Below are 109,917 nucleotides of genomic sequence, written 5' to 3'. Positions count from 1 at the left end.
TCGTGCTGCGCGGCCGAGACCAGCGGGCCGAATTGCGTGTCCTCGGCCAGCGGATCGCCCGCGACGATCTTCGCGGTGCGCGCGGCAAGCCGGCTCAGGAACGCCTCCTTCACCGAGCGCTGCACGAAGACCCGCGTGCCGTTCGAGCAGATCTGCCCCGAGGAATAGAAATTCCCCAGCATCGCGGCGCCGACCGCGCTGTCGAGATCGGCATCGTCAAAAACGATCAGCGGCGACTTGCCGCCCAGCTCCATCGTCACATGCTTCATCCCGGCCGCCGCCGCGGCATAGACCTTCGCCCCGGTCGGCACCGAGCCGGTGAGCGAGACCTTGGCGATTCGCGAATCAGTCGCCAGCGCCGCGCCAACCGCGCCGCGCCCCTGCACGACGTTGAAGAGGCCCGCCGGCATCCCCGCCTCGATCAAAATCTCGGCAAGTTTCAGCGCGCCGAGCGGCGTGACCTCCGAGGGCTTGAACACCATCGCATTGCCAAGCGCGAGCGCCGGCGCAGCCTTCCAGCAGGCGATCTGGCTCGGATAATTCCACGCGCCGATGCCCGCGCACACGCCCAGCGGCTCGCGAATCGTATAGGCGAAATCGCCACCCAGCGGGATCGTCTCGCCGGTCACCGTGGGCGCGAGACCGGCGAAATACTCGAGCGCATCGGCGCCCGAGGGCCAGTCAGCGACGCGGGTCTCCTGGATCGGCTTGCCGGTGTCGAGGGTCTCGAGGAGCGCCAGCTCCTCGCCCCGCGCACGGATGATCTCGACCGCCTTCATCAGCACCCGCGCCCGCTCAATGGGGCGGCGCCGGCCCCAGTCGGCCTGCGCCGCGACCGCGCCCGCAATCGCCGCCTCGAGCACCGCAGGCGTCGCCGCATGCAGCCGCGCGATGACCTCGCCAGTGCCCGGATAGATCACCTCGATCGGCGCCCCGGCCGTGTCCTCGAGCCAGTCGCCATTGACGAAATGGCTTGCCTTCGGTTGTGCCTTCATTCCCGCACCTCCAGTTCGCGATCCAGATATTCCGTAACGATTTTGAGCGCATAGGCCCGGTCCGGCGCGCCATCGGCGAGCGCCGCGCGGATGTAGACGCCGTCGATCAGCGCGCCGAGGCCGCGCGCCACCGCCTCAGCCCGCGCGCCCACCAGCGGGCGCAGCTCGTGGCGCAGGTTCGAGCGCAGCCGGCGCTGATAGACCCGCAGCAGCCGGTGCGCCTCGGGCAGGGTCTGCGCCAGAACGTAGAAGTTCAGCCAGGCCGAGATCGTCTCGCGGCGGAAGCTGCCGGGCGCGAAGCTGCCCGAGACGATCGCGCGCAGCCGGCTCTCGGCCGTCGTCGCGGTCGAGAGCGCGCCGCGCACCTCGGCGCCGTAAAGCGTCAGGATCGAGCGCATCGCGGCAAGGAAGATCTGTTCCTTCGAGCCGAAGTAGTGATGCGCCAGCGCCGAGCTCATCCCTGCCCGCCGTGCGATCTGCGCGACCGTGACTTCAAGCGAGCCCGCCTCGCCCACGGTCTCGATCGTGGCTTTCACCAGTGCTGCCCGTCGAATAGGCTCTGCCCCCAGCTTCGGCATGGTTTGCGACCCACCTTGAAAAAAGTCCTTGCCATCCGGAGCTACAGGCAAGTTTATTGACTCGTCAATCAACAAAAACGCCTGACCCTGAATCTGGGCTACCAACGGGAGACCAACATGATCCTTCGTTCCCTTCTTCTGGCCGGCACCGCCACGCTCGCCCTTGCCTCGGGCGCCGTGGCTGCGGGTTGCGACAAGGTGACCTTCTCGGATGTCGGCTGGACCGACATCACCTCGACGACCGCCGTCGCCACCACCGTGCTGCAGGCGCTCGGCTACGAGACCGACGTCAAGGTGCTCTCGGTGCCGGTGACCTATTCGGCGCTCGCCTCGGGCGATGTCGATGTGTTCCTCGGCAACTGGATGCCCTCGATGGAGGCCGACCTTGCCCCCTATCGCGACGACGGCACGGTCGAGACGGTGCGCACCAACCTGACCGGCGCGAAATACACCCTTGCCACCAATGCCGCGGGCGCCGCGCTCGGGATCAAGGATTTTGCCGATCTCGCCGCGCACAAGGCCGATCTCGACGGCAAGATCTATGGCATCGAGCCGGGCAATGACGGCAACCGGCTGATCCTCGACATGCTCGAGGGCGACGCCTTCAAGCTGAAGGGCTTCGAGCTGGTCGAAAGCTCGGAACAGGGGATGCTCGCCCAGGTCGCGCGCGCCGACAAGGCCGGCAAGCCGGTGGTCTTCCTTGGCTGGGAACCGCACCCGATGAACGCCAATTTCAAGATGACCTATCTGGCCGGCGGCGACGACTTCTTCGGCCCCGATTTCGGCGGCGCGGTGGTCGACACCAACGTCCGCAAGGGCTATGTCGCGGACTGCCCGAACGTCGGCAAGTTCCTGCAGAACCTCGCCTTCTCGCTGCCGATGGAAAACGAGATCATGGGCAAGATCCTCGATGACGGGGAAGAGCCCGGTGCGGCCGCGAAGGAATGGCTTGCCGCCCATCCCGATGTCGTGACCCCCTGGCTCGACGGCGTGACGACGAAGGACGGCGGTGACGCCGCGGCCGCCGTCGCCGGCGCGCTGAAGTAAGCGCTGCACTCGCCGGCCCTTCCGGCCTCCGGAAGGGCCCCTCCATCCAACCGCGGCGAAGGGAGATCGCGCGATGGATTGGCTTACAGCCAACAAGATTCCGGTCGGCAAGGTGGCGAAGACCATCTTCGACTGGCTCAAGGACAATGCCGGCGGCTTCTTCGACACGCTCGCCGCGATGATGCAGGCGCTGATCGACGGCATCCTGTGGGTGCTTGAAACACCGCATCCGCTGATCGTGGCGGGCGTGTTCACCGCGATCACCTGGCTCGTGCAGCGCAGCTGGCGCACCACCGCGCTCGTCGCCGCGGGGTTCCTGTTCATCCTCAATCAGGGCTACTGGAAGGCGACGATGGAAAGCCTGACGCTGGTGCTCTCGGCCTGTGTCGTGTGCATGGCCCTCGGCGTGCCGATCGGTATCGCCGCCGCGCACCGCCCGCGCCTGTTCAAGGCACTGCAGCCGGTGCTTGATCTGATGCAGACCCTGCCGACCTTCGTCTATCTGATCCCGGCGATCGTGTTCTTCGGCATCGGCATGGTGCCCGGGCTGATCGCCACGGTGATCTTCGTGCTGCCCGCGCCGATCCGGTTGACCCATCTCGGCGTCGTCTCGACGCCGGAATCGCTCCTCGAGGCCGCCCGCGCCTTCGGCGCTACGCCGCGGCAGGTGCTGTGGAAGGTGGAACTGCCCTGGGCCACGCCGCAGATCATGGCAGGCCTGAACCAGACGATCATGCTGTCGCTGAGCATGGTGGTGATCGCCGCCCTTGTCGGCGCGAACGGGCTTGGCGTGCCGGTGGTGCGGGCGCTCAACTCGGTCAACACCGCGCTCGGCTTCGAGTCGGGCTTCATCATCGTCGTGGTCGCGATCATCCTCGACCGCATGCTGCGCCGGGAGGCCCGGAAATGAGCGATACCCCCCGCCGCATCGCCGTCGAATTCGACGCCGTCTCGATCGTCTTCGGCGACGCGCCCCAGGCGGCGCTGCCACTGATGGACAAAGGCCAGAGCCGCTCCGAGGTGAAGAACGCCACGCGCCAGGTGCTGGGCGTGCATGATTGCTCGCTGCAGGTCGCCGAGGGCGAGATCCTCGTGCTGATGGGCCTCTCGGGCTCGGGCAAGTCGACGCTCCTGCGCGCGGTCAATGCGCTGAATCCGGTGGTGCGCGGCGAGGTGCGCATCCTCGATGCCGACAACGCGCTGAGCTCGGTCACCCATGCCGATGCCGCGACACTGCGCCGGTTGCGGCTCACCCGCGTCGCGATGGTGTTCCAGCAATTCGGCCTTCTGCCCTGGCGCACGGTGCGCGAGAACGTCGGCCTCGGCCTCGAACTCGCCGGGATGAAACCGGCCGAGCGGCAGGCGAAGGTCGATGCGCAGCTTGCCCTCGTCGGGCTGTCGGACTGGGCAAACCGCAAGGTCGGCGAGCTTTCGGGCGGCATGCAGCAGCGCGTCGGCCTTGCCCGCGCCTTCGCCACCGAGGCGCCGATCCTGCTGATGGACGAACCCTTCTCGGCGCTCGACCCGCTGATCCGGGCAAAGCTGCAGGACGAACTGCTCGAGCTGCAGGCAAAGCTGCACCGCACCATCATCTTCGTCAGCCACGACCTCGACGAGGCGTTCAAGCTCGGCAACCGGATCGCGCTGATGGAGGGCGGTCGGATCGTGCAATGCGGCACCGCACACGAGATCATCGCCAACCCGGTCGACGATTACGTCGCCGATTTCGTCGCGCACATGAACCCGCTCGGCGTGCTGACCGCCGACGATCTGGCCGAACCGGGCCCGGCCGAGGGCACGCCGCTGCCGCTTGACACCCCGGTGAGGACGGTGATGGAGCAGCTTTGCACGGTCGATGCGGTGGCGATCGAGGGCGGGCGCCGGATCACCCGGCAGGGCGTGCTCGCCCGGCTCATCGCGCCGCAGGGCAGCGCCGCCGGCTGAGGGCCTGAGTATTTTTGCCAAGAAAAAGCCCCCCGTCCGCACCAGGGACGGGGGGCTTTCTCGTTCGGACCGGGCTTTTTCTTGGCCCAAATACTCACGCGACAGCCGGGACACGCGCCGGTGCCGGGCGTTCAGACCTTGGTCTCGGGCACTGTTGGCGTGGCGCGCCGCTTCAGCTGTGCCTCGCGCCAGGTCATGTAGCTGATCGCGCCGATGATCAGCGCGCCGCCGAAAATGACCCAGGGGTCGATGCGCTCGCCAAAGAAGAGCGCCCCCGCCAGCGCCGCCCAGACCAGCTGCAGGAAGGCCACCGGCTGGGTGACGGCGACCGGGGCGGCGGCAAAGGCGCGGGTCATGCAGTAATGGCCGAGCGTCGCGAAAGCGGCGGTGGCACCAAGCCAGGCGACCTCGGCCAGTGTCATCGGCCTCCACACCGCAAGCGCGAAAGGCGCGAGGTAAAGCGTGACCATCACCGTCATCATCGCCACCACGACGCTCGCCGGGGCGAGTGTGGTGAGCCGCTTCATCAGCAGATAGGCGATGCCGAAGAAGAAGGCCGCGCACAGCTGCGCGAGATGGCCCGGCGCCACCTCGCGGATGCCGGGGCGCAGGATGATCAGCGCACCGAGGATCGCCACCGCCACGGCAAGTCCGCGCCGCCAGGCAAAGCCCTCGCCCAGCAGCAGCGCGCCGCCGATCGTCACCACGATCGGGTTGAGATAGCCGATCGCCGTGACATCGGCGAGCGGGATCCGCGCCATCGCATAGAACCACAGCAGCACCGCCGTCGCCTGCAGGAAGCCGCGCAGCCCGAACAGCGCCCAGACCCGCGCCGGAAAGCGGCTGCGGGCGATCTGCACGATCGCCGGGGCGACGAAGACCCAGCCCCAGAGGAAGCGGATGAACGAGCTTTGCGCCGCAGGCACCGACGAGCCGAGGAGATGCACGATCACATTCACCCCGGTGAAGCTGAGCGTGGTGGCGAGCATCCACAGCACGCCCTGTACCGGGCGATCCAGTCCTTCGACGGTCGGGGCGGATGTCGTGCGCATGCCTTGTTCTGCGGCCTGCGACAGACGGCCGCAAGGCCGCGATTGTATGCTTACAGGGCACCGAGGGCGAGCCGCACCGCGACCGAGGCGAGGATCAGCGCGACGCCCGCATCGAGAAACCGCCAGGCCGCGGGCCGGGCGAAAAGCGGTGCGAGCAGCCGCGCGCCATAGGCCAGCGCAAAGAAGAACAGGACCGAGGCCGTGGCCGCCCCGGCACCGAAGGCCAGCCCCTCACCTGGGAACTGCGCCGAAACCGCGCCCAGAAGCACCACGGTATCGAGCCAGACATGCGGGTTCGCCCAGGTCAGCGCGGCCACGGTCGCCAGCACCGCGGCCAGCGATGGCGCCGCCCCCTGCCCCACATCAAGCGCCGCGCCACCGACCCAGGCGGCGCGCGCGGCGCGGATCGCATACCAGCTCAGGAAGGCGACGCCGCCCCAGCGCAGCGCCTCGGCAAGCCCGGGCAGCCGCGCCGTCACCGTGGCAAAACCCGCGACGCCCAGCGCGATCAGCACCGCGTCCGAGAGCGCACAGAACAGCGCCACGGCAAACACATGCTCGCGCCGCAGCCCCTGGCGCAGCACGAAGGCATTCTGCGCACCGATCGCGACGATCAGGCCAAGGCCAAGGCGAAAGCCCGCCAGCGCGGCAAGGAATGAATGGGTCATGGCCACCTCCGGCGAAATCCCTCGCACGGGGCGCGGTTCAGCGCTACTGAATTGGACTAATCCAGATGAAGGATGTCTAATGTTCGACTATGCCGCGCTCGAGGCGCTTTCGGCGGTGCTGGCCACCGGTTCCTTCGAGGCGGCGGCGGCGCGGCTGCATGTCACCCCCTCGGCAGTGTCGCAGCGCATCCGCGCGCTCGAGGACCGGGTGGGCGCGGTGCTCGTCGTGCGCGGCGCGCCCTGCACCGGCACCGAGGCCGGGCTGCGCCTCGCCCGTCACGCCGAAGTGGTGGCGCTGCTTGAGGCCGAGCTTGCGCCGCCCGAGGCGGCGCCGGTGCTGCGCATCGCGGTCAATGCCGACAGTCTTGCCACCTGGGTGCTGCCGGCGCTGGCCGCGGTGCCCGACCGGCTGTTCGATCTGGTGATCGACGATCAGGACCATTCCGCCGATTGGCTGCGCCGCGGCGAGGTGGTGGCGGCCGTGACCTCCTCGGCGCGGGCGGTGCCGGGCTGCGACGTGCGCCCGCTCGGCGCGCTGCACTATCTTGCGACCGCCTCGCCCGCCTTCATCGCACGGCATCTCCCGGAGGGGCTCAGCGCGGCGGCGCTTTCCCGCGCCCCGGCGCTGGTCTTCAACGAGAAGGACGGGTTGCAGGCGGCCTGGCTGCGGCAGGTGACGGGGCAGAGCCCGCCGCTGCGCGCCCATCGCATCGCCTCCACCACCGCCTTCGTCGAGGCGGCAGAGCTCGGCCTTGGCTGGGGGATGAACCCCGAGGTGCTGGTGCGCGGCGCAATCGCGGCCGGCCGGCTCGTGCCCCTGCACCCCGAGCCGCTGGCCGTGGCGCTGTACTGGCAGAGTGCGCGGCGTCTGGCGGCCCCGCTCGCCCCGCTCACCCGCGCGATGCGGGCGGCGGCGGCACGGGTGCTGCGGCCGGCCTGATCACTCCTTGGCGGCATCGTCCTTGCGGGCGGCCGCCGCGGCCTTCATCCGCGCCAGCAGCTCGGCCTTGGCGTTGCCCCCGGTGCCGAAGGGGTTCTTGTCCGAGCCCTTGGCATTGTGTTCGGCATGGCGCGGCGTGTTCTTGCCAACCTTCGCCCCGCCCGATTTCGAATAGTCCATCTGTGCCTCCCGGCGCTGATCCTGGGATTCGAGTCCCGGCACCAGGAAAAGGCAATGGCTTTTCCCTGGCAAAAATACTCACGGCCCGACGTTTCCGCCGGGCCGGTCGTTCGTCATTCGCAGCGCGCTCAGAGCTGCGCCGCCACGTCCTCGGGGACGTCGAAATTATGCGTCACCGTCTGCACGTCGTCATCTTCCTCGAGCGTGTCGATCAGCTTCATCAGCTTCTGCGCGGTCTCAAGGTCGACCTCGGTCGTCACCTGCGGCTTCCAGATCAGCTTCGCCTCGGCCGATTCGCCGAGGGTCTTCTCCAGCGCCTCGGAGACGTCCGACAGGCTTTCGACGGCGCAATAGATGTAATGGCCGTCCTCGTCGCTTTCAACGTCATCGGCCCCCGCTTCGAGCGCCGCCATCATCACCGTGTCGACATCGCCCGCCGAGACCGGATAGGTGATCTCGCCCAGACGGTCGAAACCGTGGCTGACCGAGCCGGTCTGGCCGAGGTTGCCGCCCGCCTTGGTGAAATAGCTGCGCACGTTCGAGGCAGTGCGGTTCAGGTTGTCGGTCATGCACTCGACGATGATCGCGATGCCGTTCGGGCCATAGCCCTCGTAACGGATCTCGGTATAGTCGGCCGCATCGCCCATCTGCGACTTCTTGATCGCGCGGTCGATCACGTCCTTCGGCATCGAGACGGCCTTCGCCGCCTTCACCGCCAGACGCAGGCGCGGGTTCTTGTCCGGGTCCGGGTCGCCCATCTTTGCGGCGACGGTGATCTCCTTCGCCAGCTTCGAGAACATCTTCGAGCGGATCGCATCCTGCTTGCCCTTGCGGTGCTGGATGTTCGCCCATTTCGAATGGCCTGCCATGACCTTCTCCGTGGAAATTCCGTGAAATCGTGGCCTCTATAAGCCAGCGAGGGGCCGGGCTGCAAGCACCCGGCGCCCCGGCGCGGGCCGGCAGGGCTCAGAAATAGTGGATTGCGCTCGTGGGCGTGCTGCGATGCGTCCCCTCACCGGGCTGCGGCGTCTGCCAGACCCAGTGCCGCCCGTCGGCCGGACGATCGAGGGTGATCGTCGCATAGGGCTCGAAGAGCGGCGCGAGCGGCGTGTTCGCGGCGAGCGAAGGGTGATGCACGACGACGGCGTAGTCCATCGCCTGCGGACAGTCGGCGAAGCGGCCCGAAGCGGCCTGCCGGATGTCGGCGCGGCACACCGAGCCGTCGAAGAAATGCACGGCGAGCGTGTCCGAGAGCAGCGTCACCCGCGACGGGTTGGCGGGCGGCAGGGTGCCCGCGGCACAGGCGGCAAGCAGCACGGCGGGAAGGAAGGCGAAAAGCGGGCGGCGCATGGTGTTACCCCTGTAGCGGCCAGAAGAGAGGGATGATGAAGGTGGCGGTCAGCGCCAGGATCAGGTTCAGCGGCGCCCCGACCTTGAGATAGTCGGAGAACCGATAGCCGCCCGGACCATAGACGAGGGTGTTCGTCTGATAGCCGATCGGCGTGGCGAAAGAGGCCGAGGCCGAGAACATCACCGCGACGACGAGCGGGCGCGGATCGAGCCCGAGCGTGTGGCCGAGCTGGATCGCGATCGGGGTCAGGATCACCGCCACCGCGTTGTTCGAGACGACCTCGGTCAGGAAGGAGCCGAGCGCATAGACCGCGAGCAGCGTCAGATGCGGCGGCAGCCCCTGCAGCCAGGGCGCGACGGCATTCACCATCAGCTCGACCGCGCCAGAGTGATCGAGCGCGACGCCGACCACCAGCATGGCGAAGATCAGCGCCAGCAGCCGCCCCTCGACGAAGGAGAAAGCCTCGTCCGGGTCGACGGCGCGGGCAAGCAGGATCACCGCGACGGCGAGCGTCGAGAGCATCAGGATGGGCGCCACGTCGAAGGCCGACAGCGCCACCACCGCGACCATCGCGCCGACGGCGATCCAGGCGCGGTTGCGCCGGAACGCCCGCACCGTGGGTTTCGAGACATCGACGAGGTCCATCTCGGCGGCAAGCCGCGCGATGTCCTCGGGCGCGCCCTCGAGCAGCAGCGTGTCGCCCACGACGACGACGAGGTCGTCGAGCTGGCGGCCGATGTTCTGGTTGCGGCGGTGCGCGGCCAGCACATAGACGCCGTAGCGGCGGCGCAGGCGCAGCTCGCCAAGCGAGCGGCCGATCATCCGGCAGCCGGGCGAGATCAGCACTTCGACGGTCTCGGTCTGCACCGAGGAGAGCTTGTCGACCATGCGCAGGTCGGCGTTCTGCTGCAGGCTCATCAGCTCCGCCATCTCGGTGCGCAAGACGACCCGGTCGCCCGCGGCAAGCACGGCGTTCTGCAGGTCGCGGCGCAGCGAGGCGTCGCCACGCAGCACGTCGATCACCCGCACCCCCTCGCGCTTGAACAGGTCGACCTCGAGCACCGGATGACCGATCAGCGACGAGCCCTCGGGCAGCGCCACCTCGGTGAAGAACTTGAGCTTGCGCCGGTCGCCGAGCAGCGCCCCCATCGAGGTGCGCTCGGGCAGCACGTGCCGGCCGATGAAGCCCATGTAAAGCCCGCCGATCAGCACCTGGACAAGGCCGAAGCCCGAGATCTCGAACATGGTGAAGGGGACCATGCCCTTGGCGCGGGCGACGCCGTCGACCAAGAGGTTGGTCGAGGTCCCGATCAGCGTGATCGTGCCGCCGAGGATCGCCGCGTAGGAAAGCGGGATCAGCAGCTTCGACGGCGACACGCCGAGCCGGCGCGCGAGCGTCATCATCACCGGGATCATCAGCACCACGACCGGCGTGTTGTTGAGAAAGGCCGAAGCGGCGGCGATCGCGGCGAAGATCGCGATGACGGCAAAGAAGGGGCGGTCGTCGATGTGGCGTTCGGCCTGGCGCGTCAGCCAGTCGAGCGCGCCGGTGCGCACCAGCCCGCCCATCAGCAGGAACATCATCACGATGGTCCAGGGCGCCGAGTTCGACAGCACCCCGGTCGCGTCCTTGTAGGGCACGATGCCGAGCAACAGCACAAGCGCCGCGCCGCCGATGGCGATCACCTCGGTGGCAAAGACCTCGCGCATGAAAAGCAGGAACATCCCGAAGACGATCACAAGCGTGACATAGGCCTGCGCGGTCTGACTGAGCCCGAGATCGATCACTGAATACCTCTTGGCCGCCCCTGTTATGCCGGCGATACTACAAGTGCCCCGGCGCCCTGCAAGCGCTCAAATCGCGGGCGGGCGCGAATTGTCCGGGCCCAGAGGGGCGGCGTCACGCTTGCCGACAGCCCGGTTCAGAGCGGTGTCGAGGGCGGCAACCGCCCCCCTACCCGCACCGGCAGCACGCGCGTGGCCTTGCCCGAACGATCGTCGGTCTCGACATAAAGCCCGCTCAGCGTCGCCTCGCCCGCAGCCGGGGTGAAGCGGTCACGCGCCATGCCGGTGATGAAGCGGCGCATCGGCTCGGCCTTGTCCATGCCGATCACGCTGTCATAGTCGCCGCACATGCCGGCGTCGGTCAGATAGGCGGTGCCGCCGGTCAGGATCATCGCATCGGCCGTCGGCACATGGGTATGGGTGCCGACGACAACCGAGGCACGACCGTCGCACCAATGCCCCATCGCCATCTTCTCCGACGTCGCCTCGCAATGCACATCGACGAGGATCGCCTGCGCCAGCCCGCCCAGCGGATGGGTGCGCAGCGCCGCCTCGATCGCCGAGAACGGATCGTCGAAGGGACGCTTCATGAACACCTGGCCGAGCACCTGGGTGACCAGCACCTTGCGCCCGCGCCGGTCCTCGAACAGCCGCGCGCCCTTGCCCGGCGCGTCCTTGGCGTAATTGAGCGGCCGGATCACCCGCGGCTCGGTCTCGATGAAGCGCAACATGTCCTTCTGGTCGAAGGCGTGATCGCCGAGCGTCACCACATCGGCGCCCGCGGCCAGCAGCAGCTTGGCGTGCTCGCCCGTCAGCCCCATGCCCGAAGAGGCGTTCTCGCCGTTCACCACGACGAAATCGAGCCCCCAATCGGCGCGCAGCTTCGGAAGCCGCTCCGCCACCGCGGCGCGTCCCGCGCGCCCCATCACATCGCCAAGAAACAGGATCTTCATGCCGAAGCCATAGGCGGAAGCGCCGAAAAGGGCAAATCCTTTCCCGATCCCGCGCTTCATCTTGCCCGAAATACCTTCGGGGGTCCGGGGGCAGACAGCCCCCGGCGGCGGCCCGCGCGCTCTGCCCGCAACGCCTTGCCGCAGGAGCCGCGGATCAGGCCGGATCGGGCATGATCGTCTCGGTCTCGGTGACGATCAGATCGAGGGCCGCGTCGGTGGGCTCGGTCGGCACCTCCTCGACCTCCTGCGCGGCAAAGGCGAAGCCGATCGCGGTGACCGGCCCCGCGGCGCGCAGCCGCGCAAGCGTGCGGTCGTAGAAGCCGCCACCATAGCCAAGCCGGAAGCCGCGCCGGTCGAAGGCCAGAAGCGGCACGATCAGCACCCGGGGGGTGACCTCCTCGGCCACCGCGGGCACATGGGCGCCGAAGGCCCCCTCGACCATCGCGCAGCCGGGGGTCCAGCGGTGAAAGTGCAGGGGCAGCCCCGCGCCCTCGATCACCGGCACCGCGACCGGGCCGAAATGCGCAGCCATCGCCGGGCGCGGGTCGATCTCGGTGCGGATCGGCATATAGCCCGCAAGGGGGGCGCCGGCGAAGGGCTCGAGCGCCTCGGACAGCCGCGCACAGGCATTGCCCGGACCGTGCGCAAAGGCCTCGCGCCGCGCGGCAAAAGCGGCCTTGCGGGCAAAGGCCTTGAGCTCGGCGAGCTCCGTCACAGCAGCACCGCCGTGGCCAGACCGAGGAAGGAGAAGAAGCCGAAGACATCGGTCATCGTGGTCACGAAGGTGCCCGAGGCCAGCGCCGGGTCGGCGCCGAGCCGTTCGAGCGCCACCGGCACCACGATCCCCGCAAGCGCCGCAATGAACAGGTTGATGATCATCGCCGCCCCGATCACCAGCCCAAGCGCCGGCGTGCCGAACCAGATCCAGGCGACGACGCCGAGGCACAGCGCGAAGGTGCCGCCGTTGATCAGCCCGACCAGCACCTCGCGGCGGATCACCCGCCAGACGTTGCTGTCGGTCAGGTTCTTGGTGGCAAGCGCCCGCACCGCGACGGTCAGCGTCTGCGTGCCGGCGTTGCCGCCCATTGAGGCGACGATCGGCATCAGCACGGCAAGCGCCACGAGATGGCCGATCGAGGCCTGAAAGAGGTTGATGATCGAGGCCGCCAGCAACGCCGTGCACAGGTTGATCGCGAGCCAGGGCAGACGCTGACGCGCGGTCTCGATCACGGTATCGGCGATCGAGCTCTCGTCGCCGACACCGGCGAGGCGCAGGATGTCCTCCTCGTGCTCCTCGTCGAGAACGGACATCGCGTCGTCGATGGTGATCACGCCGACAAGCCGGTCGTGGTCGTCGACGACCGGGGCCGAGATCAGGTGATACTGGTTGAAGGCATAGGCAACGTCGCCCTCCTCCTGCCAGGCCGAGATCGTGCGGAAGCTGTCCTCGGTGATCTCGCGCAGCCCCATGTTGCGCTTCGAGGCAAGGAGCTTGCCGAGCGTCACATAGCCCGTGGGGTGGTGCCCCGGATCGACAAGGATGACGTGATAGAACTGATCGGGCAGCTCATCCTCGCGGCGCAGGAAGTCGATGGTCTCGCCCACCGTCCAGTGCTCGGGGGCGGTGACCACCTCGCGCTGCATCAGCCGGCCGGCCGAATATTCGGGATAGGTCAGCGACTGCTCGACCGCGGCGCGGTCGGGCTCGTCGAGCACCTTCAGGATCGCTTCCTGCTGCGGCTCCTCGAGATCCTCGATCAGGTCGACGACGTCGTCCGAATCGAGTTCGCGCACCGCCTCGGCCAGCACCTCGCGCGGCAGCGCCGCGATGACCTCCTCGCGGATCGACTCGTCCAGCTCGGTCAGCACCTCGCCGTCGATCTCGCGGCCCCAGAGCCGGACGATCTGGCGCCGCTCGTTGCCGCCGACCTGTTCCAGAAGGTCGGCGATGTCGGCGGCGTGCAGCGGTTCGAGCAGCTCAGTCAGGCGACCGGCGTCGCCCGCATCGGCCGCGGCAAGGATGCGGTCGACGAGTTCGCCGTCGAGGCCGTAATCCTCTTCCTCGCGCTCGATGTCCTCTGCCCGTTCTTCCGCCATGAAACCCCCGTTCCGATCTGCCCGCACCTTAGCCCGGGGCCGCGGCAGGCGCGAGGGGGCGACAGTGAAAAAGACCGGTGCCCGCCCCCGGTTGCCCCCGGACCGGCGCCGCCCTAGCATGGGGTGAAAACAGGGGGCATGCACGATGGAACTGCTGATCGGACAGGTGATCCGCTTCGAGGGCGACCCGATGGCCGAGGGGCCCGCCGCGGCGCGCCATCTCGCCCGCGGCGCGGTGGCACTCGAGGGCGGCAAGGTCGCCGCCGTGGGCGAGGCCGAGGCGCTGCGCGCCGCCTACCCCGGCGCGAAGGTCACCGACCTTGGCCGGCAGCTGATCTCGGCGGGGTTCATCGATGCCCATGTGCATTACCCGCAGACGCAGATGATCGCGAGCTGGGGCAAGCGGCTGATCGACTGGCTCAACAGCTACACCTTCCCGACCGAGACCGGCTTTGCCGATCCGCGCCATGCGGCGGATGTGGCGGCGCTCTATTTCGATCTGGCGCTGAGCCATGGCACCACCTCGATGTGCAGCTATTGCACGATCCATCCGGCGAGCGTCGACGCCTATTTCGAGGAGGCCCGCGCGCGCGGCATGCGTGTGCTCGGCGGGCGCACCTGCATGGACCGGAACGCCCCCGACGGGCTGCGCGACACCGCACAGACGGCCTATGACGAAAGCGCGGCGCTGCTCGCGCGCTGGCACGGGCGCGACCGACTCGGCTATGTCATCACGCCGCGCTTCTCGCCGACCTCGACGCCCGAACAGCTGCGCGCGCTCGGCGCGCTCTGGGCCGAGCATCCAGATTGCCTGATGCAGACCCATCTGAGCGAGCAGCTCGACGAGATCGTCTGGGTGAAAAGCCTCTTTCCCGAAGCGCGCGATTACCTCGACACCTACGAGGCCTTCGGCCTTCTGGGCGAGAACGGGGTCTATGGCCACGCGATCCACCTTGAGCCGCGGGAGATCGTGCGGCTCAAGGAGGTCGGCGCGGCGCTGGCCCATTGCCCGACCTCGAACACCTTCATCGGCTCGGGGCTTTTCGACATGGCCGGGATGACGGCCGCCGGGCTGCGGGTGGGGCTGGCCACCGACACCGGCGGCGGCTCGAGTTTCTCGATGCTGCGCACCATGGCCGCGGCCTATGAGGTGGCGCAGCTGCGTCACCACCCGCTGCACCCGGCGCAGCTGTGGTGGCTGGCGACGCAGGGCTCGGCCCGGGCGCTGAAGATCGACGGGGTTGTCGGCAACATCGCGCCGGGGATGGAGGCCGACCTGATCGCCGTCGACCTTGGCTCGACACCGCTCATCGCACAACGCGCGGTGCGGGCGGAGAACTTCTGGGAAGAGCTGTTCCCGACGATCATGATGGGCGACGACCGCGCCATCGCCGGGGTCTGGATCGGCGGCAAACGGCAGCGCTGAGGCAGCGCTTCGGCCGCGCCGGCGTGCCGCAGCGGGCCCGGCGCGCGCCCGTGGCGAAACAGGGGGGGGCGAAACAGGGGGCCGGGACAAAAGCGAAACGGCAGGGATTTCCCCCTGCCGCTCCACCTCCTGGTGAGAAATCCAGCGAATATGATCGGCTCGACGTGGAGCCCTATCGCACTCAGCTGCCTCACCAGGAATGCCACCCGCCACGCGGGCGGTGAATGCCGTTATTCCTGGATCCCATGCGCCAGCGCAGGCCGGCAGTCCGGGGATCTTTCGGTGGCGAGGCTCAGGAAGAACTCATGCCAGCCAAGGCTGGGGCGGTCTTCCATGTGGGACATCTTTCTTGCCCCGTGGGTCTTGCCCGAAGGCTTCTTTTCGGCAGCCATGTTCGGCCCTCCGTAACATCCCAAAGAGAACCTCCGGGAATCTCAGTCTGACGGGCGCCTGCGCCGGTCAGACGCGCGGCTTTGCCGTGCCGGAGACCGGACCGGCTTCGGTGCCGCGGCCGTCCCGCGCGATGCGCGCGGCGCGCAAGCTCGCCGTCAGATCCGCGCGCTTCTCGGCCTCGGTCTCGCGGATCAGCCGAACCGCGGCGTCGGTCCGCTCCTGGGCCGTGGTCGGCGCCTGAGCAATCTCGCGAAAGAAACCGGTCGTCTTGTTCTTGCGGGGCATGAAGCCTCCCTGATCGCGCGATCCGGCCCTTTCGGGGCCGGATCCGGGACCGATCCGCTCAGGCGAGGGCCAGATCGCGGGCAGCCTCGCGGCCGTCGCGGCCGGTTTCGATTTCGTAGGTGACGGCCTGCCCGTCGTTGAGCTGCGCGATACCCGCACGCTCAAGGGCCGAGATATGGACAAAGATGTCCCGTCCGCCATTCTTCGGCTCGATAAAGCCGAAACCCTTGGTGGCGTTGAACCATTTCACGGTGCCATTGGCCATCGTGAGATCTCCTGTAATGTATACTGTCCGCAGAATACGACAGCCCGGCTCAGTCAATTCTAAAAGGCAGACTGAAGCCGACAAAGGAGACAGGGTGCAGATGGGAACAACGTAGCCAGGAACACATACAGGAACCGGCGGCCTTTGGCAAAGGAAAACGCGTCCCGTCCGTTTTTCCTGCCGCGGCGGCGGAAAGCCGGGACGGAACGCGCGCCGGTTGCCTGCGGCTCAGCCGATCTGATCGGTCCAGACCTCGAAGCCGGTCAGGACGTTCATTCCGAAGGAATGGATCAGCGGCACATCGGCGGCATCGCGCCCCCGCGCCACCAGCACGCGGCCGATCCGGGGCGTGTTGTTGCGCGGATCGAACACCCACCAGCGGCCGTCGAGCCAGACCTCTGTCCAGGCGGCGAAATCGCCCGGCGCATAAGGCGGCGGCATGCCGATGTCGCCCAGATATCCGGTGCAGTAGCGCGCCGGGATGTTCATGCAGCGGCAGAAGGCGATCGCCAGATGTGCATAATCGCGGCACACGCCCTGCGCCTCGGCATAGGCCTGCGCAGCGCTGCGTGTCGATCGTGCGGCGAGATAGTCGAAGCGGATATGGTTATGCACGAAATCGCAGATCGCCTGCACCCGCGCGTGCCCGGGCGGGGTATGCTCGAACAGCCGCCAGGCGGTGTCCGAGAGCACGTCCGTCTCGCAATAGCGGCTGCCCAGCAGGAAGGCGAGCGTCTCGTCGGGCAGGGTCTCGACCGGGCTCTGACCGCCGTCGGGCGGGCGCGCATCCGGCAGGCCGCTGTCGCCGATCACCCCCTCGGTGCCGATGCTGAACTCTCCCTGCGGCGCGACGAGCCGCGTGCACCAGTTGCCGAACCCGTCGCGATAGGCGCTCAGCGGCACCGGCGGCCAGGTTTTCACATGGTCGGGATATTCGAGATCGCCCACGCGCGAGAAATGCACGTTCAGCAGGGCAATCATCGGGGTCGGCTGCGGCAGGCGCAGGTTGAACCGGCAGCCGAGCTTGATGCGGATGTTATTTGGCGACATCGCGCACCTCGCGGATCATGGAAACGGACGGGCGGCGGTCCTGGCCGATGGCCGCCGGCCTCATTGCTTCTTGCGATCGAAGCGCGACCAGGCCTTGCGCAGTTCGGCGCCCTCGGGCGCATAGGAGGGGTCGAAGATCGACTTGCGCGGCTCGCGGGCCGGCGCTTCGGGCAGCTGCGATGCCGCAGTCGAGGGGCGCGCAGCCGCCTCGGGCTTGCGGCTGTCGGTTTCGGTTTCGGGAGATTTCATCTTTCGGCGTCCTTTTCTGGCAACACGTCCACATAGGGTCTGATGCCGCGTCGCGCGGGCGGAAATCGCCGTCACGATCAGGCCTTCGGCCTGCAGGCCCGTTCCGTCAATTCGGCGAGGCATCGCTCCGGCATCCCGGTCGGCGCCCCGCGGCGCCCGCCGGGGCTTGCGCCCCGCCGCGAGATGAACACTGCAGTCCCTTATGATATGGGGGGAACGCCCCCGATTGCGAGCCCCGGTTCCGAAGAACGGCGCGAAACCGGCCGACGCGGCCGCAAAGGCGGCCCCGGCACGGCGGCAGGCCGCCTTTGCGGTGAAAATAATCTCCTTTCGGCGGAATGGCTTGCATCGGGACGCGCGGAAAAGTGCTTTATTTTCTCGCAATCCGGAGGCCGAGCCCCTATGTAGCGTCTGCATCTCTTCTACTCGGACCCTGTTCCTTCCGGCTCAGCTTCGATCTTGAGCTTTGCCTGGCCGCTGCACTCTGCGGGCGGCACATTGGAAAGGACCTCACGATGGCCAAGGATGGCAGCGTGAAACGGGTCGCGCGGACCGGGCTTGACGGCCTCGCCGGACCCGGCGACCACGGAAGGGAGAGCCTCCCCCATGCCCCGGCGTGCCGGCGAACGGAGCTTGCCGTGCCAAACCGCGGCCGGACCGCGATGCCCGGCGCCGAGCCTGCCCGCAACGGCCGGAACTGTGTCAGGAGCCCTGCGCTCGCCTGACCCCGTGCCAAACAGATCAACCTGGCGCCATCGGCCATCGGCCGAAAGCGCCTCCCGGTGAACGGGAGCCCTCGCCAAGGCCGGGCCCCTCACTTTTTCCCTGAAAGACAAAGAACTTGATAGAAATCTACTGGGGTGAACCCCTCTCTCTCGTCGTCTCGCCGCAAGGCGATGTACAGAAATTCAGCACGATCGAGCAGGCACAGTACTGGCTGCGCAAGAAATGGCCTGTGGCCGACGATGCCCGCCATCGCGCCCTGCTCCGGCTTGAGGCCGCCATGGACTGCATGGGCTCGGTCGGAGAGGCACGCCACGCCTTCCTGTCCGCCGCGCGGACCGCCGGCTTCGTGCCGCAGGACCAGTCACATCGACCGCTTGCCGCCTGAAAGCGCCCCGCCGGGGGCAGAAGAACCGACCACAGGCACATCCCTCATTGCGCGAGGCCGAGGATGCTGATCGTCCGATCGAGACTGTTCGACGTGCTTTTCGGGATTTGGACATTGCTCCAAAGCCCGTTCATCCCGGCGCTTGCGCTGCTGCAGCGTCCCGGGCTGACCCGCGCCGCCATCCGGTTCTGGACCGGCGGCGTCCTCGGCCTGTCGCACCGGATCCTCGGGTTGCGCCTGCAGGAGGAGGGGATCGAGAACAAGCACCTCGACGCCCCCTGCATCTATGTCTGCAACCACCAGTCCACCTGGGAGACCCTCGCGTTCAACCAGCTGGTGCCCGATATCTGCATCGTCGCCAAGCAGGAGTTGCGCAAGATTCCGGTGTTCGGCTGGTTCCTCGGCCATGCGCCGATGATCCTGATCGACCGCAGCGGCGGTGGCCGGGCGATGGCCGCGATGATCTCGGAAGCGCGGCGCGAGGTGGCGCGCGGCCGCTCGATCCTGATCTTTCCCGAAGGCACCCGCGTCGGCATCGACGAGCAGCGCAAGTTCCAGCCCGGGCTGATCGCGCTCTATCGCAAGCTCGATCTGCCGGTGGTTCCGGTGGTGCACAATGCCGGCCGGTTCTGGGGCAAGGGCACGAAGACCGGCGGCACGATCACCGTCTCCTATTTTCCGCCGATCCCCGCGGGCCTGCCCGCGGCCGAGGTGATGGCGCAGGTCGAGGCGCTGCTCAACACCGAAAAGGCGCGCCTCGCCCGCTCCGAGGCCTGACCGCCGCGCCCTGAACCCCGCCCCGGCAGCCCGGCGCGGGGCAAGCCCCCGGCCCCACCGGCCGCGGATGCCTGCGGGAATGCCCCCCCCTCGTGACTGCCCCGCCCGATCTCAGCGCCGGCCAGGGCCAAGCAGCGCCTCGAAGCCGAGCCCGGTGCGGCGCTCGGCATGCAGCACCACCTCGGCCGCGGCGCGCGCATCCTCGCCCGCGTCGTGATGCTCGAAGCGCAGGTCGAGCTGTTCCTTCAGATGGCCGAGGCCATGGCCGCCATTGCCGATGAACTCGGGCCAGGCGCGGCGCGCGATGCGCACGCTGTCGCCCCAGCGCCAGGCGGGTGCCGCGCGCCCGGTCACGCCATAGGCGCCCTCGATCGCGCGGCGGTCGAAACTGCTGTGCTGGATGATGAGGTGGCGCGACAGCAGCGGCTCGAGCGGCGCGATGGCGCGGGCGAAGTCGGGCGCGCCCTGCACCTGCTCGGGGCCGATGCCGTGCAGCCGCACGTTGAACGACGAAAAGCGCACCTGCGGATCGACAAGGGTGACCCAGCTTTCGATGCCGCCATCCGCGCGCACGCAGGCGATGCCGATCTGGCAGATGCTGGCGGTCTCCGAACAGGCGGTCTCGACATCGAGCGCGACGAAGCGGAAGGCGCCTTCGGGCACCCGCATCAGGCCCGCGGCGCTCATGCCGCGCCCCCGCATCGCGATTGCCGCCCGTCCTGCCTGTTCTGGTCCCGCATCGCCCGCCCCTTGCCTGAATTCGCCCGCAAGATAGGCCGCCCGCACCGACCGGCGCAACGCCGATCCCCCCGCGCAGGCCCCGCGAGGGCCCATTCGTCGCAGCCGGTGACGGGGCGGAAGCGCCATCGGGGCTGGCGCAGCCGCATGCCGCGGCAGTATGGCGGGGCAACGCAACACAGACCCCGAGGAATCAATGTCCTATTTCCCGACATGGCGCCCCGCGACGGGCAATGTGGTGATGCCGGACGAACGGCTGCCGGCTGCCGCCTCGCTCACCATGGGCGTCCAGCACCTGCTGGCGATGTCCGGCTCGACCATCGTCGCGCCGATCCTGATGGGCTTCGACCCGAACGTGGCAGTGTTCTTCTCCGGCATCGGCACGCTTTTGTTCTTCATCCTCACCGCCGGCCGGGTGCCGAGCTATCTCGGCTCCTCCTTCGCCTTCATCGCGGTGGTGCTGGCGGTGACCGCGCAGCCCGGCGCGACGATCGCCACCGCGCTTGGCGGCATCGTCGCCTGCGGCGCGATCTATGCGCTGATCGGGCTCATCGTGATGGCCGTCGGCGCCGGCTGGGTCGAGAAGCTGATGCCGCCGGTCGTCACCGGCACCATCGGCATGGCGATCGGGCTCAACCTCGCGCCGGTCGCGGTGAGCCAGCTCAACGCCTTCGGCACGCCCACCGCCGGGCACCTGACCATCGCCCTGCTCACCGTGCTGTGCATGGCGCTGATCTCGAGCTATGGCCCGCGCGCCACCCGCCGGGTCTCGGTGCTGCTCGCGCTCGCCTTCGGCTATGCGCTGGTGCTGGTGCTCGGCAACGGCTTCGGCTTCGTGCCGGGGATCGACTTCGCCAAGGTCGGCGAAGCCGCCTGGTTCGGCCTGCCGAAATTCGTGTCGCCCGAGTTCCACTGGTCGGCGGTGACCCTGATCGCCCCGGTGGCGATCGTGCTGGTGGCCGAGAACCTCGGCCATATCAAGGCGCTCGGTGCAATCACCGGGCAGAACATGGACCGCTTCATCGGCCGCGGCTTCGTCGCCGACGGGCTGGCGACGATGGTCGCGGGCTCGGGCGGCGGCACCGGTGTCACCACCTATGCCGAGAATATCGGCGTGATGGCGATGACCAAGGTCTATTCGACCCTCGTCTTCGTGGTCGCGGCGCTGGTCGCGATCCTGCTCGGCCTGTCGCCGAAGTTCGGCGCGCTCCTGCAGACGATCCCGGCGCCGGTGCTCGCCGGTCTCTCGGTCTCGGTCTTCGGGCTGATCGCCTCGGCGATGGCGCGGATCTGGATCGAGGCGAAGGTCGATTTCTCCGATCCGCGCAACCTCTTCACCGCAGGCGTTGCGCTGATCTTCGGTGGCGGCGACTTCACCCTGCGGATCGGCGAGTTCGCCCTTGGCGGCATCGGCACCTCGACGCTCGCTGCGCTGATCCTCTATCAGCTCCTTGGCTTCGGCCGTTCGAAGGCCTGAGCCCCGAGACATGACATGAACGGCCCCTGCCTGGCAGGGGCCGTTTTGCGTTTGTCTCAGCCCGCCAGCGCGCGGGCAAGCCGGGTCTGCGCCTCGATCACCCGCGGCAGGTCGAGGGTGGTCAGCCGGCCGTCACGCACCACCTGCCGGCCCTCGACGAAGAGGTGCTTCACCCGCGACGGCCCGGCCAGAAGCAGCGCCGCAACCGGGTCCCAGGCGCCGGCCGCCTCGAGCCCCGAGACATCCCAGACCGCGATATCGGCGCGCTTCCCGGGCGCCAGGCTGCCGCAATCGTGCCGGCCCAGCACCTGCGCGCCGCCCAGCGTCGCAATCTCCAGCGCCTCGCGCGCCGACATCGCATCGGCGCCGTTCTGCACGCGTTGCAAAAGCATCGCCTGCCGCGCCTCGGCGATCAGGTTGCCGGCGTCGTTGCTGGCCGATCCGTCGACGCCAAGCGCCACCCGCACGCCCGCATCGCGCATCGCCCGCACCGGCGCGATGCCCGAGCCGAGCCGGCAGTTCGAACAGGGACAATGCGCGACGCCGGTGCGGCTGCGGGCGAACAGGTCGATCTCGGCCGTATCGAGCTTGACGCAATGTGCGTGCCAGACGTCATCGCCGGTCCAGCCCAGATCCTCGGCATATTGCCCGGGCCGGCAGCCGAACTGCGCCAGCGAATAGGCGATGTCCTCGTCATTCTCGGCCAGATGGGTGTGCAGCATCACCCCCTTGTCCCGCGCCAGCAGCGCCGCGTCGCGCATCAGCCCGCGCGAGACCGAGAACGGCGAGCACGGCGCCACGCCCACCCGCACCATCGCCCCCGGGCGCGGGTCGTGGAAGGCGTCGATGACGCGGATGCAGTCGTTCAGGATCGCCTCCTCGCGTTCGACCAGACTGTCGGGCGGCAACCCGCCCGCGCTCTCGCCGATCGACATCGCGCCGCGTGTCGGGTGAAAGCGCAGCCCGATCTCGCCCGCCGCGGCGATCGTGTCCTCAAGCCGCGCGCCGTTCGGAAACAGATAGAGGTGGTCCGAGGTCAGGGTGCAGCCGCTCAGCGCGAGCTCGGCCAGCCCGGTCAGCGCCGAGACCCGGATCTCTTCGGGCCCCATCTTCGCCCAGATCGGATAGAGCGTGGTCAGCCAGCCGAAGAGCAGCGCATCCTGCCCGCCCGGCACCGCCCGCGTCAGGCTCTGGTAGAGGTGGTGATGGGTGTTGACGAGACCGGGCGTCACCACGCAGCCGCGTGCCGAAACCACCTCGCCCGCGCTGCCGATCCCCTCGCCCACCGCGGCGATGACGCCGCCGCGGACCAGCACATCGGCGCCCTTCAGCTCGCGCCGCGCGCCGTCCATGGTGACGACGACCTCGGCGCCGCGGATCACGATCTCACGCATGCTCCCTCCCCCTTCCAATTGCCTCAAATATCCTCGGGGGGTGAATTTCGCGCAAGCGAAAGAGGGGGCGGAAGGCCCCCTCGCCCGGCCCCGGCCGGCGGCCCGCTCAGGCGTTGAGCACCGCCATCGCGGCGGCGTGGATCTCGGGGTTTGCAGCGGCCAGAACCCGGCCGCCGCGCCAGGCGGGGCCGCCCTGCCAGTCGGTGACGACACCGCCCGCGGCCTCGATCACCGCGATCGGCGCGCCGACGTCATAGGGCTGCAGGCCGGCCTCGACGACGAGGTCGATCTGCCCCGCCGCGATCAGCGCATAGGCATAGCAGTCCATGCCGTAGCGGGTCAGCTTCACCTCGCGCGCGAGCCGGGCGAAGGCCGCGCCCTCCTCGGCGGTGCCGACTTCGGGGAAGGTCGAGAACAGGATCGCGTCAGAAAGCGGGCGCGGAGAGCGCACGGCGAGCGGCGCGCGCCCCATCGGGCCGGTCACCTGCGCCGCGCCGAACCCGCCGACGAAGCGCTCGCCGATATAGGGCTGGTCGATCACCCCCAGCAGCGGCTGGCCCGGGCCCTCGGCGGTTTCCTCGGAGAGCGCAACCAGCACCCCCCAGGTCGGCGTGCCCGACATGTAGCCGCGGGTGCCGTCGATCGGATCGAGCACCCAGGTCAGCCCGCTTTCGCCGCGGATCACGCCATATTCCTCGCCATAGATGCCATCCTGCGGCCGCCGCGCGGCCAGGATCTCGCGCATCGCCTGCTCGGCGGCACGGTCGGCCACCGTCACCGGATCGAAGCGCGCGGCTTCCTTGGTCTCGGCGGCCAGCCCGCCCGCGGTGCGGAAATGGCGCAGACTCTCGCGCCGGGCGGCATCGGCGAGCGCCTCGGCGGTGGCGATCAGCTCGGCAGTTTCGGTGGACGACAGTTGCGGCGACATGGCACCCCTCCAAATGACAAGGGGAGCGGTAAACGCCCCCCTGCATCGGGTCAACCCCGCGGTTCCGCCGGCGGCTTTCAGGCCGCGTCGGAAAGCACCTTGGCCAGTTCGAACAGGCGGCGACGCTGCGCCTCGGGAATGGCATAATAGGAGCGCACCAGCGCAAGCGCCTCCTTGTCGGCCATCAGATCGGTCGCCGGAGCGGCGGCGCCGGCCTGCGAGGCCTCGCCCGCGAGCCCTTCGAAGAAGAAGGAGACCGGCACCTCGAGCGCGTCGGCGATGTCCCAAAGGCGGGAGGCCGACACCCGGTTCATGCCGGTTTCGTATTTCTGAATCTGCTGAAATTTAATGCCGACCTTGTCGGCCAGCTGCTGCTGGGTCATGCCGATCATCCAACGACGATGGCGGATGCGCTTGCCCACGTGGACATCAACCGGGTGTGTCATTTAATCGTCCTCAAGCCACTCTATTTGCTCTGGATACCACGGCTCAGAGCGGGGAATCCGGCGCAAAACCGCAAACCTATCCAAAAAGACAGGTGTCTGCGGCCCCCTCCGCCGGGCCGACTTGTCCTTTTGGTCAGGTTCAAAGAAATCAGCCCAAAGGCGCAGCGTAGAAATTGATTTCCCGCTCAGCGTGTTTTGCAATTTGCAATGCAATTTGCAATTTTCCCAGAGGAATCGTCCCAGCCTGCAACAGGTTTGATTCGCCCCGGACAAATGGCGGACTGGTTCAGCCTGCCCCGCCCCGCTATCCTGCGGCCGATTTCGACCGGCCTGTCCGGCCCGGCCAAGCGACCCGAGGAGACGATGCGCGCCATCCTGCTGAGCGAGACCAAGACCGCCCCGACCCTGACCGAGCTGCCCCTGCCCGCCCCGGGTCCGGGCGAGCTTGCCGTCGCGATCGCCGCCTGCGGGCTCAACTTCGCCGACCTGCTGATGATCGAGGGGAAATATCAAGACACCCCCGCCTGCCCCTTCGTGATGGGGATGGAGCTTGCCGGCACCGTCACCGCGGCAGGGCCGGGCACGACGATCGCGCCGGGCACCCGCGTTGCGGTGTTCTCGGGCCAGGGCGGGCTGGCCGAGGCGGGGGTCTTCGCCGAGGCGCGCTGCACCCCCCTGCCCGCGGCGATGAGCTTCGAGGAGGCCGCCGCCTTCCAGATCGCCTATGGCACCTCGCATGTGGCGCTTTCCACCCGCGCCCGGCTCGCACCCGGCGAGACCCTCGTGGTGCTGGGCGCGGCGGGCGGCGTCGGGCTGACCGCGGTCGAGATCGGCAAGCGGATGGGGGCGCGGGTGATCGCCCTTGCCCGCGGGCCCGAAAAGCTCGCGGTGGCGCAGGCGGCGGGGGCCGATGTGCTGATCGACAGCGAGACGGCCGATCTCAAGGCGGCGCTGAAGGCCGCGGGCGGGGCGGATGTCGTCTATGACGCGCTTGGCGGGGCCGTGGGCGAAGCGGGCTTTGCCGCGCTGAAGCCGGGCGGGCGCTTCCTGGTGATCGGCTTTGCCGCGGGCGCGCCGCCGATGCTGAAGCTGAACCATGCGCTGGTGAAGAACCTCGAGATCCACGGCCTCTACTGGGGCGGCTATCTCGCGCTCGATCCCCGGGTGCTGACCGCGTCGATGGCCGCGCTGTTTCGCTGGTTCGCCGAGGGCGGGCTGACGCCGCATATCTCGGCCCGCTTCCCGCTCGAGCAAACCGCCGAGGCGCTCGAGATGCTGCGCACCCGGCGCTCGACCGGCAAGGTGGTGGTGCTGACCGCGCCTCAGGCGGCGGCAGAGGCCGCGGCGGGCCGGTAGGCCCGGACGATCTCGGCGCGCAGGGCATCGGCGATCGCGCCCCGCACGCGGCCGCCGTCATAAAGGCAGATGCAGGAGCGGCCGAGATCGGGCAGGCCTGCATCGGGGCCAAGCTCCATGCAGCCGGGCGGGTAATAGCCTTCGAGCCGCACCGAAACCCCCAGCCCCGCGGCGACGGTCGCATCGACCACCTGCTCGCTGTCGCCCTCCATCGCGTTGCGCCAGGCGACGCCCGCCCCGTCGAGCGCGGCAATCGCGATCGGGCGGAAGGCGCAGATCTCGGCAAAGGCGATGCGCAGCGGGCGCTCGTGCTCGGCGCGCAGCCCCGGCGCGCCGAGCCAAACGAGGCGACGCTCGTCGAGCACCTCGCCCCCCGGCCCCGGCGCGGTTTCCGTGGTCAGGATCAGGTCGAGATCGCCCGCCTCGTGCCGCGCCCGCAGCTCGCGGCTGGCATGGGTGGTCAGGGTGATGCGCAGCCGCGGCGCCTGCACCGCCATCATCCGCAAGATCGCCGGGATCTGCGGCGCCACGATGTCGGGCGGCACGCCGAGGCGGATCTCCTCGATCTCCTCGGTCAGGCCGAGCGCCTCGAGCGCCTCGTCGTTCAGCGCCAGCATCCGGCGCGCATAGGTGACCAGACATTGCCCCTCGACGGTCGGCTCGAGCCGGCGGGCGCGGCGGCTGAACAGCGCCACGCCAAGCGCCTCCTCGAGCCGGCGGATCTGCATCGAGACCGCCGATTGCGTCAGGTTGAGCAGCGCAGCGGCGCGCGTCACCGAACCGGCCTCGGTGACGACCAGCACGGCGCGCAGCGCGGCAAGGTCAAGGTTGCGGGCCATCATCACGATCCTTGATAGTAACCGAAACAATCTTTCGTTATACTGATGCATCCGTCAAGATGTATCACCCTTCGTGAAGATCAGCCCCCGAGTTCACGAAAGGAGACGGAAATGATCCGCGCCCTGCGCCTTTTCGCCCCACTGCGCCGCCCGCGCAGCCTGCTTGCCATGTTCTTCGCCTGGCAGAGCCTGCGCCGCAGCCGGCACGCGCTGACCTTTCTCGACCCGCGGCTGATGGCCGATGCCGGCATCGACCCGCGTGAGGCGATGCAGGAAGCCGAGCGCCCGTTCTGGGACGCGCCGCCGCACTGGTTCGACCGCCGCGGCTACTGAGGCCGCGCGCCGCACCGCATCGTGTTCGCGCGCTTGCATTTTCCGGCGCAAAGGCGCTTGAAATGGCCCGCCGCCCTTCCAATATCGGGGCGGAACGCGGCTTCAGGGGCCGCAAAGGGACATGCACGGAGGTATTCATGGCTGAGTTCGACACGATGCGCAGGGCCGCGGCCGGCCAGCGCTCCGCGCTCATCGACGAGGGGCTGCGCGCCCATATGAACAAGGTCTACGGGCTGATGTCGGTGGCGATGCTGATCACCGGCGCCGTCGCCTGGGGCGTGGGTTCGAACCCGCAGCTCGTCGCGGCGATCTTCGGCTCGGGGCTGAAATGGGTGGTGATGCTCGCCCCGCTCGCGGTGGTCTTCGCCTTCAGCGCGATGATCAACAAGATGAGCACCGCAACCGCGCAGCTGGTCTTTCTCGCCTATTCGGCGCTGATGGGCCTGTCGATCAGCTTCATCTTCGCCGCCTACACCGGGATCTCGGTCGCACAGACCTTCCTCGTCACCGCGATCTCCTTCGCCGGGCTGTCGCTTTACGGCTACACCACCAAGCGCAACCTGTCGGCGATGGGGTCGTTCCTGATGATGGGCCTGATCGGGCTGATCGTCGCTTCGCTGATCAACCTCTTCATCGCCTCCTCGGCGCTGAACTTCGCGATCTCGGTGATCGGCGTGCTGATCTTCGCGGGCCTCACCGCCTATGACACGCAGAACATCAAGAACACCTATCTGCAGCTCGCGGCCTCGGATCACGATTTCATCGGCAAGGCCGCGATCCTCGGCGCGCTGCAGCTCTACCTCGACTTCCTGAACCTGTTCATGTTCCTGCTGCAGTTCATGGGCGACCGCCGCTAACCGGCGCAGGACATCCAGACATGCGAAAGCCCCGCCATTGGCGGGGCTTTTGTTGCGGCGATGTCTGCAACAGCGACCGGCCGTCACGCCATCCGGCAGGTGACGTCGAGCATCCGGTTCGAGAAGCCCCATTCGTTGTCATACCAGCCGAAGACGCGCAGCATCCCGCCCGCGGTGAGCTTCGTCTCGGGGCAGGCCATGACCACGCTTTCGGGCCGGGCCCGCAAATCGGTGCTGACGAGCGGCAGGTCGGTCGCGCCGATCACCCCGCCCGCGGCGCGGAAGGCGGCGTTCACCGCCTCGATGGTCGCCGGCCGCTCGGTGACGAGCGCCAGATCGACCGCCGAGACCGAGGCCGTGGGCACCCGCACCGCCTGCGCGATGACGTGGCCGGCGAGATGCGGCAGCACCTCATCGACCAGCCGCCCGGCCGAGGTCGTCGTCGGCACCATCGACAGCGCCGCCGCGCGCGAACGGGCGAAGTCGCCCGCCGGCGCGTCGACGGTGGGCTGGCTGCCGGTGTAGCAATGCACCGTGGTCATCGAGCCGGTGACCACCCCCCAGTCGCGGTCGATCAGCCGCAGCAGCGGGGCAAGCGCATTGGTGGTGCAGCTCGCGTTCGAGACGATGCGCTGCGCGCCGAGCTTCTCCTCGTTCGCGCCCAGCACCACGGTCAGCTCGGCTGCCTTCGAGGGGCCAGAGATCAGCACCCGCCGCGCCCCGCCCGCAAGACCGCGACCGGCGATCTCGGCGGTGTCGGCACGGCCGGTGCATTCCATCACCACATCGACGCCCGCCAGATCAAGCCGGCTCAGATCGGCCTCGTGGTGCAGCGGGATCGCCACGCCGTCGATCACCAGCGCCGTCCCCTCGAGCCGCGCCTCGCCCGGCCAGGGGCCGAAGACCGAGTCCCAGGCAAAGAGATAGGCGCTGATCTCGGCCTTGGCGATGTCGTTGATGCCGACGATCTCGAGCCCGGACCAGCGCCCGCCGCGCTGCGCCCGCTCGCGCATCAGCGCCCGCAGCACCGAACGCCCGATCCGACCAAACCCGTTGATGAAAACCCGCATTTCCGCCCTCCGGTCCGTGTCAGGCCTGCTTACGCCTGCCACGGGCAGACCGGAAGGGCTGCGATTGCGACGGTTACAATCGCGCGGTCAATTGCGCTTGATTCCGATGTGGCCACGGCCCTTTTCGGCGACGAGGCGGCAGCCACGCCCGGGCGCAGGCGCCCACCGCGCCGTCGGAACGACACCCTGCCGGGGATCAGTTCGCCCGCAACAGGCGCAGCGCGTCGAGGATCGCGGCATGGGTGTTGCGCGCGGCCACCGCATCGCCGATGCGGAACAGCGCGAACGCGCCCGCGGGGTTGCGCCGCAGCGCCTGCGGCCGGCCCTCGAGCAGCGCCGCGGTATCGACCTCGCCCAGATTGCGCGACAACGGCTTCAGCGCGAAGTAAAGCTCGTCGAGCGGCAGGGTGCCGTGGTTCACCACCACCTGATCGACCAGCCGCTCAAGCTGCGCCGGGCCGTAATCCGAGCCGAGCATGGCGCGCAGCCGGTTGCCCTCGCGCCGCACCGCCGCCAGCCGCCAGGTGACGGTGAAGCGCGCGTCCGCCGCCTGCAGCGCCCGGACATAGGGGACGAGGTTCATCCCCATCACCTCGGGTGCAAAGCTGCGGTCGGGGGTGACGATCTCGACCCGCGCGCCGGCCTGCACCGCCGCCTGGGCCGCCATCAGCCCGGCGTGATCGCCCGCCGCATCGAAGACCAGAACCTCGGCCCCGGGCTTCACATCGCCCGCAAGGATGTCCCAGGCGGTGACGACCTCCGCCGCGCCCTCGGACAGCGCACCGGTGCCCGGCAGCCCGCCGGTGGCGACGATGACAAGGTCGGGCGCGGTCGCGAGCACGTCCTCGGCCTCGGCCCAGGTGTTGAACCGGAAGGTCACGCCGTGCCGCAGGCATTGCGCATGCCGCCAGTCGACGATGGCCAGCATCTCGCGCCGCCGCTCCTGCCGGGCGGTGAGGCGGATCTGCCCGCCGGGGGCGTCGGCGGCCTCGAGCACGGTCACCGCATGGCCGCGCTCGGCCGCGACGCGGGCGGCCTCGAGCCCGCCGGGCCCGGCACCGATCACCGTGACCCGGCGCGGGTCCGGGGCGCGCGGGATCGCATGCGGCAGCTCGCGCTCGCGCCCGCTCGAGGGGTTGTGCAGGCACAGCGCCATGCCGCCCTGATAGATCCGGTCGAGGCAATAGTTCGCGCCGACGCAGGGGCGGATCTCCTCCTCCCGCCCCGCCACCAGCTTCGCCACCAGATGCGGGTCGGCGATATGGGCGCGGGTCATGCCGACCATGTCGAGCTTGCCCGAGGCGATGGCATGGCGCGCTGTCGCCACGTCGGGGATGCGCGCGGCATGGAAGGTGGGCAGGCCCGAGGCGGCGCGGATCTCGCCCGCAAAGTCGAGATGCGGCGCCGAGGCCATGCCCTGCACCGGGATCACGTCGGTCAGCCCCGGGTCGGTGTCGATATGGCCGCGGATCACGTTCAGGAAATCGACCATGCCGCTGTCCGACAACCGCCGGGTGATCTCGAGCCCCTCGGCCCGGCCGATGCCGCCCGGCAGCCGCTCGTCCGCGACGAAGCGCAGCCCGACGATGAATTTTTCGCCCACCCGGCGGCGGATCGCCGAGAGCACCTCGAAGGAAAAGCGCATCCGGTTCTCGAGCGAGCCGCCCCAGGGCGCGTCAAGCTCGTTCGTGAGCGGCGACCAGAACTGATCGAGCAGATGGCCATAGGCCTCGAGCTCGATCCCGTCGAGCCCCGCCGCCTGCATCCGCTCGGCGGCATCGGCGTAATCGGCAATGATCCGGGCAATGTCCCAGTCCTCGGCGCGTTTCGGCGCGGCGCGGTGCGCGGGCTCGATCGCGGCCCCCGGGGCGACAGTCGGCAGCCAGTCGCCGCGGTCCCAGCGGGTGCGCCGGCCGAGATGGGTGAGCTGGATCATCACCGCGGCGCCGGCGTCGTGGCACTCCTCGGTCAGCGCCCGCATCCAGCCCACGACCTCGTCCTTCCAGGCGAGCACATTGCCGAAGGCGGGCGGGCTGTCGCGCGAGACCGAGGCCGAGCCCGCGGTCATGGTCAACGCCACCCCGGCCCGGGCGCGTTCGACATGATAGGCGCGGTAGCGCTCCTTCGGCATGCCGTCCTCGGTATAGGCGGGCTCGTGGCTGGTGATGAGAATGCGGTTGCGCAGGGTGAGGTGCTTGAGCTGGAACGGCTGCAGCAGCGGATCGGTCGACATCGGGGCCTCCGGGTGGGGTGACAGGGGCAGGAGGGCAGGACTGTTCACATGTGTCAAGATTCGCGTTCACCAGTGAACGCATTCTTGTCGCGCGCGGCGCGATCGCCTAGGATGCGGGCATGACGGATGACAGCGAAAGCACGGCGCGCGGCTCGCGCGAGGGTTGGCTCGCGGCGGCCTATGCGGCGCTGATCGAGGGCGGCATCGACGCGGTGAAGATCCAGCCGCTCGCGCGCGGGCTCGGCCTTGCGCGCACCAGCTTCTACTGGTTCTTCGACAGCCGCGAGGCGCTGCTGGCGGCGCTCGCCGAGCGGTGGGAGGCGACCACCAGCCGGCCGCTGATCGCGGCAAGCCGCGACTATGCCGAGACCGAGACCGAGGCGATGCTGACCCTGATCGGCTGCTTCCTGCGCCCCGCGACCTTCGACGCGCGGCTCGAATTCGCGGTGCGGGGCTGGGCGCTGGCCGATCCGGCGATGATGGCGCGGCTGCGCGCCGCCGATGCCGAGCGGCTGGCGGCGCTTGGCGCGATGCTCGCCCGCTGGGGCCATGCGCCGCAGGATGCCGACGTCCGCGCCCGCACCATCTACCTGGTGCAGATCGGCTATATCTCGATGCAGGTCGCCGAAGACCTCGAGACCCGCCTTGCCCGCATCCCGAACTATGTCGAGATCTACACCGGCCGCCCGCCCGAGCCGCGCGAGATCGCCCGCTTTCGCGCCCGCTTCGGCACGCCCGCCTGAGGCCCCGTCCCTGCCGGGGCTGGAACGCGGCCCCCGACCGGGCTAGAAGGCGCGAAAGGAGAACGCGCATGAAGCTTTGGGTCGGGCTCGGCAATCCGGGCGAGAAATACGCCGGCAACCGGCACAACATCGGCTTCATGGCCGTCGACCGGATCGCCGCGGACCACGGCTTCGGGCCCTGGCGCAAGGGCTATCACGGCCAGGTCAGCGAGGGGCGTTTCGGCTCGACCCGGGTGATCTTGCTGAAGCCCGAGACCTACATGAACGACTCGGGCCGCTCGGTGCGGGCGGCGGCGGATTTCTACAAGATCCCGCTCGAGGAGATCACCGTCTTCCACGACGAGCTCGACCTTGCCCCCGGCAAGTGCCGGCTCAAGCATGGCGGCGGGCATGCCGGGCACAACGGGCTGCGCTCGATTCACGCCCATCTGGGCGAGGCCTATGGCCGGGTGCGGCTTGGCATCGGCCATCCGGGCGACAAGGCGCGGGTGGCGAATTACGTGCTGGCCGACTTTGCCAAGGCGGAACAGACGTGGCTCGATGACCTGCTTCGCGGGATCTCGGACGGGGCGCCGGCGCTGGCCGCAGGCGACGAGAGCCGCTTCCTGAACGCGGTGTCGCTGCGCACCGCGCCGCCGCGCAGCTCGGCCGGCACGAAGGCCCCGGGCGCGCAGGCAGCGAAACCCGACACCGCCGCGCCCAAGGTCAAAACCGCCGCTGCCCCCGCGCCCATGGCGGCGCCCGGAGAAGCCCCCCGCACGCCGCTTGAAAAGCTGGCCGACCGCTTCAAGCGGTAAGCCGGATCACCAGGTCCCGGTGTTGGGCATGCTGAGCCAAGGCTCGGCCGGCGCCTTCGCCGCGCCGATCTGCAACAGCTCGATCGAGATGTTGTCGGGCGAGCGCACGAAGGCCATGTGGCCATCGCGCGGCGGACGGTTGATCGTCACCCCGGCCGCCTGCAGCTTTTCGCACATCGCATAGATGTCCTCGACGCCATAGGCGAGATGGCCGAAATGGCGGCTGTCGGACGGCAGGCCGCTGTCGCCGTCCCAGTTCCAGGTCAGTTCGACCGGGCAGTCCTCCTGCCCCTCGGGGGCCATGAAGACCAGCGTGAAGCGGCCGGCCTCGTTGTCGATCCGGCGGACTTCCTTCAGGCCGAGAAGCTCGAAGAAGGCCATGCTCTTTTCCAGGTCGAGCACCCGGACCATGGTGTGCAGATAACGGATTTTCATGTCTCACCTCCTGTCGCGCCGAAGCTAAGGCGCGGCGCCCGCCTGTCCAGTCAGAATGCCGAGCGCCAGCCAAGTGCCACCGACACCTCGCTGCGGGTGAAGCGGCTGACGTTGCTCGTCACCTCAAGCGCCTGCAGCTTCAGCTCGGGGGTGAAGGCGGCATAGCCGATCTTCGGCGACCACAGGCCCAGCTCGGCCCAGGCCATGTCATCCTGCCGCCCGCCCGCCGGCCGCATCCCGGCGATCGAATAGTCGGGATAGACCGTCGTCGCGAGCCCGGCGCCGAGGCTCAGATGCACCGGGCCGAGGGTCCAGCCCGGCTCGTAGCTGACCGAGCCCGACACCGCCCAGGACCGGGCCATCGCGCTCGAACTGTCAAGCTCGCTCGCCGAGACCCCGAAGCCGAGCGTGCCGCCGGCGAGCCCCCGGCTCATGCCGAAATTGAGCGCGCGCAGGAAATCGTCGCGCGGCGCATCCACCCACTCCCGCCGCTCGAACGAGGCCCCGAAGCTCAGCAGGGTGCTTCGCCCCAGGCTGCGCATCAGGTCTGCGCGCAACTGCCCGTAGTCGTAATTCGGCCGTCCGCCCTGCCAGGACCGGCCGAACTCAACCTGACCGCGGCCGGTCAGATCGGCCGAGAGACGCCGGGCATGAACCAGCATCATGCCAAGCGCCGCCGAGGAGAACTCGGAATTGCGGATCTCGACCGGATCGGGCGCGGGGGTTCCCGGCAGATAGGGCGGCACCATCTGCGGCCGCCCGGCAAGCTCGACCGCGCGGGCATAGGCCACGGCGCCAAGGCGGGTTTCACTCGCCGCATCGCGCGCAAGACGATAGCTGACATCGGCGTTCAGCGTGGCGGCGACGCCGCGCAGCGCCATCGCATCGCCGCTGAGCCAGCCCACCGCATCGTAACCGTCGATGACATTGGTGCGCCCGTCGGCGCCGCCATTGACGTTGTCGGACGGCTTGATGCCGAAGCGCAGCCGCCCGTCCCACGGGTTGTCGGCGCGCAGATGACGAAAATCCTCGACCGCCACCGCGCGGTGTCTCGCGTCCGGCGCGTATTGGATGGTGTGACGCGCCCAGTATTGCGCCGCGAACCAGCGCCGATCGGCAAGCGCGACCTGCGCGGCAAGGCGCGCGGCCTCGTAATGCTGGCGCGCCGTGTCGGCGTTGCGAAAGCTCGCCCGCGCCGCTTGCCGTGCGGTCTCGGTATTGCCGGCGCGGAAGGTGATCTGACCGACGATGAAATGCGCGAGCGGGTTCTTCGGATCGCGCAGCAACAGCACTTCGGCCAGCTGCAGCGCCTCGGCCGTGCGTCCCGCCGCGGCCAGCTGCGAGGCGGCGACCTCGAGCTGCGGGATCGTCGCCTGATCGAGCGGAACCCGGACCTGCGGTGCCTGCGCCGCAGCGCTCGCGGCAAGAACCGCGGCAAACAGCCCGGCCAGAAGGCCGGGCCGCAGAATCGCACGCCGGACCATCGCGATCAGCGCGGCGCGGTCTGCGAGCAGACACCACCCGGATCGTTCGGACCGCCGCAACGCGACAGCACGAAGACGCCATGTTCCTGCTCGTTGGCAACGTCACGGATGACCTCGGTCAGGTGCACGAGGCCGGCGACCGAATTCGCCCCGCGCCCGCCGAAAGCGCCGCCATAGGCCCCCACCGGGTTCTTGTCGGGATCTTCCGCGCTGCCTTCGAAGGTGCCGTTCGAGGAAATGTCGGTCGCCACCAAGATCACATTGGTCAGCGTGGTGTTGGTGTCGACAACCATCCGGTTGTAGATCGAGCCGTTGACGCTGTTGTCGGCGAAGTTCGCATTCAGGAAGATGTTGCCCGACACCCGCGCCGACTGCGACGGCAGCAGCGAGCTGTCGGTGCCCGGCTCGGTCGGGAGCAGCACGCTGCTCGAAGACTCCTGCGAGATGCCGCCGTTCAGCAGCCCGGCGTAGTTCCCCGCATAGGACACCTGTCCCGCCCCCGGGCCGGTGCCGATCTCGGGTTTCTCGAAGGCGCCGTTGCGGGTATAGACGCCGCCGGCGAAATACTTGTTGAACTGGCCGCCGTCGGCCACCGTCGTCGCGGAAACCGAGCCATCCGCCGATTGCGCCGACAGCGCGATGAACAGCCGGTCGAGCGCGTCCTCCTGGATCGAATAGGCCTCGTAGCCCTGGACATCGAGCCCCGCGGTGCGGCGGTACTGCACCGTCGCCGGGGTCGAGTCGAGCGAGGCGATCTGCACGCTCAGGGTCTGGGCGGCCGGATCATAGGCGATGGCGTTCACGTTGACGCGCAGGTCGCCGGGAATCACCGAGGCGGAAGAAATCGAGCCGTTGACCGGCGTGCCGCCGGTGCCGTCGCCGCTGCCCGTCCCGGAATCCGTCCCCGTTCCGCCGTCCGTTCCACCGTCCGCCGGTCCGACCACCGCCGCCCCACCACATGCCGAAATCATCAGGACCGCCGCAAGCGGCAAAACGAACTTGAACATTATGGAATCTTTCTATGAGCCTGCCTCGCCGGGCAGGGTGCCGAAGCAGCCCCGGAAAGTCAATTCAGCCACACGTTTTCGCGAGCCGCGGAGCCGCGTCGTGACCCGGCAACGACACCTGCGACGACCGCCGCATCATGTCGCGGTTCCGCGCGCCCGCCCCGCCAGATATAGTGCGACCCGAATCTATCCCGGAGGACCCCATGCCGCTCACCCCCGAACAGGAAGCCGAGATCGCCGCACAGCGCGCCACCGCCTCCCCCACCCTGCGCGCCACCGCCCCGGGGATGGAGGCGCATCTCTACACCGCGCATCCGGTGCTCGACCACGGTCTGGTGCGGGTGATCGACTACATGGGCGATGACGCGGCGATCTGCCAGGCGGCGCGCGTGAGTTACGGCCGCGGCACCAAGGCGGTCAGCGACGACCGCGGCCTGATCCGCTATCTGATGCGGCACTGGCACTCGACGCCGTTCGAGATGTGCGAGGTCAAGTTCCACGTCAAGCTGCCGGTCTTCGTCGCCCGGCAATGGATCCGCCACCGCACCGCCAACGTGAACGAATATTCGGCGCGCTATTCGATCCTCGACCGCGAGTTCTACATCCCCGCGCCCGAGAACCTTGCCGCGCAGTCCACCGTGAACAACCAGGGCCGCGGTCAGGTGCTGGAAGGGGCCGAGGCCGCGCGCGTGCTCGACCTGCTGCGCGAGGACGCGATGCGCAGCTATGACCATTACGAGGACATGCTGACGCCCGACGCCGAGGCCGGCAAGCTGGGCCTTGCGCGCGAACTTGCGCGGATGAACCTGCCCGCGAACATCTACACGCAGTGGTACTGGAAGATCGACCTGCACAACCTCTTCCACTTCCTGCGCCTGCGCGCCGACACCCATGCGCAATACGAGATCCGGGTCTATGCCGAGACCATGTGCGCGATCGTCAAGGACTGGGTCCCCGCCGCCTACGAGGCCTTCGAGGATTACCGTCTGGGCGGGGTGAGCCTGTCGGGCAAGGCGGTCGAGGTGCTGAAAAGAAGGCTTGCCGGAGAGGCCGTGACGCAGGAGACTTCCGGCATGAGCAAGGGCGAATGGCGGGAATTCATAGGGATTTGGGGATGAACGGAATTGATGTTGCGTTAAAAGGACTTTCAGAGCGTATCCGCCAACATGCGGCGACCATCATAACCGAAGAAGCGGTGAAGACCTCGATCGTCTTGCCGTTTCTTCAGTCCCTCGGATACGATGTTTTCAATCCGGCAGAAGTCATTCCGGAATTCACCGCCGATGCCGTCGGCAAGAAAGGTGAAAAGGTTGACTACGCCATTCGGCTGAACAATGAGGTTCGCGTTCTCGTCGAATGCAAACCTCTCGACGCCAAGCTGGAGCGAAAGCATCTGGCGCAGCTTTTCCGCTACTTCACCGTTACCAACGCCCGCTTCGCGATCCTTACGAACGGCCAACTGTATGAATTTTATACAGATCTTGATGAACCCAACAAGCTCGACAACAAGCCGTTCTTCACCTTCGACCTTCTTGATCTGAACTCAAGCTCGGTAACCGAGCTTCGCAAATTTGAGAAAACGACCTTCGATGTGGACAAGATCCTGCTCAATGCAGGCCGTCTGAAATATGTCTCGAGCGTCAAACGATTTCTCAGCGCTCAGTTTGAGGAGCCCTCGCAGGAGCTACTCAAACTCATTGCCTCGGAAGTCTATGACGGGCGGATCACGGCTCAGGTGCGGGACGCCATTGGCGCCGCGACCAAGATTGCCTTCCGCGAAATCGTGCGCGAAGCGGTTCAGGCGAAACTCTCCTCCGCCCTGGAAACAACCCAGCACATTGAACACCCGGATGAAGAAGCGCCGGCCGAGGACATCGTCACCACTCAGGATGAAGTTGAGGGGATGCTGACGATCCGGGCCATTGTCCGGGATGTTATCGCTGCCGAACGTGTCGGGCTCAGGGACGCAAAAACCTATTGTGCCGTGCTGGTCGACAATAACAATCGCAAGCCCCTTGCAAGACTGCATTTCAATCGCAAGCAATGGTACCTGAGCCTTTTCGATACCGACGAAGAAGAGAGGATCGCGATCGGATCGCTGACCGAAATCTACCAGTATGCCGAGCGACTGCGGACCCGCGCGAAGCAGCTCAGTTGAGCCCATGCCCGACCGCTTCCACGCCCCGCAATCCCGTGACCTGCCGATCGCCCTGCACGAACTCCGCGCGGGGCGCAAGCTCACGCACTGGATCTGGTGGATCTTCCCGCAGCTCGCCGCGCTCGGCCGCTCGTCGCGGGCCATCGAATACGGGCTGCGCGATCTCGCCGAGGCGCGCGCCTATCTCGCCGATCCCACCCTGCGCGCGAACCTGATCGCGGCGGCCGAGGCGGTGCTCACCCACCCCGACACGCCGATCGACACCATCATGGGCCCCGTCGACGCGCTGAAGCTGCGCTCCTGCGCCACGCTCTTCGAGGCGGCCTCCGAGGGGCGCGAGCCGGTCTTCGCGCGCCTCCTCGACACCTTCTATGCCGGTGAGCGCTGCCCGCTCACCCGCGCCGCGATCACAGCCGCGCCGCCCAGTCCCTGAGCACCGCGACCGCCTCGGGCTCGTCGAGGAAGGGGATGTGGGCGCGGCCCGGCACCTCGGCAAACAGCATGTCGGGGCGGCGGCGGCGCATCTCGGCCGCAGCACCCGCGCCCAGCAGGTCGGAATTCGCGCCGCGGATCAGCGCGAGCGGCAACCCCTCGCAGGCGTCGAACAGCGGCCAGGCCTCGGGCACGCTGCCATCGGCCGGGAAGGCCGAGACGAAGGCCTCGCGCAGCGCCGGGTCATAGTTGATCTTCACCCCCTCGGGCGTCTCGAGGTAATGGCGTTCGACCTCCTCGCGCCAGCGGCTTGCGGGCACACCCTCGAACCCCGCCATCACCGAAGGCAGTTTCGCCGCCAGCTCGTCGAAGGTCTGCGCCACCGGGTTGCGGCCGATATAGGCGAAGATCTTCATCAGCCCGTCCTTTTCCAGCGCCGGGCCGACGTCGTTCAGGCACAGCCCGGTGACGCGGGGCTTGGCGACGGCGGCCAGATACATGCCGATAAGCCCGCCGCGCGAGGTGCCGAGGATCGCCGCCGAGGCCAGCCCGAGATGGTCGAGCAGCGCCAGCGCATCCGCCCCCTCGCGCGGCACGGTATAGGTGGCGGCACCGGTCCAGTCGCTGGCGCCGCGGCCGCGGTAATCCATCCGGATCACCCGGCAGCCCGCCAGCGCCGGCAGCGCATAGTCGAAGTCGCGCCCGGTGCGGGTGAGCCCCGCCAGCGCCAGCACCGCCGGCCCCTCGCCCGCGTCGCGATAGCCGATCCGCGCCCCGTCATCTGCGGTAAAGAATTGAACTTCGGTCATGTTTTCCCTCTTGGCACCGGCCCCTGCCCCGCTACCTTAGCGGCAAAGAAGGAGAAGACCATGCCCGAGACGCTGGAAAAGATGCAGGCGCGCCTCGCGGAGCTCGAGGCACAGATCGAGGAGGAGTGGGAGCGGCGGCGCGACCGGCTCGGCTATCACCTCGAGCGCGGGCGGGTGGTCTTTGGCGAGGGGGTGCGCGAGGCGCATCGGCACGCCCGGGTCAACCTGTGGCTGTTCCTGCGCCGCACCCGGCCGCTGGTCGTGCTGACCGCGCCGCTGATCTACGCCGTGGTGGTCCCCTTCGCGCTGCTTGATCTGTTCGTCACGGTCTATCAGGCGGTCTGCTTTCCGGTTTACGGCATCCAGAAGGTGCGCCGGCGCGACCATGTGGTGATCGACCGCCATCACCTTGCCTATCTGAACGGCATCCAGAAGCTGAACTGCATGTATTGCAGCTATGGCAACGGCGTCATCTCCTATGTCCGCGAGGTGGCGGCGCGGACCGAGAAATACTGGTGCCCGATCAAGCACGCGCGGCGGATGAAGGGCGCGCATGTCTATTACGGCGAGTTCTGCGATTTCGGCGATGCCGAGGCGTTCCAGAAGGAAACGCCGCGGCTGCGGCACGAGCTGCGCAAGGCCGACCCGCCGGCGAAGGACTGACGGCAGCAAAAAGGGCCCCCGAAGGGGCCCCCGCATCGCGCGCCTTCCGGCCTCAGAGGTTTTCCGGCTGCGGCATGCCAAGCACGTGATAGCCGCAATCGACCATCACGATATCGCCGGTCGAGCAGGCGCCATAGTCCGAGCACAGCCAGACCGCGGTGCCGCCCACGGCTTCAAGCGTCGCGTTCTGCCGCAGCGGGCTGTTCGCCTCGGTGTGGCGGAAGGTCTTGCGCGCGCCGCCGATCGCGGCCCCGGCGAGGGTCTTCATCGGCCCGGGCGAGATCGCGTTCACCCGGATCCCCTGCGGGCCGAGGTCATTCGCGAGATAGCGCATCGAGGATTCGAGCGCGGCCTTCGCCACACCCATCACGTTGTAGAACGGCGTCACCCGGTTCGAGCCGCCATAGGTCAGCGTCACCAGCGACCCGCCCTCGGGCATCAGCTCGGCGGCGCGACGCGCCACGTCGATGAAGCTGAACACCGAGATGCACATCGAGTTCTTGAAGTTCTCGCGGCTGGTGTTGATGAACCGCCCGGCAAGCTCGTGCTTGTCGGAATAGGCGATGGCATGGACCAGAAAGTCGATCGTGCCCCATTCCTCCTTGAGCCGGGCGAAGGCGGCATCGAGGCTCGCATCATCGTTCACGTCGACATCGACGAGCAACGTCGAGCCGAGCGAGGCCGCCAGAGGCTCCACCCGCTTGCCGAAAGCCTCGCCCTGATAGGAGAAGGCAAGTTCCGCCCCCTCCGCCGCCAGCGCCGACGCGATGCCCCAGGCGATCGAGCGGTCGTTCGCGACCCCCATCACCAGGCCGCGCTTGCCCTTCATCAACTCCGCCATGTCCTGCCTGTCCCGTTCAGTCCCGATATTTGCTCATCACCAGAGTCGCATTGGTGCCGCCGAAGCCGAAGCTGTTCGACAGCGCCGAGTCGAACTCCACGTTCTCGCGCAGAGAGGTGGCAATCTCCTCGGGCCGGATCGCCGGGTCAAGCTGGGTGATGTTGGCCGAGGCGGCGATGAAGCCGCCCTGCATCATCAGCAGGCAATAGATCGCCTCGTGCACGCCGGTCGCGCCCAGGCTGTGGCCGGTGAGCGACTTGGTCGAGGAGACCGGCGGCACCGAGCCCTCGCCGAAGACGCGGCGCACCGCATCCATCTCGGTCACGTCGCCGGCGACCGTCGAGGTGCCATGCGCGTTGATATAGCTGACCTTACGGCCTTCGGGCAGGGTGTCGAGGGCAAGCCGCATCGAGCGCTCGCCGCCCTCGCCCGAGGGCGCAACCATGTCATAGCCGTCCGAGGTGGCGCCGTAACCGGTGAGCTCGGCATAGATCTTGGCGCCGCGCGCCTTCGCATGCTCGAGCTCCTCGAGCACCACGATGCCGCCGCCGCCCGCAATGACGAAGCCGTCGCGTGTCACGTCGAACGGCCGGCTCGCGGTCTCGGGCGTGTCGTTGTATTTCGAGCTCATCGCCCCCATCGCGTCGAACAGGCAGCTGAGCGTCCAGTGCAGCTCCTCGCCGCCGCCGGCAAAGACGATGTCCTGCTTGCCCATCTGGATCAGCTCGGCGCCATTGCCGATGCAATGCGCCGAGGTCGAGCAGGCCGAGGTGATCGAATAGTTCACGCCCTTGATCTTGTAGGGCGTGGCGAGGCAGGCCGAGGCGGTCGAGGACATGCAGCGCGTCACCATGAACGGCCCCATGCGCTTCGGCGCGCCCTTGGTGATGACGATCTGATGCGCCTCGAAGAAGTTCGAGGTCGAGGGCCCGCCCGAACCGACGATCAGCCCGGTGCGCGGGTTCGACACGTCGTCCGCCTCAAGCCCGGCATCGGCGATCGCCTGTTCCATCGACAGGAAGGCATAGGCGGCGCCCGGCCCCATGAAGCGCAGGTTGCGCTTGTCGATATGGTCCTCGAGCGTGATCTTCGGCTCGCCCTTGACCTGGCTGCGGAAGCCATGCTCGGCGTAATCGGGCGCGAAGACGATGCCCGAGCGGCCGGCCTTCAGGCTGGCAGTGACTTCGGCAGCGGAATTGCCGATCGGCGAGACGATGCCCAGACCGGTGATGACGACGCGGCGCATGGTGGCCTCCTCAGTGTTCGGGGGTCAGCTCTCGGAGAGCGCGACCTTCATGTCCTTGACGATGTAGATCACTTCGCCATCGGCCTCGACGATACCGTCGGCGACGCCCATGGTCAGCCGGCGGGTCTGCAGCGCCTTGGTGAAATCGACCTTGTAGGTCAGCATCTTGCGATCGGGGCGCACCATGCCGGTGAGCTTCACCTCGCCGACGCCAAGCGCATAGCCCCGCCCCTGCCAGCCGCGCCAGCCGAGGTTGAAGCCGGTCAGCTGCCACAGCCCGTCAAGGCCGAGACAGCCGGGCATGATCGGGTTGCCCGGGAAATGGCATTCGAAGAACCACAGATCCGGGGTGATGTCGAATTCGGCGACGACATGGCCCTTGCCATGCAACCCGCCATCGGCCGAGATCTCGGTGATGCGGTCCATCATCAGCATCGGCGGCGCCGGCAGCTGGGCATTGCCCGGCCCGAACAGCTCGCCGCGCGCGCATTTCAGCAGATCCTCTTTCCCGAAGCTCGTCGGAAAGCCAGCCATCGGCACGTGTCCCCCCAGTGGTTTGCCCCTTCCCTCTATCACCCGCGCAGGCGCACGTGCAAGGGCCGGCCCTGCCGCAGGTGCCCCCCGGTGCGGGCCGCAAGCCCCCGCCCGGCGCCGATTGCCCATTGAAAGCCTCGGCTTTCGTGCAATATAGATTGGCTCTGGAGACATGACCGTGACATCGATGCTTGCACATGAGCGAGGTCAGCGCTGGCTGACCGAGGGCGGGCTGCGCCCGACGCGGCAGCGGCTTTCGCTGGCGTCGCTGCTGGTGGGCGACGGCATGAACCGCCACGTCACCGCCGAAAGCCTCTATGCCTCGGCGCTCGAGGCGGGCGAGAGGGTGTCGCTCGCCACCGTCTACAACACGCTGCGCGCCTTTTGCGATGCCGGGATCATGCACGAGATCACCGTCGATGGCACCCGCAGCTATTTCGACACCCGGATCGACGATCACCCGCATTTCTTCTGGGAAGACGACAACCGCCTGTCGGATGCCTCGCCCGAGGAGCTGGAAATCGCGCATCTGCCCGAGCCCCCCGCCGGCACCGAGATCAGCCGCGTCGATGTGGTGATCCGCCTGCGCCGCAAGGGCTGAGCCCGCTCAGCCCCCGGGCGTCCAGGCATAATGCACCACCGGATGGCCGCGCTCCGGATGCCGCCCCTCTTGCGTCAGCACCAGCCCGGCCCGCTCATAGAACGCGCGCGCCGGGGCATTCTGCGCCCAGGTGTAGAGCGTGAACCCTCCGGGCATCCGCCGCTTTGCCAGATCAAGCAGCCGCCGGCCAAGGCCCTGTCCGATCCGGTCGGGCTGCACGAAGATCTCCTCGAGCACGCCGCGCGCGGGCGCAAGTGCCAGGAAGGCGACGACCTCGCCCGCCTCTTCGGCCACCGTCACCTCCGGCCAGAGCGTGCCGAGCGCGGCCTCGACCCGTTCGCGCAGAAACGAGGGCGAGGGCAGGTTCGGCGCCCCGCCGTGGCCCGCGCTTGCGTGCCAGATCCGGGCGATGGCAGCCCGGTCCGCGGCACCGGCCGGGCGTAGAAGGATCGTGTCCATGGAGGCCTCCGGAAACGGCAAAGGCGCCCCGAAGGGCGCCTTTCAAACTGGATCGGGACGAAGGATCAGTCCTTCGCGCGCTCGACGTAGGAGTTGTCGGTGGTGTTGATGATGATGCGGGTGCCGACGCCGATATGCGGGGGCACCATCACGCGGATGCCGCCGGTGCAGGTCGCGGGCTTGTAGGAGGACGAGGCGGTCTGCCCCTTCACCACCGGCTCGGTCTCCTCGACCTCGACGGTGACCTTCTGCGGCAGCTCGATCGACAGCGCCACGCCCTCGTGGGTCAGCATCCACACCCGGATGCCGTCGCGCAGGTGAACCTTGGCGTCGCCCACGACATCCTCGCTCACCGCGATCTGGTCGTAGGTTTCGGGGTTCATGAAGTGATAGCCTTCGCCGTCCTCGTAGAGGAAGTCATACTCGGCCTCGTCGACATGCGCCTTCTCGACGCTGTCCACGGTGCGCCAGCGCTCCGACACCTTCACGCCGTCCGAGATGCGGCGCATCTCGACCTGGGTGACCGAGTTGCCCTTGCCCGGGTGGACGTTTTCGGCGGTGAGAACGATGTAGAGGACACCGTCCATATCGAGGACGTTGCCCTTGCGGATCGAGGAGGCGATGACTTTGGCCATGATTGCGGTTCCTGGTTGTAGAAGGCAGGCTCTGGCGCCCGGATGGCTGAGCGCCTAAACCATCCGCAACGGAATTTCCAGTCGAAAGCCGCAGAACATGTCCGAGACCCCGTGGTGGAACGCCGAGCGTCACGCCGACCGCCGCCCGATCCTGCTCGCGCGCAACCGGACCCGGCGCGCGATCGGTGACTGGCTCGAAGCGCGCGACTTCATCGAGGTCGATCCCTGCGCCCTGCAGATCAGCCCCGGCAACGAGGCGCATCTGCACGCCTTCACCACCACCGCGATCGGCAATGACGGGCTGCCGCATCCGATGTATCTGCACACCTCGCCCGAATTCGCGATGAAAAAGCTGCTGGCGGCGGGCGAGCGGCGGATCTTCGCCTTCGCCCATGTCTGGCGCAACCGCGAGCGCGGCAGCCGCCACAGCCCCGAGTTCACCATGCTCGAATGGTATCGGGTGGGCGAGGATTACACCGTGCTGATGGCCGATTGCGCAGCGATGCTGCGGCTTGCGGCCGAGGCGGCGGGGGTGCGGCTGTTCCGCTATCGCGGCATCGACTGCGATCCCTTCGCCGCGCCCGAGCGGCTGAGCGTCGCCGAGGCCTTTGCCCGCCATGCCGGCATCGACCTGCTGGCCACCTGCCGCGGCGCCGAGACCGATGCCGGGGCGCTGCGCGCACAATGCCGCGCCGCGGGGATCAAGGTCGGCGACGACGACACCTGGTCGCTGATGCTGTCGAAGGTTCTGGTCGAGAAGGTCGAACCGCATCTCGGCCATGGCCGCGCCACGATCCTCGACCGCTATCCGGCGGCCGAGGCGGCGCTCGCCCGCCCCGCCCCCGATGACGACCGTGTCGCCGAGCGCTTCGAGCTCTATGCCTGCGGGGTCGAGCTGGCGAATGGCTTTGGCGAGCTGACCGATGCCGCCGAGCAGCGCCACCGCTTCGAGCTGGAGATGGAGGAGAAGGCCCGGATCTATGGCGAGCGCTATCCGATCGACGAGGATTTCCTCGCCGCCCTCGCCCAGATGCCCGCGGCCAGCGGCATCGCGCTTGGCTTCGACCGGCTGGTGATGCTGGCCACCTCGGCGCCGCGGATCGAGGACGTGCTCTGGACCCCGGTCGCCGACCCGGCTCAGAACGGCTGCAGCACCCGGTAGAGCCGCAGCACCTCGAGCGGCACCACTTCGAGCGTGCGCGCATGCGTCGCCTCGAGCGCGACGGGCGGCGCACAGCCCTCGTCATGCGCCTCGAGGAACCGCCTTGCGCACAGGCACCAGCGGTCACCGGGTTTCAGCCCGGTGAAGCCAAGCTCGGGCCGTGACGAGACGAGATCGTTGCCGACATAGCTCGACCAGGCGAGGAACTCGGGCGTCATCACCGCGCAGACGGTATGCGCACCGGCATCCTCCCAGCAGGTGTTGCAATGCCCGTCGCGGAAGAAGCCGGTGCGCGGCGCGCCCGAGCACAGCTCGAGCGGCCCGCCCAGCACGTTGACCGAAGGCTCCATCTCCATCGCGCGCTCCCCTTCAGGGAGCAGCCTGCGCGAGGGCACGGAACATCGCAAGGTTTTCCTCGTTGACGCCCTCGGCATCAAAGCCGCGATCGGCGCTGTTCACCGCGATCACCACGCCCGCCGCGGGGTTCACGTAGATGTACTGGCCATAGATCCCGCGCGCCATGTAATCGCCGCCGTGATCGGCGTTGTCGACCGGCACCCACCACTGGAAACCATAGCCCGCCCCGTCTGCCGCCTGATGCGCGGTCGAGGCCGCGACCCAGTCCGCCGGCACGATCTGGCGCCCGTTCCAAAAGCCCTTTTGCAGGAACATCTGGCCGATCCGGGCATAGTCGCGCGTGCGCAGGTTCAGCCCGCCCAGCACGAAGCCCGTGCCCTCGCCATCGGTCAGCATCACCGGGCTCGCCTCGAGCCCCATCGGCGCGATGATCCGCTCCTGCATCAGCGCGACCGGATCGCGCCCGGTGGCGCCGCGGATCACCATGCCGAGCACATGGGTGTCGATCGAGACATAGTGCATGTGGCGGCCCGGCGCCGTCGCCCGCGTCTTCAACGAGGCGGCGAAGGCATCCATCGAGCCGCCAAGCGCCAGCACCCGGCCCATGCGGTTGATGTCGGAGCCGAAGTCCATGTAATCCTCGTTGAAGGCAACGCCCGAGGACATGGTCAGCACATCGCGGATCGTCGTGCCGTCATAGGCCGAGCCCTTCAGCGCCGGCACATACTCCGTCACCTGTGCGTCGAGATCGGGGATCTTGCCCTCGGCCACCACCGTGCCGAACAGCGCCGAAAGCACCGATTTCGCCATCGACCAGCTGATCCGCAGATCGTCCGCGCCGGTGCCGAGGAAATAATCCTCCTGCACGATCTCGCCCGCGCGCAGCATCACCAGCGCGGTGACCGTGCGGCGCGTGATCCAGTCGCGCTCGGCCGGGCGGATCGGTTCTTCCGCCCCCTTCGGCAGTGCCGAGACCGGCCCCGTGCCGCGGTCAAGCACGCGCGAGCGGAACAGCCGGTCCATGTGCGAGAAGTTCTGCACGATCCGCTGTTCCGAAAACAGCCCGTTCACCGCGATGAGCCGGGTGATCTCCTCGCGCTTCCAGACGCCCACGGCGATGGCAAGCACCACCACCGCAAGCAGCACCCGCGCCCCGATCCGCATCATCCGCCGCATCCGTTCCTCCCTGCCGCGCCGGCCGCCCCTGTCGCGACCTGTGCAGAGGGAAGCACGGCGCGCCCGGGCCCGGCAAGCCCGCCCCGGCGTCAGCCGCGGGGCTCAGTAGATGTAGCGGATCTGCTCGCTCCAGGCATGCTCCATCCGGCGCAGGGTGCGGTTCATCTCCTCGATCCGGGCAAGGTCGATCGCGCCGCGCGCCTCCATGCCGCGCGCCTGGCGGCAGAAGAGTTCGGCCACCGCATCGCGCATCCGCCGCCCCTTCGCGGTCAGCCGCACCCGCACCGAGCGGCGGTCGACCTCGCTGCGCTGGTGGTGCATGTAGCCGGTCTCGACCAGCTTCTTCAGGTTGTAGCTGACATTCGAGCCCTGGTAGTAGCCGCGCGATTTCAGCTCGCCCGCGGTCACCTCGTTCTCGCCGATGTTGAACAGCAACAGCGCCTGCACCGGGTTGATGTCGAGCACCGCGGTGCGCTCGAACTCGTCCTTGATCACGTCGAGCAGCAGCCGGTGCAGCCGCTCGATCAGCGACAGGCTGTCGAGATAGCCCGCAAGCAGCACCGGCGGCGGGCAGTCCCGCTCCGCCTCGTCGCGCACCGTCGTCATGGGGGTTTGAAAGGTCATCTGTCTCTCCCGCCGCTCGTTCCCGGATCGAGACTCGCGAAGAAAAGACAAATTTCCGTTAAACCCGCCCCGCCCGGCGGCTCAGGCGCGCACGTTCAGATGCCGCGAACGGGCGAAATGGGCGATCGTCGCCAGCAGCTCGGCATAGACCTCCGGGCAGGGCAGCGCCGCCGACACCCACAGATAAAGGTCCTGGTCGTTTTCCTCGAGCAGCGCGTCATAAAGCGTCAGCGTCGCCTCGTCGAGCGAGGCGAGCGTCTCGTCCGCCCAGGGGCCGAGGATCAGGTCCATCTCCTTGGTGCCGCGCCGCCAGCTGCGCATCCGCATCCGCTTCAGCCGCGCTTCGCTCGTCTCGACGATCATAGCCGCCCCCCTGTGATGAACCCGTCACGGGCTGTGCCACCTTGGCAGGGCACGCGTCAACCCCCGCCCTGCCTGCGTCTCTTGATCGCAGCCGGGGGCAGGCGTAAAGGATGCACCCGGCAGATTCAAACCGGAGCTCTCCCATGGCCTTCCTTTCCGACACGCTTGCGCGCGTGAAACCCTCGCCGACGATCGCGGTGACGAACAAGGCCCGCGAGCTGAAGGAGGCCGGACGCGACGTGATCGGCCTCGGCGCGGGCGAGCCCGATTTCGACACGCCCGAGAACATCAAGCGCGCCGCGATCGCCGCGATCGAGAGCGGCAAGACGAAATACACCGCCGTCGACGGCATCCCGGAACTGAAGAAGGCGATCTGCGCCAAGTTCGAGCGCGAGAACGGGCTGAGCTACAAGCCCTCGCAGATCACCGTCGGCACCGGCGGCAAGCAGGTGCTCTACAACGCGCTCGTCGCCACGCTGAACCCGGGCGACGAGGTGGTGATCCCCGCCCCCTACTGGGTGAGCTACCCGGACATGGTGCTGCTCGCCGGCGGCACCCCGGTCTTCGTCGAGGGCCGGATGCAGACCGGCTACAAGATCACCGGCGCGCAGCTGGAAGCGGCGATCACGCCGAAGACGAAGTGGTTCATCTTCAACTCGCCCTCGAACCCGTCGGGCGCCGCCTATTCGCGCGAGGAACTGAAGGAGCTGACCGACGTGCTGATGCGTCACCCGCAGGTCTGGGTGATGTCGGATGACATGTACGAACACCTGACCTTCGGCGATTTCGAATTCGTCACCCCGGCACAGGTCGAACCCGGCCTCTATGACCGCACGCTGACCTGCAACGGCGTCTCCAAGGCCTATGCGATGACCGGCTGGCGCATCGGCTACGCGGGCGGCCCGGAAGCGCTGATCAAGGCGATGGGCAAGGTGCAGTCGCAGTCGACCTCGAACCCCTGCTCGATCTCGCAATATGCCGCGGTCGAGGCGCTGAACGGGCCGCAGGATTACGTCGCCGAAAGCCGCGAGGCCTTCGAGCGCCGCCGCGACCTCGTCGTCGCCGCGCTGAACACCTGCCCGGGCATCACCTGCCCGACGCCCGAGGGCGCCTTCTACGTCTATCCCTCGGTCGAGGGCTGCATCGGCAAGACCTCGAAGGGCGGCGTGAAGATCACCGATGACGAGGCCTTCGCCGCGGCGCTGCTTGAAGAGGCCGGCGTCGCCGTCGTCTTCGGCGCGGCCTTCGGCCTTTCGCCGAACTTCCGCATCAGCTACGCTACTTCGGACGCGGCGCTGACCGAGGCCTGCGCGCGGATCAAGGCCTTCTGCGAAGGGCTGAAGTAACAGGGGGCATGATGGCGGGCGATCTGCCGGACTACTATTTCCGCATCCGCGAGAACGGCGCGGCGGTGTTCAAGGTCGATACCGAGAACCGCCAGCGCCGGATCGAGATGGATCAGATCGCCGTCGTCAACATCCGGAACGGCGAGATCAAGCCGCAGGGCGACCGGCGGCTCTCTCCCGAGGACCTGGCCGAGATCGAGGCCTGGATGGCAAAGCGCGTGGCCCTTCTGGCCGCGCGCGACATCGACGACATCCTGCGCGCGGTCGATTACCTCAACCTGACCACGCATTGGGTGCAGACGAAGGCGAGCGAGGCGCAGCTCGACGAGGTGAGCGACAGCCTGCTGCTGGCGATGCACGATTTGCGCACGGTGCTGGTGCGCAAGAAGGCTGAGCGGCTGATGAAGGGCCTGCCCACCGGAGGCGGCGCCGACTGAACCGGTGCGAAGGGGGCGCTGCCCCCTCGCCGCGTGCCGCGGCTCACCCCCGGGATATTTTCAGCAATTGGAAGCGGGACGGCGCAGGTTTTCTCGAAGGTCCGGGGCTTTCTCCTTGCCCGAAAGACCTCGGGGGTGAGCGGCGCGCGCCGCGAGGGGGCAGCGCCCCCTTACGCCGCGTGCAGCCAGGGGCCGCGCCAGAAGCGCAGGATCAGGATCGTCGCGGCGCAGACGAGCCCGCAGGCAAGGCCGAGCCAGAGCCCCACCCCGCCAAGACCGAGCACGAAGGCGAGGGCATAGCCCGCCGGAATGCCGATCAGCCAGTAGCAGGCGCCGGCCACCCACATCGGCACGCGCGTGTCCTGCACCCCGCGCAGCAGCCCCATCGCCATCACCTGGGTCGAATCGAAGAGCTGGAACAGCGCCGCCACCGCAAGCAGGCGGGTGGCGAAGCCGAGGATCGCCTGCGCCTCGGGTTTCGTGCCATCGAGGAAGGGGGCGATCAGCAGTTGCGGCGCGCCGAGGAACAGGCTGACCGACAGCAGCGCGAAGAGGAAGGACAGCAGCTGCGCCACCGCCGCGCCCATCCGCAGCCGCGCGAAATCGCGTGCGCCCCGCGCCCGCCCGACCTGCACCGTTGCCGCGTTCGACAGCCCCAAGTGCACCATGAACATGATCGAGGCGAGCTCGAGCGCGATGCCATGCGCGGCGAGCTGCTCGGTGCCGATCCAGCCCATCATCACCGCCGAGGCCTGAAACATCCCGGTCTCGAAGAGCGCCGTGAGCCCGATCGGCATGCCGACGCGGAAGACCGCGCGGAAGGCCTCCCAGTCGGGGCGCCAGAAGCGCTGGAACAGCCGGAAGCGGCGCAGGTCGGGCAGCCAGGCGGCATAGATCATCAGCAATGCCGCGGTGACGATCTGCACCACCACCGAGGCCAGCGCCGCGCCACGCAGCCCCATCTCGGGCGCGCCCCAATGGCCGAAGATCAGCGCCCAGTTCAGCGCCGCGTTCAGCCCGACCCCGACGAGGGTGACCCACATCACCATCTGCGTGCGCAGCTGCGCGCTGAGATAGGCGCGCAGCACCGCGATGATCAGCGCGGGCACCATGCCGAGCATGGCGACGCGCAGATACTGCTGTGCCAGCGCCGCGGTTTCGGGCGCCTGGCCGAGCAGCCGCAGAAGCGGCCCGGAGAAGGCCATCACCGGCATCATCGCCAGCCCGAACAGGATCGACAGCCACAGCGCCATGCGCGCATCGCGCCGCACCTGGGTCTCGTCGCCCGCACCGAGCGCGGCGGCGATCTGCCCCATCACGGCATAGGAAAACCCCGAGCCGAGGATGAACAGGATGAAGAACAGCCCCGAGGCCAGCACCGCCGCGGCAAGCTCGGCCACGCCATAGCGGCCGAGCATCATCGTGTCGGTGACATGCAGCGCCATCTGCGCGAGGTTCGAGCCGACAAGCGGCAGCCCGAGCGCGAGCAGCGCACGGATATGGGCGGCGAGGGACAGCCGCGCCGGGGGGATCTGGGCCTGCGGTGAGAACATGGCCGGACGCTAGCCGAGCCGCCCGGCCGCGGCAAGGAGGATGCTCAGTCGCGACGCCGGCCGGTGATCATCGGGGTGACCAGATCCTCGCGCTTCCACAGCCGGTAGAAGACGATGGCGCCGATGTGCAGCACGACGAGCGCCGCCACCAGCCAGGCGAGGCGATGATGCCAGGAGAGCGCGAAGCGGTTCCAGTCGGTCGAGACCCAGCCCGCAAGCGGCCCGGTGTTGATGTAATCCTCGGGGTCGAGGAACAGCCCGGTCAGCACCTGCGCGCTCAGCGCCAGCAGCAGCGCGAGCACCGACCAGCCGCCAAGCGGGTTGTGGCCGGCGACATGCACGGCGCGGCGCGCGGGCAAGGTGCGGGCATAGGCGAGAACCGCCCGCGGCCCTTTCACGAAGGAGGCAAAGCGCGCGGTGCGCGGCCCGACGACGCCCCAGACGAGGCGGAAGATCAGCAGCCCGAGCACCGTGTAGCCCAGCCAGAAATGCCAGGTCATCTGCAGCGGCCCGAAATGGCCGAGCAGCCAGGCGCCGATCACGGCGACCGCAAGCAGCCAGTGGAACAGCCGCAGCGCCGGGTCCCAGATCTGCCGGCCGGTCTCGGGGGTGTCGCTCATCATCTGCTCCGTCACAAAAAGATGGTCCGGGCGCCGCCGCCCGGACCGCTGTCAGCACGCGCCCGGGATCACTCCGGCAGGCGGTACTCGTCGTGGCAGGCCTTGCAGGTGCCGCCGAACTTGCCGAAGGCCGCGGCAAAAGCACCCGCATCCTCGCCGCCCGCCGCCGCAACCAGCGCCGCGCCGGCATCCTTGAAGGCCTTTTCCTTGGCCAGGAAGTCATCGAAATTCGACCAGATCGCGGGCTTCGCGCGGTTGTCGTCCGAAATCTCGGCAACCGAGCTGCCCTCGGGGAAGAAGTCCTTGAAATCGCTTGCGAGCAGCGGAGCGAGGGCCTCTGCCTCGGTCTTCGCCGCGGCCGGATCATAGGCCTTGGCCAGCTCGCCCATCTTCTTCATCTCATAGCCGAGCTTCTTGAAATAGGTCTGGCGCGCACCGACGGCCTCCATCGGGCTGGCCACCGCGAGGGTGACGGCCCCGAGGACCATGGCGGCAGGAAGGGTCACGGTAAAGAGCTTGCGCATTCAACGACTCCTGTTGTTGGGCTGGCACCCGATCATACGCCGCCGCGCGGCATTTCCGACGCGACATATCGCATTTTTCGAAAGTGCCATGCTGCAGCGCGGCAGGTCCAGCCCGCAGGAGGCGGATTTCACGAGAATTTCAGCCAAGGCGGGAGTAGCGGCGGGAAGCCGCCGCCCCCTGCCCCGTCCCCCCGGTCAGGGCTTGGCCGGCGTGGCCCGCCGCGTTGCCGGATGCAGCGCAGCGCCAAGGATATGGTCGGCCTGATGGATCACATGGCTGGCGTGGCCCACAAGCAGCGGATCGGGCGGCGTGGCGACCGCCGGATCCTTGTCGGGATAGTCGAGCGTCGACAGGAAATGCTTCATGCAGTTCAGCCGCGCCCGCTTCTTGTCGTTCGATTTCACGATCACCCAGGGGCTGTCGGCGGTGTCGGTGTAGAAGAACATCGCCTCCTTCGCCTCGGTGTAATCGTCCCATTTGTCGAGCGAGGCGAGGTCGATCGGGCTCAGTTTCCAGCGTTTCAGCGGATCGGTCGCGCGTTCGGTGAAGCGACGGCGCTGCTCCTCGCGGGTGACCGAGAACCAGTATTTGTAAAGCCGCACCCCCGAACGCACCAGCATCCGCTCAAGATCGGGGGTCTGGCGCATGAATTCGAGATATTCGGTCGGCGTGCAGAAGCCCATCACCCGCTCGACGCCGGCGCGGTTGTACCAGCTGCGGTCATAAAAGACCATTTCGCCCGCCGTCGGCAGGTGCTCGATGTAGCGCTGGAAGAACCATTGCCCCTTCTCCACCTCGGACGGCTTGTTCAGCGCCACCACCCGCGCGAAGCGGGGGTTGAGATGCTCCATGAAGCGCTTGATCGTGCCGCCCTTGCCGGCCGCGTCACGCCCCTCGAAGAGGATGACGAATTTCTGCCCGGTCTCCTGCGCCCAAAGCTGCACCTTCAGCAGCTCGGCCTGCAGCAGCGCCTTCTCCTTCTCGTAGGCAGGGCGCCCCATCCGGCGCGGATAGGGGTATTTCCCGCTCTCGAAGGCAAACCGGATCGCATTCGGGTCGAGCTTCGGAAAGCTCTGCGGCCCCTTCAGCGCATCCTCGCCCGGCTCGGTTTCGGCCGGCCCGGTCCCGGCGGGCGCCGCGACGGTCTCGCCCCCCTCCGGCACCAGCTCTGCCGCCGGTGCAGGCACCTGCTGCGGTTCTGCTGCCGGCGCCGTCCCGCCGATGCTCTGATCTTCCATGCGCGTCCCTCCGTCTGATCCGGTGCCATCTTGCCGCAGGGCAGCGAAACTGTCCTTGACCCGTGTCAAGAAACCGTCACGAAACCGCAGGGCAGACGCGACGACGGGTCATCTTGTCTTTTCCCGCGCCCGGGATGACCCTTGCCGGGCATCGCCTGCCACATGCGAGGAGCCAGGCGGCAGGCCAGGCGCAAGGAGGAGAAGATGGCAGACCGCAATTATTGCACCGCGGGCCGGGATTCCCAGGGCCGCTGGCACATCGCCTGCCGCGAACCCGCGATGGGGTCCGTCGGCATCTTGCAGAACATGCGTTACACGCAGCAGATGTCCTCGCCGCACGACCAGCATTTCGACAAATGCGTCGCCCATATCCGGCGCATGGGCGGCACACGCTGGACCACGAACGTGCTGCCCTGAGCCCTTCCGTTCTCCCTGCGCTTCGGGCAGGATGCCCCTCCGGAACAGGCAGGGACAGGGAGAACCGCCATGATCACCCTCTACGGTGTGCACCGCTCGCGCGCCTCGCGCAACATCTGGGCGCTCGAGGAGCTCGGCCTGCCGTGGCAGCTGAAGACGGTGATCCAGGCCTACCGGCTCGAGGCGAAGGGGATCGACCCGAAGGCCCCGGGCGCGCCCTTCAACACCCGCTCGCCCGATTTCCTGCGCCTCGCGCCCGCCGGCGCGATTCCGGTGATGGAGGATGCAGGGCTGATCCTGACCGAGTCGCTCGCGATCAACCTTTACCTCGCGAAGAAGGCCGGCGGCCCGCTGGGCCCGCGCGACGCCCGCGAAGAGGCGCTGATGACGCAATGGGCGCTTTACGGCGCAACCTCGATCGAGGAGCCGGCGCTCGCGATCCAGTTCGCCCTTGCCGCCGGCAAGCCCGACGGCGCCGAGGGCGCGATCGCCGGCGCCGTCGACCGGCTGAACCGGCCGCTTGCCGTGCTCGAAACCCATCTCGGCGCACACAGCCACATGGTCGGCGGCCGCTTCACCGTGGCCGACATCAACATGGCCGAAATCCTGCGCTATGCGCAGGGCCATGCGCCGCTGATGGCGCGCTTCCCGCGCGTCGCGGGCTGGCTCAAGCTCTGTCAAGACCGTCCCGCCTTCCGCAAGATGTGGACCGCGCGCGAGGCCGAGCCCGCATAGGCGCACGCAGACCCGCCCTGCCTGCATCGGCAGCCGGAACGGCCCGGCTGCCTTTTTCTTGGCCGAAATACTCCGGGGGGGCGGCCGCAGGCCGCGGGGGGCAGCGCCCCCCGGCTTGCCCCCCCTGCCCAAGCTGCGCTATCCCTGTCCTCCACACCCAAGAAGGAAAGCGAGCAGCATGGCCGACGATCTTCTCTCCGCGCAGCCGTCCGAGACCTATGACGCCTCCTCGATCGAGGTGCTCGAGGGGCTCGAGCCGGTGCGCAAGCGTCCGGGCATGTACATCGGCGGCACCGACGAGCGCGCGCTGCACCACATGGTCGCCGAAATCCTCGACAACGCGATGGACGAGGCCGTGGCCGGCCACGCCACCCGCATCGGCGTCGAGATGAACGCCGACGGCTCGGTCACCGTCACCGACAACGGCCGCGGCATCCCGGTCGATCCGCATCCGAAATTCCCCGGCAAGTCGGCGCTCGAGGTGATCCTGTGCACGCTGCACGCGGGCGGCAAATTCTCGAACAAGGCCTATTCGACCTCGGGTGGTCTGAACGGCGTCGGCTCCTCGGTGGTGAATGCGCTCTCTGACCTGATGGTGGTGCAGGTCGCGCGCAACAAGGAGTTGTACGAGCAGCGCTTCTCGCGCGGCGTGCCGCAGGGGCCGGTAGAGAAACTGGGTGCCGCACCGAACCGCCGCGGCACCACGGTCACCTTCCACCCAGACCCCGAGATCTTCGGCTCGCTCGCGCTGAAGCCCTCGCGCCTGTTCAAGATGACGCGCTCGAAGGCCTATCTGTTCTCGGGCGTCGAGATCCGCTGGAAAAGCGCGCTTGCCGATGGCGACACGCCGATGGAGGCGACCTTCCATTTCCCGAACGGGCTTGCCGACTTCCTGAACGAGGTGCTGGCCGGCACCTCGACCTATGCCGAGCGCCCCTTCGCCGGCCGCGTCTCCTTCGAGGAGAAATTCGGCGTCCCGGGCTCGGTCGAATGGGCAATCAACTGGACGCCGGCGCGCGACGGCTTCCTGCACAGCTATTGCAACACCGTGCCCACGCCCGAGGGCGGCACGCATGAGGCGGGCTTCTGGAACGCGATCCTGAAGGGCATCCGCGCCTATGGCGAACTGTCGAACAACAAGAAGGCCGCACAGATCACCCGCGAGGACATGCTCACGGGCGGCTGCGCGCTGATCTCGATCTTCATCCGCGAGCCTTCCTTCGTCGGTCAGACCAAGGACCGGCTGAGCACGGAAGAGGCGGCGAAATGGGTCGAGGCGGCAGTGCGCGACCACTTCGACAACTGGCTTGCCGCCGACCCGAAATCGGCGGGCGCGATCCTCGATTTCCTCGTGCTGCGCGCCGAGGAACGGCTGAAGCGCCGGCAGGAAAAGGAAACCTCGCGCAAGACCGCGACGAAGAAGCTGCGCCTGCCCGGCAAGCTCGTCGACTGTTCCGCCACCAACCGCTCGGGGACCGAGCTCTTCCTCGTCGAGGGCGACTCGGCCGGCGGCTCGGCCAAGATGGCGCGCGACCGCACCCATCAGGCACTGCTTCCGCTGCGCGGCAAGATCCTGAACGTGCTGGGCGCGGCCAGTTCCAAGCTCGGCCAGAACCAGGAGATCAACGACCTCGCGCAGGCACTTGGCGTCGGCCTCGGCACGAAGTTCCGCATCGACGACCTGCGCTATGACAAGGTCATCATCATGACCGACGCCGATGTCGACGGCGCCCATATCGCCTCGCTCCTGATGACCTTCTTCTTCACCCAGATGCGGCCGCTCATTGACAAGGGCCACCTCTATCTCGCCTGCCCGCCGCTCTATCGCCTCACGCAGGGGGCGAAGCGCGTCTATGTCTCGGACGATGCCGAGAAGGAGACGATGCTGGCCAAGGGCCTTGGCGGCAAGGGCAAGATTGACGTGCAGCGCTTCAAGGGTCTGGGCGAGATGGACGCCAAGGATCTGAAGGACACGACGATGAACCCCGAGACGCGCAAGCTGATCCGGGTGACGATCGACGACGATTTCGCCGGCGAGACCGGCGATCTGGTCGAGCGGCTGATGGGCAAGAAGCCCGAGCTGCGCTTCCAGTACATCACCGAGAATGCGCGGTTCGTCGAAGAACTGGATGTCTGAGGGGGCTCAGCGCCATTTCGAGAGAGTAATTTCGAGAGAGTAAAAGCATGAAAGTAAGGAAAGAGATTCAGCGAGAAGAAGTCTCGGATGAAGTTTTGGCGTACACGACTCTTGTCAAACCCATTCTGACCGCGACACTATATGCAATCAAGCAGGATGTAATCGCGGAAACTGGCGGCTACCAGAACACAAAGCTAAAAATGCTACCTCGCCTTTACAGAGATGGCGCAGGAGATTGCGGAATCTGCTTTGAATACGCGGTTCACGAGGCAATCAAAGAAAATGACCCTCGCGTGATGAGCAGGATAGAAGACGCACTTAAAATCTGTAAAATCTCACCGCATGGCGACACAGAGTCGATCCTTTTCGGCCTCGAAAAGAATGGAAAACTTGGCCTAATTGATACCGCGAACGAATTACTGACAGACGACAGCCAATTACTTTACGGAAAGCAAGGCAGACCCGCGAAACTAAAAAGACACATAAACACAATATCCGGGGCCTTCAAAAATAGAAAAACACGGCCATCCCTGCCCACATCAATCAATGGCCTGTGGAAGACCGACCTATTTGTTGGATCCCCTTCAGTCGATAACTGGATCGGGACAAGCGTCAAAATTAACCCCAAGCAACTGGAGGGGGCAAATGGACTTCGCGTCGGCATAGTCCCAATACGCGCGGGACAAACCGACAAAGTTCGCAGAGATGAAACAAAAAACCTCGTCATATGCCCACTGCATCATGACCATGACTTTATGCAAGCTTTCTATGAGGCATGGAGGATCATCCAAGCCTTCATCAAGTCCGACGCAAAGACCCCAAAAGAAGTTCTACTGCCAGATCCAGCACAACGGGAAGTCTGCAGAATTCTTGAAGAGAGACGAGAGTTCCCTATCGTGGATGTAATCGACGCCCTAGACGTATTCGGACAATCCGGACTAGTCGAAACCTCCGTGATAGAAGTTGAAACGGAAACACTGAATAGCGATGGGGTAACGGACTTAATGATCGCTCCAAGGGGGCTAGATATTTAATTATCCATCGCCTTGACGTATTCCATCAGCTTGACCAGCCGCAGCGGCGTCGGCGTCGGGATGCCGTCGCCGCTGTCGTACAGCACCACCTGGCCTTCGGTCAGCGGCTCGAACGGGGGCATATCGCCCGCCTGCGCGCCGACCATCTCGCCGTGCTCCTTGTAGCCGACGATCTTCGACATCACCCGCGCCTCGGGGAAGATGCCCTCGTTCAGCGTGGTCAGATCGGCAAGCGGCGTCGGGCTCAGCTTCAGCTCCCGCGCGATCGGGCCCGGATCGCGGCCATTGCCGTGGCAGCCCGCGCAATAGCTCGCGTAATCCTCGGCGGGCGTCGGCACGCGGTCGGCGGCCGGCGGCAGGCAGGCGGCAAGGGCGAGCGGGGCGATCAGCATCAGGGCGCGCATCGGGGTCTTCCTTTGTTTCGCCACAAGCAAAGCACGCCGGGCGGGCGGGGGCAAGCCGACGTCCCGCCGCGCCCCCTGCCCCGGGCCGGCCTCAGGCCAGCACCATCTCGGGCACTTCGGCCGGCACGATCAGCCTGGCCTCGGTCTCGGCCAGCACCGCCTCGACCGAAACGCCCGGCGCGCGTTCGCGCAGCACCAGTCCCGCATCCGTCGGCTCGATCACCGCAAGCTCGGTCACCACCAGATCGACCCGGCGCAGCGTGGTCAGCGGCAGCGTGCAGCGCCGCACGATCTTCGACTCGCCCCTGACCGAATGCTGCATGCCGACGATCACCCGCGCCGCGCCGGTGGCAAGATCCATCGCGCCGCCCATGCCCGGCACCATCTTGCCCGGCACCATCCAGTTCGCCAGCTGCCCCGCCTCGTCGACCTGCAGCCCGCCAAGCACGGTGGCATCGACATGGCCGCCGCGGATCAGCGCAAAGCTCATCGCGCTGTCGATCGAGGCTGCCCCCGGCACCAGCGCGACGAAGCCCGCCCCGGCGTCGGTCAGGCTCGGGTTCTCGAGCCCCTCGGGCGGCAGGCCACCGAGCCCGATCACCCCGTTCTCCGCCTGGAAGAAGACGCCGCGCTCGGCCGGCACATAGCGCGCCACCAGGCTCGGCAGGCCGATGCCGAGGTTCACCAGCGTTCCGGGGGCGATCTCCTGCGCGATGCGCCGCGCGATCAGTTCCTTCGCGTTCATCTGTGTTCCTCCTCAGCCGCGCATCAACAGGTGATCGACCAGCACGCCCGGCGTCTTCACCGCATCCGGGGAGATCGCGCCCACCGGCAGGTAATGCTCGGCCTCGGCGATCACCACCCGGCCGGCAAGCGCGATGATCGGGTTGAAGTTATGCGCGGTCAGCGCATAGGTCAGGTTGCCGATGTAATCGGCCTGATGCGCGCCGATCAGGGCGAAATCGGCGGTGATCGGCAGCTCGAGCAGGAAGCGCCTGCCCGCGATCTCGATCACCCGCTTACCCTCCTCGACCTCGGTGCCAAGCCCGGTCGGCGTCAGCACCCCGCCAAGCCCCGCGCCCCCCGAGCGGATCCGCTCGATCAGCGTGCCCTGCGGCACAAGCTCGACCGCGATCTCGCCCGCCAGCATCTTTGCCTGGGTCTCGGGGTTCAGCCCGATGTGCGAGGTGACGACGCGGCGCACCGCACCCGCGGTGATCAGCTTGCCGATGCCGCGGCCCGGGTTTGCGGTGTCATTGGCGATCACCGTCAGGTCGCGGGCGCCGCGCGCCACCAGCGCATCGATCATCCGCTCGGGCGTGCCCACCCCCATGAACCCGCCGATCAGCAGGCTCGAACCGTCGGGAATCCGCTCTGCCGCGGCCTCCGGTTTCAGCGCACCCTTCATCCAGCTTCCTTTCCGCGGTCGTGCCGGCCGGGGCCGGTTCCGCCGCGCTCCTCTGCGCCGCCCCCGCGCGCCCCGGGGGCCATTTCCGTTGCCGCGACAGGGGCGCCCTGCGGCCGAAAAGCCGCTGCCCGTCACCGGGCGCAGGGTCCGTTCCGGATCCGCGATCTGCCGAAGATGCCTCTGCGTGCTCCCTCCCGGCCGCCCGAATTTCGGCCGCGGGGTCCGCCTCGCTCTCCTCCAGTGCCGCCGCTGCGGGCCGCGCCTCATGCGCCTTTCATGAAGCCTCTCATCGTCCGATGCAAGGGCACGATCGGCGCCCCGAATGTGCAATGCCGCACAAAGGACACAGCCCCGCCCCGGACGCATCCGCGGCATGGACCCTTGCGGTTTCATGCTCTAACACTTGAGCCGAAGACCATGCCGGACGTGTCCCGGGGCTCCCCCTCCGCGCCGCAGATCCGGCCTCACGCAGCAGGGAGCTGACCCAATGGCACGACATCTTCTCTCCACCGGCACCGCGATCCTTCTGGCGCTGGCAGCACCGGCCGGCGCCGAGACCACGCTGACCGTGGCGAACTGGCTGCCGCCGTCGCATCCGCTGGTCTCGGAAGTGATCGTGCCGATGACCGAGAAGATCGCCGAGGCGACGCATGGCGCGGTGAAGGCGACGATCCTGCCCGCCCCCCTCGGGCCGCCCGGCGCGCATTTCGACTTTGCGGTGAACGGCGTCGCCGACATCACCTTCGGCGTGCAGGGCTACAACCCCGGCCGGTTCAAGACCACGAACATCGTCGAGCTGCCGTTCCTTGGCGAAAGCGCCGAGGATGTCTCGGTCGCCTACTGGCGGGTGTGGGAGAAACTCCTCAAGCCCGCCGGCGAATACGATCAGGTCAAGGTGCTGGCCGTGTTCAGCCACGGCCCGGGCGAGATCTTCATGAAGGACGGCGACGTCTCCTCGCCCGACTTCCTGCAGGGCAAGAAGATCCGCGTCGGCGGCGGCATCGTGCACGAGATCGTCTCGGCGCTTGGCGCGGCGCCGGTCGAGGGACCGTCGTCCAAGGCCTATGAGCTGCTCAGCCAGGGCGTCGCCGACGGCATCACCTTCCCCTATGAATCGGTGAACTATTTCAAGCTGATCCCGCAGCTGAAGAAGGCGGTGGCGGTGCCGGGCGGGCTGTTCAACACCTCGTTCTACATCGTGATGAACAAGGCGAAATGGGACAGCCTGACGCCCGAGGAACAGGCGCAGATCGACAGCGTCACCGGCGAGGCGCTTGCCCGGATGGCCGGGCAGATGTGGGACCGTCAGGATGCGCTCGGCCGCGAGGCGATGGCCGGCAAGATCACGATCGAACCCGCGACCGCGGCGCAGATCGCCGCCTGGAAGACCGCGCTGCAGCCGCTCGTCGATGCCAAGCTTGCCGAGGCCGCCTCGACCGGGATCGACGCGACGGCCGCCGAAGCGATGCTGAAGGACGAGATCGCGAAGGAAGAGGCGGCGAAGTGAGCGACAAGGCGGCGGAGGTCTTTCTGCGCACCCCCGAGACCGACCCGTCCTCGGGCCGCCACCCCGAGCCCGCGCCGGTGCGCCGCACCCGCGCGCGGCTCGCACTCGCCGCGATCTGCGGCGCGATGCTGCTGGCAATGATGGGGCTGACCGTCGCCGACGTGCTCGGCCGCTACCTGCTCGGCGCGCCGATCACCGGCGCGACCGAGCTGACCGAGATGATGCTCGCCGCGGTGATCTTCCTCGGCCTGCCGGCGGTCAGCCTCGACCGCGACCACGTCACCGTCGACATCGTGACCGAGCACCTGCCCGCCCGCCTCCAGCCCTGGCGCGAGCTGCTGGCGGCGCTGGTCTCGGCGGCGATGCTGAGCGTCGTCGGCTGGCGGATCTGGGTCTATGCCGGGCAGATCGCCGGATACGGCGGGGCGACGAACTCGCTGCGCCTGCCGATCGCGCCGCTGGGCTATCTGGCCGCGGCCTGCTGCGCCCTCGGCGCGGTCTTCACCCTTTATGCCGCGCTGCGCGGCCTGCGGCGCAAGTGACGGGGACATGATGGAACATTGGCAGCTTGGCATCGCGATCCTTCTCGTGCTGCTTCTGGGCGGCGTGCCGATCGCCTTCGCGCTGGCCGCGGTGGGGCTCGTCGGCACGATCTCGATCATCGGCTGGGCGCCGGCGATGGCGCTGCTCGGCTCGACCTTCTTCGACAATGGCCGCGACTATTCGCTGTCGGTGCTGCCGCTGTTCCTGATGATGGGCAATTTCGTGGTGCAATCGGGCATCGCGAGCGAGCTCTACAACGCCGCCTATGCCTGGCTGCGCCATCGCAAGGGGGGCCTCGCCACGGCGACGGTGATCGCCTGCGGCGCCTTCAGCTCGGTTTGCGGCTCGTCGATGGCGACCGCGGCGACGATGACCCGCATCGCGCTGCCGTCGATGCGCCGCTTCGGCTATCCCGACCGGCTTTCCACCGCCTCGATCGCGGCGGGTGGCACGCTCGGCATCCTGATCCCGCCCTCGGTGATCCTCGTCTTCTACGGGATCATGACGCAGCAGGACATCGGCAAGCTCTTCCTTGCCGGCATCATCCCCGGCCTCCTCGGCATCTTCGGCTATGCGATGGCGGTGCGCTTTTCCGTGGCCATGGCCAAGGACGATTTGCCGGTCGAGCCGAAGCTGCCGCTGAAGGACCGCATCCTTGCACTGAAGGGCACGGCCGGGGCGCTGCTGCTCTTCGTCTATGTGATGGGCGGCATCTATCTGGGCGTCTTCACCCCGACCGAAAGTGCCGGCATGGGCGCGGGCGGGGCGCTGCTGCTGACGATCCTGTCGCGGCGCTTCAGCTGGGGCTCGCTGCTCGACGTGCTCTATGACACGATGAAGACGACGGCGATGATGTTCTTCATCCTGTTCGGCGCGCTGACCTTCTCGAACTATGTCAACCTCTCCGGCATGACCCGCGATATCCAGGCCTTTCTCGAGGCCTTCGGTGGCAATCGCTGGGGGGTGATCTTCCTGATCCTGCTGATCTATCTGGTGCTCGGCTGCGTGTTCGAGAGCCTGTCGATGATCATGCTGACGGTGCCGGTGTTCTACCCGATCGTCGCGGCGCAGGGGTTCGACCTGATCTGGTTCGGCATCTTCGTGGTGGTGGTGACGGAAATTTCCTACATCACCCCGCCGGTCGGGCTGAACGCCTTCGTGCTGCGCTCGGTGGTGCCGGATGTGGCGCTTGGCACGATCTTCCGCGGCCTTGGCCCGTTCATCGTCGCCGACGCGATCCGCATCGCGCTGCTGACGCTGGTGCCGGGGCTCGTGCTCTTCCTCACCTGAGGGTGCGGCCGAACTGCCGCCGCCACGCCCCGGGCGAAAGCCCGTAGCGGGCGTGGAAGGCGCGGCGCAGCACTGCGGCTGAACCAAAGCCCGCGGCTTCGGCCACCGCCTCGAGCGGCGCGGCCGAGGTCTCCAAAAGCTCCGCCGCCCGCGCCAGCCGCGCCTGCGCCTGATAGCGCGCGGGCGTGCTGCCCGTCGCCTCGGCAAAGCGGCGCAGGAAGGTGCGCTCGGACATCCCCGCGCGCGCCGCCAGCACCCGCGCCGCTGGCGTCTCGGCCAGATCGCGCGTCAGCGCCTCGAGGATCGGCGCGAGCCGCCCGCCCTCGCCCGCGCGCGGCACCGGGCGCAGCAGGAACTGCGCCTGCCCGCCCTCGCGCGAGGCCGGCATGACAAGGCGCCGCGCGACAAGATTCGCGGCCTCGGCGCCGAAATCGCGCCGCACGATGTGCAGGCCAAGGTCCATCCCCGCGGCCGAACCGGCCGAGGTCAGGATCTGTCCCTCGTCGACGAAGAGCACGTCGGGTTCCACCCGCACCGCCGGAAAGCGCGCGGCCAGCGCTTCGGCATAGCGCCAATGCGTCACCGCCCGCCGGCCATCGAGCAGCCCCGTCGCGGCCAGCACGAAGGCCCCCGAGCAGATCGAGGCGAGCCGCGCCCCGCCCGCATGGGCCGCCCGCAGCGCCGCGATCAGCGCCGCGGGCACCGGCGTGTCAATGCCGCGCCAGCCCGGCACCACGATCAGCCCGGCGTCCTGCAGAAGCTCCAGCCCGCCGTCGCAGCCGATGCGCAGCCCGCCCTCGGCCCGCATCGGCCCGGGATCGACCGCGGCCGTCGCGCAGCGATACCAGCTCGGCCCCATCTCGGGGCGGGCGAGGCCGAAGATCTCGGTCGCGATGCCGAACTCGAAGGTGCACAGCCCGTCATAGGCCAGCACCGCGACGCGCGGGTTGGCAATCGGCGGCAGGGCAAGCTTTGGCAGGATCTGTGCGCTCGTTGTCATGCTGCCAGCTTACGCCCGCAGGCGCCGGCTGCCAAGATCCGGCCATCGACCAAAGGAGAGCCCGATGAACCCCGTCCTTGCCCGCCCCGCCCCCGTCCCCGAAAGCCTGATCGCGCCGCTGGCGCAGCAATGTGCGCTGCACACCGACTGCCACGATGTGCATGACGCGATGGCCCTGCCCGATCCGGGCTTCGTGCTGCTGCATGTGATGGGCACGCCCGAGACCTACGCCCGCCGCCATGTGCCGGGCGCGCGGTTCCTGCCGCACCGACTGCTGAGCGCCGAGCGGCTGGCCGACTGGCCCGCCGACACGCTTTTCGTCGTCTATTGCTCGGGCCCGCATTGCAACGCGGCCGAGCAGGCGGCACTCGCCCTCGCCCGGCTGGGCCGGCCGGTGAAGATCATGCTGGGCGGGATTCTCGGCTGGGACTTCGAGGGCTTCGCCTTCGAGACCGGCGCGCAGCCCTGAAAACGAAAACGCGGGGCCACCTGGACCCCGCGTTGCCGATTCTTCCGGAAGCCGAACTCAGGCTTCGGCTTCGCCTTCAGCGGCTTCGGCCGAGACCAGACCCGACGGCGCCGCGATGTTGGCGACGACGAAGTTGCGGTCGACGGTCGGCTTGCAGCCTTCCGGCAGCGGGATGTCGTTGATGTGGATGACATCACCGATCAGCTTGCCGGTCAGGTCGACGGTGATGTGATCCGGGATGTCCCCGGCCAGCACCTCGAGTTCGACCTCGGGACGCACGACGGTCAGGGTGCCGCCACGCTTCAGGCCCGGCGCGGCCTCGCCGTTGTCGAAGTTCACGTGGATGAACAGGTTGATGCGCGAGGCACGGTGGGTGCGCATGAAGTCGATGTGGGTCGGCAGGTCCTTGACCACATCCTTCTGCACGCCGCGGCAGATCACGCGCACGTCTTCCTGGCCTTCAACCTTGAGGTTGAAGAGGGTCGACATGAAGCGGCCCTTGCGCAGGCGGGTGAGCAGCTTGTTGTAGTCGAAGTTCAGAGCCACCGGCTCCTTGCCGTCACCGTAGACGATACCGGGCACCATGCCCTGACGACGTGCAGCGCGAGCGGCCCCCTTGCCCGTCCCCGTGCGCACGACGGCTTCGATCGTTTCGATCTCTTTAGCCATTTGGGAATTCCTTACATCTGGCGTTTCGGGCCGCCTCCAAGGGTGCCGGCCCATGAGGCGGTGCGGATAAGCCGAAAAGGCCTGTTTGGCAAGGCCAAAGTGGCCGTCGCGCCGGCTCCGGCGGCCGCGCGCGCGGCGGCGGGGATTGCGCGGCGGAATTGCCTGATGTAAGTCAGGTAAAATACCAGATGAAGGTCAGACATCATGCCCACCCCCGCCGATGCCATCGCCCGCGTGCGCCGCTTCAACCGCGCCATCACCCGTGCCGTCGGCGCGCTCAACACCTCGTTTCTCGACCGCGGCCGGCCGCTCGGCGCGGCGCGGGTGCTGAACGCGATCGGTCAGGGCCGCAGCGATCTGGGCGAGATCCGCGCCTATCTCGGCCTCGATTCGGGGCTGATGAGCCGGCTCCTGCGCGGGCTCGAGGCCGAGGGGCTGGTCGAGACCGTCCCCGATGCGCAGGACAGCCGGCGCCGGGTGGTGCGTCTGACCCCGGCGGGCGCCGCGGAATTTTCCGAATACGAACGGCTGTCCGACGCCCAGGCGGCGGGCATCCTCGCCACCCACCCCGCCCCCGAGGCCCTGCTCGCCGCGATGGACCTGATCGGCTCCGCGCTCGGGCGCGACCGGATCACGCTCGAGACGCAAGATCCGCGCAGCCCCGCCGCACTGCAGTGCCTGCGCGCCTATTATGCCGAGCTGGCCGCGCGCCTGCCGCACAGCTTCGACGTCTCGCTCTCCTGCGACCCGCAGGCCGAGGCGATGATGGCGCCGCACGGCGCCTTCCTTGTCGCGATGTCGGACGGGCTGCCGCTCGGCTGCGTCGGGCTGAAGGGCACCGATGCGGGCTATGCCGAGATCAAGCGGCTCTGGGTGGCGCCGGCGGCGCGCGGGCTTGGCCTGGCGCGCCGGCTGATGGCGGCGGCAGAGGCGGCGGCGCAGGGGCTTGGCATCGCGCTGCTGCGGCTCGACACCAACAGCGCCCTGCCCGAGGCGGTCGCGCTTTACCACGCCACCGGCTGGACCGAGATCGCGCGGTTCAACGACGATCCCTATCCCGACGTCTTCTTCGAAAAACGCCTCGCTCAGGCGTAGCTGTCGAAGAAGCCCTCGGGCACCAGCAGGTTCTCGCGCCGCAGGGCCTTCACGTCACGCTCGCCGCACAGCGCCATCGAGGTGTCGAGCTCCTTGCGGATGATCTCGAGCGCGGTGGTCACGCCCGCCTCGCCCATGGCACCGAGACCATAGATGAAGGCGCGGCCGATCATCGTGCCGGTCGCGCCGAGCGCCAGCGCCTTCAGCACGTCCTGGCCCGAGCGGATGCCGCTGTCGAGGAAGACCTCGGTCCGGTCGCCGACGGCCGCGAGGATCGAGGGCAGCATGCGGATCGTCGACAGCGCGCCATCGAGCTGCCGGCCACCGTGGTTCGACACCACGATCGCATCGGCACCGAAATCTGCCGCCATCCGCGCGTCCTCGGCGTCAAGGATCCCCTTCAGGATCAGCTTGCCGCCCCACTGGTCGCGGATCCGGGCGATCTTCGACCAGTCGAGCTTCGGGTCGAACTGCTCGGCGGTCCAGGTCATCAGCGAGGACGGATCCTCCACCCCCTTCGCATGGCCGACAATATTGCCGAAGAAGCGCCGCGGCGTGCCCAGCATCTCGAGCCCCCACTGCACCTTCGTCGCCATGTTGACGATGTTGGGCAGGGTCAGCTTCGGCGGCGCCGAGAGGCCGTTCTTCAGATCCTTGTGGCGCTGCCCGAGGATCTGCAGGTCGAGCGTCAGCACCAGCGCCGAACAGCCCGCCTTCTTCGCCCGCGCGATGATCGCATCGACGAAATCCTCGTCGCGCATCACGTAAAGCTGGAACCAGAACGGCGCGGGCGACTGCGCCGCCACATCCTCGATCGAGCAGATCGACATCGTCGAGAGGGTGAAGGGCACGCCGAATTTCGCCGCCGCCCGCGCCGCCTTGATCTCGCCGTCGGCGCGCTGCATGCCGGTCATCCCGACCGGGGCCAGCGCCACCGGCATCGCCACCTTCTGGCCGATCATCGCGCTTTCGGTGCTGCGCCCCGACATGTCGACGGCCACCTTCTGCCGCAGCCGGACCTGCGCGAAATCCGAGATGTTCTCGCGGAAGGTCTGTTCGGTGTAGGAGCCGCTCTCGCAATAGTCGAAGAACATCTTCGGCGTGCGCTTGCGGTGCAGCTCCTTCAGATCGGCGATGCAGGTGATGACGGCCATGGAAAACCTCCGCTTCCGGTAATGTCGCCTTACCAATTCAAGCGGGAAAGATCAATCCGCCGGAAAGCCCCGCCTTCACCACCCGGCTTTCTTCTTGGCGAAAATACCTTCGGGGGGTGAATGCCGAAGGCAGAGGGGGGCAGACAGCCCCCCGCGCGCGCCACCAGGACCGCCCTCAGGCGGAATGCGCCCCCGCGGCCAGCTCGGCCACGCGGGCCAGAACCTCGGCCGGGGACTTGCCCTCGCCCACCAGCTTCACGATCGCCGAGCCGACGACACAGCCATCGGCCACGCCCGCGATGGTGCGCGCGGCCTCCGGCGTCGAGATGCCGAAGCCCACCACCACCGGCAGATCGGTCGAGGCCTTGATCCGCGCGACTTCGGGGCCGACGTCGCCCGCCTGCGCCGCCTGACTGCCGGTGATGCCGGTGACCGAGACGTAATAGACAAAGCCCGAGGTGTTCTGCAGCACCTTCGGCAGGCGCTTGTCATCGGTCGTCGGCGTCGCGAGCCGGATGAAGTTCAGCCCCGCCCGCATCGCCGGGATGCAGAGTTCCGCATCCTCCTCGGGCGGCAGGTCGACGACGATCAGCCCGTCGACACCGGCCTTCAGCGCATCGGCCACGAACGTCTCGCTGCCGCGGTTATAGATCGGGTTGTAATAGCCCATCATCACGATCGGCGTGACATTGTCGGTCTTGCGGAACTCGGCCACCATGTCGAGCGTCTTCTGCAGGGTCTGGCCGCCGTCGAGCGCACGCTGGCCGGCGAGCTGGATCGTCGGGCCGTCCGCCATCGGATCGGTGAAGGGCATGCCGAGCTCGATCACGTCGACGCCCGCCGCGGGCATCCCCTTCATCACCGCGAGCGAGGTCTCGATGTCCGGGTCTCCCGCCATGATATAGGCGACGAAGGCCTTCTTCCCCTCGGCCTTCAGCGCGGCAAATCTGGCATCAATGCGAGTCATGTGCGGTCCCCTGCTCTGTCCGCCCGGGTTTGCGGCATGGGGGCGGGAAAATCAATGCCGAAAGGGGCGCGGCTTGCCATGCAACGCGCGCCCGCGTAAGAGGCCCGCAACAGCGGATGAGCGAGAGGGCAAGATCATGGGCTTCAAGATGGGGATCGTCGGGCTCCCGAACGTGGGCAAGTCGACGCTGTTCAATGCGCTCACCAAGACCGCCGCGGCGCAGGCGGCAAACTTCCCCTTCTGCACGATCGAGCCGAACGTGGGCGAGGTCGCGGTGCCCGATGCGCGGCTCGAGGCGCTGGCCGCGATCGCCGGCTCGAAGCAGCTCATCCCGACCCGGATGACCTTCGTCGACATCGCGGGCCTGGTGAAGGGCGCCTCGAAGGGCGAAGGCCTTGGCAACCAGTTCCTCGCGAACATCCGCGAGGTCGATGCCATCGCCCATGTGCTGCGCTGCTTCGAGGATGGCGACGTCACCCATGTCGAGGGCCGCGTCGACCCGATCGCCGATGCCGAGACGATCGAGACCGAGCTGATGATCGCCGACCTCGAGAGCCTCGAGAAGCGGCTGGCGAACCTTTCGCGCAAGGTCAACGCCGGCGACAAGCAGGCGAAGGAAGACGCGCGGCTGATGCTGGCCGCGAAGGAGGTCCTCGAGAAGGGCCTGCCCGCGCGCACCGTCAAGATCGTCGAGGACGACCGCAAGGCCTGGAACATGCTGCAGCTGCTGACGGCGAAGCCGGTGCTTTACGTCTGCAACGTCGAGGAGGCACAGGCCGCGAGCGGCAATGCGCTGTCCGAGAAGGTGGCGCAGATGGCGCAGGAACAGGGCGCCGCCTCGGTGGTGATCTCGGCCAAGATCGAGGAAGAGATCAGCCAGCTCGACGACGAGGAAGCGACGATGTTCCTCGAGGAGCTCGGGTTGCACGAGGCCGGCCTCGACCGGCTGATCCGGGCAGGCTATCAGCTCCTCGGCCTCGAGACCTATTTCACCGTCGGTCCGAAGGAGGCCCGCGCCTGGACGATCCGCAAGGGCACGCTTGCGCCGCAGGCGGCAGGCGTCATCCACGGCGATTTCGAGCGCGGCTTCATCCGCGCCGAGACCGTGGCCTATGAGGATTACGTGAAATACAAGGGCGAGACCGGCGCCAAGGAAGCGGGCAAGTTCCGCGTCGAGGGCAAGACCTACGAGGTGCAGGACGGCGACGTTCTGCACTTCCTGTTCAACGCCTGACCCCTTTCGGGCCTGACATCCCGGGGGGCGCAAACGGCGCCGCCCGGACGCCCTGCACGCGATCCGCGCAAGACGCCCGGGCGACCGGGGAGGAACGTTCCGAAGGCCGCGCTCAGGCGGCCTTCAGCTGGGCGGAGGTCCCCGCCGCCGCAAGCCGCGGCTTGACGATCCGCAGCGCGATGACCGAGACCGCCGTGCCCGCCAGCATCGCGATCACGAAGCCCGGCAGGTTGCCCACCGCGTTCGGGATCGGCAGCACAAAGATGCCGCCATGGGGCACCTTGAGCTGAACCCCCATCGCCATGCAGATCGCACCGGCCACCGCCGAGCCCGCGATCAGCGAGGGGATCACCCGGAACGGGTCGCGCGCGGCGAAGGGGATCGCGCCTTCGGTGACGAAGGACAGGCCCAGCACGAAGGCCGCATTGCCCGCCTCGCGTTCCTCGGCGGTGAAGCGGTTGGCGAAGAGCTTGGTCGCGATCGAGAGCGCAAGCGGCGGCGTCATGCCAGCGCACATCACCGCGGCCATCGGCTCGGTCACGTTCGCGGCGATCAGCGTGGTGCCGAAGGCATAGGCCGCCTTGTTGATCGGCCCGCCCATGTCGACCGCCATCATCCCGCCGAGCAGCGCGCCAAGAACCGCGGCCTGCGCACCCTGCATCCCCTGCAGCCAGGCGGTGAGTGCGGCGAGGAGTTCTGCCGTCGGCTTGCCGATGACGTAGAACATCAGAAGGCCGGTGATCGAGACGCCCAGAAGCGGCAGGATCAGCACGGGTTTCAGCCCCTGCAGCGTCTTCGGCAGCTTGATCGCCCGGTTCAGCCACAGCACCGCATAGCCGGCGATGAAGCCCGCAAGGATGCCGCCGATGAAGCCCGCGCCGATCGTGCCGGCGATCACGCCGCCGGTCATGCCGGGCGCGATGCCGGGCCGGTCGGCGATCGAGAAGGCGATATAGCCAGCGAGCGCCGGCACCATCAGCGTGAAGGCCCCCTTCGCGCCGATCTGGAACAGCGTCCAGCCCAGCGTGCCCTGATGCGCGTCGTCATAGACATAGATGCCACCAAGCGCGAAGGCGATGGCGATCAGGATGCCGCCCGCCACGACGAAGGGCAGCATGAAGGAGACGCCGGTCATCAGGTGCTTGTAGACACCGGCCGCCCCACCGGCCTGCGCCGGCGCGGCGCCGCCTTGCGCCTCGGCAGCGGCTGCATCCTGCCCGCCCGACTGCACCGCGGCCTCGGCGATGGCGCGGCGGATCAGCCCGGCGCCGTCGTTGATCGCGGGCTTCGTCTGCGACTGGAACACCCGCTTGCCGGCAAAACGGCCCAGCTCGACCTGCCGGTCGGCAGCGATCACCACCAGATCCGCCGCGGCAATCTCCGCCGCCGTCAGCGCGTCCTCCGAACCGACCGAGCCCTGGGTCTCGACCCGGATCTCGGCGCCGACTTCCTTGGCGCCCTGCTGCAGCCCCTCGGCCGCCATGAAAGTATGCGCGATGCCGGTCGGGCAGGAGGTGATCGCGACGATCTTCAGCCCGGCGCCGGCGCCCGGCGCAGCCGTCGCCCCCGCAAGCCGGGCGAGAACCTCGGCCGGCGCATCGAGCACCTCCTGCAAGGTGGCGCGGACGGTCTGCTTGCCGTCGAAGCGCGGGTCGGGCGCGAGTTCGCCCACCAGCAGCACCTGCGTCGTCGCCGCCACCGTCGCGGCGTCAAGCGGGTCGCTCACGCCCTCGGGCATGTGCAGCTCGACCCTGATCGCGCGGCCAAGCCCGGCCGCGGCCTTCTTCAGCGCCTCTCGCGCCAGCATTCCGTGCGTCGCCAAGGTCTCGGCGCCGATCACGGCCACGATATCGGACATCTGTTCCTCCTGTCCTCCGGTGTCTTCTCCGCCCGGCCCCGCGACGGGACCGGACCTCCCGCATCGGCGCGCCGCCGGCAGGCGGCACCCCCTGTTCTTCCGCCGGGGCTCCCTCCCCGGCCGTCATTCCGGCTCAGCCCTCGGCGAGCCATTCGGCAAGCGGCCGCACCGGCACGGCATTCGCCAGCGACCGCAGCTCGGTGTTCTCGGGCAGATGCGGACCGGCGTTGCGCAGCTTGCCCACCGAAAAGGCGGTGGCACGCTGTGCCAGCCGGTCGAGCGTCAGCCCCTCGGCCAGCCCCGAGACGATCCCCGCCACCATCGCGTCGCCCGCCCCCACGGTCGACCCGTGCGACAGCGCGACCGGGGCCGCATGCACGGCCGCCTCGCGGCCGACGAAGATCGCCCCCCCGGTGCCAAGCGAGACGACGACCAGCGCAATGCCGCGCTCCAGAAGCCCCTGCGCCGCGACGACCAGATCGGCCCGCCGGCCGAGCGGCCGGCCAAGGCACTCCTCGAGCTCGTGCCGGTTCGGCTTGATCGCGAAGGGGGCGGCATCGGCGGGCAGCGCCAGTGCCGCGCGCAGCGGCGCCCCCGAGACATCAAGCATCACCCGCGCGCCGCGCCGCGCCAGCCCGCCCGCCAGCCGCGCCGAGGCGTCGTCCTCAAGCCCCGGCGGCTGGCTGCCCGAGATCGCGACAAGCGCGCCATCGCCCACCTGCGCAAGGCTCTCGGCCACCGCCGCCAGATCGCGCGCCGAGGCGGAAAAGCCCGGCAGGTTGACGTCGGTGGTGCGCCCGCCCTCTTCCAGCAGCTTGATATTGGTGCGCGTGGGTTCCGCGAGCCGCACCATGCGGTCGGCGATCCCCTTCGACGCGAACAGCTTCTCGAAGCGCGCGGCGTTCTCGGCACCAAGCAGGCCGTGGATCGCGACCCGCGCGCCCCAGTCGGCCAGACAGGAGGCGACATTCACCCCCTTGCCGCCCGGGTCATGGCGGGCCGAGCGCGCGCGGGCGACCTCGCCCGGCACCAGCCGCGCAAGCCCCACGGTCAGGTCGATCGCCGGATTGAGGCAAAGCGTGTGGATCTCGGCGCCCGTGCTCATGACACCGCCTCCGCCGGCTCCGGCTGCAGCGCCGGGTCGAGGGCGAGCGCACGCACCTGATCGGCGTCGGTCATTGCCAGCGCCCGTTCGGCCAGCGCCTGCAGCGCGGGCATCGCCGCACCGCGCAGCCGTGCCTTCACCGCCGGAATGTCGCGCGGCGTCATCGACAGCTCGTCGACGCCAAGCCCCGCGAGCAGCCCCGCCCCGAAGGGATCGCCCGCAATGCCGCCGCAGACGCCGACCCAGCGGCCATGCGCATGCGCGCCCTTCACCGTCGCCGCGATCAGCGCCAGCACTGCGGGGTGCAGGCTGTCCGCCTCGGGCGCAAGCACCGGGTTCTGCCGGTCGATCGCCAGCGTGTATTGCGTCAGGTCATTGGTGCCGATCGAGAAGAAATCGGCGTGCCGAGCGAGGCGATCGGCCAGCAGCGCCGCCGAGGGCACCTCGATCATGATGCCAAGCGGGATCTCGGGCGCCTTCATCTCGGCGCGGATCCGCCCCGCGGTCTCGCGCAGCGCGATCAGTTCGGGCTCCGAGGTGATCATCGGGAACATCACCGAGATCCGGGCACCGTCGCGCGCGGCGCGGTAGAGCGCGCGCAGCTGCGGCACCAGCAGTTCCGGCCGGCGCAGCAGAAGCCGCGCGCCGCGCACGCCGAGGAACGGGTTCTCCTCGCGCGGCAGGTCGAGATAGGAGACCTGCTTGTCGCCGCCGATGTCGAGCGCGCGGATCACCAGCGGCCGGTCGCCCATCGCCTCGGCCATCGCGCGATAGGCCTGATACTGGTCTTCCTCGGTCGGGCTTTCGGCGCGTTCGAGGAACAGGAACTCGGTGCGCATCAGCCCGACACCCTCGGCCCCTTGCGCCAGCGCGAAGGGGGCCTGCTCGGCGAGGTTGATGTTCGCGCCGATCTCGACGCGGTGGCCGTCGGTGGTGGCAGCGGGCAGCGCGCGGGCGGCGGCATCGTGTTCGCGCCGCCCCTCCTCGGCTGCGATCCAGGCGCGGGCCGAGGCGAGATCCGCCTCGGACGGGTCGAGATAGAGCCGCCCGCCGGTGCCGTCGACGATCGCCTGCATGTCGTCGGCGAGCCGTGCCAGCGCTGCGCCCGCACCGACCACCGCCGGCAGGCCGAGCGTGCGTGCAAGGATCGCGCTGTGCGAGGTCGGACCGCCCTGCGCGGTGACAAGGCCGCGCACCCGCGCGGGATCGAGCCCGGCCGTATCGGTGGGCGTCAGGTCGTCGGCGATCAGGATCGTGCCTTCGGGCAGCTCGGCCGGGGTCGGGCGCGCCAGCACCGGGTCGATCAGGGCGAGCACCCGCTGCCCCACGTCGCGCAGATCGGCGGCGCGGCCGGCGAGGATCGCATTGCCCGAGCGGCGCATCGGCTCGGCCGCCTCCTCGATCGCGCGGTTCCACGACCAGGCAAGGCCATGGCCGTCGACCAGGGATTGCGAGGCATGGATCACCAGCGCCGGGTCGCCCAGCAGCTCGGCCTGAGCGCGGAAGATGCCGGCATCGGCCTCGCCCAGACGGCGGGCGGTGTCATCGGCCAGCGCGCGCAGCTGTTCGCGCGCCCGGGCCAGCGCCGCGTGCAGCCGGTCGGCGGCACGGGCCAGATCCTCGGGCTTGCCGGGCGCAGCATCGGGGATCTCGGTCGGCCCGGTCTCGAGCCGGTGCAGCCGCCCGATCGCCAGACCCGGCGCGGCCGACACCCCCTCGATCACCCGCGGGTCGTCGACATCGGGGGCGTGAACCGGCTGCCAGCCGCCCGCCGCCTGCGCCGCGGCCCGCTTCGCCTCGGCCTGCGCCGCCTGCGCCTTTTCCCGCGCCGACAGGCCCGAGACGACGATGCGCAGGGTCGACAGCGCATCGGCCGCATCCGGCCCCTCGGCCGAGAAGGTCAGCACGTCGCCCGCCTTCAGCCCAAGCTGCAGCAGCGACAGCATGGTGCCCGCATCGGCCGCCTCGGCGCCATGGCGCACGCGGATACGCGCGGAAAAGCGCCGCGCGGTCTCGGCCCATTCGGTCGCCGGGCGCGCATGCAGCCCCGAGGGGTAGTCGAGCACCCAGTCGAAGCTCTGTCCGAGATCGGTCGCCGGGGCGGCGGCCGCGGCCGTGCCCTCGTCGCCCGCGAGCGCCGCGATGATCTCGGCCGCATCCTCGGTGCGGCACAGCCGCTCGAGCCGCGGCACGTCCTGCATCAGCCGGGTGAGGCGGCGCAGGATGCCGATATGCGCGTCAGACCGCGCCGCGATCGCCACCACGAGCTGCGCCGTCTGCCCCTCGTTCCAGCGCACGCCGTCGCGGACCTGCAGCACCGCGATGCCGTCGCGCTGAATCAGATCGCGTTCGTCAAGCATGCCGTGCGGGATCGCGATGCCGCGGCCAAGGAAGGTGTCGGCCGCCGCCTCGCGCTTGGCCATGCTGGCCTCGAAGCCGGGCCGCGTGCAACCCGCCGCCGCCAAGAGCGCCGCCGCCTGACGCAGCGCATCGGCCTTGTCAGCGACCTTCGCATCAAGCCGGATCAATTCGCGGGGCAACAGCCCCGGATCATTGGAAAGGGACATTGGCGCTCCTCCAGCCTCTGTATGCCGCGAGAATAGCATAATCGTGGGAACGTTCCCACAAAATTTTCCGCTGCAGCTGCAAAGTGCCCGGAGAGATCGCCATATCGTTGCGAAACCCATTGAAACGCGATATCTTTCCTTTTGCCGAAACTGGAAACGTTTGCAGAAAATGAGCGTCAGCATCAAGGATGTCGCGCGGGCCGCGGGGGTTTCGACCTCGACGGTCTCGCGCGCGCTTGGCAAGGGGCCGGTCAGCGCCGAGGTGCTGCGCCGGGTCGAATCGGCGGTCGCCGCCACCGGCTACCGGCCCAACCTCGCGGCCCGGCAACTGCGCTCGCAACGCTCGATGGCGGTGGGGCTGATCGTCGCCGACATCCGCAACCCGTTCTTCACCCAGCTCAGCCGGGCGGTCGAGGACGCGGCTTACGCCGCCGGCATGCGGGTGCTGCTGTGCAACACCGACGAGGACCCGGCGCGCGAGGCGATGTATCTCGAACTGATGGCCGAGGAGCGCGTGAGCGGGCTGATCATGACCCCGACGCGCCATCTCTCGCCCGCCGTGCTGGCGCGCGTGGGCCGGCCGGTGGTGCTGGTCGACCGCGCCATGCCGGAAACCGATTTCGACAGCATCGTGCTCGACAATGCCCGTGCCTCGGCCGAGCTGGTCGATCATCTCGTCGCCTCGGGGCGGCGGCGGATCGCGGGACTGTTCGGCTCGACCTCCGCCACCGGGATGGAGCGCCGCGCCGAGGTCGAGGCGGCGCTCGAACGGCACGGTCTGCCGGCGCGCAGCGCGCTTTCGCTGCCGAGCTTCGATGCCGGCCACGCCGCGCTTGCGGAACTGCTCGAACGCGACATGCCCGATGCGCTGATCCTGTCGAACGGCCTGTTCGTGCGCGCTGCGCTGAAACTGTGCCACGAGCGCCGGATCCCGATCCCCGGCCGGCTGGCAATCGCGGGCTTCGACGACGAGGTCTGGACCGACCTCGTCGATCCCGGCATCACCGTGATCCGCCAGCCGGTCGAGGAGTTCGGCCGCGAGGCGATGCAGACCCTGCTCGCCCGGATCGGCGCGGCGAAGATGCGGCCGCGGCGGATCGTGCTGGCGGGCGAGCTGATCGTGCGCGGCTCGACGGCACCGGTCTGAGAGGCGGACCGCCCGCAGGCAGCGCGCAGAAGGTTCCGGGAAGTGGCGGGGCAGCCCCGACGAAGATGGGCCCGATCAGGCCGTCACGCCCCTTAGACGATCACACGCCCCCCCGCGTCATGCGGGCCAGAACCCCGGCGCAGAGCGCAAGCTCGCTGCGCGCGATCGACTCGTCGGGCTGGTGGCCGTCGTCCATCGTGCCCGGCCCGCACACGACCGTAGGCAGGCCGAGCGCCGCGAAGAAGCCCGCCTCGGTGCCGTAGGAAACCTTCACCGGCGCGGCCGCGGGCAGAAGCGCGGCAAACCGCGCGATCGCCGGCACGGCAGGGTCGGTGTCGAGCCCGGGATAGGCGCCGGTCTGGGCGATCTCGATGCCCGCGGGCAGGCCGGCGGTGATGCGCGACAGGATCTGGCCGGCGCTTTCGGCGGCAAGATGGCGGATCTCGAAATCGACCTCGGCCTCATCGGGCACGATGTTCAGCGCGACGCCGCCGTGCAGGAGGCCGGCGTGGACGGTCGAACAGGGCACGTCATAGGCCGCATCCTGCGCGCCCTCGCGCAGCAGCCGCGCCTGTTCGGCCCGGAGCGCGCCGATCAGGTCGGCCGCCAGATGCAGCGCATTGGTGAAGCGCGGCGCCATCGCGGAATGGCCCGCCTCGCCATGGCAGGTGGCGCGGTAGCTTGCCTTGCCCTTGTGGCCAAGGCCGAGCCGCATCGAGGTCGGCTCGCCCACGATGCACAGATCGGGCCGGCCGAGGGTGGGGATCACCCGGTCGATCATCTGCGGGATGCCACGGCAGCCGAGCTCCTCGTCCCAGCTCAGCGCGATCATCACCGGATGCGCGGGGGGCGCCGCGCGCAGCGTCTCGGCCAGGGCGAGGACACAGGCGATGAAGCCCTTCATGTCGGTGGTGCCGCGGCCGTGCAGGCGATCGCCACGGCGGGTCAGCGCGAAGGGCTCGACACTCCAGCGCTGGCCCTCGACCGGGACGACATCGGTATGGGCCGAGAACAGCGTGCCGCCCTCGCCCGCGCCGAAACGGGCAAGCAGCCCGGCTTTCGGTGCGTCCTGTGCCGCGATCCGGGTCACGGTGAAGCCCGCGCCCTGCAGGACGGCCTCGACCCAGTCGATCAGCGCAAGGTTCGAGCGCGCCGAGACGGTCGGAAAGGCGACAAGCGTGGCGAGGATCTCCTCGATCCGGGCCAGCATCAGAGCGCCGCCTCATGCACGATCTCGCCCGCGCAGATCGTCAGCGCGGCACGGCAGGCGCCGGCATCCTCGCGCAGCGCGCGCGGATCGCCGTCGAGAAGGACGAGATCCGCCGCCATCCCGGGCGCGAGCCGGCCGCGGCCCTCCTCGGCGAAAAGCGCCCGCGCGCCGCCCGTGGTATAGGCTTCGATCACCGCCTCGAAGGGCAGGCGCTGGTCGGGCACATCCTCGGCCCAGGGGGTCCGGGACAGCGCCGCGTGAATCGCGTTGAAGGGTGACAGCGGCGCCGTCGGCCAGTCGGTGCCGAAGGCGATCGGCACGCCCGCCCCGGCGAGCGCGGCCCAGGGGAAGGTGTCGCGCCAGCGGTCGCGCCCCATGATCGAGACGGTGGGCTCGAGCGGCAGCCCGCTCGAGCCCGGCGGGTGCACCGGCTGCATCGAGGCGATCACACCGAGGTCGCGCAACCGCGGCAGGTCATCGGGGTGCAGCATGTCGATATGCTCGATCCGGTGGCGGGCATCGCGCGGCCCGTTCGCCGCGCGCGCCGCGGCATAGCCGTCAAGCGCCAGGCGCACCGCCGCATCCCCCACGCAATGCACTTGGATCTGCAGCCCGCGCGCATCGGCCGCGACGCACAGCGCGCTGTAGCGCTCGGGGGTGAAGAGCGGTTCCGACCGGAACCCCGGCCGGCCCGGGTAATCGTCGGTGCGATAGGCGGTCCAGGTATCGAAGACGCCATCGAGGAACATCTTGATCCGGCCGAAGCCGAGCTTGCCCTGCGCCGGCCGCGTCGCCGCCTCGATCAGCTCGGCGATGCGGGCGTCGTCATGGGCGGGCGAGAGCCGCATCGCGGTCGAGACGCGGATCGGCAGCGCGCCCTCGGCCTCCATCTCGGTGAGCAGATCGGCCAGATAGAGGTTGCCGTCCATGTTGACCGCGGTGGTGATGCCATGGGCGGCGCAGGCGGCCAGCGCGGCGGCAAGCGTCGCCTTGTCGGCCGCGCGATCCGCGGGGGAGACGGTCCCGGGTTCGTCGCCGGCGATCACCAGCCCCTCGCGCCCGCCGGAGGTCGAAAGGCGCTGCACCAGCGCGATTGCCGCCCCCTCGCGCAGCTCGCCATTGGGCTTGCCATCGGGGCCGAGCACGACCTCGGCATTCTCGACCTCGGGCACGCAGGTCATCAGACCCGCCGCCGCCAGCGCCGCGGTGTTGGCCCAGGCACCATGGCCATCGACCGCGATCATCAGCAGCGGGCGCTCCGGGCAGAGCCGGTCCAGCGCGTGACGATCGGGGCGCGTGCCGGGGCCCAGCACCTCGTAATTCGCCGAATAGGCGACAAGCAGCGCCACCGCGGGGGTTTCGGCCGCGAAACCGGCAATCGCCTGCGCCGCGGCCTCCGCCCCCTCGATGCCCAGCAGGTTCAGCTGCGACAGCGTCGCGCCGCCCCAGAACAGGTGCAGGTGGCTCTCGCAGAACCCCGGCGCGATCCGCCGCCCGCCGGCCGCGATCCGCCGCGCGGGCGGCGGGGCGTCGGGCATCGTGCCGGGGGCGCCGATCCAGGCAATGCAGCCGCCTTCGAGGCGCAGGGAAACCGGCGCATCGGTGAAGATGTCGCGCGCGTCATGGATCTCGATCGTCGGGGTCATTTCTTCTCTCTCCGGGAAACGCGTCCGGCCGGCCCGGGGCCGACCGGAAGAAGATCATTGCAGCAGGTCGGTCCAGACCTTGGTCACCAGATCCTGCGCAGCAGGCGAGCAGGCCTTCGAGAAGGTCACCGGCACCGTCGGGAACAGCTCGGGCGCGGTCTCGGGCGTGTATTTCGCCTTCGCCGGGTCCAGCTTCACCGGCGAGGAATGCGCATAATGGTTCGCCTGGATCGTCGCGTTCTCGGTTTCCGACATGAAGTTGATGAAGGCCTTGGCGTTTTCGACATTGGCCGCGCCCTTCGGCACGACGAAGCTGTCGAGCCAGCCGACAAGCCCTTCCTTCGGCATCGCATATTCGACGTTGATGCCGCTGGTCCGGGTTTTCAGCTCTTCGCCGTCCCACCAGAAATGCGCCGCCACCTCGCCCGCCCCCAGGCTGTTTTCGATATTGTCGGAAGTGTAGGTCGCGACGAAGGGCTTTTGCCCCTTCAGCAGGTCATAGACCTTCTTCATCTCGGCCTTGTCCTCGGTGCAGAACTCGATACCGAGATAAAGCTCGGCCGCCCCCACCACCTCATCGGGATAGCCGAGCATGCCGATCTTGCCCTGCAGGTCGGCGTCCGGCTCGAAGATCACCTTCCAGCTGTCGATGGGCCCCTTGTAGAGGTCACGGTTCACCGCGAAGCCCGCGGTGCCATAGGCAAGCGGGATCGAGTATTCGCTGGTCGGGTCCCACCACTGGTTCTTCCACTTGTCGTCGACCTGGGCGAAGGCGGGCATGTCCTTCGCGTCGATGTCCTCGAGCAGGCCCTGATCGATCATGATCTTCACGAAGTGCTGCGAGGGGGTGACGACGTCATAGCCCGACGAACCGGCCTGCAGCTTGGTCAGCGCGTCTTCGTTCGAGTTGAAGCCGTCGACATTCACGGTGATGCCGGTCTGCGCCTCGAACTTCTTGATCAGATCGGGGGAGATCGAGTCGGACCAAGTGTAGAGGTTGAGCGTGCCGCCCGCGAAAGCCGGCAGCGCCAGCACGAGGCCGAGCGCGGCGCCGAGGATCAGTTTCGTTTTCATGGGTCTCTCCTGTTGGGTCGTTTCTTCTGGCGGTCAGCCGCGCCGCATCGCCCGCGCCGAAAGGGCAAGGGCCAGCGTCGCGATGATGAGGGAGGCGAGGATCAGAAGGGTCGAGATCGCGTTGAGCTGGGGCGTTGCGCCCTTCTTGATCAGGCTGAAGATGTAGATCGGCAGCGTCGTGGTGCCGCCGGTATTGAGCATGTTCGAGGTGATGAAATCGTCCATCGAGATCACGAAGGCGAGCATCGCCCCGGCAAAGACGCCGGGCAGGATCAGCGGCAGCGTGACCCGGCGAAAGGCGGTGAAGGGCGCGGCGTAAAGATCCTGCGCCGCCTCCTCGTAATCCGCGCTCATCCCGGAAAGCCGGGCACGGATCGGCAGGAAGGCGAAGGGCGTGCAGAAGGCCGAATGCGCCACGATCAGCCGCGCCATCCCGTTGGTGAAGCCGATCTGCGAGAACAGGATCAGCGAGGCGACGGCGACGACGATCTCGGGCAAGAGCAGCGGCAGGTTCACCACCGTTTCGGACAGGCGGCGGAATTTCAGGTCGGCATGGCGGGTCAGCACCATCGCGGCCGAAAGCGCGATGAGCGTCGCCACCACCGTCGCCGTCAGCGCCACGATGAGCGAGACCCGCAGCGCATCGAGCAGCGCGTCGTTTTCCAGCGCCGCGACATACCATTTCGTCGAGAACCCGCTCCAGACCGAGACGAGGCGGCTCTCGTTGAAGGAAAACCAGATCACCACCGCGATCGGGGCATAAAGCCACAGGAAGAAGACCCAGGTGACCAGCCCCGCACCGGGGTAGCGGCGAACGTCGTGCGGCGTGCTCATGCCCGGGCCTCCTTGCGCATCGCGCGCCGCGCATTGGCGATCAGCACCAGCACCACCAGCGCCATCAGCACCAGCGCCACCGCCGCGCCGAAGGGCCAGTTGCGCGCGCCACCGAATTGCGACTGGATCAGCGTGCCCATCATCATCTGCTTGCCCCCGCCCAAGAGCATCGGCTCGAGCACGGTGCCAAGCGCCGGCACGAAGACGAGGATCGCGCCCGCCGAAAGCCCCGGCCAGGTGAGCGGCAGGATCACCCGGCGCGCCGTCGTCCAGCGGCTGGCGTAAAGATCGGCGCCCGCCTCGAGCAGCGCCGGATCGAGCTTCTCGATCGCGGCGAAGACCGGCAGCACCATCAGCGGGATATAGCTGTAGACCATGCCCACCAGCATCGCGCCCGAGGTGAAGAGCAGCGTCCCCTCGCCACCGAGCGCCGCCCAGGCCCGGCCGACGACCCCGTCAGTGCCGAGAATGATGAGCCAGGCATAGACCCGCACGATCATCGACACCCAGAACGGCAAGGTGACGAGGTAGATCAGCGCCGCCTTCATCCGCGGCGTGCGGGTGGCGATGACATAGGCGACGGGCAGGGCGAGGGCCATGCAGATCGCCGTGGTCGCGGCGGCCAGCGCCAGCGTGCGGCCGATGATCGCCAGATATTTCGGATCGAAGACGAGGTTGCCGTCCCAGTCCTCGGAGAACAGGATCTCCTTGTAGGGCTCGAACGTGAAGGCCCAGGCAAAGCCGCCATAGGCGCCGCGCTCGGCCACCGAGACGAGGGCGACGATGCAAAGCGGCACCAGGAGCGTCGCCAGCATCAGCGCCCAGGCGGGCACCAGGCCCCAGAAGCGGAACCCCCTCATTGCGCCAGCACCCGCGCGCTGTCGTCGCGAAAGCCAAGGCGCACCTCGCGGCCGATCTCGTAGCTTTGCGCCTGGCTCACCGCGTTGCGCCGCGACACCCGCAGCGTGCCCGCCGGTGTGTCGACGGTGTAATGGGTATAGCCGCCCATGTAGTTCTTGGCGGTGACGGTGCCGGTGAGCAGGTTGCCCGCCGCCTGATCCTCCATCCCGATCTTCTCGGGGCGCAGCGACAGCGTCGCCTTGCCCGGCCCGCTCACGCCCTTCTGCAAGGTGGTGATCTCGAAGCCGAAGGCGGTGCGCACGCGCGCGCGCGGCCCCTCGAGCGCGATCACCTCGGCGGCCAGGAAATTCGTCTCGCCGATGAAATCGGCGACGAAGCGGTTTTCCGGTTCCTCGTAGATCTCGGAGGGCGTGCCGATCTGCTGGATCCGGCCGCGGCCGAGCACGCAGATCCGGTCGGACATGTCGAGCGCCTCGTCCTGATCATGGGTGACGAAGATGAAGGTGATGCCGGTCATCCGCTGCAGCGCGCGCAGCTCGTCGCGCATCGCCTGCCGCAGCTTGAGGTCAAGCGCCGAAAGCGGCTCGTCGAGCAGCAGCACCTTCGGTTCCGGTGCGAGTGCACGGGCAAGCGCGATGCGCTGGCGCTGCCCGCCCGAAAGCTGGGCCGGGCGGCGCCGCGCGAAGGGCGTCATATGCACCATCTCGAGCATCTCGGCCACCCGCGCCTGCCGCCGCGCCTTGTCCCAGCCGAGGTTCTCGAGCCCGAAGGCGATGTTCTGCTCGAGCGTCATGTGCGGAAACAGCGCATAGCTCTGGAACACCGTGTTCACATGGCGCTTGTGCGGCGGCAGCGTCGCGATTTCGGTGCCGAACAGGCTGATCGCCCCCTCGCTCGGGGTCTCGAAGCCGGCGATCATCCGCAACAGCGTGGTCTTGCCGCAGCCCGAGGGGCCAAGGAGCGTGAAGAACTCGTTCTCGTGGATCGTGAAGCTGACCTGATCGAGGGCCAGATAATCGCCGAAGCGCTTGGTGACGTTGAAGACTTCGACCGCTTTTCCGCGTGTCATGGCTGAGCTCCCTGTTGCTCTTCGGGGCCGGCGCCGCCCTCCCCTTCGGCGCCGGATGCATTCATGCGAGTTGCGTGACCTCGCGGCGGAACGGCAGCGCGTCACCGATATCGGGCTGATCGAGCTCGCGCGCATAGCGATGCCCGGCATAGGTCGCCCAGGCGATCGGACCGGGCGCACAGGCGTCGCCGATCACCTTGACCGAGCGGATGCCGGCATCGGCCCAGTCGCCCTGCCGCGCCATCAGATCGTGATAGAGCGCATCGTCCGAGACCCGCGAGGCGACCATCACCACCGCGTCGCAGCCAAGCCGCATGGTCGCGCCGGTATAGACGCATTCGGTCTCGACGCCCTCCGCATGCAGTGCCGCGATGCCGGTGTTGAGGGTGATCGTCACGCCGTTCTCCACCAGCCGGCGATGGATCGCGCCCTGTTCGAGCGTGTTCAGCGTCCAGTCCGAGACATAGGCCGAGGGGGTGACGAGGGTGACGGTGCAGCCGGCCTTGGCCAGCAGTTCGGCCATCACGCCGCCCATGTAATAATGGTCATCATCGAAGACGACGACCGCGCCCTTCGGCAGCCGGCCGGCCATGATGTCATCGGGGGTGAAGACCGGCATCACCGGATCGGCGGGCATCGGCACGACATGCTGACGCGCGACGCCATCGGCGCGCCAATGCGCCCCCGTGGCGATGCAGACATTCTCGAAGCCGAAATCGAGGATTTCCTGCGCGCTGAGGCGACTGTCGAAATAGGTTTCGACATTCGGGCGCTGGCCCAGCTGATAGGCGCGGTAATCCGCGACGCGGCCCCAGGCCGACAGCCCCGGCAGCTTGCGCTCGCGCGCGACGCGGCCGCCAAGCTCGGTGCCGGCCTCGGCCAAGGCCACGTCATAGCCGCGCAAACTCAGCGCACGGGCGGCCTCGAGACCCGCCGGCCCCGCGCCGACGATCAGCACATTCGTGCTGTCGCCCTTCGGGTTCATCTTCTCCGGGTGCCAGCCCTTGCGCCACTCTTCCATGAAGGTCGGGTTCTGCGTGCAGCGGCTGATGCTCATCGTCATGTCGCCGGTGATGCAGATGTTGCAGCCGATGCACTCGCGGATGTCCTCGATCCGGCCTTCCTCGATCTTCTTCGGCAGGAACGGATCGGCGATCGAGGGGCGCGCGCAGCCGATGAAATCGAGCACGCCCTGCCGCACCAGCCGCGCCATCACATCGGGCGAGGTGAAGCGGCCGACGCCGACGACGGGCTTCGTGGTGAGATCGCGGATGCCGCTCACCAGCACCTCCTGCGCCGCCTCTTCCTTGAAGCGCGAGGGGCCCGAGCAATCCTCCCACGTCCCCTGCGCGAGATCCCACAGGTCGGGCAGATCGGCGTTCATCTCGATGAATTCGCGCAGCTCGGCGTTCGAGAAGCCAAGCGCGCCGATGTGCTCGTCAAGGCTCACCCGCAGGGTCAGGCCCATGGTGTCGCCGACCGCGTCGCGCATGTCGGCGATCACCTCGTTGACGAACCGCGCCCGGTTTTCGAGCGAGCCGCCGTATTCGTCCGAGCGCTGGTTCGTCGCGCGGGACAGGAAATGCTGGAAGATGCCGAATCCATGCGCGCCGTAGAGGCAAATGAGGTCAAAGCCCGCGAGTTTCGAGCGTTTCGCCGCATTCACGAACCAGCGGCGCAGGTTCTTGATATCGGTCTTGTCCATCGCGCGCGCCTGCACCGGGTCATTGGTGAAGGTGCGAATGGGCAGCGCCGAAGGGGCGAGCGGCACTTCCTTGGTATAGAGGTTCGGCCCGTTGATGCCGGAATAGGCAAGCTGGATACCGGCGAGCGCGCCGCGCGTCTTCATCGCCTCCGACATGCGATTGAGCGCCGGAATATCGGCATCGTCCCACAGCCGCAGCTCGATGAACGGGGTGATTTCCGAGGTGTGGTGCATCTCGGTCTGCTCGGTGAAGATCACGCCCCAGCCGCCCTCGGCCTTGATCCCGCGCATCGCGGCGGCGGCAGAGGGGTCGCGATAGCCGCCGCCATTGCAATGCGGAACCTGATAGAAGCGGTTCTTCGCGGTGAGCGGCCCGATCTTCGCGGGCTCGAACAGGATGTCATAGGCTGGGTTTCGCAACGTCGTCTCCTTGTCGGCCGCAGGTCTGGCCGGGATGAGAGGACGATCTGGCGCGGCGGCGCCCAAGTAAATTACACCTTGCGGAAGCCTGACTTAGGCTGCGCCTAATCACTTAATTCGGCGGCGAAGTGCGCGCATAATGTGCAGTTGGCGAACGCGTCAGAAGTCGCGCCGCACGCCCTTTGCCTGCACCTGCAGCCCCGGCGCGCGCAAGGGCGTGATCTCGGCGCGGGCATGGTCGATGAAAGCGCGCACGCTGCGTGAATTCTGCGCCCCCTCGCTCATCATCAGACCGAGCTTGAGCGTGCGCACCGGCCCGGTCAGCGGGATGAAGCGCAGGCGCCGCCCGTCCGGAGCCAGTTCGGAGATTGGGCGCACATTCGCCAGGCCATAGCCGAAGCCGTTCGCCACCATCGAGCGCATCACCGCGATGTCGCGCGTGCGTTCCGCAATCATCGGGGTGATGCCAAGCGCGGTGAAGAAGGACAGGAAATAGTCCGAGCTCATCGGCAGATCGAGCAGCACCATCGGATAGTCGGACAGCTCGGCCGGCGACACCGCCTCGAGATGGGCGAGCTCATGCGTCTCGTGCAAAAGCGCAAAGGGCGGCAGCCCGATCAGCGGCACGAAGTCGAGATCGGGCGGCACGTTCAGGTCATAGGTCAGCGCGATGTCGAGACGCGCCGAGCGCAATGCGTCGAACAGCTCCTGCTGGTCGCGCTCGAACTGGTGGAACTCGACCTCGGGGTAGGTGTCGACGAAGCTGCGGCGCAGCTGCGGCAGCACGATCTGCGCGAAGGACACGAGGCAGCCGATGTTCAGCGGCCCGCGCACCTTGCCGGTGATGTCATTCGCCAGCCCGTTCAGCGCGCCCGCCTTTTCCAGCACTTCGCGGGCAAGGTCCATGAAGCGCGCGCCGCCCTGCGTCAGCGACAGCCCATGCGCGTGACGGCGGATGAAGAGCTGCAGCCCGAATTCCGCCTCGAGCTGCGAGATCGCCGAAGAGATCGACGGCGAGGAGACATTCACCTTCTCGGCGGCGAGCGCGATCGAGCCGCACTCGCCCACGGCGACGAAATATTCAAGCTGTCGCAGCGTGATACGTAAGGGCACGGCTTATCCCCGGCTGTCTTATGTCAGGTTTTCCCTAACGCAAGCTGATCCGCCGCGCCCCTGCCGTCAATAGCTGATCCAGACCGTCTTCAGCGCCGAATACTTGTCGAAGGAATGCAGCGACAGGTCACGGCCAAAGCCCGACTGCTTCATGCCGCCGAAGGGCGTCATCGCGCTGAGCGCATCGACGGTGTTGACCGAGACGGTCCCCGCGACCAGCGCATCGGAAACCGCCATCGCCCGGCTCAGATCGCGCGTCCAGACCGAGGCGGCAAGGCCATAGACGGTGTCATTGGCGATCGCGATCGCCTCGGCATCGTCGCGGAAGGTCTGCACGGCGAGCACCGGGCCAAAGATCTCCTCGCGCGCGATGCGGGCGTCGCGCGGCACATCGGCGAAGATCGTGGGCGCAATGAAGGCGTCCGAGCCGCCGATCGTCAGCCGCTCGCCCCCGGTGACAAGACGCGCCGATTGTTTGCCCGAGGCAAGGAAGCCTTCCACCCGCCCGGCGTGGCGGGCATCGACCATCGCCCCCATCGTGGTTTCGGGATCGAGCGGGTTGCCCGGGCGGATCGCCTCGGCCCGCGCCTTCATCCGGGCGATCATCTCCTCGGCGATGCTCTCATGCACCAGCATCCGGGAATTGGCCGAACAGACCTCGCCCTGATTGAAGAAGATGCCGAAGGCGGCCTTGTCGGCGGCGGCATCGAGATCGGCATCGGCAAAGATCAGGTTCGGGCTCTTGCCCCCCGTCTCCAGCCAGACCTGCTTCATGTTGCTCTCGCCGGCGTAGCGCTGGAACATCTTGCCGACCTCGGTCGAGCCGGTGAAGACGAGGCAGTCGACGTCGGGGTGGCGGCCGAGCGCCTGCCCCGCATCCTCGCCAAAGCCCGGCACGACGTTGAGCACGCCATCGGGCAGCCCCGCCTCGGCGGCCAGTTCCGCCAGACGCAGCGCCGAGAGCGGCGATTGCTCGGCGGGCTTCAGCACCACCGAATTGCCGGCCGCAAGCGCGGGGGCGAGCTTCCAGGTCGCCATGTCGAGGGGGAAGTTCCACGGCACCACCGCGCCGATCACCCCAAGCGGCACGCGGCGGATGAGCGCGATATCCCGCCCGCCGGTCGGCGCCACCTCGTCATAAAGCTTGTCGATCGCCTCGGCATACCACTGGAAGAAATGCGCCGAGCCGGGCACATCGACGTTCACCGTCTCGGCAATCGGCTTGCCCATGTCGAGCGTGTCGAGAAGCGCGAATTCCTCGAGGTTCTCGCGCAGCAGGTTCGCCAGACGCAGCAGCACCTCCTTGCGCGCGCCGGGCGTCTGTTTCGACCAGCGGCCATCCTCGAAGGCGCGCCGCGCCGCGCGCACGGCGCGGTCGATGTCCTCCGCCCCGCCGCGCGCGACATCGGTCAGCGCAAGGCCGGTCGCCGGGTTCACGCTTTCGAACCGCGCGCCCGAGGCCGCCGGCACGAAGCCCCCGTCGATCCAGCACTGGTTGCGCAGCATCAGGCTGCCGGCGCGGGCGGTGTAATGGCCAAGGCTTTGCATCATTCGTCTCCGGGCACGCCGTAGGAAGGGGCCGCGGCCGGGTTCAGCGCGCGGGTCACATAGTCATTCGCCTGCGGGGCATAGACCTCCCAGGCGCGGGCGAGCGCCGCAATCGGGCAGCCCTCGTCAAGCCAGTCGATGCGCAGCTCGGCCCAGGGCCAGGCCTGCCGGTCGACGATCAGAAGGCCCGCCGAATGCACCGGCCCCGCCTCGCCGCCAAGCGCGAGCCCCGCCCGCATCGCGGCGATCAGCCGGTCGCCAAGCGGCCCGGTCGCCGCCTCGAAGCCCGCGACCATCGCCGCGGGCACGCCGGCGTCCGCGAGCAGATTGCCCCCCGCGGCACAGTCAACGCCCATGGCCGAGGACCAGAGCCCGAGCGCATTCGGCCCGGAATGGATCGCCGGCGTGCCGCTCGCGCCGATCGCAAGAAGCTGGCGATAGGCGGCAAAGCCATCCGCCGCCACCGCCGCGCCGACCGCAGCAGCAGCGCTCTCGCCCGCCGCGAGCCGGTCGAGCATCAGCGGCCCGAGGCCCGGGTTCGTCACGTTCTGCGTCGCCACCGCCCCCACCCCCGCCCGGGCAAAGGCGCAACGCGCCGCCACCGCGGGCGAGGAGGAGGAAATCGCCATCCCGAATTGCCCACTCTCGGCGCAGCGCGCCACGATCGAAAAGGTCATCTTGCCCGTCCTTTTTCTTGGCCCAAATACTCCGGGGGGCCGAGGCAGCGCCTCGGCGGGGGCAGCGCCCCCTCCCCGCTCAGTCCGGGATCACCGCCGTCGCGTCGATCTCCACGAGCCACGAGGGCCGCGCGAGGCAGGTCACCACGACCCCGGTCGAGACCGGATGCACGCCCCGGATATATTCGCCCATCGTGCGATAGACCGCCTCGCGGTGGCGCACGTCGGTCAGATAGACGGTGACCTTGCACAGATGCTCCATCTTGCCGCCGGCCTCCTCGATCAGCTGGCGGATGTTCTGCATCACCTTGTGGGTCTGCTCGACCGGGTCCATCGAGCCGATGTCCTCGGCGGTGTCGAGATCCTGCGGGCACTGGCCGCGCAGGAACACCGTCGCCCCGCGCGCGACCACGGCCTGACACAGGTCGTTGTCGAGCTTCTGCTCGGGATAGGTGTCCTTGGTGTTGAATTTGCGGATGCGGGTATGGGCCATGTCGGGTCTCCGGAGTCAGGCGGTCTTGGTGACGGGTTCGGCGGCGGGCGCATAGGCAAGATAGCCGCGCTGCTTGGCGATGTGGTCGGCGACGAATTTCGCGTCGTGCCAGCACCCCCAGATGAAGGAGGAGCCGCGGCGGGTCTGCCAGGGCAGGCCGAGGAAATAGATCCCCGCCTCGGTCGAGACGCCACGCGAATGACGCGGCTTGCCGGCCTCGTCGAGCGCCCCCTCGGGCAGCCAGGAATAGTCCGAGCTGAAGCCGGTCGCCCAGAGGATCGTGGTGATCCCGGCCTCGGCCAGATCGAGCGCGAGGATCGGGTCGGTCATGCAGGCGGGATCGGCACCGATCACGCGGGCCTGCGGCTCCTCGGGCAGATCGAGCCCGTTGCGCGCGACATAGGCGTCGGCCGCGTCGAGAAGCGAGAGATAATTCGCGTCCCCGCCCGCGACGTTCTTCGCGAGATCCGGTGCGAACCGCATCGTGCCCGCGTCAAACCCCTCGGTCCGGCCAAGCAGAACCATCCCCCGCGCCGCGAGCTTGCGGAAATCGACGGTCTGGCCGCCATGCGCGCCGCTCACCGCGATCGTGGTATGTTCCGACGCTGGGTTCGCATCGGCGTCCCAGAGGTTCAGCACGCCCAGCCACCAGACGAAATCGCGGCCACGATAGCTGCGCGGCGGGCGGTCATGCGGGCCGACCGACAGATAGACCTTGCGCCCCGCGGCGAGCAGCTCGTCGGCGATCTGCACGCCCGAGGAGCCGGCGCCGACGACCAGCACCGCACCCGGCGCGATCTGGCCCGGGTTGCGGTAGTCGCTTGAATGGATCTGCGCGATGCCAGCCGAGGCGGGCACCATCGGCGGGATCGAGGGCGTCTGGAAGGCGCCGGTGGCGGCGATCACATACTCCGCCTCGATCACGCCGGTCGCGGTCTCGACGCGGAACCCGGGGCGGCCTTCGAGGCGGGCAACCCCGGTCACCTCGACGTCGCAGCGTACCGGCGCGGCGATCTGGCTCGCGTAGGCCTCCATGTAATCGGCGACCGCATCCTTCGCCACGAAGGCGTCGGGGTCGGCGTCGAATTCAAGCGTCGGGAAGCGGTCGTGCCAGGCGGGGCCATTCGCGACAAGCGAATCCCAGCGCGCGCTGCGCCAGCGCTCGGCGATCCGGCTGCGTTCGAGCACGAGATGGGGAATGCCTGCGCGGCCCAGATGCTCGCTCGCGGCAAGGCCGGCCTGTCCGGCGCCGACGACGAGGGCTTCGATCTTTTCAACTGACATCGTTCAGTCCTTTCGGTGAAATCCGGGGGAGCGCCCGCAGGCGCATGAAACAAGGGGGGCTCAGGGGCCCGCGCGTTCGGTGGCGAACCAGCGGCTCGCCGGGCTGTCGGCGCAGGTCCGCGTCGCCGTGCCCATCACCCGCTCGCTCAGCCCCGCGGCCTGGCGCACGCAGTCGAGCGGGCCGTCCCAGTCGAAGTTGCGATAGACAGCGGCAAGATGGGCGAAGGGCGGCGATTGCGCGAAAAGCTCGAAGGTCAGCCGGTGGCCGGCATAGTCGGAATTGAGCAGATCGCGGGCGAAGGCCAGCAGCTTGCGGCGGTCCTCGGCCTGCCATTCGTCATTGATACCATAGAACTTTTCGAGCCAAGGCGCGGTCTCGGGCGCGCGGAAGGCGGCGACATCGGGGGTCAGGCCGATCTGCCCGCCGCACAGCTCGCGCGCCAGATGCATCATCGCCGCCATCTGCCCCGCGGCAAAGACGCGGCCCGCATAGATCAGCGACTGGTTCGGCATCATCAGCCCGGCGGGCGAGCGTTCGGCCATCGCGATCGCCGAGGTCAGATGCGCGTCGATCCCCTCGCGCCAGCAGGCGAGCTGCGCGAGCTTTTCCTGCACGCCTTGCAGCCGGTCGAGCCCGGTCTGGCGCAGGTTGAAGAGCGCGGCGCCGATCAGCATGTCGGCGAATTTCAGGCTGCGCTGCACGAAGGCGAAGGCGGAATAGCGGTGCAGCGTGGCCCGCATCGCCATCGCCGAAGCGACATGGCGATGGAAAAGCACGTTCTCCCAGGGGATCAGCACATCATCAAAAATCACCAGCGCCTCGATCTCGTCGAAGCGGTTCGAGAGCGGGTAATCCTCGGCCGGCGCCCGACCGGCAAAGCCGGTGCGGCAGATGAATTTCAGCCCGGGCGTGCCGAGATCGCAGATGAAGCCCACCGCATAGGGCGAAAGCGCCCCCTCCCCCCAGGTCGCGATCGTCGGCTTGGTGAAGGCCTGGTTCGCATAGGCCGCTGCGGTCTCGAACTTCGCACCGCGCACGACGAGGCCGGCGTCGGTCTCGCGCACCACATGGAGGAGCATGTCCGGGTCCTGCTCGGCTGGCGTTTTCGAGCGGTCGCCCTTCGGATCGGTATTGGCCGAAACGTGGAACGGGTCGGCACGCACCACGCGCGCGATATGGGCGGCGATGTTCGGCGCGAATTGCGGGTCGATCTCGTTCAGCGTCGCCGCACAATCATAAAGCGACCACATCTCGCCCACGGTCTCGTCGCCCACCCGCGTCACCACGCCGCCGACGGCATCCAGCACCGCCTCGGTCGCGCGCCGCTTCGCCCACCAGTCCGACTGGCTGAAGGGCAGCGCATTGGCCTGCGCGTTCACCTCGCCCTCGCCGCGCACGGTCATCAGGGCCGCGGTCTCGGGCGCATGCGCCATGTCGAAGATCCGCGCGCGGATGTCGACCAGGGGCTTGAACATCGGATGGGTGGTCACGTCGGCGACACGCTCGCCATTGACGTGGATCTCGCGCCCGTCCCGGATCGACTCCCTGTAGTCAGTGCCTGTGCGGATCATCGGGGAAAACTCTGGTTCATCGCCTTGTAGGAAGAGGGTGACGCAGGATTGGCTGAGGAAAAAGAAATTCCTGCGTCACCACGGCTTAGGATCAGCCTAAGCCGTAAGCACCATGCGGGCACAGCGCTCGCCGATCATCATCGAGGGCACGTTGGTGTTCCCGCCAATCAGCGTCGGCATCACCGAGGCGTCCGCCACGCGCAGCCCCTCGATCCCGCGCACCTTCAGCGTCGCCGGATCGGTGACGGCGAGGGCATCGGTGCCCATCTTGCAGGTGCCGACGGGGTGATAGACGGTGAGCGCTTCGGCGCGCAGATAGGCCTCGATCTCGGCATCGCTCTGCACCTTCGGCCCGGGCAGCATCTCGGGGCCGCGGACCTCATCGAAGGCACTGTCGGCAAAGATCGCCCGGGCGATCTTGATGCCTTCGACCAGCGTCGCGGCATCATGCGGATCGGTGAAGAAGCGGTGGTCGATCTCGGCGCCGCCGTCCTTCGCGAGCCGGATCTCGCCCACCGATTTCGGCCGCAGCACGCAGGTATGGACCGCATAGCCATGACCATATTCGACGAGCCACCCGCGGTGGCTGCGATAGCCCGGCACGAAGTGGAACTGGATATCGGGCTCGGATCCGGCGAATTTCGTGCGCGCGAAACCGCCCGCCTCGACGTAATTCGTGCTCAGCATCCCCTTGCGCGCAAAGAGATATCTGAACGGCGCGGCGATCATCGCCGGCAGGTTGGCGAGCGACAGGCCGAGCGTCTTGGTCGAGCGTGAGCGCACAGTGATCATGCCGTCGATGTGGTCGCGCAGGTTCTGGCCGACGCCCGGCAGATCGTGCTGCACCGCCACCCCGGCCGCCTGCAGCATCGCCGCCGGCCCGATGCCCGAGCGCATCAGGATCGTCGGCGAGCCGATCGCGCCCGCGCTCAGGATCACCTCGCGCCGCGCGCGCAGCACCCGCCGCCCGCCCGCGTTGCTCACCTCGACCCCGCTCGCGCGTGTGCCCTCGAGCAGCACGCGATGCGTCTCGGTGCCGGTCAGAACGGTCAGGTTCGCCCGCCCCAGCACCGGTTTCAGAAAGGCGCGGAAGGAGGACCAGCGCGTGCCGTTCTTCTGGGTGACATTGTAGACGCCGAGCCCTTCCTGCGTGCCGGCGTTGAAATCGGTGTTCTCGCGCAGCCCCACGGCGCGGCCCGCGGCGATGAACATCCGGTCGAGCACGTTCGGATCGCGCGCGGCGCTGACGAACAGCTCGCCCTTGCTGCCGTGCCACGCCGGCAACTGGCCGAGCTGATTGTTCTCGAGCGACTTGAACACCGGCAGCACGTCGTCCCAGCCCCAGCCGGCGCAGCCAAGATCGCGCCATGCGTCATAGTCCGAACAGGCGCCACGGATGAAGACCATCGAGTTGATGGTGGAGGAGCCGCCAAGCGCCTTGCCGCGGTTCACCGGGATGCGGCGGTTCATCAGCTCGGGCTGCGGCGTGCCGGTGAAGGCGTAATCGTATTTCGGATTGCCGTAGAGCGACAGGATCCCCGCCGGCACGGTGACGTTCGGCGCGCTTTCCGTCCCGCCGCCTTCGATCACGCAGACCGTCGCGCGGCCCCCGGCCGAGAGCCGGTTCGCCAGCACGCAGCCCGCCGAGCCTGCGCCCACGATGATGTAATCGAACTCGGTTGCGGTCATGTCCCGGTCTCCTGCTTGCCTCCCGGCGACCATGACCGGCGATCGGGTGAGGCTGCAGAAGCATTTTCCTAGGCTTGGCTTAGGAGAAACCAAAGCACGACGCCCCGCCCCGTAAGCCACTGATTTTGCACGGCGCGCCAGGAGGGGCGGATTTCCCCTGCGACGGCCGCCGGCGCGGAGTGGCGCCGGAATGGGCATGGCGCCGCGCGAACGGGCGGTGCGCAAACCCGCACGGCCTACGACCAAGGTCGCAGATCCCCGCCTGCGGAGTTTGCCCACGCCACCGCCCCGCCGTGCTAGCATGGCGCTCACAGCAGAGCGCGGGGAGGGCGTCATGTTGGAGGAGGCCTTGCTCGTCGATGCGTCCGGCGCAGCGATCCGCCATGACCGGCGGACGCGGTCAACCGACTGGGAGGAGGTGCAGGCGTTTTGCAAGACGGCCTACATGCCCTATCGGGTGCGGCCGCTCGACCGGCGCGCGCGGCCCGATGCGACGATGATCTCGGCGCCGGCCGGCCGCGTGCTGCTGACCCGGTTTTCCTATGGCACCGGCATCCATCTCGACCGGTTCGCCCCCGAGGCCGGCAATATCCTCGTGCTGACCACGCTGCGCGGTGCGCTGCGCCACCAGAGCGGGGCCACACCCGCCACCACCGGCCCGGGCGAAAGCTTCGTCGTCGATTGCGCGCGCACCGACTACTGGCTCGATGGCGATGACGACCACATGCAGCTGAACCTGACGCTGCCGCACCGGCTGATGGAGGAGACCGCCGCGCGCTGGTTCGGCTTCGTGCCCGACGACGCGCTCTGGACGCGCCGGGTGAAGATCGGCGGGCGGGACTCGGCCTGGCTGCGGCTGCTCGATTACGCCGCGCGCACGCTTGGCGGCACGCTGCCCGGCACCGAGGTGATCGGGCGCCACCTCGAGGAGATGCTCTGCCTCGAGCTGCTGCGCGAATGGGCGGGGCAAACCGGCCTGCGGCTTGAGGATGGCGCCCGCGCCGCCGCCCCTTTCTACGTGCGCCGCGCCGAGGAAATGCTGACCGCCGAGGCCCGCGACCCGCTGACGATCGGCACCGTGGCGGCGCGGCTCGGGGTCTCGGCGCGCACGCTTTCGGAAGGGTTCCGCCGCTTTCGCGGGATCTCGCCGCGCGAATTTCTGGCCGCGCGCCGGCTCGAGGGACTGCATGCCGAGCTGGCCTCGGCGCCGCCCGAGCGCTCGATCGGCGAGATCGCGAGCGGCTGGGGCTTCGTCAATTTCGGCGCGCTGGCCGGGCAGTATCGCCGCCGCTTCGGCGAGCTGCCGTCGCAGACCCGGGCGCGCCGGCGGCTTTGACCGGCGGCATTTGCCTTCCGAAACCGGACAGCGCCCGCCCAAACCGGACAGACCGCGCCCCCGCACCATGGCAGGCTGCGGGCCACGAAAGCTCAGGGAGGACGACATGAAGGATCTGAAGACCGCCTGCGATGCGGTGCTGCACGGCGTGACCGCGGGCCCGGCCCGGGTGCCGGGCGTGGTGGCGATGGTCACCGACCGCGACGGCACCCTCTATTCCGGGGCGGCGGGGGAGCGCCGGCTCGGTGGCACGCCGATGGACGAGGACACGGTCTTCGCCATCTTCTCGACCACCAAGGCGATCGCCGGCACCGCGGCGCTGCAATGTGTCGAGGACGGGCTTCTCGACCTGGACGCGCCGGCCAGGACCTATGCCCCGGCGCTTGGCCGGCTGCAGGTGATCGAGGGCTTCGACGCCGACGGCACGCCGCGGCTGCGCGCGCCGAAGACCGACGTCACCACGCGCCAGCTGCTGCTGCACACCGGCGGCTTCGGCTATGACTTCTTCAACGCGACCTATCGGCGGCTCGCCGAGGAGCAGGGCCAGCCCTCGGTGGTCACCGCCTCGCGCGCCTGCATCGAGACGCCGCTGCTGTTCGATCCCGGCACGCGGTGGGAATACGGCACCAACATCGACTGGGCGGGGCAGGTGGTCGAGGGGATCCGCGGCAAAAGCCTTGGCGCGGTGATGCGCGAGCGCATCTTCGACCGGCTCGGGATGGAGGAGATCGCCTTCACCCGCACCCCGGCGATGAAGACCCGCACCGCGATCATCCATGCCCGCGGCGCCGACGGCGCGCTGACGCCGATGGACGAGTTCTTCCTGCCCGACGATCCCGAGGTCGAGATGGGTGGCCACGGGCTTTATGCGACGATCCCGGAGTACATGAAGTTCATCCGGATGTGGCTGAACGACGGCGACGGCCCGAACGGCCGCGTGCTGCGCCCGGAAACCGTCGGCTGGGCGGTGCGGAACGGGCTGCAGGCGCATCAGAAGGTGGGGATGCTGCCCGGCGTGATCCCCGAGCTCTCGAATGATGCCGAATTCTTCCCGGGGCTGAAGAAGGGCTGGTCCTACACCTTCATGACCAACGAGGAAGAGGCGCCGACGGGCCGGCCCGCCGGGTCGATCGGCTGGGCGGGGCTGGCCAACAGCTTCTTCTGGATCGACCGGCAGACCGGCGTCGGCGGCTATTGGGCGACGCAGATCCTGCCCTTCGGCGACCCCATCTCCTTCACCGGCTATCTCGATTTCGAGGGCGCGGTCTATCGCGCGATGGCGGCCGGCAAGGCTGCCTGAACCGGGCCCAAAGATCGCGGGGAGCGGACACCGCGCCCCGCCCGTTTGCCGCCCGAGAAGAGGGCCTGAGCGGGCCGCCCCCTTTCGAGGCGCCGCCGGACTGGCGGCCGGCGCGCGCGCGGACGTGAACTGCCTGCCGGCGCGGCATACCGATGCTGTCGGAGCGGGGCACATCCACGAAGCCGCGCCGCCCTCGTATTCGTGCGGCGGCGCGTTACCGCCTCGCGTCCATGATCTCTTGCGGTGCTTTGCGGCTGCACATCAACCCGGCCCAGACCGCTCCAGGACAGGGAACGCGACAGCCGCCGGATCGCGAAAAGCTAAGATCGCTCAATGATTTCAGGGTAAGTGGCGGAGACGAAGGGATTCGAACCCTCGAGACCCTTCCGGGCCTGCACCCTTAGCAGGGGTGTGCCTTCGACCACTCGGCCACGTCTCCGCCGACCCGTTTAGCGGCACACCGCACCGTCGGCAAGTCGAAATCGTGCGCGGCCGAAGTGTGGCGTTGCAACGCGGGCCGGCCCTTCCCTGCGCCCCCCGCAAGCCCGAAAGCGGCCGCCCCGGCGCAGGCGCGCGCCAAAGCCTGCCGGCTCACGCGCCCGGGGGCAGGCGGGCCGCCATCGCATCGGCCATGGCGGCGTGGCCGCTGCGGCGCAGGCCGTCGATCGTGCCGAGGTAATCGCGCGCCGCGCGGTTCTGGCTCAGCTTCGCCTTTGCCACCGTCCGCGTCACCGCGATGCGGAAGGCGATGATGCCCGCCAGCATCTGCGCCATGTAATCGGCCGGGGCATCGGCCATGCGCCAGGCCTCCGCGCCGTTCAGGCGCCGCTCGTGGTGGCGCGTCAGCAGCGCGACCGCGGCACGCTTGGCGTGCTCGTCGCGCTGGAAGCGGATCGTGCCGTGGACATGGACCACCTCGTAGTTCCAGGTCGGCACATGCCGGTGATGCTCGGGCTTCGAGGGGTAGAAGCCGGGCGAGACATAGGCGTCCACGCCGCGAAAGGTCGCCAGGACATCGCCGCCGTCGGGGATCAGCCGGTGCATCTCGTTCGCAGCGGCGACATGGCCGATCAGCGCGCCGTCGGGCGCCATCAGCACGGGGATGTGGTTCGCGATCAGCCCGTCCTCGGTCTGCGCCACGATACAGGCAAGCGGCGCCGCCTCGATCATGGCGCGGATGCGCTCGGGGTCAAGCTCCTGAAACTGCGGGGGAACGTACATCGGGCTCTCCGTCTGGCCGGCGGCCCAGCATAGGGCCGTCTTGCCGAGTTGTCGCCCCCGTCAGGCCTGCTCCAACATGCGCCGCTGCGCGGTGATCGCGGCAGCGATCGCATCGGCCACCGCCCGCACCCGGCGCGAGGCAGCGAGATCGGCGTGAATCGCAAGCAGCACCGGACGCTCCATCCGTCCGCCCTGTGGCAGCGTCTCGGCAAGCAGCCTGAGCCCGGCGCGGCGGGCGAGGAAATGCGGCAGCACGCCGACCCCGAGCCCCGCCGCCACCGCCGTCACCTGCGCCTCGAGCGTGTTGACGGCAAAACGGCCGCCCTCCCCCGCCCCGAAGGCGCGCGACCAGGAAAGCGGCGTGCCAAGACTGGCAAGATCGGGCCAGCTCACCTGCCGCACGGGCCGCGCCCCGTTCGCCGGGCCGTAAAGCCCGAAGCCCATCACCGCAAGGCGCCGCACCGTCAGATTGCCGCTCTCCGGCTCGACCATGCGCAGCGCAAGGTCGGCGTCGTGGCGGTGCAGGTTCACCGTCATCGGCGAGAAGCTGATCTCGACATCGAGCCCCGGGTTGGCGGCGAGCAGCGGGGCGAGTGCCGGCACCACGAAGGGCGAGATCAGGCTCTCGATGCTGGCCAGCCGCACAAGGCCGCGGATCGCGACCTGCGCCTCGGCCTCGCGCCGCATCTGCTGGGCGGCAAGCTCTACCGCTTCGGCCCTGGGCAGCAGCGCCGCGCCCTGATCGGTCAGGTCATAGCCCTGCTGGTGGCGCAGGAACAGCGGCAGGCCCACGGCCTGCTCGATCCGCTCGACCCGGCGCGAGATCGTCGCCACCCCGATGCCAAGCTGCCGCGCCGCGCCGGACAGCGTGCCCTCCCGCGCCAGCGCAAGGAAAATCCGGATGTCGTCCCAGTTCAGCCGGTCCATGATCTTTCCGAATTTGAAAAACAGATTTGGAAATCCTGCCATATCCAGTTTCAGAACGGAATGGCAGACAGGGGCATTCCCATCCGAAGGAGATCCGAGATGTCCGTCACCGACCTGGCCGAGAGCCCTCCCCCCGAGATCCGCCGCGCCGAGGGCTCCGCCTTCGCGCTGAGCGCGCTGGCCGCCGTGTTCTGGGGCTCGAATTTCGAAGCGACGCGGATCGTGCTGCACGAGCTGCCGCCCTGGACCGCCGCCGCCGGGCGCTTCGTCTTTGCCGCGCTCGGCATCCTGCTGTGGCTGCGCCTCGCCGAAGGGCCCGGGCTGCAGGCGTTGCGGCGCAATGCGCTGGCCTTCCTCGTGCTGGGCGTGGTCGGGGTCGCGGGCTTCAACGCCGCGCTTTTCCTTGGCATGCAAAGCTCGAGCCCGGTCACCGCGGCGCTGATCATGGGGACAAGCCCGCTGACCACGAACCTGCTCGAGGCGCTGATCGGCGGCCGCTGGCCGAGCCGGCGCGCGCTCTTCGGCATGGCAATCAGCCTCGTCGGCGTGGCGCTGACCGTGGGCGCCTTCAGCGGCGCGCGGTTCGCGTCCGGGGATCTGCTGATCTTCGCCGGCAGCCTTGCCTGGGCGTTTTACACCATCGGCTGCCGCCGCTGGGTGCGCGCGGCAAGCCCGCTCGAGACCTCGGCCTGGACGATGCTTGCCGGGGCCGCGGCGCTGCTGATCGCCGCCTTCACGCTGGAAGACCCGCTGGCGATCGCCGCGACCGCCTCGGCCACCGCCTGGGGGGCGACGCTGTGGATGGCCCTGATCGGCTCGGTGCTGGCCTATCTGTTCTGGCAGGTCGGGATCGCAGTGCGCGGGCCGGCGGCGACCTCGGTACTGTTCAACCTGGTGCCGGTCTCGGCGCTGCTGATCGCCGCGGCCTTCGGCCGGATGCCGCATCTGACACAGGTCGCGGGCGTCGCGGTAGCGATCTTCGGCGTGCTGCTGGCAAGCGGGCGGCTGAGCCTGCGCCCGCGCGCTCAGTAAGTCACGGTCACCACCACCGTGTCGGAATAGGTGCCAGGCGGCGGTGTCGCCTGCGCCGGAACCCGGCCGTAGACGGTGAAGGCCTGTGCCGTGCCCTGCCCCGCACCGGCCTGCGCCAGCCCGTCGGCAAGCGTGCCCCAGTCGAGGCTGCGCGCGGCATCCCGGTAAAGGCGATAGCCCACCGCATCGCCCGCGGTGCTGCGCATCTGCCGGTCGCCCGGGCCGCTGCCGTAAAAGCCGTAGTTCAGCCCGACATCGAAGGCCGAGCCGAGCGTGCAGGTGACGCTGATCGCACTTGTCGCATCGCGCGCGGCACTCAGCACCCCGGTCGTGCCGAAGTCGAGATCGCCTGCAGTGACCAGACAGTCGGGCGGCACTGTGGCCGAGACGGTGAAGCTGAAGCTCGCGCTGCGGTTCACACACAGAAGCAGCAGGTTGCAGGTGCGATAGTCGACCCGCACATCGGTCGGATCGCGACTGAAGACCGAGGCATAGCTGCCGGGCACCACCCCGGCCTGACCGCCCGGCACCCGGCCGTAAATCGGGATGTCGAGGCCGGTCGAGGTCAGCAGACTGAGCAGCGAGGCGCCGCTGAGGGTGATCGGCGCACCGCCGTAACTCCAGTAGTTCGAGCCGAGCACCTGGCTGCGCGCCGCGTCGCGATAGAGCTGATAGTTCAGCGCCGTCGCGGTGGTGCCGCTGACCATCTGCCGCGCACCGGAGCTGGCGCCGCCCAGCCCCTCGCCAACGCTGATCGTGAGGGTGATCGAGGACAGCAGCCCGAGGAAGGTGGAGCAATCGGCATGGATGATGCCGCTGCTGTCGGTGGCGCCACCGCCGAGCACGTCGACCGCGCCGAGCACCACATCGGTCGCCGAAAAGCTGCAGCTCTGCGCCGGTGCGGCGGCGGTGGCGCCAAGCCACAGCAGCAGGGCACTCAGCAGCGCAGCGATCGCGCGTCTCATTGGCACAGCACCCCGCGGATCTCGGGGATCGTGCCGGGCGCATCGGCATAGGGGAACTGTGCGCGGCAGCTCTGCCCGTCGGGATAGCTCACCGCGATCTCGTTCTCGGCGCCAAGGCCAAGCGCATAGACGAGCCCGTCATAGCCCACGAGGATCGGCTCGCCACGGCCATTGACCTGTGCCGCCCCTCCCACCGGCAGCGCCGCGCCGGTGCCATCGACGAGACCGACAAGCGCCCCATGCGCCTCGGTCTCGACGCCGAAATCGACGGTGACGCCGTTGCGATAGGCCGGGCGGACCGAGCGCCGGGTCTCGCCTGTCACCGCGTCGAGCGGCAGGCTCGCAGTGTCGATGGCAAGGCTGTTGCTCTCGTAGGAACGCAGGTCCGGCACCAGCAGACGCCCGCCCGGCCCGGTGCGGCCGACGGCGCGGTTCTCCGCCTCGACCGCGACGCCCGGCGCGCCGGCATCGACCACGGCGAAGGCATCGTCGATCCGGCGCGACAGGAACAGCCCGCCCCCCGCCACGACCAGCGCCCCCTCGAGCCGCAGCCCGGCGCCCGAGCTTTCGCCATAGCGACGCAGCGCCACCTCGGCGCGGCCGAGCCGGCCGGTGCGCGCCAGCCGCGCATCGGCGAGCGCGCCGCCATCGCTGTGACCAAGCTGTCCGCGCCAGTCCCAGCCCTCTTCGCGCACGCCGCTGCGGCCCGAGGCATAAAGGGTGCTGCGCTGCGCGCCGCCGCGGCTTTCGGTATTCGCCCCGGCGCTGCCGCGCCGCCCGAAGGGCAGCGACAGGCCAAGCCCGACCACGGTGTCGGCGCCGCCGCCCTGCACCGAATAGGCCGAAAGGTTCAGCGAACCCTCGGCAAGGATCGGCCGGCTGTAGCTGAGCCCGAAGCTGCGCTCGGCGCTGCCGTCGGTGCGGCCGAGATCGGCGGCGAAAAGGCTCATGCTCGCCCCGCCGGCGATGGTGAGCGGCACCGAGAGCGCAACCTGTCCCAGCTGGCGCAGCGGCGCCGAGCTGACGCTCCCGGCCACCGTTTCGGCCTCGGTTTCGGCACTGACCGAGGCAATGTCGTCGAACTGCCCCCAGCTGCGCTGGAACCGGCCCGAAAGCTGCACCCGGCCAAGCTGGAACCGCCCCGAAACCTCGGCAAGGCGGCCGTGATCGGTGGCGGTGCGGCTGTCGGCGAAGGTCAGCCCCGCGGTGCCGCGCGTGCCGATGCGGAAGGTGGCGCCGAGCCCCGCAAGCTGCAGCCCCTCGCCCGCCTCGCCGTGAAACTGCAGCGTGACCGCATCGCTCAGCCCGTAGCGCAGCGAGGCGACGCCATATTGCCCCGCGCCATAGCGGTCCTCGCCGGTGCCAAGCCCGAGCCGCGGCCGGCCGAGCGCCAGCGCGTAATCGAGCGTGCCGCGGCGCAGCAGCTCATCCGAGACGAGGAAGGGCAGCGCCACCTGCACCTCGTGGCCGGTGACGTCGCGCAGCACCACGGTCGCGAGCCCCGAGCCCGTCGGCAGCGGCAGATCGGAAATCGAGAACGGCCCCGCCGGCACGTCGGCGGCATAGGTGCGGATCGAGCCGGAATAGACCTCGACCGTCGAGGGCACCTCGGCGCTGCCGGAATAGGAGGGCAAGGGCAGCGTCACGAGGTCGGGGCGCAGCGCGAAATTGCGCTCGATCATCACCCCGCCAAGGCGCACCGGGCGCGACCAGCCCGGGCCGCGGCTGGTGACATCCCCGAATTGCAGCTGCGCGGCGCAGCCCGGAAAGGCCGAGCGCCAGAAGGTCTCGAGCCGGCGATAGGCGGTTCCCGCGCCGGCGTCGCCGGTCAGCACGAAACCGTGGCTGATCGCCCCGAAGGGCGAGAAGAGGCGGGCATCGAAGGTGCCGGACTGACTGCTGTCGCGGCCTCCGCCCCCGCCATAGGTCTCGACGTCGAGCAGGTAGTTCAGCACGAGCCCGGTGCCGGTATCGACCGGGGCCGGCCCTTCCTCCGCAGCCAGCGGGTCGGGCGCGCGGGCGCTGAGGGCGCGTGCGGCGCGCGCGGCGGGCGCGGCCTCGAAACGGATCGTCTGCGCCGCCTCGTCGAGCGTCCAGTCGAGCCCGGGCAGCGCATCGAGCGGCACGAGGCCGCTGCGCGCCACCGGATCGGGCAGGATGCCGCTGTCACGCAGCTCTCCGGCCTCGGCGCACAGCGTGCCGTCGGCGCCCTCGCGGAACTCCGAGATCAGGTTCATCGGCGCGCCGTTGACGAAAACCTCGAGAAACAGCGCGCGGGCGGAGGCATCGGCGCAGGCCGCCTCCTCGGCGCGCGCCGGGGCAGCAAGGGTCAGGGCAGCCAGGGACAGGAGCAGATGCACGGGCAACACCCGAGGGCGCTGCCGCTCACTCCCGCCCGAGCGGCACATCGAGCGTTCCGAAGTTGGTCTGCGCCCTGAGCCGCATCGCGCCGCTGCCCAGCCGGCCCGAGCCGATCGGCCATTGCATCACCGAACCGCCCAGCACGTAGCCGAGCAACCCCGGCCGCCGCACCGCACCGCCAAGCGTCACATCGGCGATGCGCAGATGCAGATCGCCCGTGTTGCGCGCGACCAGAACGGCGCCCGCACCGCTGCCGCGGATCGACCAGCGCAGCTGTGGCGCCGTCGCACCGGCGCCGACGAAGAACACCGGCAGCCGCAGCTCGGTGGCGAAATTCACCCGCCCGCTGCGCGTCATGCGCCGGTCCGGCACCTCGTCGACGATGACGCGATAGGCCTCCTCGCCGCGAATGCGTCCCTTCGCCGTGCGCACCACCCGCAGCGTCTGGCTCGCGCCCGGGGCGATGCGGGTCATCGGCGGGCTGACCACCACATCGCGCGTCGGCTCGAGACTCTCGGTGCCGTTGCGCTGCACCCAGCGATAGACGCGGGCCTGAACGGTCATCACCGCACGCGCCTCGTTGCGCAGCATCAGCTTGCCCGCCGCCGCAGGGGCCACCACCTCGAGCAGCACGGGCGCCACCCGCAATCCCTCCGCCGCCGCGGCAAGCGGCAGCAGCGATGCAAAAACGGCCGCGCAGACCACGCGGCACAGAAACGACAGCCCCCCCATGTCTCCTCCGGGCCGTTGTCTCAGAAGGTTACCGTAACCGTCACGGTGTCCGTATAGGTCCCCGTGGCGGGCGTGGTCTGCGCCGGAACCCGGCCATAGATGGTGAAGCTCTGCGTCGATCCGGTGCCGGTGCTGCTCACCGTATCGGTGGCCACGGTGTCGCCCCAGTTCGTGGCCCGCGCCGCGTCCGAGAACATCTGATAGTCAATGGTCGCGGCGCCGCCGGTCATCTTGCGCGTTGCCGTCGTCGCCCCGCTGCCACCGCCCGCGTTCAGACCGATGTCGTAGGCGGTGCTCGGCGTGCAGACGACATCAAGCGTGCTGGTGGTGTCGACCGCCGCCGTCAGCACGCCCGTGGTGCCGAAATCGAGGGTATTGGTCGCGGTGATCTGGCAGTCACTCTCAATGGTGATGGTGACGCCGAAGGTGTCGGTCACGGTCGTCGCTGACGCGCCGGTCGCCGTGGCCAGCAAACCAGCCGCAACGACCGCCGCCATCGGGAGGGCCCCGGCAAGGGCGGCCAAGCGGGGAATCGTTCGTTCAAGGGATTTCATGCGGGCTCCTGTTCGCAAAGACAATCCGTCCGGCACAAAACGCGCGCCCTGCTCACAAAACTGCGTGAAGCTTATCCCCGAAAGCCGCCCCTGGCGAGAGATTGCCGTTAGGGAAAGCGATTTCCAGGCACTGCGGCGCGGCTGCATCACCCTGCCCCGTCCTGCGAAGAGCCCGCCCTGCGCGCCAGATCGGGCCGGCAGCTTTCGCGCCCTGCCGTCCCGCCGAGCGGCCGGGACCCTCGGGGATCGGGCAATCGGGCCGGTCGTCGCCGCAGCAGGCCTCGGCGAGAGGGCGCAGCGTCGCCGCAATCGGTGCCAGAACCGGCACCCGCCCGAAGCCGGGGGCCGACACCAGAGCGGTGCGCTGCGGCCGCCCCTCGGTCAGGGGGCCGGTCTTGTCGAAGGCCAGCCCGCCGACGTCCTGCAGTCCCGGCAGCGGCTCGCCGCGGCGCACCCGCGCGCGGCCACCGCCGCGACACACAACCTTTCGTCGAGTGGCCGCGCCCGGCCAAAGCCGCCCGGGCCCGCGCATCCGAACCGGAAAGGCGCTCCGGACCATATCCGAGAATCGGCCGCGGCCGCGTCTCCGGCCAGCGAGAAGGCCTGCATGAACTGGCCTTTCTGCCTTGTTTTCAAAACCTTCGCGCTGTACCGTCGGCGCCGCTGACCCAACGGCATCAGGCCCCGCATCTTGCGCCCGACGCGCGAGGTCTCTGGTGCCAAGCCGAAGAAATCTCGACATGATCTCGCCTCCACACTGCCCAACGTGCAAACCTAGGTTGTCGAAGTAGACCATGAGCTGCCTGACGAATCTGGAATTCACCTTCGCGTCTGCGTTTGCCGCGGCGCTGTGGGCGGCCTGCGCCCTCATCCTGGTCTGGGTCGTCAGGAACAACCGTTTCGCCGGCAAACCCGCCTTCATCCTGACATTTCTGGCGATGCTGTGGTGGCTGTTCACCGTCGCCTTCGACCTGGCCTCGCCAGGCGAGACCTGCAAGGTCGGCTGGTCGCTGGCCGCCTGGCCCGGGATCACCCTGCTGCCGATCGCCTGGGCGTTCTTCGTCTTCGACTACACGATGAACACCCGCCCGGGCCGGCAGCCGGTCCGGCTTCTGCTTTATCTCGGCCTGCCATCCCTCGTCAGCATCATCGCCCTGACCAACAGCCAGACGCACCTGCTGTACGGCACCGGAACCCGGCTTGTGACGCAAGGCGCGCATCGGTTCGTCTTCTTCGACCACGGCCCGCTCTTCTTCGCCGTCGCCGCCGGCCTCTACATCTTCGTGAGCAGCGCCCTCGGCGTGCTCGCCTATGCCTTCCTCAGGGCAAAGAAGATCATCCGCCCCTTCCTCGGGGTCCTGATCGGCATCACCGCCGTGCCGCTGGCCGGCAATCTCGCCTATGTCGTCTGGGGCGTCACCCTGTTCGGATACGACCCGACGCCGTTCCTGTTCGCGGTCGCCCTCATTGCCCTGAGCTGGCTGCTGCTGAACAACACGATGATGGACACTGCCGCGCAGGGCCGGAACCTGCTGTTCTACGCCACGCAGGACCCGGTGATCATCCTCGACGCCGAGGGGCGGTTCGCCGGCGCGAACCCCGCCGCCAAGGCGCTGTTCGGCAAGAAGATGCCGCGGCGGGGCGAAGCCCTCGATCAGCTGGAGAAAATCGGCCCGGTCCTGAGATCCTTCATCCGCACCGGCGAGCTCGGGAGTGCGGAACCGATCCGGCTGCGGGGACGCGCCTTCGACCCGCGCCTTCTGCCGATTGAAAGCCCGATCCAGACCAAGCGGCCGCTGCTCGGCTGGTCCGTCTCGCTGGTGGACATCACCGAACGGGAACAGTCGGCAGAGGCGCTGCGCGAGGCGCTGGCCCGTGCGGAAGCCGCCAATCACGCCAAGTCGCAGTTCCTCGCCATGATCAGCCATGAATTGCGGACCCCCCTGACCTCGGTGAAAGGCGGGCTGGATCTGGCACTCCATGGCGCGGCGGGAGAGGTCAGCCCGGCGCTGATGACCTTGCTGACCATCGCCCAGAGGAACAGCCTGCGGCTGCTGAAACTGGTGGATGATGTCCTTGATCTGCAGAAGCTCGACCTCAGCACGATCACCCTGAGGCTGCAGGATCTGGACGCCGACGCATTCCTGCGCGACGTCATGGAGGAATACGAGGCCTATGCCGCGGAAACCGGCGTCCGGCTGACCATCACCTCGGCGCAAGTGCACCGGCAGCTGCGCGCCGACCCCGACCGGCTGAAACAGGTCGTCGGCAACGTGATCTCCAATGCCGTCAAATTCTCCCCCGAGGGAGGGCAGGTCGCGTGCTCGACCCGGCTGATCGGTTCGCGCCTGCGGATTTCCGTGCAGGACAGCGGGATCGGAATTCCGGACAACAAGGAAGATCAGGTTTTCGGACGGTTCAACCAGGTCGAGAGCGGTTCCTTGAAAGTCTCCGGGGGCTCGGGGCTCGGGATGCATATCGCCAAGATTCTGATCGAGCGGATGGACGGCGCGATTTCCTATGAAAGCCGCCTCGGCATCGGCACCACCTTCCACATCGACGTCCCGCTTGGCCCGCAGACGCACGCGCCAGTGACCGCCTGAGCCGGGGGGCCCGGGGGCCGGGGGCCGGGGGCCGGGGGCCGGGGGCCGGGGGCCTGTCATCGGCCCTCCCCTGCGACGGTGCAAGCCCCGGAATGCCGGGCCGGCCGGCGCCGCGACCGCGTGTTCCGGAAGCGCGGCGGCAACAGGCCTTTGCAGACAGGCTGCAAACCGTTTCCCGGTGAGCCGGCAACGGTCCCCGCGAAACCAGCACGATGTGAGGAGAGGAATGGTACCGCCTTCCCGGTTCGAACGGGAGACCCCCAGATCCACAATCTGGTGCTCTAACCAACTGAGCTAAGGCGGCACTGCGCGAGGATTTAGCGGCAGCCGCGCAGGATTGCAAGGGGCGGAAACAGGCCTTTCGGCATTTTCCGTTGCTTCGCGCCCGGCTTGGCGTTAGCCAACGGGCTCGACAGTTGCGGAGGCCGCCCCATGAGCATCAACAAGCAAAGCGACATCGCCGGTGACCTGCAGATCGGGCCGACCGATCACGGCATGGTGCGCATCTACATCGTCGGCGAGGATTTCGAATTCCCCTTCGACTTCGACCCGGAAGAGGCCGAAGACATCGCCGAGGAGCTGATGGCCGCAGCCGAGCAGGCCCGCGCGATCGCCGAGGATCAGGGCGGAAAGTCCGGCAAGGGCCCGAAGCCTAAGGGGAAAAAGTAACCCCCGCAGGCCCGGGCGCGAGCGGCAGGCCAGGGTCGGTGCGGCCCTGCAGCCGCAGCGCCGCGGTGCGCGCAAAGCCCTGCGTCACCGCCTTGCGCCGCGCCGGCGCAAGGCGCAGCTCGGGCGCCATCCGCGCGATCTCGCCGCCGAAGCGATCGGCACGGATCAGCCCGGTGTCAGCGGGCAGGATCTCGGCCGGGAAATCGGCATCCACCGCCCAGAAGAAGCGGTCGGCATAGTCGAGATAGCCGCGCCACTTGTGGTCCGAGGTGAAATCGGCCCGCCCCGACTTGCACTCGACCACCCAGATCTCGCCCTTGCGGCCAAGCGCCATCACGTCGACCCGCAGCCCGGGTTTCGGCACCAGCTCGGTCACACAGGCAAAGCCGTGTTCGACGAGGCAACGGCAGGCGCCGCGGGCGAGAAGCTGACCGGGGGTAAGATCCTGAGGCATGGGCATAATGTGAACAAATCATAAACACTTGTCCAGCCCGCAAAGCGCGCCCCGCCCCCTTGCCGAAGCGCCGTCAGGCGCCTATCTCTGGCCTTGGCGGTTACTGCTCTTCGCGTCAATGGGGCCCTTTTCCAGTGGCCGATAACCATTCCTGAGGGGGCTGGCTCTGTCGAGACCCTGGTCTCGTTACCTGGCTCCCACCTGACTTGTCAGGCTCTCGGGAAATTCACGCCCCGACGGTCGCTGCGGTTTCCGCCACCCAATGAAAAAGCCCCCCGCATCGCGGAGGGCTTTTTTCGTTTCGGAGGCTGCGACGGCTCAGCGCGGCAGGCGCTGTGCCTTGCGGCTGGCCCTGGTCTCGACCGGCACCGGAATCGGCGCAAGCTGCACCGCGGTGTCGAGCCCGGCCGGGATCGCGTCGCGCTTGCCGCCACCGGGGGGCGTCTCGTCCTCGGCCATGCGCATGATGGTGATCGCGAACTGCACGCCGGCGAAGACCACGGTGTTCGCGATGAACAGGATGATCACCGCGATATAGCCGATGTCCGACGACAGGATCAGGTGGCGCAGATGCGCGACGTCGAAGCCGAGCAGCAGGCCGACGAAGGCCGCCGAGAGACCGGCGCCGAAGATGATGTTGCGGATGTAGAGGCGGACGAGTTCGGGCATGACGATTCCCCTTTCGTTACATGCAATGTAACGCATGTCTGACGAATTCAAACAGTCCGGAATGCCGCAGGGGAAAATTCTTTTCCCCAATGCGGCAGATGCCCGCTCCCCGATACGGCAGATGCCCGCCAGACGGGCAGGCTCAGAACGCCTCGGGCCGGATCTCGCGCGCCATGTGGTCAAGCACGGCGTTGACGAATTTCGGCTCCTTGCCGTCCGGGAAGAAGGCACGGGCGACCTCGACGAACTCGTTGATGACGACGCGGGCAGGCGTCGCCGGGTTCACGAGTTCCGCCCCCGCGGCGCGGAACAGCGCGCGCAGCACCGGGTCGATCCGGTCGATCGGCCATTTCGCCACCAGCGCACGGTCGGTCGCCTGGTCGATCTTCGCCTGCCACATGACGGCATCGTCGAGCAGGCGGCGGAACAGGTTCATGTCGCCTTCCGCCAGCGCCTCCTCGCCCTCCTCGAGGGCAAGGCCGAAGCGATAGCTCTCGAACTCGCGCGCGACGCGGTCCACCCCCTGCCCCGCGGCCTCCATCTGGAACAGCGCCTGCACCGCATAGAGCCGCGCGGCGGATTTCATCCGGCGTTTCTCGTCAGAGGTCAGCTTCTTCGGGGTCTCGGGGGCGGTATCGGTCATGCTTGGCTCGGTCCTTCGGTCTCGCCGGCAAGGCGGATCGACTCACCCTGCGGGCGGAAGCCGATCCCCTGCGTCCGGCCCGCCCATTTGCGCGACAACGCGACAAGATGCAAGGCCGCAGCAGCGGCACCGCCGCCCTTGTTCTGATCGGCCGGGTCGGCGCGGACCTCGGCCTGAGGGCGGTTCTCGACGGTCAGGATGCCGTTGCCGATGCACACGCCCTGCAGCCCGAGCATCGTCAGCCCGCGCGAGCTGTCGTTGCACACGGTCTCGTAATGCGTGGTCTCGCCGCGGATCACGCAGCCGATCGCGACGAAGCCGTCGTAATCGGCCATCCGCGCCGCCATGCCGATCGCCGTCGGGATCTCGAGCGCGCCGGGCACCTCGATCAGATCGACGGTCGCGCCGGCCTCGGCCGCGGTGGCCTTGGCGCCGGCGATCATGTTGTCGGCGATGTCGCGGTAATAGGGCGCAACGACGATGAGCAGGCGCACCGGCTTGTCAAAGACCGGCAGCGGCAGGGTGTAGTGCTGTTCGTTCGCCGCCATCTCAATACTCCCGCGTGCCGTCGATCTCGAGCCCATAGCCGTCAAGCCCCACCACCTTCGGCAGGCCCGAATTGGTGAGCAGGATCAGCTTCGACAGGCCGAGCGCCGACAGGATCTGCGCACCAAGCCCGTATTGGCGCAGCGTCTGCGGCGAGGTCTCACCGGGCTGGGCCATCTTCATCGAGGTCTCGCGCAGCAGCACGACGACGCCGCGCCCCTCGGCCGCGATCGCCTCCATCGCGCGCCCCATCTCGCCGGCCCGGGCCGGGGTGAGGCCGAGCACGTCGGCCATCGGGTCGAGCGCATGCATGCGCACCAGAACCGGTTCGGGCGTGGTGATGTCGCCCTTGCTCAGCACGATGTGCTCGGCGCCCTCGGTCTCGTCGCTGAAGATGCGCATCGACCAGTCACCGCCGAAAGCCGAACGCACCGGCTTCTGCGCGGTCTCGCGCACCAGGTTGTCATAGCGGCGCCGATAGGCGATCAGCTCGGAAATCGTGCCGATCTTCAGCCCCTGGCGCTGCGCGAAGGCAACGAGGTCGGGCAGCCGCGCCATCGTGCCGTCCTCGTTCATGATCTCGCAGATCACGCCGGCGGGGTTCAGCCCGGCAAGCCGCGCGATGTCGACCGCGGCCTCGGTGTGGCCGGCGCGGACCAGCACGCCGCCCTCGCGGGCGCGCAGCGGGAAGACGTGGCCCGGCGTCGCGATATCGGCCGCGCCCTTGGCCGCGTCGATCGCCACCGCGATGGTGCGGGCGCGGTCATGCGCCGAGATCCCGGTGGTCACGCCCTCGCGCGCCTCGATCGAGGTGGTGAAAGCGGTTTCCTGGCGCGAGGAATTGTTCGCGCTCATCAGGCTCAGCCCGAGCGCATCGACGCGCGCCCCGGTCAGCGCCAGGCAGATCA

General features: G+C 68.4%; 112 protein-coding genes and 2 tRNA genes (2 of these 114 only partly in view). 37 read left to right on the top strand and 77 right to left on the bottom strand.

Annotated elements, in window-relative coordinates:
- Both betB and betI read right to left on the bottom strand, forming a co-directional pair.
- Positions 1-995, bottom strand: the 5' portion of a protein-coding gene (gene betB, locus EOW66_RS14360) for a betaine-aldehyde dehydrogenase (RefSeq protein WP_128156996.1). Its footprint begins 457 nt before the window's first position; 995 of the gene's 1,452 nt are visible here — the first part of the coding sequence; its start codon is at positions 993-995; its stop codon lies beyond the left edge, outside the window.
- Positions 992-1,573 (bottom strand): choline-binding transcriptional repressor BetI, encoded by a 582-nt coding sequence (gene betI, locus EOW66_RS14355; RefSeq protein ID WP_113899022.1) that lies wholly within the window; start codon positions 1,571-1,573, stop codon positions 992-994. The genes betB and betI overlap by 4 nt, the downstream gene beginning before the upstream one ends.
- A gap of 117 nt (positions 1,574-1,690) precedes the next feature.
- Here betI and choX point away from each other — a divergent pair, with 117 nt between their 5' ends.
- From choX to choV, 3 genes are all read left to right on the top strand, one after another.
- Positions 1,691-2,620 (top strand): choline ABC transporter substrate-binding protein, encoded by a 930-nt coding sequence (gene choX, locus EOW66_RS14350; RefSeq protein WP_128156995.1) that lies wholly within the window; start codon positions 1,691-1,693, stop codon positions 2,618-2,620.
- A 73-nt stretch (positions 2,621-2,693) separates the two neighbouring features.
- A complete protein-coding gene (gene choW, locus EOW66_RS14345; protein ID WP_128156994.1) occupies positions 2,694-3,530 on the top strand; it encodes a choline ABC transporter permease subunit in 837 nt (278 codons plus the stop codon).
- Positions 3,527-4,564: a choline ABC transporter ATP-binding protein gene (gene choV, locus EOW66_RS14340; RefSeq protein ID WP_128156993.1), complete on the top strand. Its 1,038-nt coding sequence runs from the start codon at positions 3,527-3,529 to the stop codon at positions 4,562-4,564. Before choW ends, choV begins: the two co-directional genes overlap by 4 nt.
- Positions 4,565-4,695: 131 nt before the next feature.
- Here the strand turns inward: choV and EOW66_RS14335 are convergent, their stop codons facing one another.
- Both EOW66_RS14335 and EOW66_RS14330 read right to left on the bottom strand, forming a co-directional pair.
- Positions 4,696-5,616, bottom strand: coding sequence for a DMT family transporter (locus EOW66_RS14335; RefSeq protein ID WP_239017596.1), 921 nt, complete (start codon positions 5,614-5,616; stop codon positions 4,696-4,698).
- A gap of 50 nt (positions 5,617-5,666) precedes the next feature.
- Positions 5,667-6,284 carry a LysE/ArgO family amino acid transporter gene (locus tag EOW66_RS14330; RefSeq protein ID WP_128156992.1) on the bottom strand — a complete coding sequence of 206 codons (618 nt, stop codon included), beginning with the start codon at positions 6,282-6,284 and terminating at the stop codon, positions 5,667-5,669.
- A 79-nt stretch (positions 6,285-6,363) separates the two neighbouring features.
- Here EOW66_RS14330 and EOW66_RS14325 point away from each other — a divergent pair, with 79 nt between their 5' ends.
- Positions 6,364-7,224 carry a LysR family transcriptional regulator ArgP gene (locus EOW66_RS14325; RefSeq protein ID WP_128156991.1) on the top strand — a complete coding sequence of 287 codons (861 nt, stop codon included), beginning with the start codon at positions 6,364-6,366 and terminating at the stop codon, positions 7,222-7,224.
- On the opposite strand, the gene EOW66_RS14320 is transcribed toward EOW66_RS14325, so the two are convergent.
- The 7 genes from EOW66_RS14320 to mgtE form a co-directional block, all read right to left on the bottom strand.
- A complete protein-coding gene (locus EOW66_RS14320) occupies positions 7,225-7,404 on the bottom strand; it encodes a hypothetical protein (protein WP_128156990.1) in 180 nt (59 codons plus the stop codon).
- Between the two features lie 128 nt (positions 7,405-7,532).
- The gene (locus EOW66_RS14315) at positions 7,533-8,273 is read right to left on the bottom strand and encodes a YebC/PmpR family DNA-binding transcriptional regulator (RefSeq protein WP_113899014.1); all 741 of its coding nucleotides are present in this window, start codon (positions 8,271-8,273) and stop codon (positions 7,533-7,535) included.
- Positions 8,274-8,370: 97 nt separating this feature from the next.
- The gene (locus tag EOW66_RS14310) at positions 8,371-8,754 is read right to left on the bottom strand and encodes a hypothetical protein (protein ID WP_113899013.1); all 384 of its coding nucleotides are present in this window, start codon (positions 8,752-8,754) and stop codon (positions 8,371-8,373) included.
- Positions 8,755-8,758: 4 nt separating this feature from the next.
- Positions 8,759-10,543, bottom strand: a complete 1,785-nt coding sequence (locus tag EOW66_RS14305; RefSeq protein WP_206363713.1) for an SLC13 family permease — start codon at positions 10,541-10,543, stop codon at positions 8,759-8,761.
- A 134-nt stretch (positions 10,544-10,677) separates the two neighbouring features.
- Positions 10,678-11,493 carry a TIGR00282 family metallophosphoesterase gene (locus EOW66_RS14300; protein ID WP_128156989.1) on the bottom strand — a complete coding sequence of 272 codons (816 nt, stop codon included), beginning with the start codon at positions 11,491-11,493 and terminating at the stop codon, positions 10,678-10,680.
- A gap of 154 nt (positions 11,494-11,647) precedes the next feature.
- Complete coding sequence (locus EOW66_RS14295; RefSeq protein WP_128156988.1) at positions 11,648-12,208, bottom strand: 5-formyltetrahydrofolate cyclo-ligase; 561 nt, start codon at positions 12,206-12,208, stop codon at positions 11,648-11,650.
- Positions 12,205-13,590 carry a magnesium transporter gene (gene mgtE, locus EOW66_RS14290; RefSeq protein ID WP_113899011.1) on the bottom strand — a complete coding sequence of 462 codons (1,386 nt, stop codon included), beginning with the start codon at positions 13,588-13,590 and terminating at the stop codon, positions 12,205-12,207. Before mgtE ends, EOW66_RS14295 begins: the two co-directional genes overlap by 4 nt.
- Before the next feature lie 145 nt (positions 13,591-13,735).
- On the opposite strand from mgtE, the gene guaD reads away from it, so the two are divergent.
- Positions 13,736-15,016: a guanine deaminase gene (gene guaD, locus EOW66_RS14285; protein ID WP_128156987.1), complete on the top strand. Its 1,281-nt coding sequence runs from the start codon at positions 13,736-13,738 to the stop codon at positions 15,014-15,016.
- Between the two features lie 230 nt (positions 15,017-15,246).
- On the opposite strand, the gene EOW66_RS20420 is transcribed toward guaD, so the two are convergent.
- The 5 genes from EOW66_RS20420 to EOW66_RS14265 form a co-directional block, all read right to left on the bottom strand.
- Positions 15,247-15,408 (bottom strand): hypothetical protein, encoded by a 162-nt coding sequence (locus EOW66_RS20420; RefSeq protein WP_164881136.1) that lies wholly within the window; start codon positions 15,406-15,408, stop codon positions 15,247-15,249.
- 67 nt (positions 15,409-15,475) lie between these two features.
- Positions 15,476-15,694: a hypothetical protein gene (locus EOW66_RS14280; protein WP_113899009.1), complete on the bottom strand. Its 219-nt coding sequence runs from the start codon at positions 15,692-15,694 to the stop codon at positions 15,476-15,478.
- A gap of 58 nt (positions 15,695-15,752) precedes the next feature.
- Positions 15,753-15,959 (bottom strand): cold-shock protein, encoded by a 207-nt coding sequence (locus EOW66_RS14275; RefSeq protein WP_113899008.1) that lies wholly within the window; start codon positions 15,957-15,959, stop codon positions 15,753-15,755.
- Positions 15,960-16,187: 228 nt separating this feature from the next.
- Positions 16,188-16,994 carry a transglutaminase-like domain-containing protein gene (locus tag EOW66_RS14270; protein ID WP_380710351.1) on the bottom strand — a complete coding sequence of 269 codons (807 nt, stop codon included), beginning with the start codon at positions 16,992-16,994 and terminating at the stop codon, positions 16,188-16,190.
- Between the two features lie 75 nt (positions 16,995-17,069).
- Positions 17,070-17,258 (bottom strand): hypothetical protein, encoded by a 189-nt coding sequence (locus tag EOW66_RS14265; RefSeq protein WP_128156986.1) that lies wholly within the window; start codon positions 17,256-17,258, stop codon positions 17,070-17,072.
- A gap of 841 nt (positions 17,259-18,099) precedes the next feature.
- On the opposite strand from EOW66_RS14265, the gene EOW66_RS14260 reads away from it, so the two are divergent.
- Together EOW66_RS14260 and EOW66_RS14255 are read left to right on the top strand one after the other, a co-directional pair.
- Positions 18,100-18,369: a DUF982 domain-containing protein gene (locus tag EOW66_RS14260; RefSeq protein WP_113899006.1), complete on the top strand. Its 270-nt coding sequence runs from the start codon at positions 18,100-18,102 to the stop codon at positions 18,367-18,369.
- 63 nt (positions 18,370-18,432) lie between these two features.
- The gene (locus EOW66_RS14255) at positions 18,433-19,146 is read left to right on the top strand and encodes a lysophospholipid acyltransferase family protein (RefSeq protein ID WP_128156985.1); all 714 of its coding nucleotides are present in this window, start codon (positions 18,433-18,435) and stop codon (positions 19,144-19,146) included.
- 111 nt (positions 19,147-19,257) lie between these two features.
- Here EOW66_RS14255 and EOW66_RS14250 read toward each other — a convergent pair whose 3' ends face one another.
- A complete protein-coding gene (locus tag EOW66_RS14250; RefSeq protein ID WP_239017594.1) occupies positions 19,258-19,833 on the bottom strand; it encodes an exonuclease domain-containing protein in 576 nt (191 codons plus the stop codon).
- 247 nt (positions 19,834-20,080) lie between these two features.
- Here EOW66_RS14250 and EOW66_RS14245 point away from each other — a divergent pair, with 247 nt between their 5' ends.
- The gene (locus EOW66_RS14245) at positions 20,081-21,361 is read left to right on the top strand and encodes a solute carrier family 23 protein (RefSeq protein WP_128156984.1); all 1,281 of its coding nucleotides are present in this window, start codon (positions 20,081-20,083) and stop codon (positions 21,359-21,361) included.
- Positions 21,362-21,417: 56 nt separating this feature from the next.
- Here the strand turns inward: EOW66_RS14245 and EOW66_RS14240 are convergent, their stop codons facing one another.
- The 3 genes from EOW66_RS14240 to EOW66_RS14230 form a co-directional block, all read right to left on the bottom strand.
- Positions 21,418-22,755 carry an 8-oxoguanine deaminase gene (locus EOW66_RS14240; protein ID WP_128156983.1) on the bottom strand — a complete coding sequence of 446 codons (1,338 nt, stop codon included), beginning with the start codon at positions 22,753-22,755 and terminating at the stop codon, positions 21,418-21,420.
- Between the two features lie 106 nt (positions 22,756-22,861).
- On the bottom strand, positions 22,862-23,683 hold the full coding sequence (locus EOW66_RS14235) for an inositol monophosphatase family protein (protein ID WP_128156982.1): 822 nt from the start codon (positions 23,681-23,683) through the stop codon (positions 22,862-22,864).
- 77 nt (positions 23,684-23,760) lie between these two features.
- Positions 23,761-24,129, bottom strand: a complete 369-nt coding sequence (locus tag EOW66_RS14230) for a helix-turn-helix domain-containing protein (RefSeq protein ID WP_128156981.1) — start codon at positions 24,127-24,129, stop codon at positions 23,761-23,763.
- 363 nt (positions 24,130-24,492) lie between these two features.
- Here EOW66_RS14230 and EOW66_RS14225 point away from each other — a divergent pair, with 363 nt between their 5' ends.
- Entirely contained in the window at positions 24,493-25,485 is a 993-nt protein-coding gene (locus EOW66_RS14225; protein WP_128157055.1) for an NADPH:quinone oxidoreductase family protein, read from the top strand.
- Here EOW66_RS14225 and EOW66_RS20415 read toward each other — a convergent pair.
- The gene (locus tag EOW66_RS20415) at positions 25,452-26,324 is read right to left on the bottom strand and encodes a LysR family transcriptional regulator (protein WP_164881135.1); all 873 of its coding nucleotides are present in this window, start codon (positions 26,322-26,324) and stop codon (positions 25,452-25,454) included. The genes EOW66_RS14225 and EOW66_RS20415 overlap by 34 nt on opposite strands.
- A 111-nt stretch (positions 26,325-26,435) precedes the next feature.
- On the opposite strand from EOW66_RS20415, the gene EOW66_RS14215 reads away from it, so the two are divergent.
- Together EOW66_RS14215 and EOW66_RS14210 are read left to right on the top strand one after the other, a co-directional pair.
- Entirely contained in the window at positions 26,436-26,657 is a 222-nt protein-coding gene (locus EOW66_RS14215; RefSeq protein WP_128156980.1) for a DUF1127 domain-containing protein, read from the top strand.
- A 137-nt stretch (positions 26,658-26,794) separates the two neighbouring features.
- Positions 26,795-27,514 carry a Bax inhibitor-1/YccA family protein gene (locus EOW66_RS14210; RefSeq protein ID WP_128156979.1) on the top strand — a complete coding sequence of 240 codons (720 nt, stop codon included), beginning with the start codon at positions 26,795-26,797 and terminating at the stop codon, positions 27,512-27,514.
- A gap of 83 nt (positions 27,515-27,597) precedes the next feature.
- Here EOW66_RS14210 and EOW66_RS14205 read toward each other — a convergent pair whose 3' ends face one another.
- The gene (locus tag EOW66_RS14205; protein WP_128156978.1) at positions 27,598-28,584 is read right to left on the bottom strand and encodes a type I glyceraldehyde-3-phosphate dehydrogenase; all 987 of its coding nucleotides are present in this window, start codon (positions 28,582-28,584) and stop codon (positions 27,598-27,600) included.
- A gap of 196 nt (positions 28,585-28,780) precedes the next feature.
- Positions 28,781-30,817 (bottom strand): NADH:flavin oxidoreductase, encoded by a 2,037-nt coding sequence (locus EOW66_RS14200; RefSeq protein ID WP_128156977.1) that lies wholly within the window; start codon positions 30,815-30,817, stop codon positions 28,781-28,783.
- 119 nt (positions 30,818-30,936) lie between these two features.
- Here EOW66_RS14200 and EOW66_RS14195 point away from each other — a divergent pair, with 119 nt between their 5' ends.
- Both EOW66_RS14195 and pth read left to right on the top strand, forming a co-directional pair.
- The gene (locus tag EOW66_RS14195) at positions 30,937-31,560 is read left to right on the top strand and encodes a TetR/AcrR family transcriptional regulator (RefSeq protein ID WP_128156976.1); all 624 of its coding nucleotides are present in this window, start codon (positions 30,937-30,939) and stop codon (positions 31,558-31,560) included.
- A 68-nt stretch (positions 31,561-31,628) separates the two neighbouring features.
- A complete protein-coding gene (gene pth / locus EOW66_RS14190; RefSeq protein ID WP_128156975.1) occupies positions 31,629-32,357 on the top strand; it encodes an aminoacyl-tRNA hydrolase in 729 nt (242 codons plus the stop codon).
- 6 nt (positions 32,358-32,363) lie between these two features.
- On the opposite strand, the gene EOW66_RS14185 is transcribed toward pth, so the two are convergent.
- Genes EOW66_RS14185 through EOW66_RS14175 form a run of 3 tightly spaced genes read right to left on the bottom strand, consistent with a single transcriptional unit; the run spans position 32,364 to position 35,283 of the window.
- Positions 32,364-32,792 (bottom strand): VOC family protein, encoded by a 429-nt coding sequence (locus EOW66_RS14185; RefSeq protein WP_128156974.1) that lies wholly within the window; start codon positions 32,790-32,792, stop codon positions 32,364-32,366.
- Between the two features lie 50 nt (positions 32,793-32,842).
- On the bottom strand, positions 32,843-34,276 hold the full coding sequence (locus EOW66_RS14180; RefSeq protein ID WP_128156973.1) for a hypothetical protein: 1,434 nt from the start codon (positions 34,274-34,276) through the stop codon (positions 32,843-32,845).
- A 5-nt stretch (positions 34,277-34,281) separates the two neighbouring features.
- Positions 34,282-35,283 carry a thymidylate synthase gene (locus EOW66_RS14175; RefSeq protein ID WP_128156972.1) on the bottom strand — a complete coding sequence of 334 codons (1,002 nt, stop codon included), beginning with the start codon at positions 35,281-35,283 and terminating at the stop codon, positions 34,282-34,284.
- 203 nt (positions 35,284-35,486) lie between these two features.
- Between EOW66_RS14175 and thyX the strand changes: the two genes are divergently transcribed.
- From thyX to EOW66_RS14160, 3 genes are read left to right on the top strand one after another with little or no spacing between them, the layout of a single operon-like run.
- Positions 35,487-36,401 (top strand): FAD-dependent thymidylate synthase, encoded by a 915-nt coding sequence (gene thyX, locus EOW66_RS14170; RefSeq protein ID WP_128156971.1) that lies wholly within the window; start codon positions 35,487-35,489, stop codon positions 36,399-36,401.
- Positions 36,398-37,441 (top strand): type I restriction endonuclease, encoded by a 1,044-nt coding sequence (locus EOW66_RS14165; protein WP_128156970.1) that lies wholly within the window; start codon positions 36,398-36,400, stop codon positions 37,439-37,441. Before thyX ends, EOW66_RS14165 begins: the two co-directional genes overlap by 4 nt.
- Before the next feature lie 4 nt (positions 37,442-37,445).
- Positions 37,446-37,874 (top strand): DUF1810 domain-containing protein, encoded by a 429-nt coding sequence (locus EOW66_RS14160; protein ID WP_128156969.1) that lies wholly within the window; start codon positions 37,446-37,448, stop codon positions 37,872-37,874.
- Here the strand turns inward: EOW66_RS14160 and EOW66_RS14155 are convergent.
- A complete protein-coding gene (locus EOW66_RS14155) occupies positions 37,849-38,682 on the bottom strand; it encodes an alpha/beta fold hydrolase (protein ID WP_128156968.1) in 834 nt (277 codons plus the stop codon). The genes EOW66_RS14160 and EOW66_RS14155 overlap by 26 nt on opposite strands.
- Positions 38,683-38,742: 60 nt before the next feature.
- Between EOW66_RS14155 and EOW66_RS14150 the strand changes: the two genes are divergently transcribed.
- Positions 38,743-39,345, top strand: a complete 603-nt coding sequence (locus EOW66_RS14150) for a hypothetical protein (protein WP_128156967.1) — start codon at positions 38,743-38,745, stop codon at positions 39,343-39,345.
- Positions 39,346-39,397: 52 nt separating this feature from the next.
- Here the strand turns inward: EOW66_RS14150 and EOW66_RS14145 are convergent, their stop codons facing one another.
- From EOW66_RS14145 to fabA, 3 genes are read right to left on the bottom strand one after another with little or no spacing between them, the layout of a single operon-like run.
- Positions 39,398-40,186: an enoyl-ACP reductase FabI gene (locus tag EOW66_RS14145; protein WP_128156966.1), complete on the bottom strand. Its 789-nt coding sequence runs from the start codon at positions 40,184-40,186 to the stop codon at positions 39,398-39,400.
- Positions 40,187-40,202: 16 nt separating this feature from the next.
- On the bottom strand, positions 40,203-41,432 hold the full coding sequence (gene fabB, locus EOW66_RS14140) for a beta-ketoacyl-ACP synthase I (RefSeq protein WP_128156965.1): 1,230 nt from the start codon (positions 41,430-41,432) through the stop codon (positions 40,203-40,205).
- A 24-nt stretch (positions 41,433-41,456) separates the two neighbouring features.
- On the bottom strand, positions 41,457-41,966 hold the full coding sequence (gene fabA, locus EOW66_RS14135) for a bifunctional 3-hydroxydecanoyl-ACP dehydratase/trans-2-decenoyl-ACP isomerase (RefSeq protein ID WP_113898982.1): 510 nt from the start codon (positions 41,964-41,966) through the stop codon (positions 41,457-41,459).
- A gap of 172 nt (positions 41,967-42,138) precedes the next feature.
- On the opposite strand from fabA, the gene irrA reads away from it, so the two are divergent.
- The gene (gene irrA, locus EOW66_RS14130) at positions 42,139-42,567 is read left to right on the top strand and encodes an iron response transcriptional regulator IrrA (protein ID WP_128156964.1); all 429 of its coding nucleotides are present in this window, start codon (positions 42,139-42,141) and stop codon (positions 42,565-42,567) included.
- Positions 42,568-42,573: 6 nt separating this feature from the next.
- Here the strand turns inward: irrA and EOW66_RS14125 are convergent, their stop codons facing one another.
- Positions 42,574-43,026, bottom strand: a complete 453-nt coding sequence (locus tag EOW66_RS14125; protein ID WP_128156963.1) for a GNAT family N-acetyltransferase — start codon at positions 43,024-43,026, stop codon at positions 42,574-42,576.
- Positions 43,027-43,091: 65 nt separating this feature from the next.
- Entirely contained in the window at positions 43,092-43,661 is a 570-nt protein-coding gene (efp, locus tag EOW66_RS14120; protein ID WP_128156962.1) for an elongation factor P, read from the bottom strand.
- 97 nt (positions 43,662-43,758) lie between these two features.
- Between efp and epmA the strand changes: the two genes are divergently transcribed.
- Complete coding sequence (epmA, locus tag EOW66_RS14115) at positions 43,759-44,823, top strand: EF-P lysine aminoacylase EpmA (protein WP_128156961.1); 1,065 nt, start codon at positions 43,759-43,761, stop codon at positions 44,821-44,823.
- On the opposite strand, the gene EOW66_RS14110 is transcribed toward epmA, so the two are convergent.
- From EOW66_RS14110 to EOW66_RS14095, 4 genes are all read right to left on the bottom strand, one after another.
- Positions 44,799-45,179, bottom strand: coding sequence for a DUF2237 family protein (locus EOW66_RS14110; protein ID WP_128156960.1), 381 nt, complete (start codon positions 45,177-45,179; stop codon positions 44,799-44,801). The genes epmA and EOW66_RS14110 overlap by 25 nt on opposite strands.
- A gap of 13 nt (positions 45,180-45,192) precedes the next feature.
- Entirely contained in the window at positions 45,193-46,356 is a 1,164-nt protein-coding gene (locus tag EOW66_RS14105; protein WP_128156959.1) for a serine hydrolase domain-containing protein, read from the bottom strand.
- Between the two features lie 102 nt (positions 46,357-46,458).
- The gene (locus tag EOW66_RS14100) at positions 46,459-46,962 is read right to left on the bottom strand and encodes a MarR family winged helix-turn-helix transcriptional regulator (RefSeq protein ID WP_239017599.1); all 504 of its coding nucleotides are present in this window, start codon (positions 46,960-46,962) and stop codon (positions 46,459-46,461) included.
- A 99-nt stretch (positions 46,963-47,061) separates the two neighbouring features.
- Positions 47,062-47,340 carry an FAD assembly factor SdhE gene (locus tag EOW66_RS14095; RefSeq protein ID WP_128157054.1) on the bottom strand — a complete coding sequence of 93 codons (279 nt, stop codon included), beginning with the start codon at positions 47,338-47,340 and terminating at the stop codon, positions 47,062-47,064.
- A 146-nt stretch (positions 47,341-47,486) separates the two neighbouring features.
- On the opposite strand from EOW66_RS14095, the gene EOW66_RS14090 reads away from it, so the two are divergent.
- Complete coding sequence (locus tag EOW66_RS14090) at positions 47,487-48,689, top strand: pyridoxal phosphate-dependent aminotransferase (protein ID WP_128156957.1); 1,203 nt, start codon at positions 47,487-47,489, stop codon at positions 48,687-48,689.
- An 11-nt stretch (positions 48,690-48,700) separates the two neighbouring features.
- Positions 48,701-49,126, top strand: coding sequence for a hypothetical protein (locus EOW66_RS14085; protein WP_128156956.1), 426 nt, complete (start codon positions 48,701-48,703; stop codon positions 49,124-49,126).
- Between the two features lie 170 nt (positions 49,127-49,296).
- On the opposite strand, the gene EOW66_RS14080 is transcribed toward EOW66_RS14085, so the two are convergent.
- The 4 genes from EOW66_RS14080 to ppk2 all read right to left on the bottom strand — a co-directional run bounded on the left by EOW66_RS14080 (position 49,297) and on the right by ppk2 (position 53,062).
- Positions 49,297-50,679 (bottom strand): MATE family efflux transporter, encoded by a 1,383-nt coding sequence (locus tag EOW66_RS14080; RefSeq protein ID WP_128156955.1) that lies wholly within the window; start codon positions 50,677-50,679, stop codon positions 49,297-49,299.
- Positions 50,680-50,723: 44 nt separating this feature from the next.
- Entirely contained in the window at positions 50,724-51,299 is a 576-nt protein-coding gene (locus EOW66_RS14075) for a cytochrome b/b6 domain-containing protein (RefSeq protein WP_128156954.1), read from the bottom strand.
- A gap of 68 nt (positions 51,300-51,367) precedes the next feature.
- On the bottom strand, positions 51,368-51,823 hold the full coding sequence (locus tag EOW66_RS14070) for a c-type cytochrome (RefSeq protein ID WP_113898970.1): 456 nt from the start codon (positions 51,821-51,823) through the stop codon (positions 51,368-51,370).
- Between the two features lie 195 nt (positions 51,824-52,018).
- Entirely contained in the window at positions 52,019-53,062 is a 1,044-nt protein-coding gene (gene ppk2, locus EOW66_RS14065; protein ID WP_128156953.1) for a polyphosphate kinase 2, read from the bottom strand.
- A gap of 204 nt (positions 53,063-53,266) precedes the next feature.
- Between ppk2 and EOW66_RS14060 the strand changes: the two genes are divergently transcribed.
- From EOW66_RS14060 to EOW66_RS14045, 4 genes are all read left to right on the top strand, one after another.
- Positions 53,267-53,479: a hypothetical protein gene (locus tag EOW66_RS14060; RefSeq protein WP_128156952.1), complete on the top strand. Its 213-nt coding sequence runs from the start codon at positions 53,267-53,269 to the stop codon at positions 53,477-53,479.
- Between the two features lie 69 nt (positions 53,480-53,548).
- Positions 53,549-54,214, top strand: coding sequence for a glutathione S-transferase family protein (locus EOW66_RS14055; RefSeq protein ID WP_128156951.1), 666 nt, complete (start codon positions 53,549-53,551; stop codon positions 54,212-54,214).
- A gap of 178 nt (positions 54,215-54,392) precedes the next feature.
- Positions 54,393-56,351, top strand: coding sequence for a DNA topoisomerase IV subunit B (parE, locus tag EOW66_RS14050; protein WP_128156950.1), 1,959 nt, complete (start codon positions 54,393-54,395; stop codon positions 56,349-56,351).
- A 47-nt stretch (positions 56,352-56,398) separates the two neighbouring features.
- Positions 56,399-57,385: a hypothetical protein gene (locus tag EOW66_RS14045; RefSeq protein ID WP_128156949.1), complete on the top strand. Its 987-nt coding sequence runs from the start codon at positions 56,399-56,401 to the stop codon at positions 57,383-57,385.
- Here the strand turns inward: EOW66_RS14045 and EOW66_RS14040 are convergent.
- The 3 genes from EOW66_RS14040 to EOW66_RS14030 form a co-directional block, all read right to left on the bottom strand.
- Positions 57,382-57,789, bottom strand: a complete 408-nt coding sequence (locus EOW66_RS14040) for a cytochrome c (protein ID WP_128156948.1) — start codon at positions 57,787-57,789, stop codon at positions 57,382-57,384. The two genes, EOW66_RS14045 and EOW66_RS14040, sit on opposite strands and share 4 nt — an antisense overlap.
- A gap of 91 nt (positions 57,790-57,880) precedes the next feature.
- Positions 57,881-58,534: a 3-oxoacid CoA-transferase subunit B gene (locus tag EOW66_RS14035; RefSeq protein WP_128156947.1), complete on the bottom strand. Its 654-nt coding sequence runs from the start codon at positions 58,532-58,534 to the stop codon at positions 57,881-57,883.
- Positions 58,535-58,546: 12 nt separating this feature from the next.
- Positions 58,547-59,197 (bottom strand): 3-oxoacid CoA-transferase subunit A, encoded by a 651-nt coding sequence (locus EOW66_RS14030; protein ID WP_128156946.1) that lies wholly within the window; start codon positions 59,195-59,197, stop codon positions 58,547-58,549.
- Between the two features lie 487 nt (positions 59,198-59,684).
- Here EOW66_RS14030 and EOW66_RS14025 point away from each other — a divergent pair, with 487 nt between their 5' ends.
- The 3 genes from EOW66_RS14025 to EOW66_RS14015 are packed head-to-tail and all read left to right on the top strand — an operon-like array spanning position 59,685 to position 62,537.
- Positions 59,685-60,704 (top strand): TRAP transporter substrate-binding protein, encoded by a 1,020-nt coding sequence (locus EOW66_RS14025; protein WP_128156945.1) that lies wholly within the window; start codon positions 59,685-59,687, stop codon positions 60,702-60,704.
- On the top strand, positions 60,701-61,246 hold the full coding sequence (locus EOW66_RS14020; RefSeq protein WP_239017593.1) for a TRAP transporter small permease: 546 nt from the start codon (positions 60,701-60,703) through the stop codon (positions 61,244-61,246). The genes EOW66_RS14025 and EOW66_RS14020 overlap by 4 nt, the downstream gene beginning before the upstream one ends.
- A 10-nt stretch (positions 61,247-61,256) precedes the next feature.
- On the top strand, positions 61,257-62,537 hold the full coding sequence (locus tag EOW66_RS14015; RefSeq protein ID WP_128156944.1) for a TRAP transporter large permease: 1,281 nt from the start codon (positions 61,257-61,259) through the stop codon (positions 62,535-62,537).
- On the opposite strand, the gene ftrA is transcribed toward EOW66_RS14015, so the two are convergent.
- Positions 62,530-63,537 carry a transcriptional regulator FtrA gene (gene ftrA / locus EOW66_RS14010; RefSeq protein WP_128156943.1) on the bottom strand — a complete coding sequence of 336 codons (1,008 nt, stop codon included), beginning with the start codon at positions 63,535-63,537 and terminating at the stop codon, positions 62,530-62,532. The two genes, EOW66_RS14015 and ftrA, sit on opposite strands and share 8 nt — an antisense overlap.
- 64 nt (positions 63,538-63,601) lie before the next feature.
- On the opposite strand from ftrA, the gene EOW66_RS14005 reads away from it, so the two are divergent.
- Positions 63,602-64,006 carry a rhodanese-like domain-containing protein gene (locus EOW66_RS14005; RefSeq protein ID WP_128156942.1) on the top strand — a complete coding sequence of 135 codons (405 nt, stop codon included), beginning with the start codon at positions 63,602-63,604 and terminating at the stop codon, positions 64,004-64,006.
- A 57-nt stretch (positions 64,007-64,063) separates the two neighbouring features.
- Here the strand turns inward: EOW66_RS14005 and EOW66_RS14000 are convergent, their stop codons facing one another.
- Positions 64,064-64,675 (bottom strand): 50S ribosomal protein L25/general stress protein Ctc, encoded by a 612-nt coding sequence (locus EOW66_RS14000; RefSeq protein WP_128156941.1) that lies wholly within the window; start codon positions 64,673-64,675, stop codon positions 64,064-64,066.
- Between the two features lie 204 nt (positions 64,676-64,879).
- Here EOW66_RS14000 and EOW66_RS13995 point away from each other — a divergent pair, with 204 nt between their 5' ends.
- Entirely contained in the window at positions 64,880-65,770 is an 891-nt protein-coding gene (locus tag EOW66_RS13995; RefSeq protein ID WP_128156940.1) for a bifunctional helix-turn-helix transcriptional regulator/GNAT family N-acetyltransferase, read from the top strand.
- On the opposite strand, the gene EOW66_RS13990 is transcribed toward EOW66_RS13995, so the two are convergent.
- On the bottom strand, positions 65,761-66,924 hold the full coding sequence (locus EOW66_RS13990; protein ID WP_128156939.1) for an alpha-hydroxy acid oxidase: 1,164 nt from the start codon (positions 66,922-66,924) through the stop codon (positions 65,761-65,763). The two genes, EOW66_RS13995 and EOW66_RS13990, sit on opposite strands and share 10 nt — an antisense overlap.
- A 175-nt stretch (positions 66,925-67,099) precedes the next feature.
- Positions 67,100-67,891 carry a tryptophan synthase subunit alpha gene (gene trpA, locus EOW66_RS13985; protein WP_128156938.1) on the bottom strand — a complete coding sequence of 264 codons (792 nt, stop codon included), beginning with the start codon at positions 67,889-67,891 and terminating at the stop codon, positions 67,100-67,102.
- A 136-nt stretch (positions 67,892-68,027) separates the two neighbouring features.
- Here trpA and ychF point away from each other — a divergent pair, with 136 nt between their 5' ends.
- Positions 68,028-69,125, top strand: coding sequence for a redox-regulated ATPase YchF (ychF, locus tag EOW66_RS13980; RefSeq protein WP_128156937.1), 1,098 nt, complete (start codon positions 68,028-68,030; stop codon positions 69,123-69,125).
- A 112-nt stretch (positions 69,126-69,237) separates the two neighbouring features.
- Here ychF and EOW66_RS13975 read toward each other — a convergent pair whose 3' ends face one another.
- The 3 genes from EOW66_RS13975 to ptsP form a co-directional block, all read right to left on the bottom strand.
- Positions 69,238-70,983: a fructose-specific PTS transporter subunit EIIC gene (locus tag EOW66_RS13975; RefSeq protein WP_128156936.1), complete on the bottom strand. Its 1,746-nt coding sequence runs from the start codon at positions 70,981-70,983 to the stop codon at positions 69,238-69,240.
- A 133-nt stretch (positions 70,984-71,116) separates the two neighbouring features.
- A complete protein-coding gene (locus EOW66_RS13970; protein ID WP_128156935.1) occupies positions 71,117-72,088 on the bottom strand; it encodes a 1-phosphofructokinase family hexose kinase in 972 nt (323 codons plus the stop codon).
- Positions 72,085-74,655, bottom strand: coding sequence for a phosphoenolpyruvate--protein phosphotransferase (gene ptsP, locus EOW66_RS13965; RefSeq protein WP_128156934.1), 2,571 nt, complete (start codon positions 74,653-74,655; stop codon positions 72,085-72,087). Before ptsP ends, EOW66_RS13970 begins: the two co-directional genes overlap by 4 nt.
- Before the next feature lie 169 nt (positions 74,656-74,824).
- On the opposite strand from ptsP, the gene EOW66_RS13960 reads away from it, so the two are divergent.
- Positions 74,825-75,802, top strand: coding sequence for a LacI family DNA-binding transcriptional regulator (locus EOW66_RS13960; protein WP_128156933.1), 978 nt, complete (start codon positions 74,825-74,827; stop codon positions 75,800-75,802).
- 100 nt (positions 75,803-75,902) lie between these two features.
- Here EOW66_RS13960 and argE read toward each other — a convergent pair whose 3' ends face one another.
- The 14 genes from argE to EOW66_RS13890 form a co-directional block, all read right to left on the bottom strand.
- Positions 75,903-77,012: an acetylornithine deacetylase gene (argE, locus tag EOW66_RS13955; protein WP_128156932.1), complete on the bottom strand. Its 1,110-nt coding sequence runs from the start codon at positions 77,010-77,012 to the stop codon at positions 75,903-75,905.
- Entirely contained in the window at positions 77,012-78,658 is a 1,647-nt protein-coding gene (locus tag EOW66_RS13950; protein WP_128156931.1) for an amidohydrolase, read from the bottom strand. Before EOW66_RS13950 ends, argE begins: the two co-directional genes overlap by 1 nt.
- 54 nt (positions 78,659-78,712) lie before the next feature.
- Entirely contained in the window at positions 78,713-79,732 is a 1,020-nt protein-coding gene (locus tag EOW66_RS13945) for an extracellular solute-binding protein (protein ID WP_128156930.1), read from the bottom strand.
- A gap of 33 nt (positions 79,733-79,765) precedes the next feature.
- Complete coding sequence (locus EOW66_RS13940; protein WP_128156929.1) at positions 79,766-80,566, bottom strand: ABC transporter permease; 801 nt, start codon at positions 80,564-80,566, stop codon at positions 79,766-79,768.
- Complete coding sequence (locus EOW66_RS13935; protein ID WP_128156928.1) at positions 80,563-81,426, bottom strand: ABC transporter permease; 864 nt, start codon at positions 81,424-81,426, stop codon at positions 80,563-80,565. The genes EOW66_RS13940 and EOW66_RS13935 overlap by 4 nt, the downstream gene beginning before the upstream one ends.
- Positions 81,423-82,496 carry an ABC transporter ATP-binding protein gene (locus tag EOW66_RS13930; RefSeq protein ID WP_128156927.1) on the bottom strand — a complete coding sequence of 358 codons (1,074 nt, stop codon included), beginning with the start codon at positions 82,494-82,496 and terminating at the stop codon, positions 81,423-81,425. The genes EOW66_RS13935 and EOW66_RS13930 overlap by 4 nt, the downstream gene beginning before the upstream one ends.
- Positions 82,497-82,557: 61 nt before the next feature.
- Positions 82,558-84,621, bottom strand: coding sequence for an oxidoreductase (locus tag EOW66_RS13925; protein ID WP_128156926.1), 2,064 nt, complete (start codon positions 84,619-84,621; stop codon positions 82,558-82,560).
- Between the two features lie 159 nt (positions 84,622-84,780).
- A complete protein-coding gene (locus EOW66_RS13920) occupies positions 84,781-85,734 on the bottom strand; it encodes a LysR substrate-binding domain-containing protein (protein WP_128156925.1) in 954 nt (317 codons plus the stop codon).
- Positions 85,735-85,800: 66 nt separating this feature from the next.
- Positions 85,801-87,285 carry an aldehyde dehydrogenase gene (locus EOW66_RS13915; protein ID WP_206363712.1) on the bottom strand — a complete coding sequence of 495 codons (1,485 nt, stop codon included), beginning with the start codon at positions 87,283-87,285 and terminating at the stop codon, positions 85,801-85,803.
- The gene (locus EOW66_RS13910) at positions 87,282-87,959 is read right to left on the bottom strand and encodes a DUF1028 domain-containing protein (protein ID WP_128156923.1); all 678 of its coding nucleotides are present in this window, start codon (positions 87,957-87,959) and stop codon (positions 87,282-87,284) included. Before EOW66_RS13910 ends, EOW66_RS13915 begins: the two co-directional genes overlap by 4 nt.
- A 79-nt stretch (positions 87,960-88,038) precedes the next feature.
- Positions 88,039-88,452, bottom strand: a complete 414-nt coding sequence (locus EOW66_RS13905; protein WP_128156922.1) for a RidA family protein — start codon at positions 88,450-88,452, stop codon at positions 88,039-88,041.
- Positions 88,453-88,467: 15 nt separating this feature from the next.
- The gene (locus tag EOW66_RS13900) at positions 88,468-89,736 is read right to left on the bottom strand and encodes a flavin-containing monooxygenase (RefSeq protein ID WP_128156921.1); all 1,269 of its coding nucleotides are present in this window, start codon (positions 89,734-89,736) and stop codon (positions 88,468-88,470) included.
- 60 nt (positions 89,737-89,796) lie between these two features.
- Positions 89,797-91,308 (bottom strand): 4-hydroxyphenylacetate 3-hydroxylase family protein, encoded by a 1,512-nt coding sequence (locus tag EOW66_RS13895; RefSeq protein ID WP_128156920.1) that lies wholly within the window; start codon positions 91,306-91,308, stop codon positions 89,797-89,799.
- 96 nt (positions 91,309-91,404) lie between these two features.
- Complete coding sequence (locus EOW66_RS13890) at positions 91,405-92,997, bottom strand: GMC family oxidoreductase (RefSeq protein WP_128156919.1); 1,593 nt, start codon at positions 92,995-92,997, stop codon at positions 91,405-91,407.
- A 334-nt stretch (positions 92,998-93,331) separates the two neighbouring features.
- On the opposite strand from EOW66_RS13890, the gene EOW66_RS13885 reads away from it, so the two are divergent.
- On the top strand, positions 93,332-94,333 hold the full coding sequence (locus EOW66_RS13885; protein ID WP_128156918.1) for an AraC family transcriptional regulator: 1,002 nt from the start codon (positions 93,332-93,334) through the stop codon (positions 94,331-94,333).
- 106 nt (positions 94,334-94,439) lie between these two features.
- Entirely contained in the window at positions 94,440-95,633 is a 1,194-nt protein-coding gene (locus EOW66_RS13880; protein ID WP_128156917.1) for a serine hydrolase domain-containing protein, read from the top strand.
- A 349-nt stretch (positions 95,634-95,982) separates the two neighbouring features.
- Here EOW66_RS13880 and EOW66_RS13875 read toward each other — a convergent pair.
- The 3 genes from EOW66_RS13875 to EOW66_RS13865 all read right to left on the bottom strand — a co-directional run bounded on the left by EOW66_RS13875 (position 95,983) and on the right by EOW66_RS13865 (position 97,781).
- A tRNA-Ser gene (locus EOW66_RS13875) sits at positions 95,983-96,072 on the bottom strand.
- Positions 96,073-96,224: 152 nt separating this feature from the next.
- Positions 96,225-96,854, bottom strand: coding sequence for an FMN-binding negative transcriptional regulator (locus EOW66_RS13870; protein WP_128156916.1), 630 nt, complete (start codon positions 96,852-96,854; stop codon positions 96,225-96,227).
- A gap of 60 nt (positions 96,855-96,914) precedes the next feature.
- Positions 96,915-97,781, bottom strand: coding sequence for a LysR family transcriptional regulator (locus tag EOW66_RS13865; protein WP_128156915.1), 867 nt, complete (start codon positions 97,779-97,781; stop codon positions 96,915-96,917).
- A 99-nt stretch (positions 97,782-97,880) separates the two neighbouring features.
- On the opposite strand from EOW66_RS13865, the gene EOW66_RS13860 reads away from it, so the two are divergent.
- Complete coding sequence (locus EOW66_RS13860) at positions 97,881-98,813, top strand: DMT family transporter (protein ID WP_128156914.1); 933 nt, start codon at positions 97,881-97,883, stop codon at positions 98,811-98,813.
- On the opposite strand, the gene EOW66_RS13855 is transcribed toward EOW66_RS13860, so the two are convergent.
- Genes EOW66_RS13855 through EOW66_RS13840 form a run of 4 tightly spaced genes read right to left on the bottom strand, consistent with a single transcriptional unit; the run spans position 98,807 to position 103,425 of the window.
- Positions 98,807-99,778: a Csu type fimbrial protein gene (locus EOW66_RS13855; RefSeq protein WP_128156913.1), complete on the bottom strand. Its 972-nt coding sequence runs from the start codon at positions 99,776-99,778 to the stop codon at positions 98,807-98,809. The two genes, EOW66_RS13860 and EOW66_RS13855, sit on opposite strands and share 7 nt — an antisense overlap.
- Positions 99,775-102,138 (bottom strand): fimbria/pilus outer membrane usher protein, encoded by a 2,364-nt coding sequence (locus EOW66_RS13850; RefSeq protein ID WP_164881134.1) that lies wholly within the window; start codon positions 102,136-102,138, stop codon positions 99,775-99,777. The genes EOW66_RS13855 and EOW66_RS13850 overlap by 4 nt, the downstream gene beginning before the upstream one ends.
- A gap of 25 nt (positions 102,139-102,163) precedes the next feature.
- Positions 102,164-102,871: a fimbrial biogenesis chaperone gene (locus tag EOW66_RS13845; RefSeq protein WP_128156911.1), complete on the bottom strand. Its 708-nt coding sequence runs from the start codon at positions 102,869-102,871 to the stop codon at positions 102,164-102,166.
- Between the two features lie 20 nt (positions 102,872-102,891).
- On the bottom strand, positions 102,892-103,425 hold the full coding sequence (locus EOW66_RS13840; protein WP_128156910.1) for a Csu type fimbrial protein: 534 nt from the start codon (positions 103,423-103,425) through the stop codon (positions 102,892-102,894).
- A 794-nt stretch (positions 103,426-104,219) separates the two neighbouring features.
- On the opposite strand from EOW66_RS13840, the gene EOW66_RS13835 reads away from it, so the two are divergent.
- A complete protein-coding gene (locus EOW66_RS13835) occupies positions 104,220-106,028 on the top strand; it encodes a histidine kinase N-terminal 7TM domain-containing protein (protein ID WP_128156909.1) in 1,809 nt (602 codons plus the stop codon).
- Positions 106,029-106,255: 227 nt separating this feature from the next.
- Here EOW66_RS13835 and EOW66_RS13830 read toward each other — a convergent pair.
- Positions 106,256-106,332 (bottom strand) — tRNA-His (locus EOW66_RS13830).
- Between the two features lie 128 nt (positions 106,333-106,460).
- On the opposite strand from EOW66_RS13830, the gene EOW66_RS13825 reads away from it, so the two are divergent.
- Positions 106,461-106,697 (top strand): DUF6324 family protein, encoded by a 237-nt coding sequence (locus EOW66_RS13825; protein WP_128156908.1) that lies wholly within the window; start codon positions 106,461-106,463, stop codon positions 106,695-106,697.
- Here the strand turns inward: EOW66_RS13825 and EOW66_RS13820 are convergent.
- The 5 genes from EOW66_RS13820 to ribB form a co-directional block, all read right to left on the bottom strand.
- Complete coding sequence (locus EOW66_RS13820) at positions 106,681-107,151, bottom strand: MmcB family DNA repair protein (RefSeq protein WP_128156907.1); 471 nt, start codon at positions 107,149-107,151, stop codon at positions 106,681-106,683. The genes EOW66_RS13825 and EOW66_RS13820 overlap by 17 nt on opposite strands.
- Before the next feature lie 318 nt (positions 107,152-107,469).
- Positions 107,470-107,820 carry a hypothetical protein gene (locus EOW66_RS13815; RefSeq protein ID WP_128156906.1) on the bottom strand — a complete coding sequence of 117 codons (351 nt, stop codon included), beginning with the start codon at positions 107,818-107,820 and terminating at the stop codon, positions 107,470-107,472.
- 142 nt (positions 107,821-107,962) lie between these two features.
- Complete coding sequence (gene nusB, locus EOW66_RS13810; protein WP_128156905.1) at positions 107,963-108,463, bottom strand: transcription antitermination factor NusB; 501 nt, start codon at positions 108,461-108,463, stop codon at positions 107,963-107,965.
- Positions 108,460-109,011: a 6,7-dimethyl-8-ribityllumazine synthase gene (locus EOW66_RS13805; RefSeq protein ID WP_128156904.1), complete on the bottom strand. Its 552-nt coding sequence runs from the start codon at positions 109,009-109,011 to the stop codon at positions 108,460-108,462. Before EOW66_RS13805 ends, nusB begins: the two co-directional genes overlap by 4 nt.
- A 1-nt stretch (position 109,012) precedes the next feature.
- Positions 109,013-109,917, bottom strand: the 3' portion of a protein-coding gene (gene ribB, locus EOW66_RS13800) for a 3,4-dihydroxy-2-butanone-4-phosphate synthase (protein WP_128156903.1). Its footprint extends 229 nt past the window's final position; only the last 905 of its 1,134 coding nucleotides appear in the window; its start codon lies beyond the right edge, outside the window — the gene reads right to left on this strand; it ends in the stop codon at positions 109,013-109,015.

This window comes from Paenirhodobacter huangdaonensis (assembly GCF_004022465.1).
Taxonomy (GTDB): domain Bacteria; phylum Pseudomonadota; class Alphaproteobacteria; order Rhodobacterales; family Rhodobacteraceae; genus Rhodobacter; species Rhodobacter huangdaonensis.
The sequence above is the reverse complement of the archived record's forward strand: the minus strand, read 5'-3'. Positions and strand labels throughout refer to the sequence as shown.

Coding starts and splice junctions, on each gene's coding strand:
- betI (WP_113899022.1), bottom strand. CDS start 1,573: ATGCCGAAGCTGGGGGCAGAGCCTATTCGACGGGCAGCACTGGTGAAA.
- choX (WP_128156995.1), top strand. CDS start 1,691: ATGATCCTTCGTTCCCTTCTTCTGGCCGGCACCGCCACGCTCGCCCTT.
- choW (WP_128156994.1), top strand. CDS start 2,694: ATGGATTGGCTTACAGCCAACAAGATTCCGGTCGGCAAGGTGGCGAAG.
- choV (WP_128156993.1), top strand. CDS start 3,527: ATGAGCGATACCCCCCGCCGCATCGCCGTCGAATTCGACGCCGTCTCG.
- EOW66_RS14335 (WP_239017596.1), bottom strand. CDS start 5,616: ATGCGCACGACATCCGCCCCGACCGTCGAAGGACTGGATCGCCCGGTA.
- EOW66_RS14330 (WP_128156992.1), bottom strand. CDS start 6,284: ATGACCCATTCATTCCTTGCCGCGCTGGCGGGCTTTCGCCTTGGCCTT.
- EOW66_RS14325 (WP_128156991.1), top strand. CDS start 6,364: ATGTTCGACTATGCCGCGCTCGAGGCGCTTTCGGCGGTGCTGGCCACC.
- EOW66_RS14320 (WP_128156990.1), bottom strand. CDS start 7,404: ATGGACTATTCGAAATCGGGCGGGGCGAAGGTTGGCAAGAACACGCCG.
- EOW66_RS14315 (WP_113899014.1), bottom strand. CDS start 8,273: ATGGCAGGCCATTCGAAATGGGCGAACATCCAGCACCGCAAGGGCAAG.
- EOW66_RS14310 (WP_113899013.1), bottom strand. CDS start 8,754: ATGCGCCGCCCGCTTTTCGCCTTCCTTCCCGCCGTGCTGCTTGCCGCC.
- EOW66_RS14300 (WP_128156989.1), bottom strand. CDS start 11,493: ATGAAGATCCTGTTTCTTGGCGATGTGATGGGGCGCGCGGGACGCGCC.
- mgtE (WP_113899011.1), bottom strand. CDS start 13,590: ATGGCGGAAGAACGGGCAGAGGACATCGAGCGCGAGGAAGAGGATTAC.
- guaD (WP_128156987.1), top strand. CDS start 13,736: ATGGAACTGCTGATCGGACAGGTGATCCGCTTCGAGGGCGACCCGATG.
- EOW66_RS20420 (WP_164881136.1), bottom strand. CDS start 15,408: ATGGCTGCCGAAAAGAAGCCTTCGGGCAAGACCCACGGGGCAAGAAAG.
- EOW66_RS14280 (WP_113899009.1), bottom strand. CDS start 15,694: ATGCCCCGCAAGAACAAGACGACCGGTTTCTTTCGCGAGATTGCTCAG.
- EOW66_RS14275 (WP_113899008.1), bottom strand. CDS start 15,959: ATGGCCAATGGCACCGTGAAATGGTTCAACGCCACCAAGGGTTTCGGC.
- EOW66_RS14265 (WP_128156986.1), bottom strand. CDS start 17,258: ATGAAATCTCCCGAAACCGAAACCGACAGCCGCAAGCCCGAGGCGGCT.
- EOW66_RS14255 (WP_128156985.1), top strand. CDS start 18,433: ATGCTGATCGTCCGATCGAGACTGTTCGACGTGCTTTTCGGGATTTGG.
- EOW66_RS14250 (WP_239017594.1), bottom strand. CDS start 19,833: ATGAGCGCCGCGGGCCTGATGCGGGTGCCCGAAGGCGCCTTCCGCTTC.
- EOW66_RS14245 (WP_128156984.1), top strand. CDS start 20,081: ATGTCCTATTTCCCGACATGGCGCCCCGCGACGGGCAATGTGGTGATG.
- EOW66_RS14240 (WP_128156983.1), bottom strand. CDS start 22,755: ATGCGTGAGATCGTGATCCGCGGCGCCGAGGTCGTCGTCACCATGGAC.
- EOW66_RS14235 (WP_128156982.1), bottom strand. CDS start 23,683: ATGTCGCCGCAACTGTCGTCCACCGAAACTGCCGAGCTGATCGCCACC.
- EOW66_RS14230 (WP_128156981.1), bottom strand. CDS start 24,129: ATGACACACCCGGTTGATGTCCACGTGGGCAAGCGCATCCGCCATCGT.
- EOW66_RS14225 (WP_128157055.1), top strand. CDS start 24,493: ATGCGCGCCATCCTGCTGAGCGAGACCAAGACCGCCCCGACCCTGACC.
- EOW66_RS20415 (WP_164881135.1), bottom strand. CDS start 26,324: ATGGCCCGCAACCTTGACCTTGCCGCGCTGCGCGCCGTGCTGGTCGTC.
- EOW66_RS14215 (WP_128156980.1), top strand. CDS start 26,436: ATGATCCGCGCCCTGCGCCTTTTCGCCCCACTGCGCCGCCCGCGCAGC.
- EOW66_RS14210 (WP_128156979.1), top strand. CDS start 26,795: ATGGCTGAGTTCGACACGATGCGCAGGGCCGCGGCCGGCCAGCGCTCC.
- EOW66_RS14205 (WP_128156978.1), bottom strand. CDS start 28,584: ATGCGGGTTTTCATCAACGGGTTTGGTCGGATCGGGCGTTCGGTGCTG.
- EOW66_RS14200 (WP_128156977.1), bottom strand. CDS start 30,817: ATGTCGACCGATCCGCTGCTGCAGCCGTTCCAGCTCAAGCACCTCACC.
- EOW66_RS14195 (WP_128156976.1), top strand. CDS start 30,937: ATGACGGATGACAGCGAAAGCACGGCGCGCGGCTCGCGCGAGGGTTGG.
- pth (WP_128156975.1), top strand. CDS start 31,629: ATGAAGCTTTGGGTCGGGCTCGGCAATCCGGGCGAGAAATACGCCGGC.
- EOW66_RS14185 (WP_128156974.1), bottom strand. CDS start 32,792: ATGAAAATCCGTTATCTGCACACCATGGTCCGGGTGCTCGACCTGGAA.
- EOW66_RS14180 (WP_128156973.1), bottom strand. CDS start 34,276: ATGGTCCGGCGTGCGATTCTGCGGCCCGGCCTTCTGGCCGGGCTGTTT.
- EOW66_RS14175 (WP_128156972.1), bottom strand. CDS start 35,283: ATGTTCAAGTTCGTTTTGCCGCTTGCGGCGGTCCTGATGATTTCGGCA.
- thyX (WP_128156971.1), top strand. CDS start 35,487: ATGCCGCTCACCCCCGAACAGGAAGCCGAGATCGCCGCACAGCGCGCC.
- EOW66_RS14165 (WP_128156970.1), top strand. CDS start 36,398: ATGAACGGAATTGATGTTGCGTTAAAAGGACTTTCAGAGCGTATCCGC.
- EOW66_RS14160 (WP_128156969.1), top strand. CDS start 37,446: ATGCCCGACCGCTTCCACGCCCCGCAATCCCGTGACCTGCCGATCGCC.
- EOW66_RS14155 (WP_128156968.1), bottom strand. CDS start 38,682: ATGACCGAAGTTCAATTCTTTACCGCAGATGACGGGGCGCGGATCGGC.
- EOW66_RS14150 (WP_128156967.1), top strand. CDS start 38,743: ATGCCCGAGACGCTGGAAAAGATGCAGGCGCGCCTCGCGGAGCTCGAG.
- EOW66_RS14145 (WP_128156966.1), bottom strand. CDS start 40,186: ATGGCGGAGTTGATGAAGGGCAAGCGCGGCCTGGTGATGGGGGTCGCG.
- fabB (WP_128156965.1), bottom strand. CDS start 41,432: ATGCGCCGCGTCGTCATCACCGGTCTGGGCATCGTCTCGCCGATCGGC.
- fabA (WP_113898982.1), bottom strand. CDS start 41,966: ATGGCTGGCTTTCCGACGAGCTTCGGGAAAGAGGATCTGCTGAAATGC.
- irrA (WP_128156964.1), top strand. CDS start 42,139: ATGACCGTGACATCGATGCTTGCACATGAGCGAGGTCAGCGCTGGCTG.
- EOW66_RS14125 (WP_128156963.1), bottom strand. CDS start 43,026: ATGGACACGATCCTTCTACGCCCGGCCGGTGCCGCGGACCGGGCTGCC.
- efp (WP_128156962.1), bottom strand. CDS start 43,661: ATGGCCAAAGTCATCGCCTCCTCGATCCGCAAGGGCAACGTCCTCGAT.
- epmA (WP_128156961.1), top strand. CDS start 43,759: ATGTCCGAGACCCCGTGGTGGAACGCCGAGCGTCACGCCGACCGCCGC.
- EOW66_RS14110 (WP_128156960.1), bottom strand. CDS start 45,179: ATGGAGATGGAGCCTTCGGTCAACGTGCTGGGCGGGCCGCTCGAGCTG.
- EOW66_RS14105 (WP_128156959.1), bottom strand. CDS start 46,356: ATGCGGCGGATGATGCGGATCGGGGCGCGGGTGCTGCTTGCGGTGGTG.
- EOW66_RS14100 (WP_239017599.1), bottom strand. CDS start 46,962: ATGACGACGGTGCGCGACGAGGCGGAGCGGGACTGCCCGCCGCCGGTG.
- EOW66_RS14090 (WP_128156957.1), top strand. CDS start 47,487: ATGGCCTTCCTTTCCGACACGCTTGCGCGCGTGAAACCCTCGCCGACG.
- EOW66_RS14085 (WP_128156956.1), top strand. CDS start 48,701: ATGGCGGGCGATCTGCCGGACTACTATTTCCGCATCCGCGAGAACGGC.
- EOW66_RS14080 (WP_128156955.1), bottom strand. CDS start 50,679: ATGTTCTCACCGCAGGCCCAGATCCCCCCGGCGCGGCTGTCCCTCGCC.
- EOW66_RS14075 (WP_128156954.1), bottom strand. CDS start 51,299: ATGAGCGACACCCCCGAGACCGGCCGGCAGATCTGGGACCCGGCGCTG.
- EOW66_RS14070 (WP_113898970.1), bottom strand. CDS start 51,823: ATGCGCAAGCTCTTTACCGTGACCCTTCCTGCCGCCATGGTCCTCGGG.
- ppk2 (WP_128156953.1), bottom strand. CDS start 53,062: ATGGAAGATCAGAGCATCGGCGGGACGGCGCCGGCAGCAGAACCGCAG.
- EOW66_RS14060 (WP_128156952.1), top strand. CDS start 53,267: ATGGCAGACCGCAATTATTGCACCGCGGGCCGGGATTCCCAGGGCCGC.
- EOW66_RS14055 (WP_128156951.1), top strand. CDS start 53,549: ATGATCACCCTCTACGGTGTGCACCGCTCGCGCGCCTCGCGCAACATC.
- parE (WP_128156950.1), top strand. CDS start 54,393: ATGGCCGACGATCTTCTCTCCGCGCAGCCGTCCGAGACCTATGACGCC.
- EOW66_RS14045 (WP_128156949.1), top strand. CDS start 56,399: ATGAAAGTAAGGAAAGAGATTCAGCGAGAAGAAGTCTCGGATGAAGTT.
- EOW66_RS14040 (WP_128156948.1), bottom strand. CDS start 57,789: ATGCGCGCCCTGATGCTGATCGCCCCGCTCGCCCTTGCCGCCTGCCTG.
- EOW66_RS14035 (WP_128156947.1), bottom strand. CDS start 58,534: ATGAACGCGAAGGAACTGATCGCGCGGCGCATCGCGCAGGAGATCGCC.
- EOW66_RS14030 (WP_128156946.1), bottom strand. CDS start 59,197: ATGAAGGGTGCGCTGAAACCGGAGGCCGCGGCAGAGCGGATTCCCGAC.
- EOW66_RS14025 (WP_128156945.1), top strand. CDS start 59,685: ATGGCACGACATCTTCTCTCCACCGGCACCGCGATCCTTCTGGCGCTG.
- EOW66_RS14015 (WP_128156944.1), top strand. CDS start 61,257: ATGGAACATTGGCAGCTTGGCATCGCGATCCTTCTCGTGCTGCTTCTG.
- ftrA (WP_128156943.1), bottom strand. CDS start 63,537: ATGACAACGAGCGCACAGATCCTGCCAAAGCTTGCCCTGCCGCCGATT.
- EOW66_RS14005 (WP_128156942.1), top strand. CDS start 63,602: ATGAACCCCGTCCTTGCCCGCCCCGCCCCCGTCCCCGAAAGCCTGATC.
- EOW66_RS14000 (WP_128156941.1), bottom strand. CDS start 64,675: ATGGCTAAAGAGATCGAAACGATCGAAGCCGTCGTGCGCACGGGGACG.
- EOW66_RS13995 (WP_128156940.1), top strand. CDS start 64,880: ATGCCCACCCCCGCCGATGCCATCGCCCGCGTGCGCCGCTTCAACCGC.
- EOW66_RS13990 (WP_128156939.1), bottom strand. CDS start 66,924: ATGGCCGTCATCACCTGCATCGCCGATCTGAAGGAGCTGCACCGCAAG.
- trpA (WP_128156938.1), bottom strand. CDS start 67,891: ATGACTCGCATTGATGCCAGATTTGCCGCGCTGAAGGCCGAGGGGAAG.
- ychF (WP_128156937.1), top strand. CDS start 68,028: ATGGGCTTCAAGATGGGGATCGTCGGGCTCCCGAACGTGGGCAAGTCG.
- EOW66_RS13975 (WP_128156936.1), bottom strand. CDS start 70,983: ATGTCCGATATCGTGGCCGTGATCGGCGCCGAGACCTTGGCGACGCAC.
- EOW66_RS13970 (WP_128156935.1), bottom strand. CDS start 72,088: ATGAGCACGGGCGCCGAGATCCACACGCTTTGCCTCAATCCGGCGATC.
- ptsP (WP_128156934.1), bottom strand. CDS start 74,655: ATGTCCCTTTCCAATGATCCGGGGCTGTTGCCCCGCGAATTGATCCGG.
- EOW66_RS13960 (WP_128156933.1), top strand. CDS start 74,825: ATGAGCGTCAGCATCAAGGATGTCGCGCGGGCCGCGGGGGTTTCGACC.
- argE (WP_128156932.1), bottom strand. CDS start 77,012: ATGCTGGCCCGGATCGAGGAGATCCTCGCCACGCTTGTCGCCTTTCCG.
- EOW66_RS13950 (WP_128156931.1), bottom strand. CDS start 78,658: ATGACCCCGACGATCGAGATCCATGACGCGCGCGACATCTTCACCGAT.
- EOW66_RS13945 (WP_128156930.1), bottom strand. CDS start 79,732: ATGAAAACGAAACTGATCCTCGGCGCCGCGCTCGGCCTCGTGCTGGCG.
- EOW66_RS13940 (WP_128156929.1), bottom strand. CDS start 80,566: ATGAGCACGCCGCACGACGTTCGCCGCTACCCCGGTGCGGGGCTGGTC.
- EOW66_RS13935 (WP_128156928.1), bottom strand. CDS start 81,426: ATGAGGGGGTTCCGCTTCTGGGGCCTGGTGCCCGCCTGGGCGCTGATG.
- EOW66_RS13930 (WP_128156927.1), bottom strand. CDS start 82,496: ATGACACGCGGAAAAGCGGTCGAAGTCTTCAACGTCACCAAGCGCTTC.
- EOW66_RS13915 (WP_206363712.1), bottom strand. CDS start 87,285: ATGATGCAAAGCCTTGGCCATTACACCGCCCGCGCCGGCAGCCTGATG.
- EOW66_RS13910 (WP_128156923.1), bottom strand. CDS start 87,959: ATGACCTTTTCGATCGTGGCGCGCTGCGCCGAGAGTGGGCAATTCGGG.
- EOW66_RS13905 (WP_128156922.1), bottom strand. CDS start 88,452: ATGGCCCATACCCGCATCCGCAAATTCAACACCAAGGACACCTATCCC.
- EOW66_RS13900 (WP_128156921.1), bottom strand. CDS start 89,736: ATGTCAGTTGAAAAGATCGAAGCCCTCGTCGTCGGCGCCGGACAGGCC.
- EOW66_RS13895 (WP_128156920.1), bottom strand. CDS start 91,308: ATGATCCGCACAGGCACTGACTACAGGGAGTCGATCCGGGACGGGCGC.
- EOW66_RS13890 (WP_128156919.1), bottom strand. CDS start 92,997: ATGACCGCAACCGAGTTCGATTACATCATCGTGGGCGCAGGCTCGGCG.
- EOW66_RS13885 (WP_128156918.1), top strand. CDS start 93,332: ATGTTGGAGGAGGCCTTGCTCGTCGATGCGTCCGGCGCAGCGATCCGC.
- EOW66_RS13880 (WP_128156917.1), top strand. CDS start 94,440: ATGAAGGATCTGAAGACCGCCTGCGATGCGGTGCTGCACGGCGTGACC.
- EOW66_RS13870 (WP_128156916.1), bottom strand. CDS start 96,854: ATGTACGTTCCCCCGCAGTTTCAGGAGCTTGACCCCGAGCGCATCCGC.
- EOW66_RS13865 (WP_128156915.1), bottom strand. CDS start 97,781: ATGGACCGGCTGAACTGGGACGACATCCGGATTTTCCTTGCGCTGGCG.
- EOW66_RS13860 (WP_128156914.1), top strand. CDS start 97,881: ATGTCCGTCACCGACCTGGCCGAGAGCCCTCCCCCCGAGATCCGCCGC.
- EOW66_RS13855 (WP_128156913.1), bottom strand. CDS start 99,778: ATGAGACGCGCGATCGCTGCGCTGCTGAGTGCCCTGCTGCTGTGGCTT.
- EOW66_RS13845 (WP_128156911.1), bottom strand. CDS start 102,871: ATGGGGGGGCTGTCGTTTCTGTGCCGCGTGGTCTGCGCGGCCGTTTTT.
- EOW66_RS13840 (WP_128156910.1), bottom strand. CDS start 103,425: ATGAAATCCCTTGAACGAACGATTCCCCGCTTGGCCGCCCTTGCCGGG.
- EOW66_RS13835 (WP_128156909.1), top strand. CDS start 104,220: ATGAGCTGCCTGACGAATCTGGAATTCACCTTCGCGTCTGCGTTTGCC.
- EOW66_RS13825 (WP_128156908.1), top strand. CDS start 106,461: ATGAGCATCAACAAGCAAAGCGACATCGCCGGTGACCTGCAGATCGGG.
- EOW66_RS13820 (WP_128156907.1), bottom strand. CDS start 107,151: ATGCCTCAGGATCTTACCCCCGGTCAGCTTCTCGCCCGCGGCGCCTGC.
- EOW66_RS13815 (WP_128156906.1), bottom strand. CDS start 107,820: ATGCCCGAACTCGTCCGCCTCTACATCCGCAACATCATCTTCGGCGCC.
- nusB (WP_128156905.1), bottom strand. CDS start 108,463: ATGACCGATACCGCCCCCGAGACCCCGAAGAAGCTGACCTCTGACGAG.
- EOW66_RS13805 (WP_128156904.1), bottom strand. CDS start 109,011: ATGGCGGCGAACGAACAGCACTACACCCTGCCGCTGCCGGTCTTTGAC.